The 97,899-nt window shown below is 62.5% G+C and carries 96 protein-coding genes and 2 tRNA genes; 54 read left to right on the forward strand and 44 right to left on the reverse strand.

Annotation, left to right across the window (positions count from 1 at the left end; all coding sequences use genetic code 11):
- The first annotated feature begins 37 nt into the window (after positions 1-37).
- The 3 genes from AC07VU_RS03140 to AC07VU_RS03150 all read left to right on the forward strand — a co-directional run bounded on the left by AC07VU_RS03140 (position 38) and on the right by AC07VU_RS03150 (position 4,357).
- The gene (locus AC07VU_RS03140; protein ID WP_495029509.1) at positions 38-1,606 is read left to right on the forward strand and encodes an APC family permease; all 1,569 of its coding nucleotides are present in this window, start codon (positions 38-40) and stop codon (positions 1,604-1,606) included.
- Positions 1,607-1,658: 52 nt separating this feature from the next.
- A complete protein-coding gene (locus tag AC07VU_RS03145) occupies positions 1,659-3,233 on the forward strand; it encodes an aldehyde dehydrogenase (NADP(+)) (RefSeq protein WP_274305785.1) in 1,575 nt (524 codons plus the stop codon).
- 107 nt (positions 3,234-3,340) lie between these two features.
- Positions 3,341-4,357: an Ldh family oxidoreductase gene (locus AC07VU_RS03150; RefSeq protein ID WP_274305786.1), complete on the forward strand. Its 1,017-nt coding sequence runs from the start codon at positions 3,341-3,343 to the stop codon at positions 4,355-4,357.
- 78 nt (positions 4,358-4,435) lie between these two features.
- Here AC07VU_RS03150 and AC07VU_RS03155 read toward each other — a convergent pair whose 3' ends face one another.
- Together AC07VU_RS03155 and AC07VU_RS03160 are read right to left on the reverse strand one after the other, a co-directional pair.
- Entirely contained in the window at positions 4,436-5,050 is a 615-nt protein-coding gene (locus tag AC07VU_RS03155) for a Fic/DOC family protein (protein ID WP_007929427.1), read from the reverse strand.
- A complete protein-coding gene (locus AC07VU_RS03160; protein WP_007929425.1) occupies positions 5,047-5,217 on the reverse strand; it encodes a YhfG family protein in 171 nt (56 codons plus the stop codon). Before AC07VU_RS03160 ends, AC07VU_RS03155 begins: the two co-directional genes overlap by 4 nt.
- A gap of 106 nt (positions 5,218-5,323) precedes the next feature.
- Between AC07VU_RS03160 and AC07VU_RS03165 the strand changes: the two genes are divergently transcribed.
- Complete coding sequence (locus AC07VU_RS03165; protein ID WP_274305787.1) at positions 5,324-5,854, forward strand: GNAT family N-acetyltransferase; 531 nt, start codon at positions 5,324-5,326, stop codon at positions 5,852-5,854.
- Positions 5,855-6,036: 182 nt separating this feature from the next.
- Complete coding sequence (locus AC07VU_RS03170; RefSeq protein ID WP_087089123.1) at positions 6,037-6,378, forward strand: YXWGXW repeat-containing protein; 342 nt, start codon at positions 6,037-6,039, stop codon at positions 6,376-6,378.
- A gap of 93 nt (positions 6,379-6,471) precedes the next feature.
- Here AC07VU_RS03170 and AC07VU_RS03175 read toward each other — a convergent pair whose 3' ends face one another.
- Positions 6,472-7,134 (reverse strand): NADPH-dependent F420 reductase, encoded by a 663-nt coding sequence (locus AC07VU_RS03175; RefSeq protein WP_274305788.1) that lies wholly within the window; start codon positions 7,132-7,134, stop codon positions 6,472-6,474.
- Positions 7,135-7,236: 102 nt separating this feature from the next.
- Between AC07VU_RS03175 and AC07VU_RS03180 the strand changes: the two genes are divergently transcribed.
- Complete coding sequence (locus tag AC07VU_RS03180) at positions 7,237-8,127, forward strand: LysR family transcriptional regulator (RefSeq protein WP_495029536.1); 891 nt, start codon at positions 7,237-7,239, stop codon at positions 8,125-8,127.
- A 237-nt stretch (positions 8,128-8,364) separates the two neighbouring features.
- Positions 8,365-10,143 carry a sensor domain-containing phosphodiesterase gene (locus tag AC07VU_RS03185; RefSeq protein ID WP_277588057.1) on the forward strand — a complete coding sequence of 593 codons (1,779 nt, stop codon included), beginning with the start codon at positions 8,365-8,367 and terminating at the stop codon, positions 10,141-10,143.
- 33 nt (positions 10,144-10,176) lie between these two features.
- On the opposite strand, the gene AC07VU_RS03190 is transcribed toward AC07VU_RS03185, so the two are convergent.
- From AC07VU_RS03190 to AC07VU_RS03230, 9 genes are all read right to left on the reverse strand, one after another.
- Positions 10,177-11,091 carry an SGNH/GDSL hydrolase family protein gene (locus AC07VU_RS03190; protein ID WP_495029510.1) on the reverse strand — a complete coding sequence of 305 codons (915 nt, stop codon included), beginning with the start codon at positions 11,089-11,091 and terminating at the stop codon, positions 10,177-10,179.
- A gap of 129 nt (positions 11,092-11,220) precedes the next feature.
- Positions 11,221-11,688: a GAF domain-containing protein gene (locus AC07VU_RS03195; protein WP_495029511.1), complete on the reverse strand. Its 468-nt coding sequence runs from the start codon at positions 11,686-11,688 to the stop codon at positions 11,221-11,223.
- Between the two features lie 244 nt (positions 11,689-11,932).
- Positions 11,933-12,340, reverse strand: a complete 408-nt coding sequence (locus AC07VU_RS03200; RefSeq protein WP_274305792.1) for a type II toxin-antitoxin system HicB family antitoxin — start codon at positions 12,338-12,340, stop codon at positions 11,933-11,935.
- 32 nt (positions 12,341-12,372) lie between these two features.
- The gene (locus AC07VU_RS03205) at positions 12,373-12,555 is read right to left on the reverse strand and encodes a type II toxin-antitoxin system HicA family toxin (RefSeq protein ID WP_087089111.1); all 183 of its coding nucleotides are present in this window, start codon (positions 12,553-12,555) and stop codon (positions 12,373-12,375) included.
- Between the two features lie 445 nt (positions 12,556-13,000).
- Positions 13,001-13,074 (reverse strand) — tRNA-Gly (locus AC07VU_RS03210).
- A 202-nt stretch (positions 13,075-13,276) separates the two neighbouring features.
- Positions 13,277-14,161 carry an alpha/beta fold hydrolase gene (locus AC07VU_RS03215; RefSeq protein WP_101337082.1) on the reverse strand — a complete coding sequence of 295 codons (885 nt, stop codon included), beginning with the start codon at positions 14,159-14,161 and terminating at the stop codon, positions 13,277-13,279.
- A 351-nt stretch (positions 14,162-14,512) separates the two neighbouring features.
- A complete protein-coding gene (locus AC07VU_RS03220; RefSeq protein WP_495029512.1) occupies positions 14,513-15,205 on the reverse strand; it encodes a pseudouridine synthase in 693 nt (230 codons plus the stop codon).
- 33 nt (positions 15,206-15,238) lie between these two features.
- A complete protein-coding gene (locus AC07VU_RS03225) occupies positions 15,239-15,457 on the reverse strand; it encodes a cysteine-rich CWC family protein (protein ID WP_274306756.1) in 219 nt (72 codons plus the stop codon).
- 7 nt (positions 15,458-15,464) lie between these two features.
- Positions 15,465-16,952 (reverse strand): sensor domain-containing diguanylate cyclase, encoded by a 1,488-nt coding sequence (locus AC07VU_RS03230; protein WP_274305794.1) that lies wholly within the window; start codon positions 16,950-16,952, stop codon positions 15,465-15,467.
- 272 nt (positions 16,953-17,224) lie between these two features.
- Between AC07VU_RS03230 and AC07VU_RS03235 the strand changes: the two genes are divergently transcribed.
- Positions 17,225-17,686, forward strand: coding sequence for a hypothetical protein (locus tag AC07VU_RS03235; protein WP_457275802.1), 462 nt, complete (start codon positions 17,225-17,227; stop codon positions 17,684-17,686).
- 54 nt (positions 17,687-17,740) lie between these two features.
- On the opposite strand, the gene dspII is transcribed toward AC07VU_RS03235, so the two are convergent.
- The gene (gene dspII / locus AC07VU_RS03240) at positions 17,741-18,853 is read right to left on the reverse strand and encodes an enoyl-CoA hydratase/isomerase DspII (RefSeq protein ID WP_007929399.1); all 1,113 of its coding nucleotides are present in this window, start codon (positions 18,851-18,853) and stop codon (positions 17,741-17,743) included.
- 131 nt (positions 18,854-18,984) lie between these two features.
- Between dspII and ung the strand changes: the two genes are divergently transcribed.
- Complete coding sequence (gene ung, locus AC07VU_RS03245) at positions 18,985-19,677, forward strand: uracil-DNA glycosylase (protein ID WP_009042574.1); 693 nt, start codon at positions 18,985-18,987, stop codon at positions 19,675-19,677.
- Positions 19,678-19,846: 169 nt separating this feature from the next.
- On the opposite strand, the gene AC07VU_RS03250 is transcribed toward ung, so the two are convergent.
- The 5 genes from AC07VU_RS03250 to AC07VU_RS03270 form a co-directional block, all read right to left on the reverse strand.
- A complete protein-coding gene (locus AC07VU_RS03250; RefSeq protein ID WP_277588061.1) occupies positions 19,847-20,878 on the reverse strand; it encodes an AbrB family transcriptional regulator in 1,032 nt (343 codons plus the stop codon).
- Positions 20,871-22,385: a tripartite tricarboxylate transporter permease gene (locus AC07VU_RS03255; RefSeq protein ID WP_274305797.1), complete on the reverse strand. Its 1,515-nt coding sequence runs from the start codon at positions 22,383-22,385 to the stop codon at positions 20,871-20,873. Before AC07VU_RS03255 ends, AC07VU_RS03250 begins: the two co-directional genes overlap by 8 nt.
- Before the next feature lies 1 nt (position 22,386).
- Positions 22,387-22,845 (reverse strand): tripartite tricarboxylate transporter TctB family protein, encoded by a 459-nt coding sequence (locus AC07VU_RS03260; RefSeq protein WP_007930215.1) that lies wholly within the window; start codon positions 22,843-22,845, stop codon positions 22,387-22,389.
- 56 nt (positions 22,846-22,901) lie between these two features.
- Positions 22,902-23,891, reverse strand: a complete 990-nt coding sequence (locus tag AC07VU_RS03265) for a Bug family tripartite tricarboxylate transporter substrate binding protein (RefSeq protein WP_023968150.1) — start codon at positions 23,889-23,891, stop codon at positions 22,902-22,904.
- Positions 23,892-23,971: 80 nt separating this feature from the next.
- Entirely contained in the window at positions 23,972-25,264 is a 1,293-nt protein-coding gene (locus AC07VU_RS03270) for an OprD family porin (protein WP_009042579.1), read from the reverse strand.
- A 236-nt stretch (positions 25,265-25,500) separates the two neighbouring features.
- Between AC07VU_RS03270 and AC07VU_RS03275 the strand changes: the two genes are divergently transcribed.
- Entirely contained in the window at positions 25,501-26,172 is a 672-nt protein-coding gene (locus AC07VU_RS03275) for a response regulator (RefSeq protein WP_053259943.1), read from the forward strand.
- Positions 26,165-27,550, forward strand: a complete 1,386-nt coding sequence (locus AC07VU_RS03280; RefSeq protein ID WP_007930222.1) for a sensor histidine kinase — start codon at positions 26,165-26,167, stop codon at positions 27,548-27,550. The genes AC07VU_RS03275 and AC07VU_RS03280 overlap by 8 nt, the downstream gene beginning before the upstream one ends.
- A gap of 33 nt (positions 27,551-27,583) precedes the next feature.
- Here the strand turns inward: AC07VU_RS03280 and AC07VU_RS03285 are convergent, their stop codons facing one another.
- Together AC07VU_RS03285 and ygfZ are read right to left on the reverse strand one after the other, a co-directional pair.
- Positions 27,584-28,405, reverse strand: coding sequence for an HDOD domain-containing protein (locus AC07VU_RS03285; RefSeq protein ID WP_062823349.1), 822 nt, complete (start codon positions 28,403-28,405; stop codon positions 27,584-27,586).
- Between the two features lie 37 nt (positions 28,406-28,442).
- On the reverse strand, positions 28,443-29,384 hold the full coding sequence (gene ygfZ, locus AC07VU_RS03290) for a CAF17-like 4Fe-4S cluster assembly/insertion protein YgfZ (RefSeq protein WP_274305798.1): 942 nt from the start codon (positions 29,382-29,384) through the stop codon (positions 28,443-28,445).
- 149 nt (positions 29,385-29,533) lie between these two features.
- Between ygfZ and AC07VU_RS03295 the strand changes: the two genes are divergently transcribed.
- Positions 29,534-29,788 carry an FAD assembly factor SdhE gene (locus AC07VU_RS03295; protein ID WP_007930227.1) on the forward strand — a complete coding sequence of 85 codons (255 nt, stop codon included), beginning with the start codon at positions 29,534-29,536 and terminating at the stop codon, positions 29,786-29,788.
- Entirely contained in the window at positions 29,772-30,224 is a 453-nt protein-coding gene (locus AC07VU_RS03300; RefSeq protein WP_085530065.1) for a protein YgfX, read from the forward strand. The genes AC07VU_RS03295 and AC07VU_RS03300 overlap by 17 nt, the downstream gene beginning before the upstream one ends.
- Here the strand turns inward: AC07VU_RS03300 and nadB are convergent.
- Positions 30,193-31,809, reverse strand: a complete 1,617-nt coding sequence (nadB, locus tag AC07VU_RS03305; RefSeq protein ID WP_274305799.1) for an L-aspartate oxidase — start codon at positions 31,807-31,809, stop codon at positions 30,193-30,195. The genes AC07VU_RS03300 and nadB overlap by 32 nt on opposite strands.
- A gap of 569 nt (positions 31,810-32,378) precedes the next feature.
- Here nadB and rpoE point away from each other — a divergent pair.
- The 4 genes from rpoE to AC07VU_RS03325 all read left to right on the forward strand — a co-directional run bounded on the left by rpoE (position 32,379) and on the right by AC07VU_RS03325 (position 36,223).
- A complete protein-coding gene (gene rpoE, locus AC07VU_RS03310; protein WP_007930230.1) occupies positions 32,379-32,960 on the forward strand; it encodes an RNA polymerase sigma factor RpoE/AlgU in 582 nt (193 codons plus the stop codon).
- A gap of 31 nt (positions 32,961-32,991) precedes the next feature.
- On the forward strand, positions 32,992-33,579 hold the full coding sequence (locus AC07VU_RS03315; RefSeq protein ID WP_007930231.1) for a sigma-E factor negative regulatory protein: 588 nt from the start codon (positions 32,992-32,994) through the stop codon (positions 33,577-33,579).
- An 8-nt stretch (positions 33,580-33,587) separates the two neighbouring features.
- Complete coding sequence (locus AC07VU_RS03320; protein WP_274305800.1) at positions 33,588-34,550, forward strand: MucB/RseB C-terminal domain-containing protein; 963 nt, start codon at positions 33,588-33,590, stop codon at positions 34,548-34,550.
- Between the two features lie 245 nt (positions 34,551-34,795).
- Positions 34,796-36,223, forward strand: a complete 1,428-nt coding sequence (locus AC07VU_RS03325) for a DegQ family serine endoprotease (RefSeq protein WP_007930233.1) — start codon at positions 34,796-34,798, stop codon at positions 36,221-36,223.
- 76 nt (positions 36,224-36,299) lie between these two features.
- On the opposite strand, the gene AC07VU_RS03330 is transcribed toward AC07VU_RS03325, so the two are convergent.
- Complete coding sequence (locus AC07VU_RS03330; RefSeq protein ID WP_007930234.1) at positions 36,300-37,733, reverse strand: M48 family metalloprotease; 1,434 nt, start codon at positions 37,731-37,733, stop codon at positions 36,300-36,302.
- Positions 37,734-37,830: 97 nt separating this feature from the next.
- On the opposite strand from AC07VU_RS03330, the gene AC07VU_RS03335 reads away from it, so the two are divergent.
- Together AC07VU_RS03335 and AC07VU_RS03340 are read left to right on the forward strand one after the other, a co-directional pair.
- On the forward strand, positions 37,831-38,070 hold the full coding sequence (locus AC07VU_RS03335) for a sulfurtransferase TusA family protein (protein ID WP_007930235.1): 240 nt from the start codon (positions 37,831-37,833) through the stop codon (positions 38,068-38,070).
- A gap of 41 nt (positions 38,071-38,111) precedes the next feature.
- Positions 38,112-39,182, forward strand: coding sequence for an AI-2E family transporter (locus AC07VU_RS03340; RefSeq protein WP_007930236.1), 1,071 nt, complete (start codon positions 38,112-38,114; stop codon positions 39,180-39,182).
- An 89-nt stretch (positions 39,183-39,271) separates the two neighbouring features.
- Here AC07VU_RS03340 and AC07VU_RS03345 read toward each other — a convergent pair whose 3' ends face one another.
- Positions 39,272-39,745, reverse strand: a complete 474-nt coding sequence (locus AC07VU_RS03345; RefSeq protein ID WP_007930237.1) for a peroxiredoxin — start codon at positions 39,743-39,745, stop codon at positions 39,272-39,274.
- A gap of 10 nt (positions 39,746-39,755) precedes the next feature.
- A complete protein-coding gene (locus AC07VU_RS03350; RefSeq protein WP_007930238.1) occupies positions 39,756-40,316 on the reverse strand; it encodes a glycine cleavage system transcriptional repressor in 561 nt (186 codons plus the stop codon).
- 327 nt (positions 40,317-40,643) lie between these two features.
- Here AC07VU_RS03350 and dapA point away from each other — a divergent pair, with 327 nt between their 5' ends.
- The 5 genes from dapA to AC07VU_RS03375 all read left to right on the forward strand — a co-directional run bounded on the left by dapA (position 40,644) and on the right by AC07VU_RS03375 (position 44,329).
- On the forward strand, positions 40,644-41,522 hold the full coding sequence (dapA, locus tag AC07VU_RS03355) for a 4-hydroxy-tetrahydrodipicolinate synthase (protein WP_277588063.1): 879 nt from the start codon (positions 40,644-40,646) through the stop codon (positions 41,520-41,522).
- 17 nt (positions 41,523-41,539) lie between these two features.
- The gene (gene bamC, locus AC07VU_RS03360; protein ID WP_007930240.1) at positions 41,540-42,652 is read left to right on the forward strand and encodes an NlpB/DapX family lipoprotein; all 1,113 of its coding nucleotides are present in this window, start codon (positions 41,540-41,542) and stop codon (positions 42,650-42,652) included.
- A gap of 4 nt (positions 42,653-42,656) precedes the next feature.
- Entirely contained in the window at positions 42,657-43,415 is a 759-nt protein-coding gene (locus AC07VU_RS03365) for an MBL fold metallo-hydrolase (RefSeq protein ID WP_274305803.1), read from the forward strand.
- 29 nt (positions 43,416-43,444) lie between these two features.
- A complete protein-coding gene (purC, locus tag AC07VU_RS03370; protein WP_007930242.1) occupies positions 43,445-44,155 on the forward strand; it encodes a phosphoribosylaminoimidazolesuccinocarboxamide synthase in 711 nt (236 codons plus the stop codon).
- An 84-nt stretch (positions 44,156-44,239) separates the two neighbouring features.
- Positions 44,240-44,329: transfer RNA gene (locus tag AC07VU_RS03375), tRNA-Ser, on the forward strand.
- 174 nt (positions 44,330-44,503) lie between these two features.
- Here AC07VU_RS03375 and AC07VU_RS03380 read toward each other — a convergent pair.
- Positions 44,504-45,604 (reverse strand): calcium-binding protein, encoded by a 1,101-nt coding sequence (locus AC07VU_RS03380; RefSeq protein ID WP_495029513.1) that lies wholly within the window; start codon positions 45,602-45,604, stop codon positions 44,504-44,506.
- Positions 45,605-45,880: 276 nt separating this feature from the next.
- On the opposite strand from AC07VU_RS03380, the gene AC07VU_RS03385 reads away from it, so the two are divergent.
- Complete coding sequence (locus AC07VU_RS03385; RefSeq protein WP_274305805.1) at positions 45,881-46,369, forward strand: Hpt domain-containing protein; 489 nt, start codon at positions 45,881-45,883, stop codon at positions 46,367-46,369.
- A 111-nt stretch (positions 46,370-46,480) separates the two neighbouring features.
- Here AC07VU_RS03385 and AC07VU_RS03390 read toward each other — a convergent pair whose 3' ends face one another.
- Complete coding sequence (locus AC07VU_RS03390) at positions 46,481-47,110, reverse strand: response regulator transcription factor (RefSeq protein WP_023968165.1); 630 nt, start codon at positions 47,108-47,110, stop codon at positions 46,481-46,483.
- A gap of 518 nt (positions 47,111-47,628) precedes the next feature.
- On the opposite strand from AC07VU_RS03390, the gene AC07VU_RS03395 reads away from it, so the two are divergent.
- From AC07VU_RS03395 to AC07VU_RS03435, 9 genes are all read left to right on the forward strand, one after another.
- Positions 47,629-48,192: a fimbrial protein gene (locus tag AC07VU_RS03395; protein ID WP_009042596.1), complete on the forward strand. Its 564-nt coding sequence runs from the start codon at positions 47,629-47,631 to the stop codon at positions 48,190-48,192.
- A 24-nt stretch (positions 48,193-48,216) separates the two neighbouring features.
- A complete protein-coding gene (locus AC07VU_RS03400; protein WP_495029514.1) occupies positions 48,217-48,984 on the forward strand; it encodes a fimbrial biogenesis chaperone in 768 nt (255 codons plus the stop codon).
- 170 nt (positions 48,985-49,154) lie between these two features.
- Positions 49,155-51,725, forward strand: a complete 2,571-nt coding sequence (locus AC07VU_RS03405; protein WP_274306757.1) for a fimbria/pilus outer membrane usher protein — start codon at positions 49,155-49,157, stop codon at positions 51,723-51,725.
- Complete coding sequence (locus AC07VU_RS03410; RefSeq protein WP_495029515.1) at positions 51,725-52,504, forward strand: fimbrial biogenesis chaperone; 780 nt, start codon at positions 51,725-51,727, stop codon at positions 52,502-52,504. Before AC07VU_RS03405 ends, AC07VU_RS03410 begins: the two co-directional genes overlap by 1 nt.
- 79 nt (positions 52,505-52,583) lie before the next feature.
- Positions 52,584-54,269 carry a ShlB/FhaC/HecB family hemolysin secretion/activation protein gene (locus tag AC07VU_RS03415; protein ID WP_274305809.1) on the forward strand — a complete coding sequence of 562 codons (1,686 nt, stop codon included), beginning with the start codon at positions 52,584-52,586 and terminating at the stop codon, positions 54,267-54,269.
- Between the two features lie 74 nt (positions 54,270-54,343).
- Positions 54,344-57,385: a two-partner secretion domain-containing protein gene (locus AC07VU_RS03420; protein ID WP_274305810.1), complete on the forward strand. Its 3,042-nt coding sequence runs from the start codon at positions 54,344-54,346 to the stop codon at positions 57,383-57,385.
- 186 nt (positions 57,386-57,571) lie between these two features.
- Positions 57,572-58,744, forward strand: a complete 1,173-nt coding sequence (locus AC07VU_RS03425) for a fimbrial protein (protein WP_274305811.1) — start codon at positions 57,572-57,574, stop codon at positions 58,742-58,744.
- Between the two features lie 94 nt (positions 58,745-58,838).
- On the forward strand, positions 58,839-59,768 hold the full coding sequence (locus tag AC07VU_RS03430) for a LysR substrate-binding domain-containing protein (RefSeq protein ID WP_007928849.1): 930 nt from the start codon (positions 58,839-58,841) through the stop codon (positions 59,766-59,768).
- A gap of 93 nt (positions 59,769-59,861) precedes the next feature.
- Positions 59,862-60,224 (forward strand): 5-carboxymethyl-2-hydroxymuconate Delta-isomerase, encoded by a 363-nt coding sequence (locus AC07VU_RS03435; RefSeq protein WP_274305812.1) that lies wholly within the window; start codon positions 59,862-59,864, stop codon positions 60,222-60,224.
- A 24-nt stretch (positions 60,225-60,248) separates the two neighbouring features.
- On the opposite strand, the gene AC07VU_RS03440 is transcribed toward AC07VU_RS03435, so the two are convergent.
- The 5 genes from AC07VU_RS03440 to AC07VU_RS03460 form a co-directional block, all read right to left on the reverse strand.
- Entirely contained in the window at positions 60,249-61,187 is a 939-nt protein-coding gene (locus AC07VU_RS03440) for a LysR family transcriptional regulator (protein ID WP_495029516.1), read from the reverse strand.
- Between the two features lie 184 nt (positions 61,188-61,371).
- Positions 61,372-62,283, reverse strand: a complete 912-nt coding sequence (locus AC07VU_RS03445; RefSeq protein ID WP_495029517.1) for a DMT family transporter — start codon at positions 62,281-62,283, stop codon at positions 61,372-61,374.
- 16 nt (positions 62,284-62,299) lie between these two features.
- A complete protein-coding gene (locus AC07VU_RS03450; protein WP_495029518.1) occupies positions 62,300-63,484 on the reverse strand; it encodes a cyanate transporter in 1,185 nt (394 codons plus the stop codon).
- 260 nt (positions 63,485-63,744) lie between these two features.
- Complete coding sequence (gene cynS / locus AC07VU_RS03455) at positions 63,745-64,215, reverse strand: cyanase (protein WP_009042607.1); 471 nt, start codon at positions 64,213-64,215, stop codon at positions 63,745-63,747.
- A gap of 74 nt (positions 64,216-64,289) precedes the next feature.
- Complete coding sequence (locus AC07VU_RS03460) at positions 64,290-64,949, reverse strand: carbonic anhydrase (protein WP_007926930.1); 660 nt, start codon at positions 64,947-64,949, stop codon at positions 64,290-64,292.
- Between the two features lie 123 nt (positions 64,950-65,072).
- Here AC07VU_RS03460 and cynR point away from each other — a divergent pair, with 123 nt between their 5' ends.
- A complete protein-coding gene (gene cynR / locus AC07VU_RS03465) occupies positions 65,073-65,987 on the forward strand; it encodes a transcriptional regulator CynR (protein WP_495029519.1) in 915 nt (304 codons plus the stop codon).
- Here cynR and AC07VU_RS03470 read toward each other — a convergent pair.
- Entirely contained in the window at positions 65,960-66,742 is a 783-nt protein-coding gene (locus AC07VU_RS03470) for a transporter substrate-binding domain-containing protein (RefSeq protein ID WP_495029520.1), read from the reverse strand. The two genes, cynR and AC07VU_RS03470, sit on opposite strands and share 28 nt — an antisense overlap.
- Before the next feature lie 265 nt (positions 66,743-67,007).
- On the opposite strand from AC07VU_RS03470, the gene AC07VU_RS03475 reads away from it, so the two are divergent.
- From AC07VU_RS03475 to AC07VU_RS03495, 5 genes are all read left to right on the forward strand, one after another.
- Positions 67,008-68,657: a phosphoethanolamine transferase gene (locus AC07VU_RS03475; RefSeq protein WP_495029521.1), complete on the forward strand. Its 1,650-nt coding sequence runs from the start codon at positions 67,008-67,010 to the stop codon at positions 68,655-68,657.
- 84 nt (positions 68,658-68,741) lie between these two features.
- Entirely contained in the window at positions 68,742-69,425 is a 684-nt protein-coding gene (locus tag AC07VU_RS03480; protein ID WP_495029522.1) for a class I SAM-dependent methyltransferase, read from the forward strand.
- 123 nt (positions 69,426-69,548) lie between these two features.
- Positions 69,549-70,682 (forward strand): ribonuclease D, encoded by a 1,134-nt coding sequence (rnd, locus tag AC07VU_RS03485; protein WP_495029523.1) that lies wholly within the window; start codon positions 69,549-69,551, stop codon positions 70,680-70,682.
- Positions 70,679-70,972 (forward strand): YcgL domain-containing protein, encoded by a 294-nt coding sequence (locus tag AC07VU_RS03490; protein WP_007926915.1) that lies wholly within the window; start codon positions 70,679-70,681, stop codon positions 70,970-70,972. The genes rnd and AC07VU_RS03490 overlap by 4 nt, the downstream gene beginning before the upstream one ends.
- A 127-nt stretch (positions 70,973-71,099) precedes the next feature.
- A complete protein-coding gene (locus AC07VU_RS03495) occupies positions 71,100-72,032 on the forward strand; it encodes a D-2-hydroxyacid dehydrogenase (RefSeq protein WP_062823327.1) in 933 nt (310 codons plus the stop codon).
- 127 nt (positions 72,033-72,159) lie between these two features.
- Here AC07VU_RS03495 and AC07VU_RS03500 read toward each other — a convergent pair whose 3' ends face one another.
- Complete coding sequence (locus AC07VU_RS03500) at positions 72,160-72,753, reverse strand: nitroreductase family protein (RefSeq protein ID WP_087089047.1); 594 nt, start codon at positions 72,751-72,753, stop codon at positions 72,160-72,162.
- Positions 72,754-73,208: 455 nt separating this feature from the next.
- Here AC07VU_RS03500 and AC07VU_RS03505 point away from each other — a divergent pair, with 455 nt between their 5' ends.
- Both AC07VU_RS03505 and AC07VU_RS03510 read left to right on the forward strand, forming a co-directional pair.
- A complete protein-coding gene (locus AC07VU_RS03505) occupies positions 73,209-73,658 on the forward strand; it encodes a YcgN family cysteine cluster protein (protein ID WP_007926912.1) in 450 nt (149 codons plus the stop codon).
- 46 nt (positions 73,659-73,704) lie between these two features.
- Positions 73,705-74,943 (forward strand): hypothetical protein, encoded by a 1,239-nt coding sequence (locus AC07VU_RS03510; RefSeq protein WP_274305821.1) that lies wholly within the window; start codon positions 73,705-73,707, stop codon positions 74,941-74,943.
- Positions 74,944-75,068: 125 nt separating this feature from the next.
- On the opposite strand, the gene AC07VU_RS03515 is transcribed toward AC07VU_RS03510, so the two are convergent.
- The 4 genes from AC07VU_RS03515 to AC07VU_RS03530 all read right to left on the reverse strand — a co-directional run bounded on the left by AC07VU_RS03515 (position 75,069) and on the right by AC07VU_RS03530 (position 77,269).
- The gene (locus tag AC07VU_RS03515) at positions 75,069-75,446 is read right to left on the reverse strand and encodes a YgaP family membrane protein (RefSeq protein WP_007926910.1); all 378 of its coding nucleotides are present in this window, start codon (positions 75,444-75,446) and stop codon (positions 75,069-75,071) included.
- A gap of 88 nt (positions 75,447-75,534) precedes the next feature.
- Complete coding sequence (locus tag AC07VU_RS03520) at positions 75,535-76,002, reverse strand: RNA methyltransferase (protein ID WP_007926908.1); 468 nt, start codon at positions 76,000-76,002, stop codon at positions 75,535-75,537.
- Between the two features lie 165 nt (positions 76,003-76,167).
- Positions 76,168-76,533 carry a YajD family HNH nuclease gene (locus AC07VU_RS03525; protein WP_009042617.1) on the reverse strand — a complete coding sequence of 122 codons (366 nt, stop codon included), beginning with the start codon at positions 76,531-76,533 and terminating at the stop codon, positions 76,168-76,170.
- 49 nt (positions 76,534-76,582) lie between these two features.
- Complete coding sequence (locus AC07VU_RS03530) at positions 76,583-77,269, reverse strand: spermine/spermidine synthase domain-containing protein (protein ID WP_274305823.1); 687 nt, start codon at positions 77,267-77,269, stop codon at positions 76,583-76,585.
- 75 nt (positions 77,270-77,344) lie between these two features.
- On the opposite strand from AC07VU_RS03530, the gene AC07VU_RS03535 reads away from it, so the two are divergent.
- Positions 77,345-77,650, forward strand: coding sequence for a hypothetical protein (locus AC07VU_RS03535; RefSeq protein ID WP_274305824.1), 306 nt, complete (start codon positions 77,345-77,347; stop codon positions 77,648-77,650).
- Here AC07VU_RS03535 and AC07VU_RS03540 read toward each other — a convergent pair.
- Positions 77,647-78,120, reverse strand: coding sequence for a cyclic nucleotide-binding domain-containing protein (locus AC07VU_RS03540; protein ID WP_274305825.1), 474 nt, complete (start codon positions 78,118-78,120; stop codon positions 77,647-77,649). The genes AC07VU_RS03535 and AC07VU_RS03540 overlap by 4 nt on opposite strands.
- A gap of 103 nt (positions 78,121-78,223) precedes the next feature.
- The gene (locus AC07VU_RS03545; protein ID WP_277588072.1) at positions 78,224-80,278 is read right to left on the reverse strand and encodes a S9 family peptidase; all 2,055 of its coding nucleotides are present in this window, start codon (positions 80,276-80,278) and stop codon (positions 78,224-78,226) included.
- A gap of 101 nt (positions 80,279-80,379) precedes the next feature.
- Here AC07VU_RS03545 and AC07VU_RS03550 point away from each other — a divergent pair, with 101 nt between their 5' ends.
- Genes AC07VU_RS03550 through AC07VU_RS03560 form a run of 3 tightly spaced genes read left to right on the forward strand, consistent with a single transcriptional unit; the run spans position 80,380 to position 82,229 of the window.
- A complete protein-coding gene (locus tag AC07VU_RS03550; RefSeq protein ID WP_274305827.1) occupies positions 80,380-80,874 on the forward strand; it encodes an MFS transporter in 495 nt (164 codons plus the stop codon).
- 25 nt (positions 80,875-80,899) lie between these two features.
- Positions 80,900-81,676, forward strand: coding sequence for a class II glutamine amidotransferase (locus tag AC07VU_RS03555; protein WP_007926899.1), 777 nt, complete (start codon positions 80,900-80,902; stop codon positions 81,674-81,676).
- A 10-nt stretch (positions 81,677-81,686) separates the two neighbouring features.
- A complete protein-coding gene (locus AC07VU_RS03560; RefSeq protein WP_009042623.1) occupies positions 81,687-82,229 on the forward strand; it encodes a DUF2937 family protein in 543 nt (180 codons plus the stop codon).
- A gap of 142 nt (positions 82,230-82,371) precedes the next feature.
- Here the strand turns inward: AC07VU_RS03560 and AC07VU_RS03565 are convergent, their stop codons facing one another.
- On the reverse strand, positions 82,372-83,286 hold the full coding sequence (locus AC07VU_RS03565) for a LysR family transcriptional regulator (RefSeq protein WP_053260012.1): 915 nt from the start codon (positions 83,284-83,286) through the stop codon (positions 82,372-82,374).
- A 140-nt stretch (positions 83,287-83,426) separates the two neighbouring features.
- Between AC07VU_RS03565 and AC07VU_RS03570 the strand changes: the two genes are divergently transcribed.
- The 4 genes from AC07VU_RS03570 (at position 83,427) to AC07VU_RS03585 (ending at position 87,343) form a co-directional block, all read left to right on the forward strand.
- Positions 83,427-84,713 (forward strand): MFS transporter, encoded by a 1,287-nt coding sequence (locus AC07VU_RS03570; protein ID WP_007926893.1) that lies wholly within the window; start codon positions 83,427-83,429, stop codon positions 84,711-84,713.
- A gap of 262 nt (positions 84,714-84,975) precedes the next feature.
- Positions 84,976-85,725, forward strand: a complete 750-nt coding sequence (locus AC07VU_RS03575) for a 5-oxoprolinase subunit PxpA (RefSeq protein ID WP_150049498.1) — start codon at positions 84,976-84,978, stop codon at positions 85,723-85,725.
- The gene (locus tag AC07VU_RS03580; RefSeq protein WP_274305829.1) at positions 85,722-86,429 is read left to right on the forward strand and encodes a 5-oxoprolinase subunit B family protein; all 708 of its coding nucleotides are present in this window, start codon (positions 85,722-85,724) and stop codon (positions 86,427-86,429) included. The genes AC07VU_RS03575 and AC07VU_RS03580 overlap by 4 nt, the downstream gene beginning before the upstream one ends.
- Positions 86,426-87,343 (forward strand): 5-oxoprolinase subunit C family protein, encoded by a 918-nt coding sequence (locus AC07VU_RS03585; protein WP_277588073.1) that lies wholly within the window; start codon positions 86,426-86,428, stop codon positions 87,341-87,343. Before AC07VU_RS03580 ends, AC07VU_RS03585 begins: the two co-directional genes overlap by 4 nt.
- 128 nt (positions 87,344-87,471) lie before the next feature.
- On the opposite strand, the gene AC07VU_RS03590 is transcribed toward AC07VU_RS03585, so the two are convergent.
- From AC07VU_RS03590 to AC07VU_RS03600, 3 genes are all read right to left on the reverse strand, one after another.
- Positions 87,472-88,650, reverse strand: coding sequence for a vWA domain-containing protein (locus tag AC07VU_RS03590; protein WP_495029524.1), 1,179 nt, complete (start codon positions 88,648-88,650; stop codon positions 87,472-87,474).
- A 12-nt stretch (positions 88,651-88,662) separates the two neighbouring features.
- Positions 88,663-89,508 (reverse strand): AAA family ATPase, encoded by an 846-nt coding sequence (locus AC07VU_RS03595; RefSeq protein WP_053260017.1) that lies wholly within the window; start codon positions 89,506-89,508, stop codon positions 88,663-88,665.
- Positions 89,509-89,651: 143 nt separating this feature from the next.
- Complete coding sequence (locus AC07VU_RS03600; protein WP_101337109.1) at positions 89,652-90,725, reverse strand: DUF748 domain-containing protein; 1,074 nt, start codon at positions 90,723-90,725, stop codon at positions 89,652-89,654.
- Positions 90,726-90,858: 133 nt separating this feature from the next.
- On the opposite strand from AC07VU_RS03600, the gene cysK reads away from it, so the two are divergent.
- The 4 genes from cysK (at position 90,859) to AC07VU_RS03620 (ending at position 94,876) form a co-directional block, all read left to right on the forward strand.
- Entirely contained in the window at positions 90,859-91,833 is a 975-nt protein-coding gene (gene cysK, locus AC07VU_RS03605) for a cysteine synthase A (RefSeq protein WP_007926882.1), read from the forward strand.
- 275 nt (positions 91,834-92,108) lie between these two features.
- Positions 92,109-93,047, forward strand: a complete 939-nt coding sequence (locus tag AC07VU_RS03610) for an aspartyl/asparaginyl beta-hydroxylase domain-containing protein (protein ID WP_009042631.1) — start codon at positions 92,109-92,111, stop codon at positions 93,045-93,047.
- 345 nt (positions 93,048-93,392) lie between these two features.
- A complete protein-coding gene (locus AC07VU_RS03615; RefSeq protein ID WP_495029525.1) occupies positions 93,393-94,256 on the forward strand; it encodes a DMT family transporter in 864 nt (287 codons plus the stop codon).
- Between the two features lie 233 nt (positions 94,257-94,489).
- A complete protein-coding gene (locus AC07VU_RS03620) occupies positions 94,490-94,876 on the forward strand; it encodes a type 1 fimbrial protein (RefSeq protein ID WP_277588074.1) in 387 nt (128 codons plus the stop codon).
- Between the two features lie 181 nt (positions 94,877-95,057).
- On the opposite strand, the gene AC07VU_RS03625 is transcribed toward AC07VU_RS03620, so the two are convergent.
- Positions 95,058-97,899: autotransporter domain-containing protein (locus tag AC07VU_RS03625; RefSeq protein ID WP_495029526.1), on the reverse strand; the 2,842-nt coding region annotated here is incomplete at its 5' end.

Consider the following 97,899-nt stretch of genomic DNA (forward strand, 5'->3'; position numbering starts at 1 on the left):
TCTGCCTACTCCAATAACTCAATAAGAAGGCGCGCCTATGTCAGGCCAAGGCAAATTCAAGAAACAGCTCTCTCTGGTTGACCTCACCTTCATCGGCCTGGGGGCGATCTTCGGTTCCGGCTGGTTGTTCGCCGCCAGCCATGTCTCGGCCATCGCCGGGCCGGCGGGAATCTTCTCCTGGCTGCTCGGCGGTTTCGCCGTCCTGCTGCTGGGCATCGTCTATTGCGAACTGGGCGCGGCCCTGCCGCGAGCGGGCGGGGTGGTGCGTTATCCGGTGTTCTCCCATGGGCCGCTGCTGGGCTACCTGATGGGCTTCATCACGTTGATCGCGTTTTCCAGCCTGGTGGCCATTGAAGTGGTGGCTGCGCGGCAATACGCGGCGGCCTGGTTTCCGGGGCTGACCCATGCCGGCAACAGCAACCCGACCCTTCTCGGCTGGCTGGTGCAGTTCGCCCTGTTGTGCCTGTTCTTCTGGCTCAACTACTCCAGCGTCAAGACCTTCGCCAAGTCCAACAACCTCATCAGCCTGTTCAAGTTCGTCGTGCCGCTGCTGGTCATCGGCGTGCTGTTCACCTTCTTCAAAGCGGAGAATTTCCACGTCCAGGGCTTTGCTCCCTTCGGGCTGTCCGGCATCGAAATGGCGGTCTCCGCCGGCGGCATCATCTTCGCCTACCTGGGCCTGACGCCGATCATTTCGGTGGCCAGCGAAGTGCGCAATCCACAGCGCACCATTCCCATCGCGCTGATCCTTTCGGTCCTGCTCTCGACCCTGATCTACGGCCTGCTGCAACTGGCGTTCCTCGGCAGCATTCCCACCGATATGCTGGCCAACGGCTGGAGCAGCATCAGCAAGCAATTCTCCCTGCCGTACCGCGACATCGCCCTGGCCCTGGGCGTCGGCTGGCTGGCCTACCTGGTGGTGGCCGACGCGGTGATTTCCCCCAGCGGCTGCGGCAACATCTACATGAACGCCACGCCACGGGTGGTGTACGGCTGGGCGAAGACCGGGACTTTTTTCAAGATCTTTACCCGCATCGACGAGCAGTCCGGCATCCCGCGCCCGGCGCTGTGGCTGACCTTCGGCCTGTCGGTGTTCTGGACCTTGCCGTTCCCGTCCTGGGAAGCGCTGATCAATGTGGTGTCGGCGGCTTTGGTGCTGAGTTACGCGATCGCCCCGATCAGCGTGGCGGCGCTGCGCAAGAGCGCGCCGGACCTGCCGCGGCCGTTCCGGGTCAGCGGCTTCGGCCTATTGGGACCGGTGTCCTTCGTCATCGCCGCGCTGATCGTCTACTGGTCCGGCTGGAGCACGGTGTCCTGGCTGCTGGGCCTGCAGATCCTGATGTTCGTCATCTACCTGGGCTGCAGGCGCCTGGTACCCACCGACCACCTGAGCCTGATCGAACAGGTGCGTTCGTCCCTGTGGCTGATCGCCTTTTACGCCCTGACCATGGTCATTTCCTACCTGGGCAGCTTCGGCGGGATCGGCGTGCTCACTCACCCCTACGACACCCTGGTCGTCACCCTCATGGCCCTGTGCATTTACTACTGGGGAGCCAACACCGGGGTGCCAAGCAGCAAGCTGCTGCTGGAAGGGGCAGACGAATGAGCACGGCCCAGGCATCCATTCAGCTCACGCCATTTATTCAGAGAGGTAACCCATGCCTGTAACAGGACAACTGCTGATCGGCCAAACCCGCGTGCGGGGTGGCCACGGCGAAGTGCATGCGCTGGCTGCCGCCACCGGCGAGACCCTGGCGCCGGGTTTTGGCGGCGCCGGCCCGAACGACCTGGAGCGCGCCTGTGCCCTGGCCGAGGCGGCGTTCGACCGCTACCGGGAAACCAGCCTGGAACAACGGGCGGCGTTCCTGGAGAGCATCGCCGGTAACATCCTCGCCCTCGGTGATGAGCTGATCGAGCGCTGCATGAGCGAAACCGGCCTGCCCCGTGCCCGCCTGGAAGGCGAACGGGGACGCACCGTAGGCCAGTTGCGCCTGTTCGCGGCAGTGGTGCGCGACGGCGGCTTTCTGGAGGCACGCATCGACCCGGCCCTGCCGGAGCGCCAGCCTTTGCCCAAGGTGGATTTGCGCCTGCGCCAGATCGCCATCGGGCCGGTGGCGGTGTTCGGCGCCTCGAACTTTCCCCTGGCGTTTTCCGTGGCCGGCGGCGACACCGCCTCGGCACTGGCCGCCGGTTGCCCGGTGGTGGTCAAGGCGCATTCGGCGCACCCCGGCACCTCGGAACTGGTAGGCCAGGCAATCCAGCAGGCAGTGCACAGCCACGGGTTGCCTGAAGGGGTGTTCTCGCTGCTGTTCGATTCCGGCCGCGGCATCGGCCAGGGGCTGGTGGCGGACAGTCGGATCAAGGCCGTGGGCTTTACCGGTTCGCGCAGCGGCGGTGTGGCGCTGATGAAGATCGCCGCAGCCCGCGAGGAACCGATCCCGGTCTATGCCGAGATGAGTTCGATCAACCCGGTGCTGCTATTGGCCAACGCGCTGGCCGAGCGAGGCGAAGCCATCGCCCAGGCCTTTGTTGGCTCCCTGACCCTGGGCGCCGGGCAGTTCTGCACCAACCCGGGTTTGCTCCTCGTGGTCGACAGCCCGGCGTTGCGCGCATTCGAAGCCGCGGCGGCGGCAGCGCTCAAGGTGGCGCCGGCGCAGACCATGCTGACGCCGGGTATTCATGGCAGCTATTGCCAGGGCGTCGAGCGGCTGCTGCGGCATGCCGAGGTGGAGTCCTTGGGGCAAGGCGCCGATGGCCAGCGCTATCAGGCCCGTGCCGCGCTGTTCGCCACATCGGCCGAGGCCTTTATGGCCCGCGCTGCGTTGCGCGAGGAGGTCTTTGGCCCGGCCTCGTTGATCGTGCGTTGCAGCGATGCCGCGCAGATGAGAGCGCTGCTGGCGAGCTTGGAAGGTCAGCTGACCATCGCCCTGCACCTGAGTGACGACGACCATCCGCAAGCCCGGGAACTGCTGCCGTTGCTGGAGCGCAAGGCTGGCCGCCTGCTGGTCAACGGTTTTGGCACCGGGGTCGAAGTCGGCCATGCCATGGTCCATGGCGGGCCGTTCCCCGCCACCTCGGATACGCGCACCACCTCGGTGGGCAGCCTGGCGATCCAGCGTTTCCTGCGCCCGGTGTCGTACCAGGACTGGCCGTCAGCACTGCTGCCGCAGGCTTTGCGCAACGACAACCCCTGGCAGGTTCCACAGCGTCTCAACGGCGAGCGCCCGTTGTAGCCGCTGGCGCAGGCTGCGATCAGGTCGCAGGCCTGCGGCGTTCTCACCCTCAACCCCATAGGGCCGGGTTTCCTGGCCCCCACGGTTTTTATCGGAGCACAAGCCCCATGTCCGATCTCGTCACTCTTTCCCTCGCCGAAGTCCATGACCTGTCCCTCAAGGTGCTGACCCGCCACGGCCTGTCCAATGCCCATGCCCGGGCCATTGCCGAGGTCGTCACCCAGGGCCAGCGCGACGAGTGCCACTCTCACGGGGTCTATCGCCTGCTGGGCTGTGTGCGCTCCGTGCGCGAGGGCAAGGTCGACCCGCTGGCCGAGCCGAGCCTGCGGTCTATTTCCGCGGGCGTGCTGGAGGTGGATGCGCACTACGGTTATTCCCTGCTGGCGTTCCAGACCGGCTTGCCATTGCTGGCGGAAAAGGCCCGCAGCCAGGGGCTGGCGGCCATGGCAATCAAGCATTGTTTCCACTTCTCCGCTCTGTGGCCGGAGGTCGAGGCCATCGCCGCCGAGGGGCTGGTGGGCATCGCCATGAACCCCAGCCACAGCTGGGTGGCGCCGGCCGGCGGCAGCAAACCGGTGTTTGGCACCAACCCCCTGGCGTTCGCCTGGCCACGGCCGGCGGGCCAGCCGTTCGTGTTCGACTTCGCCACCAGCGCCATCGCCCGCGGCGATATCGAACTGCACGCGCGTCAAGGCAAGGCCATCCCCGAACACTGGGCTATCGATGCCCGGGGCCAACCGACCACGGATGCCAGGGCAGCCCTGCAAGGCGCCATGCAAACTTTCGGCGGGCACAAGGGGTCAGCCCTGGCGGCGATGATCGAACTGCTGGCCGGCGCCCTGATCGGCGACCTCACCAGCGCCGAGTCCATGGCCTTCGACGCCGGCGTCGGCGCCGCGCCCTGCCATGGCGAACTGATCCTGGCGTTCGATCCGCAGGTGTTTCTGGGGCAGGACTACGAGAAGGGTCTGGAACGCGCCGAAGGACTGTTCGCGGCCATCACGGGGCAGGGCGCGCGGCTGCCGTCGCAGCGGCGTTTCGAAGCCAGGGCCCGCAGCGCGCAACACGGCGTAAAGATCCCCCGCGCGCTGTTCAACGATATCCAGGCGCTGTTGGCGCAGTAACCGCGATTCTTGTAGCGAGCAAGCTCATCTACAGAGGGGGCCCGTGATTGTTCAACAAGTGATCGTTTCAGTTCCGGGCTATGAATGAACGTCTTCTTGAATCGGCATACCGATGCAGCGCTCGAATATCTGATTCAGATGGTGATCATTGCCGTGGAATGAACTGATGTTGGCTGCAACCCATTCCTGTTGGTCAACCGCCCACCAATCGATTTCATAGCCGGCGTTGACGATGATCCATTCGAAAAGGATGCGCTGGGTTCGCCCGTTGCCTTCCCTGAAGGGATGCAGGACGTTGATCGTTCCGTAAGACTCGGCGCAGGCAACTACCAGCTGTTCACGTGAATAACCGTCAAACCAGCCTGCTGCCTTGAGCCGGCTGAATTCTTTGGTCGCTTCCGGTTCGATGCGCTCGGGGATACAGAACTGATTGCCACCCTTGCTGATCTTCACGGTTCTCAGTTCGCCTGCCCAACTGTAGATCCGCGAAAACAGCGTGTGATGGATGTCTTTCAAGGTTGCCAGACTGTAGGGCGGTTCCTGGAATTCGAACTGCGTTGCGCACTTCTCGGTGAGATAGCGTTCTGCCTCGTTGAGGTCTCGCTCATCACGCAAATCCAGGAGGTTTTTCAGGACATCGGTTCCCGGGTAGCAATCCGGGTCATGGCCAACGCCGTACTTGTCGGTATTCACACTTTGAGTTGTTGAACGGCTTTGAGTGCTGCTTTGCGGGAGGGCAGTTTGCATTCCTCATCGTTGAGCGATGTGGCGAAACCTTCAAGGCGCAGACTGGCGCTGAAGTTGGATTTACGATGCTTGGCGAAGTAGGCTTTTTTAGCTTGAAAACTCAGCTTTTCCATATCCGGCCCCTCTGTGCGAGTGATGGGAAATTATAGCTGATAGCAGGGTGGACTTTGTTATCGTTCATCGCTCGTTTCAATCTTCCTGAATACGGATATCCAGTTGATGAACCTCCACTTCGAAACCCCAAACCTGTTGCTGCGCCCGCGTACCCTCGAACACTTCGAGGCGTGCATCGCCATGGACCTCGATCCGCACGTCACCCGTTACCTTCCCGGCCCCTGGGACGGTGGCGAGGAGCACCGCGATTTCGTGCGTTCGCGTATGGAGCGCGATTTTGGTGAGCACTGTGGCTATTGGGCGATCTTTGCCAAGTCCGCGCCGGAGGAGTTTCTCGGCTGGGTGTCGTTCATTCCCTACGAGGCTGTCGGCCCGGAACTGGAAATGGGCTGGCGCCTGGTGCGCCGGGCGTGGGGCAGGGGTGTTGCGTCCGAGGCGGCGGGGCGCATCGTCGAGCACGCTTTTCTCGGGGCAGGAGTCGAGCGCATCGTCGCCGATGCCCATGCCTTGAACGAGGCCTCGCTGGGGGTGGCGCGCAAGCTGGGTTTTCGTTTTGTGCGCGATGGCGAGTTCGAGGGACTGCCGAGCAAGTTTTTCGAGATGACCCGGGAGGATTTCGACGCCCGAGGACGTTGATCTGCCGCCGCTGACTGGCCGTTTGTCGCCACCCGGCTGTCGCTATCTGCCGGCCGCTGTCAGGTTCAGCAAGCAGACAGTTTCGAGCTGTTAAAACACGTCTTACGCCTGGCAGGAGCCGGGTGGTTGCAGGGGGCGTTGTCAGCAGTTCAAGCGTCGGCGTCAAGCGCCGGGGAGGCAGCATGTTGTTACGTTACACGGCTCTGGTGGCGGTGGTCGTAGTGGCCTCCGGGTGTGTGCAGGAACGGGTGGTGCATGAGCGGCGGGTGGTCGAACGCGCGGCGCCGGTGGAATACGCCGAGGTGGTTGCGCCGCAGCCACCGCCGGTGCGGGTCATCGAAGTCGAGCCCATGCATCGCCCGGGTTATGTCTGGTCCCGGGCTTACTGGCACTGGGATGGCCGGCAGTATGTGGCGGTCCATGGTCACTGGGAGCCGTTGCGTCCCGGGTACCATTATGTGCACCCGTTCTGGGAGCGTCGCGGCGATGGCTGGCACCTGCATGCGGGTGGCTGGGCCAGTTGAGCGAAGGCGAACCGGCACACAGGCAAACCTATGAAAACGACCCGAACGGGTCGTTTTTTTTTTTGCGCTCGCAGAACGCTGCATGCCTTGGCGTCAGGAGCGCCACGAACCTTCGGGCAGTTCGACTTCTCGTTCCGCCTGCGCCAGGGCCGCGCGCAGCCCCGGTTTATCCAGCGGGATGCAGTAGGCCGGTTTGGCCCGTTCGAAACGCCAGCTGTCCGCCAGGCCGCCGCCATCGACCGTGTCGAAACCCAGCTCGTCGAGCAATTGCACGACCTGCGCCTTGGCCTGCGGATCGTCGCCGGCAATCGGCAGGGCGCGGCGATCAGGGGCGCCACTGGGGCGGGCGTCGGTCAGCAGGTCCTGGGCGAGGATGGCATTGAACACCTTCACCACCCTGGCGCCTTCGAGGTGCTCGGCGAGCAATTGGCTGGTGGTGGTTTCGAAGCGGTCCAGGGCCTCGATATGACCGTCGCGGGACGGGTAATAGTTATTGGCGTCCAGCACCGTCTTGCCGGCCAGCAGGGCCGCGGGGAGGCTACGGTAATGGGCCAGCGGGATGGCCACCAGCACCAGCTCGCCGAACTGTACGGCGTCTTCGACGCTGCCGATGCGGCTGCCGCGAATGCCGCTGGCCACGCTGCTCATGGTCTGCGGGCCGCGGGAGTTGCTGAGCATCACCTCATGCCCCGCCGCCAGGGCCAGTTGCGCCACGGCGCGCCCGATAAAACCTGCTCCGATAATGCCGATACGCATGTCCATGCTCCGTTGAAAGGGTCGAGCGGCTATGATGATTCACCACCAGATGGCGATAAATAAGCGCCTTGTACTTGGTCTCGTTACTGGGAGTGTTGAATGATGGATCGTCTGACCAGCATGGAGGCCTTTGTCGCGGCCGCCGAAAGCGGTTCCTACGCTCGTGCGGCGACCCGCCTGGGGCTGTCGCCGCAGATGGTCGCCAAGCATGTGGCGGCGCTGGAGCAGCGGCTGGGCGCGCGCCTGCTCAACCGCACCACGCGCCGGCAGAGCCTGACCGAGCTGGGCAGTGCCTACCTCGAGCGCTGCAAGCACATCCTCGGCGAAGCCCGGGCCGCCGACTCCCTGGCGCAGATCATGAACGCCACGCCCCGGGGCAAGTTGCGCATCAGTGCGCCGGTGACCTTCGGCTCCTACAGCCTCATGCCGTTCGTGACGGCGTTTTTGCGCGAGCATCCGCAGGTGGAAATCGACCTGCACCTCACTGATCGCTACATCGATCTGGTGGAGGAGGGCTACGAGGCGGCCTTTCGTATCGGCCAGCTGGCCGATTCCAGCCTGACCGCCAGGCCGCTGGCGCCCTATCGCCTGATCGCCTGCGCGGCACCTGCCTACCTCGCCGCCCGGGGCACGCCACGGGTGCCGGCCGATCTCGAACAGCATGAATGCCTGGGGTACGCCTACTGGTCGCGGCCGGCGGACAACCAATGGCAGTTCCGCCGCGACGGCCAGGTACATGAGGTTCAGGTGCGCAGCCGCTTGCAGGTCAACGAGAGCAAGGCCCTGCTGTCGGCGGCCGTGGATGGCTTCGGCATCGTCCTGGGGCCGGCGGATTTTCTCGAACCGGCGCGGGCCGCGGGGGAATTGGTGCAGTTGCTACCCGGCTATGAGGCGCCGAGTCGCGCGATGCATCTGCTGTACCGGCCGGACCGGCAGATGACCGCCAAGCTGCGGCACTTCGTCGATGCGGCGATCGCTCGTTTCGGCGCCTGAGAGCAACGTCGTCAACCGTCGAAGCGCTCTAGCTCGAAGGTCTTGAGAACCAAGCTTTTTTGTAACCAATACCGTTCGTCCGACGGATGGGTTTGGCAAGCGCCTGCCCGTCAGTCATTCTGGTGGCCGGGATGTCCTAATGCCACTATCGCTTTCATCCCCGTCGCGCCCCCTCCAGCCTCCCTGCGAATAGGTTGTTTATTGTGATGATCGCGTTGTCCCGGCCCGAGGTCGTGTATGCCCGATAAGGCGATTGCCGAGGAGCGGCGCCTGGCCGCCCTGCATGCCCTGGAGTTGCTGGACACCGCCAGTTGCGAGAATTTCGACCGGATCTGCCGCATGGCGGCCGAGTACTTCAAGGTGCCTACCGCCTTGATCAGCCTGGTGGACCGTGATCGTCAGTGGTTCAAGTCGCGGGTGGGTTTCGATGAGCCGCAGACCCCCATCAGCCAGTCGTTCTGCGCCTTCACGGTGCAAGGCCGCGAAGTGCTGGAGGTGCGCAACGCGGCGCTCGATCCGCGTTTCCAGGACAACCCGCTGGTGACCCGCGACCAGGGCATCCGCTTTTACGCCGGGGCGCCGCTGTTGACCGCGTCCGGTTATGCCATCGGCAGCCTGTGCATCATCGACAAGGTCGAGCAGCAGTTGAGCATCGTCGAACGCCAGCAGTTGCGGGACATGGCGGCGATGGTCATGGAGCAGGTCGAGCAGCGCCAGCGCCAGCGTCGTCGCGACCCGGTCAGCGGCCTGGCCAATCGCGAGCAGTTCCAGAGCGACCTGCGTGACCTGGTCGAGCACCACATCGGCGAACAGCGCGTGCTGGTGCTGATCGATGCCCTGGACATGAAGGTGGCCCACGAACTGACCCTGGCCCTGGGGCTGGCGCCTTTCGAGACCATCATCCGTTTTCTCGCGCTGCGTTTGCAGGAGTACCTGGGGCGGCATGTGCGGGTCTATCACGTGTCGGTCAAGCGCTTCGGCTTCCTGCTGCCGGCACCGGCCGAGGGGCTCGACAGACTGCTCGATGCGCTGGTCAGTCGCCTGCGTCGCCAGCCGCCCGGGCTGGGGTTTCCCATGATTCCCACGGTCTGCGCCGGAACCGTGGAGTTCGAGATCGATACCCAGTCGGTGGACGATGCCTTGCGCAAGGCCATGTTCGCCCTGGAGCTGGCCATGGCCGGGCGCAGTTTCTGGGCGCATTACGATGCCGGGCGCGATCATGCCCAGCGCCGTGCGTTCAACCTGGCCTCGGACCTCAACGACGCCTTGCGCAGTGGCCAGATCTACCTGATGTTCCAGCCACGCTTCGCCCTGCCCGACGGAGCCCAGGTCAGTGCCGAAGCCTTGCTGCGCTGGGAACATCCGTGGCTGGGGCCGATCTCGCCCGCCGAGTTCATTCCGGTGATGGAGCGCAACGGCCTGATTCATCAGGTGACCCGCTGGGTCATCGATACGGTGTTGAGCAAGTTGCGCACCTGGGGCCTGCCCGAGAGCAGCAAGCTGTCGATCAATCTGTCGCCCAAGGATTTCGAGGACCAGGATATCGCCGAGCTGATCCGCCGCGCCTGTGAGCTGCATGGCATCGACCCACGGCGGCTCGAAGTGGAGATCACCGAGGGCGAGTGGCTGCGTTCCAACCCGAATGTCCTGGCGCAATTGACGCGCATTCGCGAGCTGGGCATGGATGTGGCCATCGATGATTTCGGCACGGGCTACAGCAACTTTGCCTACCTGCACCAGATCCCGGCCAACGTGGTGAAACTCGACAAGTCGATGATCACTGACCTTGAGCGCAACACCCAGCACCAGAAGATCACCCGCTCGATCATCAGCCTGGCCCGCGAGCTGGGTTATCGCACCGTGGCCGAGGGCATCGAGAGTTTCAAATGTTTGCAGATGCTCTACACGTTCGGTTGCGATGAAGCCCAGGGGTATTTCCTCGCCAGGCCGATGCTGCAGGAACGCTTCCTGGCCTGGAGCGGGGCGAACCGGTTCCCGTTGCAGCTTTGTGTCTAGGGCAGGCCTGCTGCTCGCCGGCGAGGCTGTGCCTTAGCGGGCCTGGCCGAGGGTCTTGGCCATGGCTTCGCCCGCCAGGGCATGGACTTTGCGGGTCGGGTGCCATTCATCCCAATAGAAATATTCGTCTGGATGGGCGCACGCCGGCTTCACCTCGGGATAGGTCGGCTGGCACGGTCGGTCGAGCTGGGCCAGGCCATGCTCGGCAGGCCGGCGGCGCAGTTGATCGCTGAAGGCGATGTGGTCGAAGTAGGTGATTTTTACATTGAGCTTTTTGCTCTCGGCCACCAGCAGCGACGGCAGTTGCCGTTCAAGTATCCGTTGATAGCGCAGCGCCTGTTCGCTCTGCCCGCTGGCCACCACCGCCGGGGCATGGCGCAGGTCGGTGCTGCCGACCACCAGGAAATGCCTGGCGCCGGCCTTGGCCAGACGACTGACGGCATTCTGGATATGGTCGATGCTGCTGGTGGCCAGTTCGTCGATCGGCTCCTTGTGGCCGAAGTCGGCATGCTCGAAAAAGTCGTTGGCGCTGATGAAGATGAAGTACAGCGCGCGAGGGTCGGCCTGGCCTTTGGCGTTGGCCAGGTAGTCGTCGATCTGCCCGCTCACTCCTGTGTCGCGGTACGCAGTCATCCAGGCGTAGTAATTGTTCTGCCCGCTTTTCGCGCCGCCAACGGCGTGGTCGGTGAGGGGCAACCGCAGGCTTTTGGCAAGCACTTCCACGGCGGTCGGGCCGTTGCTCCAGCGGCCTTGCCAATACAGCTCGCCGGGCAGTTGCTGGGCGTCCTTGAACTGCTGGGCGAGCATGTCCCGGGTCAAGCGGTCGCTGGCGCCGTTATCGGAATAGCTGTCGCCGAAGGCGTAGAGACGATCGAACGACGGGCCCGCCAGGCAGTTGCCGGCGGCCAACGAAAGTGCGAGCAAGGGAGCGAGCAGGATCTGGCGCATGGGCGGTCTCTACGGTGAAAGGCGAGGGCTCATCGTAGAAGTTTCGAGCGTTGCCGATGCGCCGGATGCGACCTGGGCTTAGCCGTACTCGTCCGCGCGTGCCTGTGGGCGACCTGTACGACTAAAGTTTCACCGCGGCGAACGGGCGAGCAGGGCCTCGACCTTTTGCCGGAACGCCTCCAGCGCGGCCTGTTCCTCGGCGCTGTATTGCCTGGCGCTTTCATCCAGCGCGCAGACGGTGCCGAACACCTCGCCATCGGCATCGCGCACCGGATAACCCAGGTAGTTGCTCAGGCCGAATTCCACCTCGTCCTCGTTGCCCGCCCACTCGGCTTCCAGGCGTGAATCCTTGACGTACTGCGGCTGGCCGCTGTCCACCACGCGCTCGCAATACAGCGCCTGGCCGTTGTGTGCGAGGCTGCTTTTCTGGCCCTGGGCACCAATTGGATAAGTATCCTCATGCCGCCCGCCGGAAGCTTCGACCTGCATGTGCTGGGGCAGCGAACGCATGATCAGGATCGAGCTGACGCCCAGTTGCCTGGCCAGGGCGTCGATATCGGCCTGCAGCGAGTCGAACAACGGAGAAGACTTGGCCACCTGGGCCTCCTGTCTGTTTAACCTGGGGAGGGCCGACTATAACGGGGCGGGTGGGGCGGCTTTAAATACCGAATGGGTCCTTGCTTATATTCGTTTGCAGTTCGTTGCCGAGGTAGCGCAGGGGGACAAAAGAATCGGCCACGCCGGGCCGATTCTTCTTTTGCGCGAGCGCTAGCCGGTCCAGCGTTGAGCGGCCACCAACAGCCTTATTGGCTATTCACGTGCTTCGGTCAGGGCGGCGTGTTCAGTCTTGCTGCAAAACCTTCAGTGCAGCCGAAGCGAGAAACCCCGAGCGGCTCTTGGCTTCCGGGTGATGCAGCACGTATTCGTCGATGCGGTTCAGCAAGTAGCCGGGCAGGGTGATGTTGAGCTTCTGCGCCTTGCCCAGGTACTTGGTGATATCGATGTCGATCAGCGCCCAGGTGCAGCCTGCGTACTGAGGGTTGGCTGCGTGCAGGGTGACCTTGTTGGCGTGCGGGATGGGGGCACCGTCTTCGGCGAGAATCTCGAAGTGCCCTTCGATGGCTTCGCGGGCCATGGCCATGGCGTCGTCGAGGTCGTCACCGGCCGAGAAACAGCCAGGAATGTCGGGGACTTCCACCCCCCAGGCGTGTTTGTCATCGCCCATTGAAATTGCAATCGGGTAAAGCATGTGCGGAACCTCCAGGGCGCGGTGAATCACCTTCACATGAGCAGCGCCTGTTTCAGAATGCTGATGGCGGTTTTTCTCAGCAGGTCCTTTTTGGGATGTGGCACTGTCACCAGCCCCGGTTTACTGGGATGCCTGAAATGATGGTGACTGCCTCTGACCCTGACCAGATACCAACCGTCTGCGACGATTTGGCCGATCAAATACCGACTGTCCACATCACCTCCTTGTGATGTTTGGTGGTTACTATACCTACCAAAAAAATGTGTTCAATACCTGGCCCGCCCGACGGTCGTTGGCAGGGGAACTCCGCAGGCTGAAGTGTAGAAAGAGCGAGTTTGGAACGCGGCGGATAAAAGCGCTGGCTGTGTTGCAGGATCCTTCTCGAACCGCGATATCTGCCGAAGTACTGGCCAAGCTGATTTCGTTGAGGGTCGACAGGAGTACAGATGAGCGGGCCTGGTCAGCATCTTTGAAGATGAGTGAACCCGGTCGAGGCGCTGGGGGACAGCACGGGGCTATTTGGGGCTATTGCCATTTCCGTGCTCGTTCATCGTGGCCGCAGGTTGATAAAGCGCCCATAAAAAAACCGGTCACTCGAGGACCGGTTTTCTTGTTTCTGCATCCCGCGTCGGCAGGGCCTGACGCTGGACTCGAATGAAGTGGAGCGGGTGAAGGGAATCGAACCCTCGTTATCAGCTTGGGAAGCTGGAGTAATGCCATTATACGACACCCGCTCGGAGCGGCTGACTTTGTACCAGAAGTGCGCGCGGATTTGAAGTTTTTCTTTGCCGGGCCTGTGTTTACGAAGCGGTGGGAAATGCACGCAGGCACGCTTCTACGCCGTCATCGCGGCGACGGGGCGAAGACCGGCTTGCGGTCTATCGCGGGCAAGCTCGCTTCTGGGGCAGGGGACGAGTTGCTCGCGATGACGCCACTTCAGATAGCCAGGGCATGGTGGTCCTGCAGGTAGTGATAACGCGGACGACTGGTGTGCTGGGTCGGTTTGAGGAACCCCATCAGCGCGTTACGGCTGTCCCGGCAGGCGGCCTTGTGTTCCATGTCGAGGAAGTGCCCGGCGGCCTGGATGGTGCTGAACGTCGAGTGCCGGACATGGTTGCCGAACAGCCGGGCGTCATTGGCGGCGGTGTATTCGTCCCATTCACCGTTCATGAACAGCACCGGTACCTCGATGTTCTTCGCCGCTTTCAGGTAGCACTGGCGGTCGCTGCTGAGGACATGGCTGATGTGGAAGTGCATCTGCCCGTATTCATGCTCGGCCAGGGTGCTGACGTGGCGATAGTTGAAACGCTTGAACAGCGACGGCAGGTGCTTGCCGATGGTCTCGTTGACCAGGTGCCCGACACGGTCGCCGTCCCGGCTGCCGAGGTAATCGACACCGCGTTCGAGGTAGTCGCGCATCGGCTCGTTGATCACTGGCGAGAACGAGCTGATCACCGCCTTTTCAATGCGCCGCGGGCGCTGCGCCAGGGCGAGCAGCGTCGGCGCGCCACCCCAGGAAAACGACATCACGTGCTCGGCGGCGAAGTGGTCGATCAGCTCCAGCAGGATCAGCCCCTCGACTTCCTTGGTGAGCATTTTCTCGTGCCTGTTGTGGGCTTTCGAACGACCGGCATAGGGCTGGTCGTAGAGCACCACATTGAATTGCGGATGCAGGTTCTTCACGGTCTGCGCAAAAGACGCGGTGGTGGCCATTGAGCCGTTGACCAGAATGATGGTCTTTTCTGCGGCATCTGCGCGATAGAACTCCGTGTAAACCCGATACTGACCTTGTATATCCAGCACAGCGATTTCTGGCCTCATGTCATAAGACTCCTGGCAAGCGGGTATGCGCGCAACCGAGGGTGCACGAGATTTGTGACAGGTAGGCATACGCCTGGAATTTTTTAGCCCATGTCGATCCGCACAGATGGTCGACGGGTGTTGTTATAGGCGGGCAATTTGCCGGACAACAGGAATGAGCACAGGCGGCTCGGACGGCAAAGGATTTCTTAGAAGTATGTTCGTGACTCATCGGTCACATTTCGGCCGACGGACTGATTCAAGCAGGGAGAACGCCGTCTCGCAAGTGCCGTTGGTAAATTGTTCGACAACTTCGGCTGAATGGTCATGGCATCGTCGATGGCTTACAGCGGCTACGGAAATTGTAGGCGCTCAGACCAGGCGGATTTCTTCATCGGTCAGCAGCCGGTACTCGCCGGGCGCCAGGTTTTCGTCGAGGGCCAGCGGTCCCATGCGCTCGCGGTGCAGGCGCAAGACCTTGTTGTCGAAATGGCCGAACATGCGTTTGACCTGGTGGTAGCGGCCTTCAACGATGCTCAGCTGCGCACATCGGGGGCCGAGGATCTGCAACTCGGCGGGCAGGGTGGTGAGGTCCTCGAAAGCGAAGTACAGGCCCCGGGCGAAGGTCTCGGCGTACTCCGGGCCTATGTCCTGTTCGGTCTCGACGTAGTAGCGCTTCGGCAGTTTGGTCTGCGGCTGGGTCAGGCGCCGCGACCAGCTGCCATCGTTGGTGAGGATCAGCAAACCGGTGGTGTTGTAGTCCAGGCGACCGGCGATGTGCAGCTCGTGCTTGTCCGGTTCGTCCAGCAGGTCGAGCACGGTGCGGTGTTCGGGATCGCGGGTGGCGCTGACGCAGCCCATGGGTTTGTGCAGCATGAAATAGCGCGGCGGCTTGCCGGCCTGCAGCACTTCGTCGTCGAGCTCGACCCGGCTGAACTCGCGCACCTCAGCATGGGGATCGCTGACCACCTGGCCGTCGATACGGATGCGCTTTGCCACCAGCAGCAGGCGCACCTGCTGGCGGTTGAAGCGGGGCAGGTTACTGAGGAAGCGATCAACGCGCATGGCTATTGGCAGGCTGGCAAAAGGCTGCGCATCTTACGGGATCGGCCGGGCGGCCGCTTGCAGTTGCGCATCGACCCGGGCACAGCGCGGGCACAGGCAGGCGCGATCGCGCAGCTCCGGCGGCAGGGCTTCGAGCACCGCCGGGTCGATGCTCACGCTGTAGCACCAGCAGGCCTGGTCGGCGGTACGCGGGTCGGCCAGGCTGCAGTCATTGCGGGCGCCGCAGGCCGGGCAGAGGCTGGGGTTGTTCAGGGTCGGTTCATTCATAACGGGAGTGAGGCATTTCCATGCAGGTTCGGTTACGGCCGGTCTGCTTGGCACGGTACATCGCATGGTCGGCGCGCGATAGCAGGCTGTGCAGGGTATCGTCCGCCTGCAGCGTGGTCACGCCGATGCTGACGGTCAGCCGCATATTCTTGCCCTCATAGGCGTAGTGCTGTTGCTCGATCAGCAGGCGGATTTTCTCGGCGATCTTCAGCGCCGTGGCGCTGTCGGTGTCCTTGAGCAGCACGATGAACTCTTCGCCGCCCCAACGGCAAACGATATCGGACTGGCGCAGGCAGCTTGCCAGGTGCCGGGCGAAGCCGCTCAACACCTGGTCGCCGGCGAGGTGGCCGTAAGTGTCGTTGAGGCGTTTGAAGTGGTCCAGGTCGAGCAGCAGGGCGGTCAGCGGCTTGGGCTCGCGCTGGGCTTCGAGCATGGCCTGGGCGGCCAGCAAGTCGAAGCCGCGGCGGTTGGGCAGGCCGGTGAGACTGTCGAGGGTGGCCTGAGTTTCGATCTTGCGCTGGAAACGTCTGACCACGCGGTTGAGCAGGGTCAGCACGATCAGGGTGATCGCCAGGCAGATCAGCAGGTTGAGGTACAGCGAGCGGCGGATATCGCCCAGGGCGCGGTCCTCGCGCTTGTCGACGAACAGGTACCAGTTCAGCTCGGGAATGAAACGCACATTGAGGAAGTGCCGCTGGTCTGGGGCGCTGTATTCGTAGTTGCCGCTGTGGGGCTTGGGCATCCTGGCCTGCAGGTCGCGCAGGTTTTCCAGTTCGAACAGCGACTGGCCGGCCCGAGCGCCCTGCGGGCCGCCTTCGGCCCCGGTGAGGACGATCCGGCCCTGGGTATCGACGAAATACACGCTGCGCTGATAACGCTGCTGGTAGCGGTCGATCAGCTTGACCACCGTATCCACCTTGAGGCCGACACCGGCGACGCCGATGAAATTGTCCTGGTAGTCGTAGACCTTGTAGTTGATGAAAAACGTCAGGTTGTTCTGGTTGGCCTGGTCCGGATCGACGTTGATTTCATACGGGGTGGCCATGTCGCGGACCCGGAAATACCAGGCGTCGCGAGGGGTATCAGGGGCGATTTTTTTCAGCACGCCCTTGGCGTGGTAGTAGGTCAGGCTGCTGTTGGAGACGAAGAAGGCGGTGTAGGTGCCGTAGTGGGTCATCACCTCATTGAGGTAGCGGGTCATCTGCTCGGGATCGCGTTCGCCAGCCATCACCCAGTCGCGCATGAAGGTATCGCGGGACATCATCGAAGAAATCAGGATCGGTCGTACCAGGTCTTTCTGGATTTCCGAATACACGGTGTCGGAGGTCAGCGGCAGCTCAGTGTTGACGATGTTGTCGCGGATCGAGGTTCGCGAAGCGTAATAGCTGAGTAAGGACGTGGCCATAAAACCGCCGCCCAGCAGCGCGATGAGCGTGATGATCAGCCAGCGTTGCGAATACAGCGGGGAGCTAAGCGGCATGGGCGACTCCGTGGCAGTGACCCGATGCAAGCATTCTAGTGGCCGCGCCGACGGGTAGCTGCGCCATTTGATCGCTCGCCAGCAATGGCACACAGCCCGCGAAAACCGGGCGTTTTCGGATCCAAGATCCTTGCCTGGCGACTTGTATCAAGGTGTAACCGAAATCGCACCAGACCCGGTTTTCGCGGTCAGATATTCCGTCAGCCGGAACATCCTTGGCTGCCGCCGGCCAGCGTCGCTGGCATGGCCCATCAGCGGTCCAGGAGGCCGCCATGTATCGTCGAATTCTTCTCACTGCGTTCCTGGGTTTGGCTCTTTCTGCCTGCGTTCCCTATTACGACTACGACGGAGGTTCCACTTACTACCGCTCTGAGGTCTATACGACGCCGGCGCCGGTCTACTACGGCGGTTCCTATTATTCTTCCGGCCGCGGCTATTACGCGCCGCGTTATTACCAACCAGCGCCACGGTACTACCAGCCCCGGTATTACCAACCAGCGCCACGGTACTACCAGCCCCGGTATTACCAACCGGCACCGCGTTACTACCAGTCGGCGCCGCGGGCCGTTTATCGTGCCTACCCGAACCGTGGCTGGGATGGCCACCGCCAGGGCTGGAACAACGACTATCGGCGCCATGACGGCCACCGTGACTTTGACGGCCGGCGGGGTGGTCGAGACTGGAGCGATCGTGGTCGCGACGATCACCGCCGTGACCGCCATCACAACCGCTGATCTGCCTATAACAAACAAGCGGCGCCTGGAGCGCCGCTTTTTCATGGCTGGTTTTCAGAAATCCGACAGATCCGCCAGGGGGTGACGGCCTTCCCAGGCTTTGTGGAAATGCGCCTCGACCACGGCGTCGGGGATGCTGTTGATATCCGGCCAGTGCCAACGGGGCTTGTGGTCCTTGTCGATCAGGCGCGCCCGCACCCCTTCGCTGAATTCGGGATGCCGGCAGCAGTTCAGGCTCAGGGTGTATTCCATCTGGAACACCTGGGCCAGGGACAGGTGCCGGGCCTGCTGGATCTGCTCCCAGACCAGGCAGGCGGTCAGCGGGCAGCCTTCGCTGAGGGTTTTCGCCGCCCGCGCCAGCAGGGCATCGGAGTGATTGTGCAACTGGCTGATGGCTCGCCAGGCACAGCGTACGTCGCTGACGTCCAGCCACTCGTCGATCTGCTGGCGCCGTGGTAGCCACTGGGCAGCGGGCATTTGTTCGACAGCCTCCTGTTGCAGGGCCTTGAGCAGACTGTTGAGCTGCATCGGCGTCTGTTCCTGCCAGTTGAGCTGTAGCAGCCCGTCGATCAGCGCTTCCTGCTGGTCGTCCCGCAGGAAGCGGTCGGCTAGGTCCAGGTCGATGGCGTCGCGGCCGTTGATGTGCGCGCCGGTCAGGCCGAGGAACAGCCCGAGCTTGCCCGGCAGGCGCGAGAGGAACCAACTGGCGCCGACATCCGGGTACAGGCCGATGCTGATTTCCGGCATCGCCAGGCGACTGCTCGGTGTGACGATACGAATGCTGGCGCCTTGCAGCAGGCCCATGCCTCCACCGAGCACATAGCCGTGGCCCCAGCAGATCAGCGGTTTCGGGTAGGTGTGCAGGCGGTAGTCGAGACGGTATTCCGCGGCGAAGAACTGCGCGGCCAGCGGCGGTACTTCGCCGGGGTGGGCTAGGCAGGCCTGGACCAGGCTGCGCACTTCGCCGCCGGCGCAGAAGGCCTTGGCGCCGTTGCCGCGCAACAGCACACAGACCACTTGCGGGTCCTTGGCCCAGGCTTCCAGGCGGTCGCTCAACAGATGGATCATGGGCAGGGACAAGGCGTTGAGGGAGTGTTCGGCATCCAGGCTGGCAATTGCGATGCGCGCGCCGTCGGTGCCGGTGAGTTCTTCGAAGTGCAGATTCATCGTGACCTCGATCGGGAATTTGAGCGTTCAGTATGATCGCTATAGGCGAAAGTGGCGGTTCTGCGTCAGATCAATTGACAAGCGTGGTGGGCTTTCCTAGGGTGCGCCCATTGATTTTACCGGGTGCAACCATGACCGATGACGACCGTATCAAACTCGAACCCAGCTGGAAGCAGGCGCTGCGTGCCGAATTCGACCAGCCTTATATGGCGGAGTTGCGCGAGTTCCTGCGTCAGGAACATGCCGCTGGCAAGGAGATCTACCCGCCGGGCCCGCTGATCTTCAATGCGCTGAATTCGACCCCGCTGGACAAGGTCAAGGTGGTGATCCTCGGCCAGGACCCTTACCACGGCCCGGGCCAGGCCCACGGCCTGTGCTTCTCGGTGCAGCCGGGCGTGCCGGCGCCGCCGTCCCTGGTGAATATCTATAAAGAGCTCAAGCGCGACCTGAACATCGACATGCCCAACCACGGCTACCTGCAGAGCTGGGCCGACCAGGGCGTGCTGATGCTCAACACCACCATGACCGTGCAGCGGGCCAACGCCGCTTCCCACGCGGGCAGGGGCTGGCAACATTTCACCGACCGGATCATCGAAGTGGTGAGCGAGCACCAGCCGCACCTGGTGTTCCTGCTGTGGGGTTCCCATGCCCAGGGCAAGCAGAAGCTGATCGATGCCACCAAGCACCTGGTGCTGACCTCGGTGCACCCGTCGCCCCTGTCGGCCTACCGCGGCTTTATCGGTTGCGGGCATTTCAGCCGGACCAACAAGTACCTCGAGCAGAATGGCGAGACGCCGATCGAGTGGCGGTTGCCGCCGGTTTGATGGGGGGAAGGCCGCCATCGCGGGCAAGCCTCGCTCCTACAGAATCAACGCAAAACCCTGTAGCCGCTGCCGCAGGCTGCGATAGGTCCGAAGGACCTCGGCGACGCTGAACATTGCACCCCCTTTGGGGTCGATCGCAGCCTGCGGCAGCGGCTACAGGGGACCGCCTTCAGTCCGGTTTCTTGTCCCAATGCCGGAACAGCGGCTCGGCCAGAAACAGCACGAACAGCAAGCGCATCACCTGCATCGCCGTCACCAGAGGCACCGACAGTTGCAGGGTCTCGGCCGTCAGGCTCATTTCCGCGATGCCGCCGGGCATCATGCCCAACGTCAGTGAACGCAAGTCCAGATGAGTTAAGGCGCTCAGGGCCACGGCCGCGAGGCTGGCGATCAGCATGGTCAGCGCCGTGCCGACCAGGGTGCGGCCCATGAACGAGGGCGCACGGCGGAAGAACTGGCGATTGAAGTGACAGCCCAGGCCGCTGCCGATCAGCCACTGGCCGATCTGGCTGCCTCCGTCCGGCAGGCCGATGTGCAGGTCCCAGCCGATACTGACCGCGGCGCTGACCAGCAGCGGCCCGAACAGCCAGGGGTTGGGCTGGCGCAGGCGTTGCCAGAGCCAGGCGAGCAGGGCGCCCGCCGGAAACAATATGGCCAGCCAGCGCCAATCGACGCTGGCCGGATGCAGTTGGGGCACGCCTTCACCGAGCAGGTACTTGAAGGCCGCCGGTACACACAAGACCACCACCAGCACCCGCAGGCTCTGCCCGGCCGCCACGCGGCTGAGCACCGCGCCGTTGCGCGCGCCGAGGTTGACCATCTCGCCGGAGCCGCCCGGCATGCTGGAGAAGAAGGCGGTGGCCCGGTCCTCACCGGTGCGCCGCAGCAGCCAGACCCCGACCACGCTGGACAGGCTGGTGACCAGGGCACCGAAGAAGATCAGGCCGAAATGGCTCATGACCTGCTCCATCACCACCGGGGTGAAGTGCAGGCCGATGCCGATGCCCACTACCCATTGCCCGCATTTGCGGCCGCCGGGAATTTCCCCCAGTTGCCAGGGCGTCAGGCAGCGCACCAGGATGATCGCCAGCAGCGAGCCGACCATCCACGGCAGCGGCCAGCCGATCTGGCTGGCGAGGTAACCGCCGGCCAGACCGACCAGGGGAGTACCCCACCACTGTTTGAAGCTGGCCTCAGACATCGGCCACGGCGCGTTGCAGGGCCGAGCGCTTGCGCCAGATGCGGATCATCGGCATCAGCAGCATGATCACGGTCAGCACCCAGACGCCGACGGTGATCGGGCTGGACCAGAGGATTTCCATCGCGCCGTTGGAGATCGACAGCGCGCGACGCAGGTTTTGCTCCATCAGCCCGCCGAGGATAAAGCCCAGCAGCACCGGCGACAGCGGGAAGTCCAGCTTGCGCAGGATGTAGCCGAAGATGCCGATGCCGACCATCAGGAACAGGTCGAAGGTGGTGGCGTGCACCGCGTAGACGCCGATCCCGGTGATGATTGCGATCACCGGCACCAGGGCCCAGTTCGGCACGGCGAGGATGCGGGTGAAGACGCGGATCATCGGGATGTTGAGGACCACCAGCATGATGTTGGCGATGAACAACGAGGCGATCAGGCCCCAGACGATGTCCGGTTGCTGCTGGAACAGCAGCGGGCCCGGGGTGATGTTGTACAGCGACAGGGCGCCGATCATCACCGCAGTGGTGCCCGAACCCGGGACGCCGAGGGTCAGCATCGGTACCAGGGCGCCGCAGGCCGAGGCGCCGATCGCGGTTTCCGGTGCCGCCAGGCCGCGCTTGTCGCCCTGGCCGAACTTGCCGCTGGCGCCGGCGATGCGTTTTTCAGTCATGTAGGCCACGGCGCTGGCCAGGGTCGCGCCGGCACCCGGCAAGACGCCCATGATGAAGCCCAGCAGGCCGCAACGGATGTTCACCACGAACACCGACGCCGCTTCCTTGAAGTTGAACATCATGCGTCCGGTGGCTTTCACCGCTTCCTGGCCGCGATGGGTTTTTTCCAGCAGCAACAGGATCTCGCTGATGGAGAACAAGCCCAGTACCAGCACCACGAACTGGATGCCGTCGGTGAGGTGGATGTTATCGCCGGTGAAGCGGTACACGCCGCTGTTGGCGTCGATACCGACCGATGACAGGAACAGCCCGATCAGCGCGGCGATAAAAGTCTTGATCGGACGATCGCCGGCCATGCCGCCGAGGCAGACAATGGCGAACACCATCAGCACGAAATACTCCGCCGGGCCGAAGGCGATCGCCCATTTCGCCAGCAGCGGGGCGAACATCACCATGCCGCAGGTGGCGATGAAGGCGCCGATGAACGAGCTCCAGGCCGACAGCGACAGAGCCACCCCGGCCAGGCCCTGGCGTGCCATCGGGTAGCCGTCGAGGGTGGTCATCACGGTAGAGGCTTCGCCCGGGATGTTCAGCAGGATCGAGCTGATCCGGCCGCCGTATTCGCAACCCAGGTACACCGCCGCCAGCAGGATCAGCGCCGACTCCGGTGGCAGGCCGAGGGCGAAGGCGATCGGGATCAGCAGTGCCACGCCGTTGATCGGGCCCAGGCCCGGGAGCAGGCCGACCACGGTGCCGATCAGGGTGCCGGTCAGGGCGGTGACCAGGTTGTAGGGGCTCAGCGCGATGCCGAAACCCTGGCCCAAATAGCCAAGCGTATCCATATCAGTTCTCCAGAACGTCGAGCAGGCCCAGGGGCAGTGGCACGTCCATCACCCGGTCGAAGAGCACGTACAGACCAATGGCCATCAGCGTGGTGACCACGGCGCTGGGCACCCAGCGGCCGCCGTACAGGCGCGCCATCGGAATGCCGATCAGGATGCTGCTGAGAATGAAACCCAGGGGTTCGAACAGGCCGGCGAAGATCAGCAGCAGGAGCACACAGATGCTGATCTTGGTCAGGGTTTCACGGTCCAGTGGCGGCTCGTCTTCGCTGTGCTTGATCGGCGCCGGGCGAAACACCATGTACAGCAGCGCCAGGCCCATCAGGCCGAGCATCAGCAGGGGAAAGGCGCGCGGGCCGACCGGTTCGTAGGAAAAGGCGGCCTGGTAAGGCCAGGCCATCAGTGCCAGGCCCAGGCAGACCAGGAGCAGCAGCGAGGCGAAAAGGCGTTGTAAGAGCATGGGAAACTCCTGGGCCCCGCCCCCGCGAAAGGGGCAGGACCGCTAGACAGGGGCGATTACTGGATCAGGCCGAACTCTTTGGCCAGGGTCTTGTAGTCGGCCACCTGTTTCTTCACGTAGGCGTCCAGTTCCGGCCCGGTCATGGCGAACGGGAAGAGCTCGCGCTGGTCGCGCAGCTTGGCGAACTCTTCGGAAGCCAGCAGCTTGTCGAAGGCGTCTTTCCACCAGGCGTAGTCTTCGTCGCTGACCTTCGGCCCGAGGTAGAAGCCACGCACCACTGGCCAGACGATGTCGTAGCCCTGCTCCTTGGCAGTCGGGATGTCCTTCATTTCCGGCTCGTCCAGGCGCTTGTCGGAGAACACCGCGAGCAGGCGCATGTCGCCGCTCTGGATGTGTGGCATGGAGTCGGAAATGTCGGTGCTGCCAACCTGGATGTGCCCGCCCAGCAGCGCGGTGGCGATTTCGCCGCCGCCTTCCAGGGCCACGTAGCGCAGGTCGCGCGGGTTGATCCCGGCGGCCTTGGCGATCAGTGCGGTCTGCATCCAGTCCTGGCTGCCGACGGTGCCGCCGGAGCCGATCACCACCGAACTCGGATCTTTCTTCAGTGCCTTGACCAGGTCGTCGAGGGTCTTGTACGGCGAGTCGCTCTTCACCGCGATGGCGCCATAGCTGGTGCCGACCGCGGCCAGCCAGCGCACCGCGCTTTCATCGAAGCGGCCGAACTTGCCCTGGGCCAGGTTCAGCAGCGAACCGCTGGACCAGGCCACCAGCGTGCCGGCGTCGGCAGGGCGCTGGGCCACCACCGCGTTGTAGGCCACCGCGCCGACACCGCCGGGCATGTAGGTCACGCGCATCGGCTTGGTCAGCAGCTTTTCGTTGACCAGCGCGCTCTGCGCCAGTTTGCAGGTCAGGTCGAAACCGCCGCCGGGGGAGGCCGGGGCGATGCATTCCGGGCGCTTGGGTTCGGCGCTGGCGGCGGCGAGCAGTTGACCGGCGAACAGCATACAGCCGGCGGCGAGGGCCAATTTACGCAGTGATGGGTTCATGCTTGTCTCCACAGGAGTTGTTGTTGTGTGTTACATGCCAGGGGCCTTGGCCGGCGTGGCGCCTGCCCAAGGTCGGTCGATTACCAGAGCGCCAGGCTGTAGCTCACCAGCAGGCGCACTTCATCCGCATCGCGGGCTGAATAGTTGGAGCGGTAGGTGGCGTTGCGCAGGCGCACCGCGACGTCCTTGAAGGTGCCGCTTTGCACCACGTACTTGATCTCGGTGTTGCGTTCCCATTCCTTGCCGGTATCGCCGTTTTTCAGGGCGATGTTGTCGCCGCTCAGGTAGCGGGTCATGAAGGTCAGGCCGGGGATGCCGAGCTTGCCGAAGTCGTAGTCGTAGCGGGCTTGCCAGGAGCGTTCTTCGGCGCCGGCGAAGTCGTTGATCTGCACGAAGTTGACCAGGTACGGGTCGGCCCCGTCGAGGTAGGGGAAGGCGCTGTCGCCGGACATGTGCTGGTAGCCGGCGCTGAGTTTATGCCCGTTCAGGGCGTAGCTCACCAGGCCGTTGAGGGATTTGTTGTCGATCTTGCCGCCGCGGGCCTGGCCCTGGTCGTCACTGACGGCGAAGCGCAGGTCTGTGGCGAAGGTGCCCGGGCCCATCGGCTGCGAGGCGAGCAGGCCGAAGAAGTGCTGGTTGTAGACCTCGGCGAGCTGGGCGAAGTGGTAGCTGCCGGTGATCTTGTCGGTGAACTTGTAGTCCAGGCCGCCGAAGTCGAAGTGCTTGCCGGCGACGGTGCCGGCGAAGCGGCTGTTCTTGTTGTTGAGGGCGATGTCCTCGAAGTCGGTGCTGTCGCGATCCTTGGCTTTCTCCAGGCGGCCGCCGGTGAAGGTCAGGTTCTTGATTTCCCTGGAGGTCAGCAGGCCGCCCTCGAAGGTCTGCGGCAGGATGCGCCCGTCGTTGGGCTTGATGGTCGGCAGTTCCGGGATCAGGCTGCCGATCTTCAGTTCGGTGGCGGAGATTTTTACTTTGCCGGTCAGGCCGACTTTGGAGTACTCGTCGGCGGCGCGCCCATCGTCGTGGGTCGGCAGCAGGCCGGTGCCGGTGCGGTCGGGGCTGGAGTCGAGCTTGATGCCGAGCATGCCCAGCGCATCGACGCCAAAGCCCACGGTGCCGTCGGTGTAGCCCGATTGCAGGTTGAGCATGAAGCCCTGGGCCCATTCGTCGCGCTTGGATTGCTGGGCACTGGTACCGCTGCGGAAATCGCGGTTGAAGTACATGTTGCGGGTTTCGAGGGTGGCGCTGCTGTCTTCGAAGAAGGCGGCCTGGCTGATCGGTGAGAAACCGGCAAGGGCGGCGGCGCTGGCGAGGGCGGTGTGGCTGAGACGGGAAAAACGAACAGGCTGGCAAGCCTGAGGCTGCATGGACAGCATCATGTTGTACTCCGTTATTGTTCTTATTGGCGAAAACGCTTCGAGGCGTTTTTCGGGAGGCCACCGGGGGGTAGCCACGGAAGTCGAAACAATCCGTGACAGGACTCTAAAGGGCCAACCTTTCGCTAACCTTTCAGCAGACTTTCACGGTTTTCGGGCTTCACAGCAGCGGTCCCGGCTGTAAACTCCGCGGCAATAAAAAGTGCCGTCGATCCCCTGAACGAGGTAGGAAATCCATGCGCGTGCTTCTCGTCGAAGACCACCTGCAGCTGGCTGAAAGTGTCGCCCAGGCGCTCAAGAGCACGGGTTTGACCGTGGATGTGCTGCACGACGGAGTCGCCGCGGACCTGGCCCTGAGCAGCGAGGATTACGCCATGGCGATCCTCGATGTGGGCCTGCCGCGCCTGGATGGTTTCGAAGTGCTGGCGCGCCTGCGGGCCCGGGGCAAGAACCTGCCAGTGCTGATGCTGACCGCGCGCAGCGATGTCAAGGACCGGGTCCACGGCCTCAACCTGGGGGCGGACGACTACCTGGCCAAGCCCTTCGAACTGACCGAGCTGGAAGCACGGGTCAAGGCCCTGCTGCGGCGCAGCGTGCTCGGCGGTGAGCGAGTACAGCGCTGCGGGGTGCTGGCCTACGACCTCGATACCCGGCGCTTTACCCTGGGTGAAGAGCTGCTGACCCTGACCTCCCGAGAGCAGGCGGTACTCGAGGCGCTGATCGCCCGGCCGGGGCGGGTCATGAGCAAGGAGCAACTGGCGTCCCAGGTGTTCGGCCTGGATGAAGAGGCCAGCCCGGACGCCATCGAAATCTATGTCCATCGCTTGCGCAAGAAACTCGACGGCCAGCCGGTGGCCATCGTCACCTTCCGTGGGCTTGGCTACCTGCTGGAAAGCCGCGATGCATAGGCCCAGCAGCCTGCGCTGGCGCCTGCTGTGGAACCTGGCGCTGCTGCTGGTGGTGCTGATGCTGGCCAGCGGCCTGAGTGCCTACTGGAATGGCCGCGAGGCAGCGGATACGGCTTACGATCGGACTTTGCTGGCCTCTGCCCGGACCATCGCCGCCGGTTTGTCCCAGCGTGACGGTGGCCTGAGCGCCAATGTGCCCTATGTCGCCCTCGATACCTTCGCCTACGACAGTGCCGGGCGGATCTATTACCAGGTCAACGATATCCATCAGAAGCTGATTTCCGGTTACGAAAACCTGCCCGGTCCGCCGCCGGGCACGCCGCGCACCGACGATTATCCGGCGCTGGCGCGGTTCTACGATGCTACTTACCAAGGGCAGAACGTCCGCGTGGTGAGCCTGCTCAAGGCAGTCAGCGAGCCGAACATGAACGGCATGGCGGAGATTCGCGTGGCGGAGACCGACGAGGCGCGGGTCCGCATGGCGCGCAGCCTGATGGCCGATACCCTGTTGCGCCTGGGCATGCTGGCCATCGGTGCGTTGTTGCTGGTGTGGTTCGCGGTCAGCGCCGCGTTGCGTCCGCTGGAGCGTTTGCGCAGCGCGGTGGAGGAGCGCCAGCCCGACGACTTGCGGCCCTTGCCGCTGGTCGAGGTGCAACGCGAGTTGTGGCCCTTGGTGCGGGCGCTCAATCACTTCACCGAGCGACTGCGTGGCCAGTTCGAGCGTCAGGCGCAGTTCATCGCCGACGCCGCCCATGAATTGCGCACCCCCCTGGCGGCGCTGAAGGCGCGCCTGGAATTGGGGCTGAGGGCCTCGGAGCCCGAGACCTGGCGCAATACCCTGGAAAGCGCCGCCCAGGGCACCGATCGCCTGACCCATCTGGCCAATCAACTGTTGTCCCTGGCGCGGATCGAAAACGGCGCCCGGGCGATTGCCGAGGGCGGCGCGCAATTGCTCGATCTCAGCCAGTTGGCCCGCGAGTTGGGCATGGCCATGGCGCCCTTGGCCCACGCCCGGGGTATCGCCCTGGCCCTGGAAGCCGATGAGCCGGTGTGGCTGCGCGGCGAACCAACCCTCTTGAACGAACTACTGAGCAACCTGGTGGACAATGCCCTGGCCCACACCAAGCCGGGTGGAAACGTGATCCTGCGGGTCAGCGCGCCGGCGGTGCTGGAGGTGGAGGACGACGGCCCGGGGATTCCCCTGGAGGACCGCGACCGGGTATTCGAGCGCTTCTACCGACGCAATCCCCATGTCGCCGGTTCCGGCCTGGGCCTGGCGATCGTCGGCGAAATCTGTCGTGCCCATCTGGCGCAGATCAGCCTGCACGATGGCGCGCAGGCGGGTCTGAAGGTGCGGGTGAGTTTTAACGCGGGCTAGAGGCTTGTGGCACAGGTTCAGTAGAGCATTGATTCAATAGAACATTGACCGCGACTCGGCCAGATCGCTGCACATCACTTTGTTCTCGGGGTCGATCCCGAGCTTTTTGAAGGCTGGCACGCTAAGGATATCGATCTTCGCCAGTGGGTGGTCGGTGTCCTTGTGGCAATACAGGCTGGCGACCTGCACCAGGTCGACGTAGTCCAGGCGCGCGGACTGGCGCTGGAAGTCCAGGTACTGCCCCGGCAACTTGGCCAGCTGTTCCGGAAACTCCCAGACCTGCAGCAGCTTGTCGCCCAGCAACGGATGGATGTGCTCGATCACGTGGTTGAGGCTGACCGGGTCGGACAGCAGCTCATAGTGATCTTCCGCATAGGTCAGGATCGGCAGCACGCCGATCTGGTGCACCAGCCCGCCGAGGGCGGCCTGGTCGGGCTTCAACTGGGTATGGCTGCGGCACAGGGCATAACTGACTCCGGCCACTTCCAGGCTTTTGCGCCAGACATCATGCATCTTTTGCGCGATCACCTCCGAGCGGGCATGGAAAATCTGCTCCATGACCAGGCCGATGGCCAGGTTGCTGCTGTAGTTCACGCCCAGCCGGGTAATCGCGGTGTGCAGGTCGGTGACTTCCTGGGTGGCGCGCAGCAGGGGGCTGTTGACCACTTTGATCAGGCGCGCCGACAGCGCCGTATCACGGCCAATCACTTTGCTCAGGGTACTGACGCTGATTTCCGGATCTTCAGCGGCCCGACGAATCTGCAGGGCCACTTCCGGTAGCGTTGGCAGAACCAGGTCATCGTTGTCGATGGCCTCAACCAAATCCTGTTGGACCTTTTCCGCCAGCTCACTCATTTCTGTTCTCTAGGGGTATTGCAGGAAGTTGCGGCAATCAGCGCTGGATTTCTCGATCGCGATCCAGCTGGTAAGGCAGGTCCAGCAGGTGCAGCCCGGGACCTTCGAGCGCACCAAGATGGAGATTGCCATCCTCTGCAGCTTCGGCTTGCAGTACGGCCAGGAGTTCAATGTTTTGTTCGGCACGCGCGGCGATCACCACCTCACCGATGGCGCTGCCGTGGGTCGGGGAGAACAGCGGGGTGCCGGGTTCCGGCAACTCTTCGGCGTTCAAGGCCAGGCGGTAGAGGCGGCGCTTGAGTTTGCCCAGGTACTGCATGCGCGCGACGATTTCCTGGCCGGTATAGCAGCCTTTCTTGAAACTGACGCCGCCGATGGCCTGCAGATTGAGCATTTGCGGGATAAACAGCTCACGAGTGGCCGGCATGACCTGGCCGATGCCGGCGCGGATCTGGCCCAGCAACCATTGATTGAGGTCGCCTTCGGGCAGTTGCGCGGCCAGCTGTTCGCGCAAGACCTCAGCTTTATCTGCGGGGGCCCAGAGCTCGGTCCGGTCCGCTGAAACACGAATGGCGATCAGGCCGTCGTTGCGGGCGACCGCGCCGTCTTCCGGCGGCAGTTCCAGCCCGAGACCGGCCAGCAGCGTATTGGCGTTGCCCAGGCCGAAGCGCGCCCACAGGGCACTTTCATCGCTGAGCTTGGCCTTGGAAAACACGGCGTATTTTTTCAGGTCCGCCAGTTGCGGCTCCAGCAACTCGGTGGCCATGGCCAGCAGGCAGCCATCGCCTTCGAGCAGGATGCGAAAGCTCGATTGCATGCGGCCTTTCTGGGTGCAACGGGCGCCCAGGCTGGATTGGCTATCGCTGAGGTAATTGAGATTGCAGGTCAGCTGGCCCTGAAGGAACTTGCTGGCATCAGGGCCGCGGACGGCGAGAACGCCCTCGTGGGACAGGGAGCAGAAAAAAGCGGAATCAGCCATGGGTCATCGCAGGGTAAAAAGTCTGGCGAACATCATAAGGGGGCGCCCCTGAAATGGGTAGTTCACAAAGGATGGGTGGTGACCGACCAAAGCCGACTGTTCTGGTGTCCGTCGGGCTGTATACTTGCGCTCTATTTGAGGAGCGCTCCATGGTCGAAGATGTTGAATTGAACCGCCTCTACTGGCACAGCCGCCGCGGCATGCTGGAACTGGACGTGTTGCTGGTGCCATTCGTGAAAGAAGTCTATCCGCATCTGAACGATGTTGATCGTGCCTGCTACGTCAGGCTGCTCGAATGCGAAGATCAGGACATGTTCGGCTGGTTCATGGAACGCTCCGAATCCGAAGATCCCGAGCTGCAACGCATGGTCCGCATGATCCTGGATCGTGTCCAACCCAAGTAACGCCTTCGAATGCCGCTGGCAGCCTTCCAGGCAATTGCTGGCGGCCTATCTCCTGGCCCAGCTGTTCGCGCTGGGCGCCTTGCTGATGCTCGATATTCCACTCTGGGCCCGTCTGCTCGGGGTTCTGCTGTGTCTGGGCCACGGAGTCTGGGCGTTGCCGCGGCGGATTCTGCTGAATCATCCCTCGGCTTTCAGCGGTCTGCGTCGTAATGCCGATGGCTGGCAGTTGTGGTGCGCCGGGCAGGGCTGGCGGCCGGTGCAACTGCGGCCTGACAGCCTGGCGCTGCCATTGCTGGTGGTGCTGCGTTTTCGCCTGCCGGGCGAGCGCTGGGTGAGGTCGGTCTGTGTGCCGCGGGACGCGCAGGCGGCCGATGTGCATCGGCGCCTGCGCGTGCGGCTCAAGTTCAGTCGCCGTAGGTGGGCGGCACCAGAATAGTGTCCAGTGCCTCGGGCAGCAGGTTCGGGTAGTCGAGGGTGTAGTGCAAGCCCCGGCTTTCCTTGCGCTCCATGGCTGAACGAATCATCAGCTCGGCGACCTGGGCCAGGTTGCGCAACTCGATCAGGTCGCGGCTGACCTTGTAGTTGCTGTAGAACTCGTCGATTTCGTCCAGCAGCAGGCGTACCCGGTGCTGAGCCCGTTGCAGGCGCTTGTTGGTGCGCACGATGCCAACGTAGTCCCACATGAATCGCCGCAGTTCGTCCCAGTTGTGCGCAATGATCACGTCTTCGTCGGAGTCGGTGACCTGGCTGGCGTCCCAGGCGGGCAGGGCGATCGGAATGGCGATCTGCGGCAGTTGCTCGAGAATGTCGGCTGCCGCGGAACGGGCATAGACGAAGCATTCCAGCAGCGAGTTGCTGGCCATGCGGTTGGCGCCGTGCAGGCCGGTAAAGCTGGTTTCGCCAATGGCATACAGACCCGGAACGTCGGTGCGGCCCTGCTGGTCGACCATCACCCCGCCGCAGGTGTAATGCGCGGCCGGTACCACCGGGATCGGCTGTTTGGTGATATCGATGGAGAATTCCAGGCAGCGCTCGTACACGGTCGGGAAGTGGCTTTTGATAAAGGCTTCCGGTTTGTGGCTGATGTCCAGGTACACGCAATCGATACCCAGGCGCTTCATCTCATGGTCGATGGCCCGGGCGACGATATCCCGTGGTGCCAGTTCGGCACGCGGGTCGAAACGCGGCATGAAGCGTTCGCCGTTGGGCAGCTTCAGGTGCGCGCCCTCGCCGCGCAGGGCTTCGGTGATCAGGAAACTCTTGGCCTGCGGATGGTAGAGGCAGGTCGGGTGGAACTGGTTGAACTCCAGGTTGGCCACCCGGCAGCCCGAACGCCAGGCCATGGCGATGCCATCGCCACAGGCACCATCGGGGTTGCTGGTATAGAGGTAGACCTTGGCGGCCCCGCCGGAAGCAAGGATGACAAAGCGCGCACCGTAGGTATCGACTTCGCCGGTGGCGCGGTTGAGTACGTAGGCGCCGAGGCAGCGATCGCCTTCCAGTCCCAGGCGCTTTTCGGTAATCAGATCGACGGCGACCCGCTGTTCCAGCAGTTCGATATTCGGGCGTTGCCGGGCCTGCTCCAGCAATGTAGTGAAGATGGCCGCGCCGGTGGCGTCGGCGGCATGGATGATGCGGCGATGGCTGTGGCCGCCTTCGCGGGTCAGGTGGAATTCGAAACCGCCGTCTTCATTGCCCGATTGCTCGTCACGGGTGAAGGGTACGCCCTGGTCGATCAGCCATTGAATGGCCTCGCGGCTGTGCTCGACGGTAAACCGTACGGCGTCTTCATGGCACAGGCCGCCACCGGCATTGAGGGTGTCGTCGACGTGGGATTCGACGGTATCGGTGTCGTCCAGCACTGCCGCGACGCCACCCTGAGCCCAATAGGTCGAGCCATTGGCGAGATCGCCCTTGCTCAATACGGCAATGCACAGATGACCAGGCAAGGTCAGCGCAAGGCTCAAACCGGCAGCGCCGCTGCCTATCACCAGAACATCGTGTTGAAACTGTTGGCTCATTGGAAAATTCCGCTCAAAAGCGACCCGGGTCGGGGTTGGCGCAAGACGCCTGGATCGGCGAGTCAAAGCAGCCATGCAGCCCACTAGTATATAGAGGGGGGGATCGGCACAATAGCGGTGCCTTCGTGGCATTATGAAATTATGAGGGCGAGAAAGGCGGTCCTGCGAGGTAGTGATGGGTGGCTCGATTTTTCCGTCAAATTGGGGAGCTGGCGACTGTATCGAAGATGTAGCAACCTTTTTCTCTTCATGGTTACACAATGTTCGCTCTGTACGGCTATAAAGATTGGGAACTTTTGACACAGCCCCAAACTCAATAGAAGGTTGCCTGATAGAAGGGACAGCGTCGGTTTTATGCAGGACTTGTGTCGTGGTCATGCAGCTCAATTCGACGACAGGATTATTCGCGCAGCCGGCCTTGCCCGCGCTGCGTTTTTCGTGCGTGCCAAATCAGAGCCCGCAGGAAACTTGCTTGGAGGGGGAGAACTTTTGCGAAAAGCCCGAGTCTATGTTTGCAAGCCTGATCGTTTAGTTATGCAAGCCTCCTCCGAGCTTATCGAGGAGTGTTCATGCTAACCCAGGAAGAGGATCAGCAGCTGGTCGAGCGCGTTCAGCGCGGCGACAAGCGAGCTTTCGATCTGCTAGTGCTGAAATACCAGCACAAAATTCTCGGGTTGATCGTGCGTTTTGTGCACGACACCCATGAAGCCCAGGATGTTGCACAAGAAGCCTTTATCAAGGCTTACCGTGCGCTTGGTAATTTCCGCGGTGACAGTGCGTTTTATACGTGGCTGTATCGTATCGCCATCAACACGGCGAAAAACTATCTGGTTTCGCGCGGCCGCCGGCCGCCGGATAGCGATGTCAGTTCCGAGGATGCGGAGTTCTACGATGGCGATCATGGCCTCAAGGATCTCGAATCGCCGGAGCGCGCATTGCTGCGGGATGAGATCGAAGGCACCGTCCATCGAACCATTCAGCAACTGCCAGAAGATTTGCGTACGGCTTTAACTTTACGTGAATTCGATGGTCTGAGTTACGAGGACATTGCCAGCGTCATGCAGTGTCCGGTGGGTACCGTGCGCTCCCGGATTTTCCGCGCTCGGGAAGCCATCGACAAAGCCCTGCAGCCGTTGTTGCAGGAAACCTGAGACAGCGGCGACAGCCAAGAGAGGAACCGCCATGAGTCGTGAAGCCCTGCAGGAATCGCTGTCCGCGGTGATGGATAACGAAGCGGACGAACTGGAATTACGTCGGGTATTGAATGCCGTCGACGAAGTGGAAACCCGTGAGACCTGGGCTCGTTACCAGATCGCCCGGGCGGCCATGCACAAGGAATTGCTGCTTCCGCGTCTGGACATCGCCGCGGCTGTTTCTGCTGCGCTGGCTGACGAAGCCGTACCGGCCAAGGCCACTCGTGGTCCATGGCGCAGCCTGGGTCGCCTGGCTGTTGCCGCATCGGTGACCGTTGCCGTATTGGCGGGTGTTCGCCTGTACAACCAGGATGAGATCGCTGGTGTCGAACTGGCACAGCAATCGAACCAGCCAACCCTGGCTGCTCCTCAAGTAAAAGGCCCAGCTGTATTGGCCGGCTACAATGAGAGTTCGGAAGCCCCTGGCCCTATGGCCAACGGCGTATTGCAAGGTCAGCCAGGCTGGCACGATCAGCGTCTGCCAAGCTACCTGCGTCAGCATGCTCAACAAGCGGCACTGAAGGGCACTGAAAGCGCTCTGCCTTATGCTCGTGCGGCGAGCCTGGAAAACCGTTAAGGAGGATCATGCGCGCCATCCCTCTACTCTCGCTTCTGCTCAGTGGCTGGTTCATTGTTCCAGCCCACGCCGACGAAGCTCAGGATTGGTTGAAACGTCTTGGGCAAGCCGAACAGCAGCAAAGCTTTCAGGGTACTTTCGTCTACGAGCGTAATGGTAGTTTTTCTACCCATAACATCTGGCATCGCGTCCAGGATGGCCAGGTCCGCGAGCGACTGATTCAGCTCGACGGTTCCGCTCAAGAGGTTGTGCGTGTTGATGGGCGTACCCAATGTGTCAGCGGTACGCTGGTGGCTGGACTGGGGGACGCCCCCAACTCTTCGGCCCACTCACTCGATCCAGAAAAACTCAAGAATTGGTACGACCTTGCCGTCATCGGCAAGTCGCGTGTGGCTGGGCGCTCCGCGGTCATTGTTTCCCTGACCCCGCGGGACCAGCACCGTTATGGTTTTGAATTGCATCTGGACCGCGAGACGGGTCTGCCGCTGAAATCGCTGCTGTTGAACGATAAGGGGCAGTTGCTCGAGCGCTTCCAGTTCACTCGCCTGGATACGGCGGATGTGCCGAAGGACAGCGAGCTGCAGGCCAGCGCCGAATGCAAGGCCGTGGCTCTGGACAGCGACAAGGCCTCCGCGGTGAAGGCTGCGCAGGCCTGGCATTCCGACTGGCTGCCGCCAGGCTTCGAGTTGACCAGCAGCAGTGCGCGTAAAGATCCCGACACCAAGACCATGGTCAACAGCCTGATGTATGACGATGGCCTGGCCCGCTTCTCGGTGTTCCTCGAACCGCTCAATGGCGCGACGGTGACCGACACCCGCACTCAACTGGGTCCGACCGTGGCGGTCTCCCGACGCCTGACCACGCCTGAAGGTGAAATGATGGTAACGGTGGTGGGTGAGATTCCTATCGGTACCGCCGAACGGATCGCCTTGTCGATGCGTACCGACGCCGTTGCGCCCAAGGCGCAGTGAGTAAGCCCCAGGTGTTCATCGAGCGTTAATGTTGGTTGTGTAAGAGGTCTGCAATGCCAGCTCTGCAATCGAGATATCTAAATGTTCGGTGAACATTTTCATTTGCAAAACCCCCTGTTTTTTCTTATAGGTCAGAGCCACTAGGTTCTGGCCTTGTTTGTCGTTTCCGGGACAAAAATACTGCGCGAGTCGCCTGGTATTTCTTGTCCCTATCGCTTAACCACGCTCGTTGTAATGGGAGCCGTATGTCGATACCACGTTTGAAATCCTATCTCTCCATTTTCGCTACTGTGCTGGTGCTCGGTCAGGCCGTTACCGCGCAGGCGGCGGACTTGCCTGACTTCACACAACTGGTCGAGCAGGCGTCGCCTGCAGTGGTCAACATCAGTACCACGCAGAAGCTCCCGGACCGCAAGGTTTCTGCCCAGATGCCGGACCTCGAAGGTCTGCCGCCGATGCTGCGTGAGTTTTTCGAGCGTGGCATGCCGCCGCAGCCGCGTTCGCCACGGGGCGATCGCCAGCGTGAAGCCCAGTCTCTGGGTTCTGGTTTCATCATTTCGTCGGACGGTTACATCCTGACCAACAACCATGTGATTGCCGACGCGGATGAAATCCTTGTCCGCCTGGCTGACCGCAGCGAACTGAAAGCCAAGCTGATTGGCACCGATCCACGCTCCGATGTGGCATTGCTGAAGATCGATGGCAAGGACCTGCCGGTGCTGAAGCTGGGCAAATCCCAGGACCTGAAGGCCGGCCAGTGGGTAGTGGCTATCGGCTCGCCGTTTGGTTTCGACCACACCGTGACCCAGGGCATCGTCAGTGCCATCGGTCGTAGCCTGCCGAACGAAAACTATGTGCCGTTCATCCAGACCGACGTGCCGATCAACCCAGGTAACTCCGGTGGTCCGCTGTTCAACCTGGCCGGTGAAGTGGTGGGTATCAACTCGCAGATCTACACCCGTTCCGGCGGCTTCATGGGTGTGTCCTTCGCTATCCCGATCGATGTCGCCATGGACGTTTCCAACCAGCTGAAAGCCGGTGGCAAAGTCAGCCGCGGCTGGCTGGGCGTGGTTATCCAGGAAGTGAACAAAGACCTGGCGGAGTCCTTCGGCCTGGAGAAACCGGCCGGTGCGCTGGTGGCGCAGATCCAGGACGACGGCCCGGCGGCCAAGGGCGGCTTGCAGGTGGGTGATGTGATCCTGAGCATGAACGGTCAACCGATTATCATGTCGGCGGACCTGCCGCATCTGGTCGGTGCCCTCAAGGCGGGTGCGAAAGCCAATTTGGAAGTGATTCGTGACGGCAAGCGCAAGAACGTCGAATTGACCGTTGGTGCGATTCCGGACGAAGACAAGGCCCTGGACGCCATTGGCAAGTCCGGTGCCGAGCGCAGCAGCAACCGTCTGGGCGTGGCGGTGGTCGAGCTGACCGATGAGCAGAAGAAAACCTACGACCTCAAGGGCGGTGTGGTGATCAAGGAAGTTCAGGATGGTCCAGCCGCGCTGATCGGCCTGCAGCCGGGCGACGTGATCACTCACCTGAACAATCAGGCGATCACTTCGACCAAGAACTTCACTGAAATCGCCCAGGCGCTGCCGAAGAACCGTTCGGTATCGATGCGGGTTCTGCGTCAGGGACGTGCCAGCTTCATTACCTTCAAGCTGGCCGAGTAATCCGTGTAGCGGATTGATCGCGCAATAAAAAGCCCGCCTCGAAAGAGGCGGGCTTTTTTGTGGGCGCCGGTTGGGCTCAGCGCATCATGTCCTTGACCATTTGCTCCTGGTCCATCAGCTCACGCTGACGTGCATCGATCCGTGAAGATAGGGGGAAGTTGCTGCCGGCGCGACGTTTGGCGAAATCCAGCTGCTGGATCGCCTGGCGATAGTCGCCGACCAGGGCAAAGTATTCGGCCCGCGCCTGATGCAGGCCGATGATATTGCCCGACAGGCCACGGGTTTCCGCCACCGAGTACCAGACGTCCGGATCGTCGGAGCGGGTCTTGAGCAGGCTTTCCAGGGCCTTTTCGGCGTCTGCCGGGCGATTCTGCTTGAGCAGCAGGTCGACCCTGACCTGGTTCAGTGGGTAGTTGCCAGGATACTGCGCAAGCATTTTATCCACCCGGGCCTGGGCGTCGGAAAAGCGACTGGTGGCGGTATCCAGGTCGATCTGGGCCAGGTTGTAAGTGATGTCGTTAGGTTGCTTGGCCAGCAGCTGTTTGAGGTTTTCCCGGGCATCGTTGAACTGGCTGCCCTTGATCTGGGCGATGGCGAGGCCGTAGCGGGCGATGTCGTTTTTCGGGTTTTCGTCGAGCTGGGCGCGGAAACGCTTGGCACCCATGCCGGGGGACTCTTCGTAGATCAGCTGTACTCGTGCGCGAATCAGCTGGTAACGCAGGCTGTCTTCCTTGCCGCCGGCCTTGGCCTGTTCGGCGCGGTTGCGGGTGTCGGCGATCCGCGATTCGGTGACCGGGTGAGTCAGCAGGAACTCCGGCGGCTTGGCGTCGAAACGGTACTGGCGCATCAGGCGTTCGAACATGGTCGGCATGGAGCGCGGGTCATAACCGGCCTTTTCCAGATTGAGGATGCCGATGCGGTCGGCTTCCTGCTCGTTCTGCCGGGAGAAGCGCCGTTGTTCCTGGATGGCCGCGGCCTGGGTGCCGGCAATGGCGGCGATCCCGGCGTCGCCACCGCCCGCCGCGGCGATCACGATCCCGGCCAGCAGGGCGGCCATCATCGGCACCTGCATGCGTTGCGAAGCCTCGACGCCACGGGCGAAGTGGCGTTGCGACAAGTGCGCCAGTTCGTGAGCCAGCACCGAGGCATATTCGCCTTCGGTCTGGGCGTTGAGGAACAGTCCACCGTTGACCCCGACAATCCCGCCAGGAGCGGCAAACGCGTTGAGCTGCGGGCTGTTGATCAGGATGAACTCGAGACGTCGGTCGTTGACCTGGCTGGTCTCGACCAGTTTGTAGACGCTGGTTTCGACGTAGTCCTTGAGTTGCGGGTCGTTGAGTTGCGAAACCTGGCTGCGCAGCAACGCCAGCCAGGCGCGGCCCAGTTGGTGTTCCTGTTGGGGCGAGACAATGGCAGAACTGGCGTCACCGAGTGATGGCAGGTCGTCGGCGAAGCCTGGTGAGGCGAGCAGGCAAGCGAGCGTCAGCAGGGTAGGGCGCAAAAAAGTCATGCACAAAGCCTTAGTCGACAAAGAGTCTACTGTAGCCGGACACCAGGCCTTGGACCAGATATTCTAGGCACCTCGACGACCCTCCCGGAGTGACGCAATGACTGATGCTGTAGCCCACGACGCCGAGCTCGATGCCAGCGGACTGAACTGCCCGCTGCCGCTGCTCAAGGCCAAGATGGAACTCAATCGCCTGGCCAGCGGCGCGGTGCTCAAGGTGATCGCCACGGATGCCGGCTCCCAGCGCGACTTTCGCACCTTTGCCCGTTTGGCCGGTCATACCCTGCTTCGCGAGGAAGACGAGGCCGGGGTCTATCGTTACTGGCTGAAGAAGGCCTGAACTGCCCCGGAAATCATCGCGCCTCTGTCTAAGGATCATTGATGTTCAAAGTGTTACGCGACTGGATTCAGCGCTACTTCTCCGATGAAGAGGCCGTGGTACTGGCCGTTCTGTTGTTCCTGGCCTTCACCGCGGTGCTGACCCTGGGCGGCATGCTCGCGCCGGTGTTGGCGGGGATGGTGCTGGCCTATCTGATGCAGGGGCTGGTACTCACGTTGGAACGCTGGCGTTTGCCTGGCGGGGCGGCGGTGGGCCTGGTCTTTGCCTTGTTCATGGGGCTGCTGCTGGTGTTTATCGTGGTCGTCGTGCCGCTGTTGTGGCATCAGTTGATTACCTTGTTCAACGAGTTGCCGGGAATGCTCGCCAAGTGGCAATCGTTGCTTCTGTTGTTGCCGGAGCGTTATCCGCACCTGGTGTCTGACGAACAGGTGCTGCAGGCGATCGAGGTGGCACGCGGCGAGATCGGCAAGTTCGGCCAGTGGGCGCTGACCTTCTCGCTGTCCAGCCTGCCGCTGCTGGTCAACATCATGATCTATCTGGTGCTGGTGCCGATCCTGGTGTTTTTCTTCCTCAAGGACCGGGCGATGATCAGCCAGTGGGTGCGCGGTTACCTGCCGCGCGAGCGGGCTCTGATCACCCGGGTGGCCCAGGAGATGAACCGGCAGATCGCCAATTACATTCGTGGCAAGGTGATCGAGATCGTCATTTGCGGCGGGGTGACCTACATCGCCTTCGTGGCCCTGGGGCTGAACTACGCGGCCCTGCTGGCGCTGCTGGTGGGGATTTCGGTGGTGGTGCCCTACGTCGGGGCGGTGGTGGTGACCGTGCCGGTGGCGCTGATTGCCTTGTTCCAGTGGGGCTGGAGCGACCAGTTCATCTATCTGATGGCGGTCTACGGGATCATTCAGACCCTGGATGGCAACGTGCTGGTGCCGCTGCTGTTCTCCGAGGCGGTGAACCTGCATCCGGTGGCGATCATCTGTGCAGTACTGTTGTTTGGCGGGCTGTGGGGCTTCTGGGGGGTGTTTTTCGCGATTCCCCTGGCCACCCTGTTCAAGGCGGTACTGGATGCCTGGCCGCGCAAGGAGCCGGTCGTGGCGCCCTTGCTCTAGAGCGGCCCTGCTCTGGAAATGAAAAAGGGGGCGGCTGAATCAGCCGCCCCCCTTTTTTTAGTCGGTTACTTTTTAGTCGGCTACCACGCTCAGGCCTTGTTCAGCGCCTGCGCGGCAGCCAGTACCGCATCCACGTGGCCTGGCACTTTCACGCCACGCCATTCCTGGCGCAGTACGCCATTCTTGTCGATCAGGAAGGTGCTGCGATCGACACCCATGTATTCCTTGCCGTAGAGCTTCTTCAGCTTGATCACGTCGAACAATTGGCAGACGGCTTCGTCCTTGTCGCTGATCAGCTCGAAGGGGAATTCCTGCTTGCACTTGAAGTTCTCGTGGGACTTCAGGCCATCGCGGGAGACGCCGAACACCTCGGTGTTGGCGGCCTTGAACGCGGCGTATTGATCGCGAAAGCCCTGGCCCTCGGTGGTGCAACCCGGGGTGCTGTCCTTGGGGTAGAAGTAGATCACCACCTGCTTGCCTTTGAGCGCGGCGAGGCTGACGGTCTGACCGCTGGTGGCCGGGGCTTCGAAGTGGGCAACAGGTTGGTCGATGGCAACGGCCATTAGGGCTTCCTTACATTGGGTTCTGTGGGCGCCAGGGTTCGATCAGCGCATCGAGATTCATTGCGTCGGCGAAGTCCAGGAACTGATCGCGCAGCCAGCTGATCTGGGTGCCGGCCGGCAAGGTCACGGTAAAGGTGGCGTTGAGCATGGTGCCGCCGGTCTGCGGGGCCTGATAGGTATCGCAGGTCAGGTTTTCCAGCTCGACATGGTGATCGATGAAGAACTGGCACAGTTCATTGACGATGTCCGGGCGGTAGGCGGCGCTGACGTAAGCCACATAAGGCAGGGCCTGCGGGCGGTTTTCCAGGGCCGCGCTGCGCACCACGTTGACGGTGAAGGCGTATTTCTTCGCCAGCGACGGCAGGCCGGCCTCCAGGCGCGCCAGGGCATCCCAGCTGCCGGAAACCTCCAGGACCAGCGCACTGCACTCACCATGGCGGGTCAGGCGGGAGGTCACCACGGCGCAGCGGTTTTCATGGCTGGCGCGGCACAGGACGTTGGTCAGCTCCATGGGGTTGGCGCCGAGGGCACTGATGACAAGGAATTGTTCGCGGACTGTGGGGGTGGACATGCAGCATTCCTAAAGCGATGAGCGGTCGATACTTTTGCAGGCTTGAGTACTGGGTAAACGTCCGGATGCGGTTTCAGAAGCCCTGAACCGCCAGGTTGCGACGAGCTCCATAAAAGGCGAGAGCGAAGGGCGGCAACGCAGGATTGGGGCTTCGGATGCCGAAAAGGGAGGCTGGAACCCGGCGTACAAGCTTATCAGTACCGATCAAAGCCTGAAGGGTAGCGAAATACATCGCTCAGGGGAATGCTCGCAGCGCGGTACTTCGCTTGTGCAAGCATCTTGGCGCCAGTACCATTACCGCTCTCTTTTTCCGGCAGGAGCGGTTGCATGATTGCGGGCAGTATGGTGGCACTGGTCACACCCATGGATGCACAGGGTCGTCTCGACTGGGACAGCCTGAGCAAACTGGTGGACTTCCACCTGCAAGAGGGCACCAACGCCATTGTGGCAGTCGGCACTACAGGTGAGTCGGCTACCCTCGATGTGAACGAACACATCGAAGTGATTCGTCGCGTGGTCGCTCAGGTTGCAGGGCGTATCCCGGTGATCGCCGGTACCGGCGCGAACTCGACGCGCGAAGCGATCGAGCTGACCACCAACGCGAAGATCGCCGGTGCTGACGCGTGCCTGCTGGTGACCCCTTATTACAACAAGCCGACGCAAGAAGGCCTGTATCAGCATTTCCGTGCCATCGCCGAAGCCGTCGATATCCCGCAGATCCTCTATAACGTGCCGGGCCGCACCGCTTGCGACATGCAGGCCGAGACCGTGATTCGCCTGTCGACCGTGCCGAACATCATCGGCATCAAGGAAGCCACCGGTGACCTGCAGCGCGCCAAGGACATCCTGGCCGGCGTGAGCAGCGACTTCCTGGTGTACTCCGGCGACGACGCAACCGCCGTCGAACTGATCCTGCTGGGTGGCAAGGGCAATATTTCGGTGACCGCCAACGTGGCGCCAAAAGCCATGAGCGAGATGTGCGCCGCCGCGATGCGTGGCGATACCGCCACCGCCCGGGCGATCCACGAGAGGCTGATGCCGCTCAACAAGACTCTGTTTATCGAATCCAACCCTATTCCCGTGAAATGGGCCCTGTGCGAGATGGGCTTGATGGCGAACGGTATCCGTCTGCCGCTCACCTGGCTCAGTGCTGCCTGTCACGAACCGCTGCGGCAGGCCATGCGCCAGTCCGGCGTATTGGTTTAATTGAGGAAGTACTACGCATGAAGCGATTGGCCGGACTTTCCGCACTTGCCTTGATTATCTCCAGCACCAGTGGCTGCGGTTGGATTTGGGGGCCGGAAGGCTACTTCCGTGACCGCGGCAGCGATTACCTGCAAGCGCAACAGACCGCACCGATGCAACTGCCGTCGGATGTCAGCACCTCCAAACGCCTCGATCCGCTGCTGCCGATTCCGCGCAACGTGGCTGACGACACCGTCAAGGGCGAATACATCGTGCCGCGTCCGCAGCCGTTGGGCTCGGTGGCCGATGCCAGCGACTACACCCTGCAAAAGAGCGGCGATGCGCGTTGGGTCATGGCCCAGCACGCCCCGGCCGAAGTCTGGCCGGTGGCCATGCAGTTCTTCCAGGACAACGGTTTCCGTATTGACGAACAACGTCCGCAAACCGGCGAGTTCACCACCGCCTGGCAGCGTTCCGACGAACTCTCCGCATCCATGGCCAAGCGCCTGGGCAGCGTAGGTTCGGCCGATAACGAAACCCGCGTGCGGGTGCGTATCGAGCCAGGCGTGCAGCGCAATACCAGTGAAGTCTACGTGGTCAGCGCCGAACGTCCTGTCGGCAGCACCTCCAACGTCGATTTCACCAACCGCTCGGTCAACACCAGCCTGGATGCCGCGCTGGTCGACGAAATGCTCGCCAGCATGAGCCGCAGCGCCGAGAAGGGCGGTTCGGTCTCCCTGCTGGCCGCGCGTGATTTCGACACTCCTAGCCGTGTCAGCCTCACCGAAGACGGCAGCGGCAACGTGGTGCTCAACCTCGGCGAAGACCTCGACCGCGCCTGGTCGAGCGTCGGCCGCGCCCTGGAACAGGGCGAGTGGCGCGTTGAAGACATCAACCGCAGCCTGGGCCTGTACTACATCAACCTGGCGGAAAAAGCCGAGAAGAAAAACGACGAGCCGGGCTTCTTCGGCAAGTTGTTCGGCAGCGCACCGGCCAAGGAAGAAATCGAGGCCCGCGCCGAGCGTTATCAGGTTCGCCTGAGCAAGGTGGGCGACAACGTCCAGGTCACCGTCGAGAAAGACATCAACACCGTTGCTCCGCCTGAAGTGGCGCGCAAGGTCTTGACTGTGATTCAGGACAACCTGGGCTGATCCGATGCGTTTCGCCGTTCTCGGCAGTGGTAGTCAAGGGAATGGCACGCTGATAGCCAGTGACGACACCTACGTCCTGGTGGATTGTGGTTTCTCCTTGCGCGAAACCGAGCGGCGCCTGCTGCGCCTGGGGGTAGCCCCCGCACAGCTGAGCGCGATTCTGGTAACCCACGAACATGCCGACCACGTGCATGGCGTGGGTTTGCTGTCTCGGCGCTACAATTTACCGGTCTACCTCAGTCGCGGCACGTTGCGCGGGATGCGCAAACCGGTGGAAGCCGCGGGTTTTCTCGCCGGGGGCGAGACGCTTCAGGTCGGTGCCTTGAGCATCGACGTGACCCGCGTCGCCCACGATGCGCTGGAACCTGTGCAGTACGTGTTCAGTGACGGCCGGCGGCGTTTCGGCCTGCTGACCGACCTGGGATCCTACTGCGACACGGTGATCGACCGCTATCGCGGGCTGGATGCCTTGATGATCGAGGCCAATCACTGCCGCGATATGCTGGCCCGAGGTTACTACCCGTATTTCCTCAAGCAGCGGGTCGGTGGGGAAATGGGACATTTGAACAACCATCAGGCCGCAAGCCTGGTGGCCGAGTTGGGCTGGCAGGACCTGCAGCATCTGGTACTGGCCCATCTCAGCAGCAAGAACAACCTGCCGCAGCTGGCCCGGCAATGTTTTGTCGACACCCTCGGGTGCGACCCGGACTGGCTGCAACTGGCCGATCAAGATTCAGGGCTCGACTGGCGACACATCGCCTAGCCCACCTAACTTAGCAAGCGGAGCCCATCATGGAAAAACGTGAAGAACTCTACCGTGGCAAAGCCAAATCGGTTTACAAGACCGACGACGCCGACCGCCTGGTCCTGCTGTTTCGCAACGACACCTCGGCGTTCGACGGCAAGCGTATCGAGCAGCTCGATCGCAAAGGCATGGTGAACAACAAGTTCAACGCTTTCATCATGCAGAAGCTCGAAGAGGCCGGCGTGCCGACCCAATTCGACAAGCTGCTGGGCGACAACGAGTGCCTGGTGAAGAAGCTGGACATGATCCCGGTCGAATGCGTCGTGCGTAACTACGCCGCCGGCAGCCTGGTCAAGCGCCTGGGTGTGGAAGAGGGCCTGAAACTCAACCCTTACACCTTCGAACTGTTCCTGAAGGACGACGCCAAGGGCGACCCGTTCATCAACGAATCCCACGTCGTGGCGTTCGGCTGGGGCACCGCCGAACAACTGGCGCGCATGAAAGAACTGTCGCTCAAGGTCAACGAAGTCCTGAGCAAGCTGTTCGACGACGCTGGCCTGCTGCTGGTGGACTTCAAGCTGGAGTTCGGTGTATTCCACGGCCAGATCGTCCTGGGCGACGAGTTCAGCCCGGATGGCTGCCGCCTGTGGGACAAGGAAACCCGCAAGAAGATGGACAAGGACCGCTTCCGTCAGGGCCTCGGTGATGTGATCGAAGCCTACGAAGAAGTCGCCAATCGTCTGGGCGTACCGCTGTAATCGACGCAACCGACTGATAGCACGGAAAAAATTTGCCCGAGGGGCTTCGCTTCGGGCAAAGGTGCTGTTATGATGCGCGCCGTTGGAGAGATGCCAGAGTGGCCGAATGGGACGGATTCGAAATCCGTTGTACCTTCGCGGGTACCTAGGGTTCGAATCCCTATCTCTCCGCCATTATTGAAGTAGCCGAAGCCCCTGAAAACGTTAAAGTTTTCAGGGGCTTCGTCGTTTCTGGCTGTTTTTATTCCCCCGCTTGTTCCCCCATTTGGATTTCGAAAAGCTGACTGCGGGGGCCACTCGATTCACATCGAGCATATTTACCCTCCCAGCCAGCTCAAGCCCAATCAATCACGCGGTCAGCGTATGGTCGGCCTCTCCGAACCAGGTGCGCACCAGGTCGGGGCTGGGCGTACCAGCGTGGTCAAGCACCGCCACATCGACGAAGTGCTTGCCATTATTTGCGCCATCGGGATCCACCTGCACCGTGATGTCGCTGCCGGACTGCGCCAGTTGGACAAAGTCGGCTACCTGGCTGGTGTCGCTGACGAAGTTGGCGTTGAGCCGCGTGGAGAGGTCGATGGTGTCACCTTCGGCAAAGTTGTAGTCGAGGATATGGTCGCCGCCTTCATTCGCATTGAGGTAGGCGAACACGTCGGTTCCCGCGCCGCCGCTGAGCGTGTCCTCGCCGCCACGACCCACGATGATGTCGTTGCCATCGCCGCCACTGAGCGTGTCCGCGAGCATGCTGCCCACCAGCGAGCCCGCACCTTCGCCGTGAAAGGCGACGGAGGTGTGTGCGGCGCCGGCGAAGGTCAGGCTGGCGTCGCCGTCGATGGTTGCGCTGCCATTGCCGGTCACGTCGGCCAGCAGATGCAGGTCACCACCGTTGGCCCACAGATGGCCGGTGTTTTCGACCGTGCTCGCCACCGTCATGCCGCCTGTGCCTGTGGACTCCAGCACACCGCTGTTGGCGATGGTGTGGGTGCCGGTGTCGAGCACCAGACTGTTCAAACCGCTGGCCAGGATCATTTGCCCGGCACCCAACTGGCCGGCGCCGGAAATGCGGTTGTCGACATTGGTCAGTACGGTGTCGGCGCTACCGCCGAAAATCACGTTTTGCGCGTTGTCGGATAGCAGCACCTGGCCGCCACCGGTCAAGGTCGCGCCACGGAACAGAATCTCAAGACGGGTCTCGTTGCCGGCAGAGCCGAGTTCGATGGTGCCGCTGTTATGGATGCTGCCACCGAACGGCATGATCGCGCCGTCAGCAATGGTGAGGGTGCCGGTGCCGTTGGCCAGGGTGTAGGTCCATTGGCCGGTGCCGTCGACGGTAATTGAGCCATAGCTGCCAGTTGGCGAGCCATTGATGCTCCAGGTGGCCGTGGCAGCGTGATTGATCTCGGTCGAGCTGAACTGGCCGCTGTCCGTGCCGGCGCTGATTCGGCTCAATGAGCTGAAACCCTTATGCGGCAAGGGCTGGTTGGGTCATGCCGATGCTGGATACCTGCAAGTTGCAGCGTCAGTTGTTAAAAAAACGCCAGAGCAATTTTCTGGCGGGCTTTTTTCATACTGTCCGGACTTCAATGTCTAGGAGGCCTCCCTGAATAGGGCCGCCCTGTTCAGCGCTTTGAGAAACGTCTGATATTCGCCTCCAGGAGTTTTGCCTAGCCTGATCCGTATTCAATGAACGGGCCGCGGCATATTCAAGTGAGCAAGGAGGTGGATATGAATAGGCAGAATGCACAGGCCGGCACAACGCCGGAGACAGCAGGCTTCAACACCGGCGTAAGCATGGATGACGAGATGTTTCGCGCTATCCGGGTCGGCTCCGCCGTGTCGTTGCTAGAGGTGCTTGGCAGGCTCATGGACCTAGCTGGCGACAATGAACAAATCGCGCGACGGCTTATCGACGACGTAAGGACCTACCAGATTAAAGACCTCGAGCTGTTGCGGACGTACTGCGCACAAAACGATCGGCAGGCCATTGCCAGGCTGTGCCACAAGATGGCGGGTGCAGCTTGTGTGTTGAAGTACCAGCCGCTGATTTCCAGCTGCCAGAAGTTGAGGGACGTCAGTCTCGCGGGGACCTGGCCGGTGCTGTTGGAAAGGGTGCAGCTGGTCGAGCAGGCGTTGCTCAACCTCAAGGACATCTGTCTTGTAGCCATACAGGATGATGGGCCAATCAATCTGAGAGAACTGCCTCGTGAGCGCTGATTCCTCTGCTGCTCAAAAAGGGAGTCGTGCTCGATGTCCCGTCGTAAAACCGATAAGACGCTGATTCTGGAACGGACAGATGTCCATGCACTGCTGGGTTTCGCAAGAGGCCTATATGATTCCTTTCTGCCTGGCTATTTCAATCAGGGCCAGAAGGTTGGTGGTATTGAATTTCTTCAAGAGTCTTACTTTGTAAGTACTGACCGTTTTGTGACTGATGAGTAGAGTCGCTGCAATCTCCCTATTGTTAAGGCCCTGTGCCAATAACCTTAATGTGGTGATTTCCCTGTTGGTCAGTTGGGAAGCGGCAATGCTTTGCATCTGGTTGGTGTGAATGCTTTCCTGCAACAGGAGCAGAGAACTTTCAGGAAAATAGGTATGCCCCGATAACAGTGCCTTTACTGCATCTCCCACCTCATCCAGCGCTTCGTCCTTGCAGATGAAGCCTGCTGCGCCCCCATGCAAACAACGTACGGCAAAGTTTTTTGAGTCGCTGGAAGTCAATATCAGCGTTTTTACCAGGAAGTTATTTGCCTTGAAGTGAGTGAGTACCGATAACCCGTCCAGTTGCGGTAGATCGAGGTCAAGTATCACGAGGTCTGGTTTATGTGTGCGAACAACTTGAATGGCATCGACGCCATTGTCTGCCTCGGCGGCGATATGGTGTCCGTTACGTTCAAGTATGACTTTCAATGCGACCCTGACCAGAGGGTGGTCGTCGACTATTACTATGGATCCCATAGTGTGCTCTCTCTATATTGATTATGCGTGTAGGTTTTATATTTTTACTCTCTATATTCAATTCTTCTCATTGAGGTTGGGCCTTTTGTCGGCGCTCACTGCGCAGGCCGGCGGGGTAGACTCCTTTCATTTTTATTGAGTAGCTAGTTAGCCTGGTTCAGGCTACTGCGATGCGAGCACTTGGCAGAGTTCAGCTGAACGCAACGCGTTGAAGAAGTACACAGTCTTGTCTCATAAGTAAAGACGAAATCAATGGGCGGTTTATTAAGATATTTCTGATGGGTGCTTCGGCCGTCTCTCAATTCAAATTCGAAGGTTGATCGGTAAGCTATGGCTTCCTTTGGGCGTCCTTCATGGGCAGCCAAGGAGCTTGCTATTGTTGTCGACCAATCGACTTAGACTTTGAATGAGAGAGGCATGGACTGCCATGGCTGGCGTGATTTGGTCATAGCTGAGCCGGGAGGACGATCAAGTAGATCGAACTTCTTTATGCCGATCAACGTGAACAAGGAAATCACATGAAACGAACATCTTTACTGTCCCTGGCAACTTCCAGCTTGATGCTTGCCGCACTTGTTCCTTCGTTATCTCATGCCACTGATGGAGTGGTTAACTTCTCTGGCAGCATCACTGACGTGACTTGCAATATCAACGGCCAGGCACCGGGTGAAAACAACATCACCAACGTGGAGTTGGGGCGCATTTCTCCTTCGATCTTCAAGGCCATTGGCGATGCTTCTCCGTTTGAACCGTTCGCGTTGGTGCTGTCGGGCGCGCAATGTGCCGATGGAACCAAGGTCGTCGTTGATTTTGACCAGGTGGGCAACGTCGATGTGGTGACCGGGAACCTCAAGCTGATCGGCGCCGCGCCTGCTACTGGCGTGCAGATCCAGGTGTTCAACGACAATGTCGCAGCTGGTACGAAAGTCCCACTCGGTCAGTCGGAAGCCTCGCCACAGGTCGCCACCGTTGCAGGCAACACGGCAACCCTGAAGTTCAAGGCGAACTATGTTGCGACCGCGGCTAGCGTTGGCGCGGGTTCGGGTAACTCCTTCGTTCGATACACCCTGTCGTATAAGTAAAGGCCAGCGCCCGAGGAGTGATTCATGACGCCGAAAGCGCGTATTTTTTCTTCTTTCGTTCTTGGCGTCATGTTCTTGGGCGTATGTTCTGGAATCGTGCAGGCGTCGGTAGTTATCCAGGGCACTCGGCTGGTTTATCCGTCGGATGCTCGTGAGGTTACTATAAAAATGAACAATACCGGTTCCTCTGCTTCATTGGCCCAAAGTTGGATTGATGATGGAGATTCAACTAAAGGCCCTGAGGAGATAAAGGTTCCATTTTTGCTGTCCCCCGCAGTAATTCGTCTGGATCCGGATAGTTCAGCTTCACTGCGTGTTTCCTATACGGGTGAAAAACTTGCGGAAGACCGGGAGTCCTTGTTCTGGCTCAATGTGTTGGAAACGCCTCCGCGCAAGGAAGTCGATGAAAATGTCTTGCAGTTTACGTTCAGAACTCGAATCAAAGTGTTCTTTCGACCCAAGAACTTGAAGTCGGATGTGGACCAGGTGGCAAACAAGCTCGATTGGCAATTCAAGCAAGCCAGTCATCCGGATGAAAAAGGTAAGGTCGGGCATCGCCTGGGGATTCAGGTAAGCAACCCGACGGCGTATTACGTTTCTTTCGGCAAGATCGAGGTTGCTCTGGATGGGCGACGGGTTGCAGTTAAAGACGAAATGATTGCGCCTTTCAGCAGCAGTTTTTTCCCATTGCCCGAACAGGCTCCTCAGACCTATCGCAAAGCCTCTGTTCATTACGAGGTCATTAATGACTTCGGTGGGCGGCGCGTACTTGAAAAACCGTTGCCTCTGTAACTTTTATCACCCTGCAGTTTTTGTCATCTCTATGACCTGGCTGCATGCCGGTATCGAATATGTTGAACGTCCAGCGTAGTTGTCTGGTTGTTTTTGCTTGTGCGTTAGTTTCGTATGGTTTGAGCCCAGGCCGTTTTTTTCTATGTCTTGTTTCTACGGCGGCTATTGTCATGGCGACTGAGACATGGGCTGGAACTTCCACTGCCGAGTCTGCGGGGCAGGGCGTGGTATTCGATTCGCAGATGTTGTTTCAGACCGAAGGTGCCCCCATCGATACCAGCCGCTTTGAGCGCCAGGGCTTTCTCATTCCGGGCAATTACCGCATCGACCTGTTGGTAAACGGTCAGTGGCGTGCCACGCAGAACATCGAGTTTCGCGACACGCATGGGCCGCAAGGCGGCCAGCCTTGTTATGAGCGTTCATTACTGGTTCGCGCCGGTATTGATCTGGACAAGGCGGCTTCGGCGCAACCTTCCGCAGAAAGTATGCCGGAGGGCACCTATTGCGCCGACCTGGCTCGCTACATTCCTGGTCTCACCACGAAGATCGATCTCAAGGAGCTGACGATCGATCTTTCGGTCCCGCAATATTTCCTGCAGAAGAACCTGTCGAAAACCTACGTCGACCCGGCCAACTGGGATCATGGCGTTTCCGCGGGGCTACTCAACTACAACACTAACCTGTTCAGCGTGCAAAACAGCGGCCGCACCATGACCAATGGTTATGCCGGGCTGAACATGGGGCTCAATGCCGGTTCGGTGCGCTTGCGGCATAACGGCACCCTGACCTGGTCGCCGCAATCGGGCGGCCATTATCAGCGCGGGCAAGTTTATGCCCAGACCGAGCTGCCGGCCTGGCGCTCGCAACTGCTGGTGGGGGAGAGCGCCACCGATGCCGATCTGTTCGACTCGGTGTCGTTCCGCGGGGTACAGCTGTCCAGCGACGACCGGATGCTGCCCGATACCGAACGCTTTTACGCGCCGGTGGTGCGCGGTACGGCCAGCTCGAACGCCAAGGTGTCGGTTTATCAGCGCGGTTATCTGATCTCCGAAACCTCGGTGGCGCCTGGACCGTTCGAGATCAGCGATCTGCAGGCCGCCAGCTTCGGTGGCGACCTGAGCGTCACCGTGACCGAGGCTAACGGGAAGAGCAGCAGCTTCACCGTGCCCTTCGCCACGACTGTTCAGTTACTGCGCCCTGGAAACTCCCGGTATGGCTTCACCGCCGGCCAGATCATCGATCCTGGGCTGCGTGGCAGTAACCAGTATGTGCTGCAAGGGACAGCCCAGCACGGTCTGGATAACGACATTACCGGATACATCGGCAGTGCTGTCACGGGCAGTTATATGTCGGTACTGATGGGGAGCGCGCTCAATACCGATGTGGGGGGCTTTGCTTTCGATGTGACCCAGGCCAAAACCAACGTGCCCAGAAGGGGCCGTCTGAAGGGGACGAGCCTGCGTCTGTCCTATAGCAAGAACCTGCCCAATAGCGGTACCAACTTCTCGTTACTGGCTTATCGCTACTCGACCCGTGGTTATTTGGGACTGCATGACGCGGTCGCGTTGCAGGACTTCGTCGAGAGCGGTGAACGGGTGGAAGCCTTCTCCCGAATGCGTGACCGGCTGGATGTGAATATCAGTCAGCAGTTGAGGGCCACTGGCGGGAATTTCTACGCCAGTGGTTCGGCGCTCAATTACTGGAACAGACAAGGCAAGGCCCTGAGCTTTTCCACGGGTTACAGCAATCAGTGGCGGGGCAATAGCTATTCCTTCGCCGTACAGCGCACGCTGGGACAGAACCGGTATTCAGGGCGTCGGGCAGTCAGTAGCAATACGACCTTGAGTTTGACCCTTACGATCCCGCTGGGCCGTGAGACCCGGGGCGCAACGGTGCTCAATAACTTCGTCAGTCACGACCAGAGCACGGGAACTCATCTGACCAGCGGCGTTTCCGGGACAGTGGACGAAGCGGGCAAAGCATCCTATGCCGTGTCCGTTTCCCGTGATGACAAGCAACGGGAAACCAGCCACAACGGTAGTCTCAATTATTCCTTGCCCCAGGTGGCCTTAAGTTCCAGTTTTTCCCAGGGCAGCGATTACCGCCAGGGCTCCATCGGCGCGTCCGGCGGCATGATCCTGCACCCCGGCGGCCTGACGTTTGCCCAGACCCTGAGCGAGACCAGCGGCCTGGTCTACGCGCCTCATGCCAAGGGCGCTGGGGTCGGCTACAGCGGTGCGCGGGTGAATGGCAGCGGTTACGCGGTAGTGCCCAGCCTGACGCCTTTCCAGCTCAACACCGTGGATATCGACCCGAAGGGCATGCCCGACGACGTCGAGCTGCAGGTGAGTTCGCGCAACACCGCACCGGTGGCGGGGGCCGTGGTGATGCTGTCGTACCCGACCCGCAAGGCGCGCGCTTTCCTGATCAACAGCCTGCAACCCAATGGTGCGCTCCTGCCGTTTGCCGCGATCGCCACCGACGCCGAGAGCGGGGTGGAAATGGGCGCGGTCGGTCAGGGCAGCCGCCTGGTGCTGCGCAGTGAAAAGGACCAGGGCTCGATCCGCGTCGAATGGGGTGACCAGCCTGGGCAGCAATGCCTGATCGACTACCGCTTGCCCAAACGCGATGTAGCGTCTGCCAAGGCGGCTGAGACGAAGGGCTATGAGGTGTTCGACCTGCCATGCCGACCGCTACCTCCCGACACTGCTGGGGCTCCGGCTCAGGCGAGGAACGGCTGATGCAACAGGCAGGCAGCTTGTTCTGCCCCTCGGCCATGGCTCGGTGGATCTGTGGGAGCCTGATGGCTGCCTGGTTGCTGATGTCGCTTTGCGCCGACGCCCAGGCGGCGCTGGCCATTACCGGTACGCGCTTCATTTACCCGGCCAATACCCCGGCGTTGACAGTCAGGGTCGGCAACACCGGCGATGCGCCCATCCTCCTGCAAGCCTGGCTGGACCGGGGAGATACACGCACCGACCCGAGCCGTCTGACAGTGCCGTTCGTACTGTCGCCGCCTATTTCACGGCTGGACCCGCAACAGCGCAGCGCTCTGGTGGTGCGTTACACCGGCGAACCCTTGCCCGGCGATCGCGAGTCGGTGTTCTGGATCAACTTCCTCGAAGTGCCACCGGTGACGACCAGCGACAGCAATGTGCTGCGCCTGGCCTATCGCATGCGCATGAAGCTGCTGTACCGCCCTTCGGGCCTTGCCGGTAAGGCGGACGAAGCAATCGGGCAAGTGGTCTGGAGCCTCGACAAGGTCCCCGGAGCGGACGGGCAGATGGCGCTGCTGGCCACCAGTCGGGCGCCTTACTACGTGTCCATCCCGCAGTTGGAACTGGGCAGCGGGGCTCAATCGATCAGTTGGCAGGGGATCACGCTCGAGCCTTTCGGCACGACACGTATCGCCTTGCCCGCAACAAAAAAGGCAGCCGTCGCCAATGCGACGGTCGTTCGTTACCAGGTGGCGATAGACAGCGGGGAGACGCTGAGTGGAAGTGCGCGGTTACAACAGTAGTTTTGCGACGGACAGATTCGCGACGAGTGCATCGTCATGCGGTTGCGGTCGAGCGCCTGAGGGCGCGCGACCGGTGGGCATGAGTCTGGGTCGGCGTGGGTCGTGTTTCGTGCTGGCAGCGCTGCTGCCATTGGCGGTGCCCAATATCGCCCTGGCCTTGCAGGTGCCTAGCGCCGGTCAGGCGATGCGTGACATCGAGTCGGTCCAGCCGGTCCAGCCAGTCCCTTCGGAGCTGGAACTGGATCTGCCCAAGGCCGAGACACCCGCCGCGCCCGCAGCCCCGGACACCTCCGGGATCCGGGTACAGGTCCAGGCGTTTGCCATCGAGGGCAATCAGGTTCTCGCCACCGAGCGCCTGCAACCGCTGCTGGCCGACCTGCAGGGCCAGGAGCTGGACCTGAACGGTTTGCGCGCAGCCGCGCAGCGTATTACCGACTACTACCAGAAGCAGGGTTATGTACTGGCCCGCGCTTTCCTGCCGCCCCAGGATATTGAAAACGGCCTGGTGCGGATCGCTGTGGTGGAGGGGCGTTACGGGCACATCGAAGTGCAGAACCGTTCGCGCGCCCTGGATCAGGTGGTGCGTGCGCCGCTGTCGTCGCTGAACAGCGGCGAGGCGGTATACGACGCGGACCTGGAGCGTAGCCTCTTGCTGTTGAGCGACCTGCCCGGGGTCCAGGCTCGCGGCACCTTGCGTCCTGGCCAGGAGTACGGGACCACCGACCTGGTGATCGATACCGAGCCCGGGCCGCTGCTGAACGGTACCCTGGAGGCGGACAACTTCGGTGGTTACTACACCGGTGAATACCGCCTGGGCGGCAGCCTCAACCTCAACAACCCCTTGCGCCTCGGCGACCAGCTCAGCCTGCGGGCGATGCGCAGCGACGAATCGCAGCGCTATTACCGTGCGGCCTACCAGTTACCGGTCGGGCCCTGGTCGACCCGCATCGGCGGTGCGTACTCGGAAATGAGCTACCGCCTGTACAGGGACTTCGAGGTCCTCGACTACCACGGTACCGCCAGCTTCCGCAGTTTTTTCGTCGCCCAGCCGCTGGTGCGCAGTCGCACCTTCGACCTCACTGCGCAACTGCAATACGAAGACAAACGGCTACGCGACGATATCGACCTGTTCGAATTGAGTAACCGCAAGCGGATCGGCCTGTGGACGCTGAGCCTCAGCGGCAACAGCCAGGACCGTTTTTTCCGGGGAGGCCAGAACTTCTTCGATCTGTCCTACGGCAGCGGCCGGTTGCGTTTTGGCGACCGCGAGGAAGAGGTTCGCGATGGTCGTACCGCGGGCAGCTCGGGCGGGTTCGCCAAGCTCAATCTCAACGCCGCGCGCCTGCAGCGCCTGAGCGACCGTTTCCAGCTCTATACCCGGCTGAGTGCGCAATGGGCCAACAGCAACCTGGACAACTCGGAAAAACTCGGCCTTGGCGGTCCCTACGGTGTGCGTGGCTATTCATTGGGCGCCGGCAGCGGCGACCAGGGCTGGCAGGCCAGTGCCGAGCTGCGCTACGCCCTGGCCCCGCGCTGGCAGCTCAGCGCCTTCGCCGACAACGGCACGGTCAAGGTCGATCGCCAACCCTGGACCTCCGAAAACAATACCCGCCGGATCACGTCGACCGGCATCGGCACCAGCTGGATGGGGCCTTCGCAGCAAGTCAACCTGACGCTCGCCTGGCCGCTGCATGACAACGGCAAGACCCGGGACAAGCCGGAGCGCCGCCCCCAGGTCTGGATGAACGCGACGCAATATTTCTAGTACCTGCTCGTAGCAGGAGTGGTGTCGTTCTGCAAATGGTTTGCAGAACGTTCTTTAGTGAAGAGGGCGTTACCGTGAACAAAATGTATGCACTGGTTTGGAACCAGGCCCTGGCATGCTGGAGTGTGGCTCATGAAGGGGCACGTCGCCGGCGCAAGTCGGGTGCGCGCAAGGGGATGGTCGTGGCGGCTGTCAGCCTGCTGGGAGCGGGCGCCATGTCCTCGGCATTCGCCCTGCCAACGGGAAATACCCATGTGTCCGGGGACGCCAATATCCTGACCTTCAACGATGGCAAGGAAATGTCGATCAACCAGAAAAGTGACAAGCTGATCACCAACTGGAACGACTTCAGCGTCAAAAAGGGTGAGAAGGTCTCCTTCCACCAGCCCACTAAAAGCTCGGTTGCACTGAACCGTGTGGTCGGAACCAATGCCAGTGATATCCAGGGCCAGATCAACGCCAACGGCCAGGTGTTCCTGGTCAACCCCAACGGCGTAGTGTTCGGCCAGGGCGCCCAGGTCAACGTAGGGGGGCTGGTGGCTTCGACCCGGGACATTGCCAATAAAGACTTCGAGGCCGGTAACTACACGTTCTCGGGCAACTCGCCGGCGGAGATCATCAACAACGGCGAGATCATTGCCGCCCAGGGCGGCAACGTGGCGCTGCTGGGCACCAATGTGCGCAACGATGGGGTGATCCAGGCGCAAATGGGCCGTGTGGCGCTGGGCGCGGGGGACAAGTTCACCGTGAACTTCGACGGCAACAACCTGCTCAACCTGCAAGTCGATGGTGCCGCAGTGGATGCCCTGGTGAAAAACGGCGGTCTGCTCAAGGCCGACGGTGGCCAAGTGCTGATGACCGCCAAGAGCGCGGGCACCATGTTGCAGACCGTGGTCAACAACCAGGGCACCATCGAGGCTAATACCCTGCGTGGCACGGCCGGCAAGATCACCCTCGATGGCGGCGACATGGGCAAGGTACTGGTGGGCGGAGCGATGGCCGCCAGCGCCATCGGCACCGTGGGTAACGGCGGTGTGATCGAGGTCAAAGGCGCGAATACTGAGGTGCAGCTGGCGACCCGGGTCAATACCCTGGCCAGCAACGGCCAGACCGGCAACTGGAAGATCACCTCGCGTGAGGTCAAGGTCAATCCGACAGCGGCATCGGGCAGCGACACCGCCTACGCCGATACCTTGTCGAACAACCTGGCGACCACCAACATCGAGCTGGCCAGCAGTGTCGGCGATGTGGTGGTGGGCGGTCCGGTTACCTGGAACAGCGGCAATCAACTGAAGCTGTCTTCCAAGCACAACATCGAGGTCAATGGCGGACTGGCCAGCACCGGTATCAAGGCTCGGGTCGAGATGAATGCCGATAAAGCCATCCGGCTCAACGGCAACGTGACCCTCAGTGGTGCCAATGCCAGCCTCGGGATGAACCATGGCAGCGGCTATGCCTTGGGTCAGAACACGAAGGTCACTCTGTCCGGTACCGGTACCTCGTTCGATTCGAACGGTGCGCTCTACGATGTCATTCAAAACACCGCCCAGCTGCAGGCGGTCAATAACAACCTCAATGGCCTGTATGTCCTGGGGACCGATATCAAGGGTTCCGGCGCCTTCAAGTCCATCGGCGGCAATATCGCGTTCTCTGGTGTCTTCGATGGCCTGGGCAATACCGTCAGCGGTTTCACGGTGACCAATACCGGGCCTATGGTTGGTCTGTTCGCCGGCAACTCGGGCAGTATCAGTAACCTGAAACTGGCCAACATGACGGTGAATGGCACTACCTCGGGAGCGGGCTTCAGCTATATCGGCGGCCTGGTGGGGTTGAACACCGGCACTCTGACCAACGTCAGCGCCACTGGCCTGCGCGTCAACGCCAACGCCTCGAATACCAACGTCGTGGGTGGTCTGGTCGGGCTCAATGCAGGCGGTGCGATCGACCGCGCATCGGTGGCGGTCAACTCCTACGTGAATGGCAACGGCTATACCACGTCGGTGGGGGGGCTGGTCGGTGAAAACGTTTCAGGTGGTGCGGGCTCCGCGAGCATTACCAACAGTTTGGCGAATGTCGCCATCGGCGGGTACCTGGCGCGCAACTTCGCAGGTGGTGCGGGCGGTCTGGTCGGTAGCAACAGGGGCGGTTATATCGCCGACTCTTCCAGCAGCGGTTCAGTCGGTAACTACTCGTGCAGTTATGTGGGCACGAATATGGGTGGGCTGATCGGTTACAACCAGGCGGGCACGGTCGAGCGGTCCAGCTCCTCGGCAACGGTACGGGGTAACAGCGCCAGCAATATTGGTGGCCTGATCGGGTTCAACACCAACAGTGCGGTCAGGGAGTCCAGCTTCAGCGGTACGGTCAACGGTTACGGCAGCGCCTCGGCAGGCGGGCTGATCGGTTACAACCAGAACAGCACGCTGAACGACGTCAAGACCAGCGGTACGGTCTACGACACCTCGGGCGCCAATGTGGGGGGGCTGGTTGGCCAGAACTTCTACGGCAAAATAGACACCGCCGAGGCACTGGCCACTGTCACCGCGGGCGCCAGCAGCAATACCGGCGGACTGATCGGCAGCAACTATGGCGGTATCGTCAGCCATGTCGTGGCCCGTGGCAAGGTCGTGGCAGGCAGCAACAGCCATGTCGGCGGGTTGATCGGCAACAACGACGGTGACCTGAGTTCGGTCGAAGCCAGTGGTGAAGTCCGGGGCGGGTCCAACAGCTTCGTCGGCGGACTGGTGGGCACCAATGGCCGCACCCTGGGCTCGACTATCGAAACCGCTACGGCCAAGGGGGCAGTCTATGGCGACCAGCGCAGCATGATTGGTGGGTTGGTGGGGCAGAACCATGGCCAGATCCTCAACTCCCTGGCCCTGGGCTCGGTAAGTGGCAGTTATTACACGAGTCTGGGCGGTCTGGTGGGATTGAACATGGGCAACGTTCGTCAATCGGTGGCCAGCGGCAAGATCAATGGCAACGGCAATTACCCAAGCTACCAGACTTACGGCGGCCTGGTCGGCGTCAATTATGGCGAGATGAAGTACAACTCGGCATTGGGCGAGGCAGCACAGGTACCGCTTTTCGGCATGAACCTGGGAATCATCCAGTAATCTTCGGCACCATCCGCTGATATCCAGGTATCGCGGGTTCCCGATACGCCATGCTGCGGCATGGTGTATCGGTTTTTCAGGATTCATCACCTCTTTCAGGATGACCCGCGATGCTGGTCATCCATGAGCAACGAAACCCGGCCGGCCAACGCGGCCGGGCTTAAGCAGAGCATGGAGAATGGCCCCATGACCCACCTATTGGCGTTGAGGCCCGCCGGCCACGTACGTCGGTTCTACCGCAGTGCCCAGGTACTGACTTGTCTGCTCCCGGGCTTGATCGGCGCGACGGCCCAGGCCGCCTTGGTGGAAAGCCAGGCGATCGACTGCTCGTTCAGTAATGGCACCGGCCGGCCCTGGGTGGAAGTGACACCATTGACCAGCACCACGCCGGTAGGCTCCGTTCTGTGGCAACGACCGGTGGCCCTGATCACCAACTACCGATATGGCGGGGTTACGGGTAACAAGGCCCATGAGCTGGTCTCTGCCGGGTATTGGACTGCGGGCACGCCATTGCCCGATGCTATCGCGCCAACCAACATCGATGGCATCGGTTTCAAGATCGCGGTGAACTCCTCGGACGGCGTCCTCAGGAATATCATCCAGACTCCCAAACCCATTGCGCTGGAAAAGAACCTGGTTCTGTTTGACCCCAGCGCAGGCCAGAACCAGCGCTCGCTGATGGTGACCAACTATCTGCAATCGCTGATCCTCACGGTGCCACCCAGCCAGTTGCCCAGCGGCGAGCTGGTGATCGACCGTGTCGCCGGCAGCTCGGGGCTGATGCTGTATGCCGTCGACCTGCTCAAGGGCGTGGCCAGCCTGGGAGGGGAGGTCACCATCCCGAGCGATAACATGCCCATCGGCATCTGCCGCAAACCCTACTCGTTGATGGGCCCCGCCATCATCAATATGGGGGGCGGGCCCGGGCCCTCCATTCCCAACAAATGCGTGGTGGAGTCGTACAGGACTATCCCGGTGAAGCTCGGGCGTTTCTCCCTGGCCGATTTTCCCAAGGTGGGTTCCACCTCGTCGCCGGTGCCGTTTCGCATCGAGCTGAGCCAGTGCGCCTTGAATGCCAGGCCGCAGATCGCCTTCACCGACAAAGTGCCCGGCCATACCGACCCGTCGGTGCTCAACCTGACGGCTTCGCCCAACAGCGCCAAGGGCTTCGGCATCATCATGATCAACGACCTGAACCAGCAGCGGATCAAGTACGACGGCACCCTCTACGACATGCAACGGGTGGTCGACAGAGCGATCATCCCGCTGCGGGCCGGCTACATCCGCACCGGCAGCGATGCCGAAGTCAAGGTCGGCGATGCCGATGGCGCGGCGGAGTTCACCTTTACCTTCCCTTGAGTCATTCAGGCTTGAATGAAGGCCCTTCGATGACGATGGACGCCATTGCGGGGCCTTTCTACACTGGGCTCCGACCTGGGGATGGAGCACACGGATGAATCGCAACGAACTGCGCAAGGCCGATATCAACCTGATGGTGGTGTTCGAAACCCTGATGCTCGAGCGCAATGTGACCCGGGCGGCGGAGAAACTGTTTCTCGGCCAGCCGACCATCAGCTCGGCGCTCAATCGCTTGCGCGCGATCTTCAACGATCCGCTGTTCATTCGCGTGGGCCACAGGATGGAGCCAACCGCCCGCGCCGAGGAGTTGATCCAGCACCTGTCGCCAGCGCTGGATGCCTTGTCCTCGGCCCTGAGCCTGACCCACGATTTCGATCCCGCCAGCAGCACCATGACCTTTCGCATCGGCCTGTCCGACGACGTCGAGTTCGGCCTGTTGCCGCCGCTGCTGCGAACCTTGCGCCAGGAAGCGCCGAAGGTGGTGTTCGTGGTGCAGCACGCGGACTACTGGCGGATCCCGGACTTGCTGGCCGCCGGCGACATCACCGTGGGCATCAGCCAGACCCGCGGGCTGCCGGCCAATGCCAAGCGCAAGCTGCTGCGGCATATCCAGCCCAGCGTGCTGCGCGCCGATGCCAGCGACACGCCACTGACCCTCGACGAATACTGTTCCCGTCCGCATGTGCTGGTGTCGCACACGGCCAATGTCAGCGGCTTTGCCGATGAATGGCTGGCCGAGATCGGTCGACAGCGCCATGTGGTGTTGTCGGTGCCGCAGTACAGTTCGCTGCCGGCCTTGCTGGCGGGGACCGACATGATCGCCAGCCTGCCGGACTACACGGCGGCGGCCATGGCGGCGTCGGGGCAGTTGTTCCAGGAGCCGTTTCCGTTCAAGACCCCGACCCTGGACCTGTCCATGGTCTGGCTCAGCCATGTCGACACCGACCCGGCCGAACGCTGGCTGCGTTCGCGGCTGGAGGCGTTCATGAGCGACCGCGACCTGGCGCCGCTCAAGGCGCGTTGAATCTCTTATCCCTTGGTAGAGGACTCAGGCAGGCGGTCGCGGGGCGTGTAGTATGGAGCGCCTTTTCACCCCCACCTTTCAGGGAGATCCGCCATGCCTCATCTGCATATGGAATACACCGCCAACCTGCCGCAACTGGATGCCGACAAGGCCTTGCTGCGGTTCAACAACGCGTTGGTGGCGTCCGGGCAGTTCGCTGAATACGACATCAAGAGCCGCGCGCGCAAGGTCGAGACGTTTCGCGTCGGCACCGGCCTCGGCGAGCGGGCGTTCGTGCATGTGAAGCTGTCGTTGCTCAGCGGGCGTTCGCCAGAGATCAAGAGGCAGCTTTCGCAAAGCCTGCTGGCGGTGCTGCAGGAACTCTGTGAATGGCCGGCTGGCGTCGAGTTGCAATTGGCGGTGGAGATCCTGGATATCGACCGCGAGTCCTACGGCAAGCTCAGCATCGGCCACTGAGCCGGAATGCGGCAGGGCCTGGATCTACAATAGGCCCTGCTGCGCGCAGACCTTGACCACCTGCTCGCGGAACCAGGTGTTGGCGCTGTCCTGGTCGGTGTGGGCGCTCCATTGCATGTCCAGGGTAAAGCCCGGCAGGCCGTTGGGCGCTTCGCAATGGCTGAACACCGCGTCGTTGGTCAGCAGCGCCTGGATGCGCCGCGGCAGGGTCAGGATGAAGTCGGTGCCGGTGATCATTTTCAGCGCCGCGCTGTAGCTGTTGGAGCGCGCGACGATCTGCCGCCGGTGGGCCTGGCGGGCCAGCCAGCCATCGACCATATTGGTGGTCGAGGTCCAGGGCGTGGGGTAGACGTGCCGCCGCTCGACGAACGACTGCAGGCTGAAACGCGGCTCCAGCGGCGGCGTCGCGCGCTTGTCGAAGACACACACCAGGTCATCCTCGAGCAGCACCTGCGACTTGAGGTCGGGGTGGTTGTGGTGAAAGTTCGGACCGAAGCAGATCACCAGGTCCAGGCTGCCGTCGCGCAGTTCCTCGGCGGGGATATCGGTTTCCAGCTTGTGCACATTGACCGACACCGGCAGGTCGGCGAAGTCGAAGCCCTTGAGCAGGCGGGGCAGGATCAGCAGTTCGAAGTATTCCGGCGCGCAGATGTTGAAGGTGACGGCCTGGCGGGTCGGGTCGAAAGCCTGGACCCCGGAATGGCACAGGTTGATGCTCTCGAGAATCTTCAGCACATGGCTGTACATGGTGCTGGCTTTGTAGGTCGGACGCATGCCGGTGCGGGTATTGATGAACAGCTCGTCCTCGAAGCCGGTGCGCAGTTTTTTCAGGCAGTAGCTGACGGTCGACTGACTCACGCACAGGGTTTCCGAGACCCCGGTCACGCTGCTTTGCTCGTACACGGCGACGAACACCATCAGGTCCTGCATATCGAGCTTTCTAAGCAAGTTACTGTTCAGCATCAGTTCCGTCTCGTTGAGCACCTCGCGCGGTCGTGCGCAAACCTGCCTGATGCTAACGGAACGATCGTCCTAATTGAATCCTTGCCCCGGGGTTTCACGGATAGCGAAGGGACAATTAATTCCGAGAACACGACCTGTGCAGTATGGCGCGGCGCGTAGCGGCTTGTCCCTTGGTGTTGCGTCTTCAACCGGGCACCGGGACTGGCCGGCGGCTGCCGAGGATCAGGGCGAGCATGCCCAGGCCCACCAGCAGCGCGCCGAGCAGCTCGCTCGGCAAGGGATGCCGGCCCAGCCCGAACCAGTGGAAGAGGGTGATGAACAGGGTGCTCAGGTAGATGTAGGAAATGACCGTGGCCGGTGCGATCACCCCGATGGCCCGGTGCAGCAGCCAAAAAGTCGCCAGGGTGGCGAACAAGGCCAGGTACAGCAGCCACAGGCCGTCGTCGAGGGTCAACAGCATGGCGCTGCGCCAACCACCGCCCGGCAGGCAGAAGGCGAACAGGAACAGCGCGCCGAACAGCATGTTCCAGAAGGTCATGGCGGCCGGGCTGCGATCTTTCAGGCTGGTGGCTTTGAGCCGTTGGCTCAGCGGCGAATAACCGGCCATGGCCAGGCAACCGACCCCATACACGCCGACCGCGTAGAGCGACGGCATGCCCTCGGGGCCCGAGCCCCTGAAGGTCAGCAGCATGGCCCCGGCGGCCGCCAGCAGCATCGACAACAGGCGGTTTTTTGCTGGGTCGCCGCGCAGCAGGACACTCTCGAACAGCAGGGTCAGCAGCGGTACCAGGGCGAACAGGATGCCGGTATTGACCGCCGAGGTATGCCGCAGCGCCTCGAACAGCGAAGCGAAATAGATCGCCAGCAGCAACCCAAGCATGGCATGCGCCCGCAGCCCGGCGCGGTTGATCCGGAACGCGCCGTTGAGCCACAGCGCCGGCACGAACATCAAGGCCGACAGCAGCAGGCGCAGGCCCGTCAGCAACAGCGGGTCGACGGCCTGGCTGACCTGGGCCGCGGCAAAAAACGAGGCGGCGATCAGCACCGCCCACAGCAGCATGCCGAGATGGGCGTTGAGCAAGCTGACGGGTTTCATGAGCGCGTTCCCCGGGTCATTGGAAGTGGCGGTGGTAATGCCGCGGATCGAAGCGCAGGACCATCAGGATCATCAGCGCCATGACCGCGGTCAGCGACCACCAGGCCCACTCGAAACTGCCCAGGCGGTCGCGGATGATCCCGGCGAGCAGCGGCGACAGGCCGGCGATCAGGTAGCCGATGCCTTGCACGAAGGCCGTCAGGCCACCGGCACGCCGCGGATTGTCCAGATGGTCGAGGGACACGATCAGGCTCATGGGAAACAACCCGCCGATACCCAGGCCGAGCAGGCACGGCCAGAGCAGGCTCAGGTGCCGGGGGCTGAGGATCAGCCCGCAGAAGCCGGCGATGATCAGCACCAGCAAGGCCACCAGCACCCGGCGACGGTCCTGGCTGCGATTGGCGATGGCCGGCGTCACCAGGCCCGAGACCACTTCCATGGCGGTGAGAAACCCCAGCAGCAGGCCGGCGTCCTGTTCGCTCCAGCCCTGTTCCACGTAATAGGGGGCCAGCCACGCCAGGACGCAGGTGTAGGACGCCGTGCCCAGGCCGAAGAAGATCGCCAGCAGCCAGGCGCGACGGTTGCCGGCAAAAGATTCGTGGTGCGTCGCGGCGCCCGGCAGTTTCGGCATGGCCGCCCGTTGCGCGTACCAGAACAGCAGCGCCAGGACCGCCAGCGCCGCCCAGATCGCCAGGCCCAGCCGCCAGCTGCCGGTGCGGCTCATCACCAGCGGGGCAAAGGACGCCGCGACCGCCGCGCCCCCCATGATCGAGGTGACGTACAGGCCCATGAACAGCGAGACATTGTCGGGAAAGCGCGACTTGATCAGTGCCGGCATCAGCGACTGGATCAGGGCGATGCCGAGGCCGGCGAGCACGGCACTGAGGATCAGTTCGGCGGCCGAATCGAGGAACAGCCGCGACAGGGTGGCCAGGCCAATGACCAGCAGCGAAATCACCACGCTGCGGTGGTCGCCCAGGCGCTGGCCGATGCGCATGCCGAAGAACATCGCCAGGCCCATGGCCATGACTGGCAGCATGGTCAGCAGCGCGGCGCCGCTGAAGCTCAGGGCGATATCGCCACGAATCCCGGACAGCAAGGGGCCGACGGCGGCCATCGACGGCCGCAGGTTCAAGGCCACCAGCGTCACGCTGAGCATCAGCCAGAACACGGGGCGGGTTGTCGCGCGAACGTTTTCCATAACCAGACCTTGAACAATTCAGGCGCTGATTAGGCGGGGAGGGGCGTGGCCGGAGCAAATCAGAAAGTGTGCAGGACTATCTAGAAATCAAATAACACCTGTAGCCGCTGCCGCAGGCTGCGCTGGGCTGCGAAGCAGCCCCCAAACCTGCGCCCGCGGTCTGCCGCAAGCACCACGTTGCCCGGGCCAGTCCTGCGGCCTGGATCGCAGCCTGCGGCAGTGGCTACAGAGGCCCGCGACGGTGCGCGGGCCTCGGGCGATCAGAACGGCTTGGTCGGCAGGTACTTGCCATCCAGGGTGATCACCGCGCGGGAACCGCCCTCCGGGTCTTCGACTTTCTTGATGTCGAGCTTGAAGTTGATGGCGCTGATGATGCCGTCGCCGAACTGCTCGTGGACCAGCGCCTTGAGGGTCGAACCGTAGACCTGGAGCATTTCATAGAAGCGGTACACGGTCGGGTCGGTGGGGATGCCGCCGGGGATGCTGCCGCGCGACGGGATGCTTTGCAGCAGGCGGCTGGCGTCCTGGTCCAGGTCGAGCTTGCTGCAGACCAGGTCGGCGGCCGCGGCCGGCAAGGCATGCTGGCCGAGCAGGGCGGCGGTGACGAACGCCAGGCTCAGGCCCGTGCCGTCGGTGAGCTGTTGCCACGACAGATTCTTGCGCGCCTTGGCGTCGATGATGGTGTCGGCCAGGGCCAGGCGTGGGGCTTGGGCGAATTGGGATTGCAGCATGTCGAGTTCCTCGTTGGGATGGTGAAACGGTTGTTGAACGAGTCGTTGAAAAAGGGTCGTTGAAAAGAGAGCGTTCAAGCCGCGTGTCGCGGTTTACCGACCAAGGCGCAGGCGTCGGGGTGTTCAGCCAGGGACACGAAGCCCTGGCTCGGGCCATCCAGCGCGGCAATGGCGCCGCTGGCGATGTCATAGACCCAGCCATGCAGGTTCAGCCGGCCCTGCTCCAGGGCCAGGGCGACCGCGGGATGGGTCTTCAGGTTAGCCAACTGGGCGATCACGTTTTCCCGCACCAGGGCATCCAGGCGTGCTTCGTCCGAGGCATGGCTGCGGGCGGCATTGACCACCTTGGCCGACTCGGCATGGCGCAGCCAGTTGGCCACCGCCGGCAGATGGTCCAGGCATTTGCAGGTGGAGATGGCGGTCATGGCGCCGCAGTCCGAATGCCCGCAGATCACGATGTCGCTGACCCCGAGCACGGCCACCGCGTACTCCACCGTGGCCGACACACCGCCCGGTTCCGGCCCGTAGGAGGGCACGATATTGCCGGCGTTGCGGATCACGAACAGATCGCCTGGCTCCTGCTGGGTCAGCAGTTCCGGCACTACCCGGCTGTCGGAGCAGGTGACGAACAGGGTGCCGGGGTTCTGGGTGGTGGCCAGTTGCTTGAACAGCTCGCTGCGTTTCGGGAAGGCTTCGCGCTGGAACTTGAGAAAGCCGTCGATGATGTGCCGCATGGTGGTTCTCCTTGCATCGCTGATGGCGCAAGGATGGGAAATTTCAGCTATAGCGTCCAAGACTGGCTTGTTATGCTGGCCATAAGTACTGCCTATAGTTGGCGGTCCTGGCCTGGAGACACCATGCTGCTACGTCATATCCGTTACCTGCTGGCCGTCGCCGAGCACGGCAACTTCACCCGCGCCGCCGAAGCCTTGCACGTGTCCCAGCCGACGCTGTCGCAACAGATCAGGCAACTGGAGGACAGCCTCGGCACGCTGCTGTTCGACCGCTCGGGGCGCACCGTGCGCCTGACCGACGCCGGCGAGGCCTATGTGCGTTATGCGCGGCTGGCCCTGCAGGATCTGGAGGCCGCCAGGCGCGCCATGCATGACGTGCAGGATCTGCGGCGCGGCTCGTTGCGCCTGGGCATGACCCCGACGTTCATCACGTACCTGGCGGGGCCGCTGCTGACCCGTTTCAACCAGCGGTATCCGGGGATCGCCCTGAGCCTCGAAGAGATGACCCAGGACCGACTGGAAGCGGCCCTGGCCGAAGACCGCCTGGACCTGGGCATTGCCTTTGCCGGGCAGCACCTGCCGGATATCGACAGCCAGCTGTTGTTCGAGGAGAGCCTGAGCCTGATGGTCAGCCGCGAGCAGCAGCCCGAGCTACCGCGGGAACTGACGGCGGCCGAGCTGGAGCGGCAGCCGCTGGTGCTGCTCAGCGGCGATTTCGCCACCCGCCAGCATATCGACCGTTATTGCCGCGAGCAGGGCATGACGCCGCGCATCGCCATCGAAGCCAACTCCATCGGCGCCATTGTCGAAATCGTTCGCCGCGGACAACTGGCGACCATCCTGCCGCTGGCCATCACCCAGGAGCAGCCGGGCCTGAGGCCGGTGATCCTGCAACCGCCCCTGGCGCCCCGCAGCGTGGCGCTGCTGGGGCGCAAGGGCGCTTATCGCAGCGCCGCGTGCCAGGCTTTTCGCGAGCTGCTGACGACAGCTTTTCGCGAGCGGCTGACGGCTCAGGGCGTGGGTGCCGCCAGCCACTGATTGACCACGCCGCTGTAGAAACCGGTGGCCTTGCTCAGGTGCAGCCACTGGTCGACATAGCTTTTCCAGGCGACGTCGTCCCGTGGCAACAGGAAGGCTTTTTCACTGTATTGCAGGTACTGCTCGGGGTTCACCGCACACAGCCCCGGCTTGAGTTTCTGCTGGAAGCGCGCTTCGGAAGCGTCGGTGATCATCACGTCGGCCTTGTTCTCCAGCAGTTGCTCGAAAATGGTCACGTTGTCGGCGAACAGGGTCAGGCTGGCCTTGGGCAGGTGGGCCCTGGCGAAGACTTCATTGGTGCCTCCCGGCGGTTCGATCAGGCGCACCGAAGGCTGGTTGATCTGCTCGACGGTCTGGTAGCGCTGCTTGTCGGCGCACCGCACCAGGGGGATTTTCCCGTCGACGCCCAGTGTGTCGCTGAAGAAGGCTTTCTTCTGTCGCTCCAGGGACACGGAAATACCGCCCACGGCGATGTCGCACTGATTCGCCAGGAAGTCCGGCATCAGGGTTTTCCAGGTGGTCTTCACCCACTTCACCTCGACCCCCAGGCTTTGCGCCAGGGACTGCGCCATCGAAATGTCGATGCCTTCGTAGGCACCGTCCGCGCGCAGGTAGGTGTAGGGCTTGTAGTCGCCGGTGGTGCAGACGTTCAGGTGTCCGCGTTCGATGACCTGATCCAGGTGCGAGGTGCTTGGCGCGGCAAAGGCCGGGGCGCTGAGGCTCAGCAGCGAGCAGAGCAGAAGGCGTGCTTTCATGCGGTCGATCCTTGATGACGAGGGAGTGGCCGAGGGCGGCTCATTATTTGCGCCGGGCTCGAACGGGGCAAGGCGCATCGCTTGCCAGGGCGCTGCGGATTGTTTTCGCCGAAAAAGTTTTGGCAAAGGGCCATGCCAACTATTTGTTGGCTTCTTTTTCACGAAACGTTGATGGTCGGCTACCTAAAGTTCGTGCTGTCGTGGGCAGTCATTGAATAACGGGCATGTTGACGACGCACTTCTTTCAAGGAACACGCCGATCATCATGCTGAACATCAAGCCCCTGCGTCCCGAATGGGTGACGTTGATTGCCTGCGCCTTTTTATTGCTTGGCTGCAACTTTGTGCTCTGGCAGCACCTGTTTAGCATTACCGCCTCGGACACCCGCGGCATCGCCATACGCGTGGCTTTCGGGGTGATGATCTTCTGTGCCTTCAACCTTATCCTGACCTGGCTGGCGTTTCGCCGGATACTTAAGCCGGTGCTGGTTTTATTGTTTATGGTCAGTGCCGGCGTGGCTTATTTCATGAGCCAGTACGGAGTGCTGATAGATGCCGGAATGTTTCGCAACTTCGCCGAAACCAATGCAACGGAAGTGCGTGACTTACTCTCCCTGAAGTTGCTTGTTTATATTCTTTTTCTGGGTGTATTGCCTTCCTGGTTATTGTGGAAAGCCCCGATCAATTATCGTCGCTGGCACCGCGAGTTATTGAGCAAGTTGCTGGTTTCCGTTATATGCGCGGCGGCCATTGGCGGGGTCGCCCTGGCCAACTATCAGGGGCTGGCCTCGCTGTTTCGCAATCACCATGAATTGCGCCTGATGATAGTGCCGAGCAACTACGTGGGCGCTTCCTTTGGTTATCTGCGTGAGCAAGTGGTCTCGGCGCGCCAGCCCTTCGTCAAGATCGGTGAAGATGCCCAGCGCAATCCGACCTGGCAAAACCACGCGCGCAAGTCGCTGACGGTGCTGGTGGTCGGCGAAAGTGCCCGGGCCGAGAACTTCGGCGTGCTGGGCTACGAGCGCGACACCACGCCGAAACTCAGCCAGGAAAACGGCCTGATCGCCTTTACCGATGTGTCGTCCTGCGGCACCGAGACCGCGGTCTCGGTGCCCTGCATGTTCTCCAACATGGGGCGCAAGAACTACGACGCCAGCAAGGCGAAGAACGAGGAAGGGCTGCTGGATGTGCTCAAGCGCGCCGGGCTCGAGGTGATCTGGCGGGACAACCAGTCCGGCTGCAAGGGCACCTGCGACCGGGTGACCCTCGATGACGTCAGCAAACTCAAGGACCCGGCGCTCTGTGCCAACAGCGAATGCCGCGACGAGATCCTGCTCCAGGGCCTGCAGCATTTCATCGATACCCTGGACAAGGACACCGTGCTGGTCCTGCACCAGATGGGTAGCCACGGGCCGGAATACTTCAAGCGCTACCCCAAGCAATACGAGCGCTTCACCCCGGTGTGCCAGAGCAACGCCCTGAACAATTGCAGCCGCGAGAGCATCGTCAACGGCTACGACAATACGCTGCTGTACACCGACCACGTGCTGGCGACCCTGATCGACCTGTTGCGCAGCAACCAGGACAAGGTCGATACCGCCATGCTCTACCTGTCGGATCACGGCGAGTCCCTGGGCGAATACAACCTGTTCCTGCATGGCACGCCCTACATGCTCGCGCCGTCGCAGCAGAAACACGTGGCGATGCTGGCCTGGTTCTCGGACAGCTATCAGAAGGCCTTCTCGGTGGACACCCATTGCCTGCAACTGAGCCGGGAAAAACCGCTGAGCCAGGACAACCTGTTCCACTCGATGCTCGGTCTGCTGGAGGTCGACAGCCGGGTCTACCAGCCCGACCTGGATCTGTTCGCCGGCTGCCGGGGCAGCGTGGTCGACGGCGTGCTGGCGCGGCAATGAAGCCGTGATCGGCGTTCGACCTTTTTTTCACGATCGGGGCGGTAACCTGTTTTTCATCCAAGACTTACAAGAGCCAGCAGATCCATGTCCGCGCACCCTCCATCCCCCCTCGAGCTCGAGTTCGCCAGGCGTTATGACCAGGCGCATGCGCGCGTCTGTGGCGACGAGCGCCCGCTCGGGCTAGGGCGGCGCCTGTCGTTGTGGCGCGACGAGTGGCTGGTTCGCCGCGCGTTGAAGGTGGCGGGCGAGCCGGGGCTGATTCTCGATCTTGCGTGCGGCGCGGGGCGTTTCTGGCCGGTGCTGGGCGAGCACAGTAATCGGGTGATCCTGGCGGCGGACCCGTCCCAGGACATGCTCAACCACGCCCAGACCCACCACCCGGCGAGCCTGCTCAGGCGGGTCAGGACTTTCCAGAGTTCGTCGTTCAGCATCGGCCTGTCGGCCAACGCGGTGGACTGCATCGTCTGCCTGCAACTGTTCCCCCATGTCGCCAGCAGCGAGGCGCGCCTGGCGTTGCTGGGCGAATTCCATCGGGTCAGTCGCGACTCGGTGATCCTCGCGGTGCGCATCGACAGTCGTTTGAAAGTCATGCGCGACCGGCTGGAGGGCTACGACACCCTGCAATTGCAGCGTGCTCCACGCATGGACGTCAGCCGGGCGAGGGTCGAGGCCGAGTTCAAGGACGCGGGGTTCGAAGTGCTCAGCCACCAGGATTTCATTCCCGGCTGTGCCGCCTGGCGGGTTTACGTTCTGCGCAAACAGGGGTAGCCGACGGCGTTCGGACTATTCTTGTGGCCCGGGCGCCGATTTCGCGCAGGCTCTTGTCGAGTGAATGCTCAGAAATCGCCAAGGGCGATATATACTGCGCGCCATTCTTCAAGGGAGAGCCGTGTGGCCATCGATATTCACTGGATTCGCGACAACGATAGCCTCGGTCAATTCTGCACCGAGTGGCAGAAGCTGCCATTCGTCGCCCTCGACACCGAATTCATGCGGGTCGACACCTTCTATCCGATCGCCGGCCTGTTGCAGGTCGGCGATGGCCAGCGCGCTTACCTCATCGACCCCTTGACCATCGACGACTGGCAGCCGCTGGCGGCCTTGCTGGAGAACAGCGCGGTGGTCAAGGTGGTGCACGCCTGCAGCGAGGACCTCGAGGTCCTGCTGCGCCTGACCGGCAGCCTGCCGACACCGTTGTTCGACACGCAACTGGCGGCCGCCTACCTGAACCTGGGTTTCTCCATGGGCTACTCGCGGCTGGTCCAGGAAGTGCTGGGCATCGAGTTGCCCAAGGGCGAGACCCGCTCCGACTGGCTGCAACGCCCGCTGTCGGAAACCCAGGTCAGCTACGCAGCCGAAGACGCCGTGCACCTGGCCGAGGTCTTCACCCGGCTGCGGCCGAAACTGTCCGAGGACAAATACAACTGGGTGCTGGAAGACGGCGCCGAGCTGGTGGCCAACCTGCGCCGCGAAGTCGATCCCTATGAGGTCTACCGCGAGGCCAAGCTGGCCTGGAAACTGTCCCGCGCGCAACTGGCGGTGCTGCGTGAACTCTGCGCCTGGCGCGAGCGTGAGGCACGGGCACGGGACCTGCCGCGCAACCGGATCGTGCGCGAGCACTCGCTGTGGCCGTTGGCCAAGAGCCAGCCGGACAACCTCGGCGCCCTGGCGAAAATCGAAGACATGCACCCGCGCACCGTGCGTCAGGACGGCGAGTTCCTGCTGGGCCTGATCAAGCGTGCCGCCAGCGTCAGCCCCGACCAGTGGCCGCCGGCCGTCCCCGAGCCGTTGCCGATGGAAGCCTCGGCCCTGCTCAAGCGCCTACGCGCCGTGGGCCAGGCCGAAGCCGAGCGCCTGGGCATCGCCCCGGAACTGATGCTGCGCAAGAAAACCCTGGAAAGCCTGCTCAAGAGCGGCTTCCCCAACGGACCCTACCAATTGCCCGATTCGCTGCGTGGCTGGCGCCGCGAATTGATGGGCCAGGCGCTGCTCGACAGCCTGGCCACCGCCGGAGAACAGCCATGAAACGTATCTGCTCGATCTACAAAAGCCCGCGCAAGAACGAGATGTACCTCTACGTGCTCAAGAGCGATGCCCTGGAGCGCGTGCCGGAAAACCTGCTGGCGGCGTTCGGCAAGCCGCAGCACGCCTTCGACCTGGTGCTGAGCCCGGAGCGCAAGCTGTCGCGCGAGGACATCCACCAGGTGCTGGAAAACCTTGAGAAGCAGGGTTACCACCTGCAGATGCCACCAGCCGAGGACGAGTACATCGAGCACTTGCCCGAAGAGCTGCTGCGCCGTAATGATCCGGTCTGACGGACACCTGTAGAGGCCCTGTCCGGGGCATCGTTGAAAATGGAACTGATTCTATCTGGCGGCTGCCGCGATCGATGGAGCGATACTCCGTCGGTGGCTGCCTGCACCGTTTTGTAAGGTTTGAACCATGCGCGTTCTGATTGCCGAACACGATCACGCTATTTATGCCCGTTTGTTGCGTCAGCTGGCACCTGACCTGGAAGTGCTCACCAGCGGCGATTCCGCCGAGCTGTCGAAGCTGGCCGCGGACTGCCCGGTCTGGCTCGGCCAGCCGGACCTGCTGGCCACCCTGTTGCGCCAGGGCCACCAGCCGCAGTGGCTGCAATCGACCTGGGCCGGCATCACGCCGCTGCTCGCCGACGGCCTGCCACGCCATTACCGGCTGACCCGCGCCGTGGGGATCTTCGGCCAGGTCATGGCCGAATACGTGCTCACCTACATGCTCGGCCACGAGCGCGAAGTCCTCGCGCGCCTGGTCAGCCAGGTCGAGCGCAAGTGGGATAACCGCACGGGCCAGAGCCTGGCCGGGCGCAAGGTGTTGATCGTCGGCGCGGGCGATATCGGCCAGAGCGTGGCGCAGTTCCTGCTGCCATTCGGCGTCGAGCTGTACGGCATCGCCAGCGAAGCCCGGGAGCAGGCGCCGTTTGTCGAAGTCGCGGCCTTGGCGGAGCTGGGACGTTTGGTCGGTGAGGTGGATTATGTGGTCAACCTGCTGCCCAACACCCCGCACACCCATGACCTGTACGACGCAGCGCTGTTCAAGCGCTTCAAGCCGACCGGCCTGTTCATCAACGTCGGTCGCGGGGTCGCGGTGGTCGATGCGGATCTGGTGGAAGCCTTGAAGGAAGGGCATTTGGCGGGGGCGGTGATCGACGTCTGCCGTCAGGAACCGCTGCCGCAGCGCCATCCGTTCTGGACCGCCTGGGGCCTGCTGCTGACCGGCCACAGCTCGGCGCCGACCTCGCCGACCCTGATGGCGCAGTTGTTCATCGACAACCTGCGGGCCTATCAGGCCGACACGGCGTTGCGTGGGGAAGTGGATTTCACCCGCGGGTATTGAGGGGAATCACAGACTCTGTAGCCGCTGCCGAAGGCTGCGATAAGTCCGAAGGACTTCAGCGATCTCAAGATCCTGCGCCCACGTTGTGGGCGATCGCAGCCTGCGGCAGCGGCTACAGGTTGCTGGTTTACAGGCTGAAATCGCCTTCGGCCGCGGTTTCGCTCAGCGGGCGACGCGGGCTTGGCTCTTCGCGGGCCTGCAAGTATTCGGCGAGGCTCGCCTTGTCGCCCAGCTTGCCGACGGCCACGGCGGCATGTAGGGCATAACCTTCTGGAATCTTCAGCTCCTTGCGGGTCAGCTCCTGGTCGAACCCGGCCATGCCGTGGGTGTGCCAGCCGCTGATGCTGGCTTGCAGCGCCAGGTGGCCCCAGGCCGAACCGGTGTCGAAGGTGTGCCACAGGGCTGGGGTTTCCTCGCTGGCGCCAGGCGCGGTGAAGGTGGTTTTCGAGATCACGATCACCAATGCCGAGGCGTGCTGCGCCCAGCCACGGTTGAACTCGTTGAGCAGGCCGAGGAAACGTTCCCAGTTCGGCGTGTCGCGGCGCGCATAAAGAAAGCGCCACGGCTGCGAGTTGTAGGCCGACGGCGCCCAGCGCGCGGCTTCGAAGAAGCTCAGCAGGGTTTCCTCGGGAATGGTCTCGCCGGTGAAGGCGCGCGGCGACCAGCGCTCGGTGAACTGCGGGTGGATGGCGTACTCGGCAACGCGGGGATTGGCGCTCATGACAGAGATTCCTGGCTACGTTTGAGAATGAAAGGTGGATAAACCGGCGAGCGCAGTTGAACTGGGCAATGGGGTTTTTCCTGACCCTGGGCGATTCACCGGTGCGACGCGGTCGAGCGTTAGGAGCTGAACGAAAAGTGGCTGCGCGCTGGGCGCCTTCGGCGCTACGCAGGTCATGCTGCGTTAAAAACAGGCTCGGAATGCTCATGTAGGTCCCTACAGTCGAACGCGACCCCGACCGTTCCTCGCCTGTTTTTGCCTTGCCTGACCTTCGCTCGCCGACTTTTCGTACAGCTCCTTGGCACGCGGACGTGGGGCTTTGCGACAGGCAAAGCTACTGCGCCGCATGCCACCTGACAAGTAGTGCCTTACCGACAGTCGCCAGCGCTTGGCCCGCGGGGCCTTGGGCACTAGACTGGCGGCCTTTTCCCTGTCCGATACCGATTACCTGAGCCATGGCCGCCAAAGTTGAACCCTTCTGGATCCGCAAAACCCTCGAACAACTCGATCAGGAGGAGTGGGAGTCGTTGTGCGACGGTTGTGGCCTGTGCTGCCTGCAGAAGCTCGAGGATGAAGAAGACAACAGCGTCTACTACACCCGCATCGCCTGCAAACTGCTGGACCTGAAGACCTGTCAGTGCAGCGACTACGCCAACCGCCGGGCCTCGGTGCCGGATTGTATCCAGCTAACCCCGGGTAAGGCCGATGAGTTCAAATGGCTGCCGCCGACCTGCGGTTATCGCCTGGTCAGCGAGGGCAAGGACCTGCCGCTCTGGCACCATCTGGTGTGCGGTGACCGCGACGCGGTGCACCATGAGCGCATTTCCCAATCCGGACGGATGCTCGCCGAAGGCAGCGTGGCCGAGGAAGACTGGGAAGATCATCTGATTTTCCGCGCCGGCTGAGGGTACGCCGCGCTCGCGTTCAAGGTTGTTTCACGAAGGAGTGTGTATGGCTGTGGGGGCAAGGCTGGCGCTGGCCGGCTGGCTGCTGGTGCTCAGTGCGCCGGGGTGGGCGGCGAAAAAAGTCGATCTGGATTACCACGTGCGCCTGTTGCCGCAGAGCGACCAGGCCGAGGTGCGCCTGACCCTGGCGGACGGCGCGGCGGTGCGCAGCCTGGATTTCGACCTGGGCACGCATGGCGATTACAGCGACTTCAAGGCCGATGGCCAATGGCAGCCCGGGGCGGCCAAGCCTCCCGCGGTACAGCGCGGCGTATGGCGCCCGGCCGGCGGCAAGGCCAGCCTGAGCTACCGGGTGCGGATCAGCCACAGCCTGAAGAAGGACAGCTTCGACAGCCGCATGACCCCGCACTGGGCCTTGTTGCGTGGCGACACGCTGGTGCCGGCGGCGAAGCTCGACCAGCAGGACGGCATCGAACTGGTGTCGCGCCTGGAATTCGAGTTGCCCGCGGGCTGGAAAAGCGTGGAAACCGCCTGGCCGCGGATCGGCAAGAACCGTTTCCGTATCGATAACCCCGCGCGCCTGTTCGACCGGCCCACCGGCTGGATGCTGGCCGGCGCCCTGGGCAGTCGTCGCACCCGGCTGGGGGAGACCGAAGTCACGGTGGCCTCGCCGCAAGGGCAGGGCATGCGGCGCATGGATGTGCTGACCCTGCTGACCTTTGTCTGGCCGCAGATCCAGGCGACCTTTCCCCGTCATCCAACCAAGTTGCTGATCGTCGGCGCGGCCGACCCGATGTGGCGCGGCAGCCTGGCCGGGCACGATTCGCTGTTCTTGCACAGCCGCCTGCCGCTGGTCAGTGAGAGCGGCACCAGCCCGCTGCTGCGCGAAGTGATCCAGGTCTTTGCCCGGATCAATGACAGCGAGCGCAGCGACTGGATCGGCGAGGGCCTGGCGGAGTACTACGCCATCGAGTTGATGCGGCGCGCCGGCGGCATGAGCGACGAGCGTTACCAGGCCCTGGAAACTCGGTTGGCCAAGAGCAGCCACGGCGTCGGCAGCCTGCGCGGCGAGCAGGTGGACGCGCCGGTGGTGGCCAGGGCGGTGCTGCTGTTGCAGGAACTGGATCGGGAGATCCGCCTGAAGACCCGCAACAAGCGTTCGCTGGATGACGTGACCCGGGCGGTGATGCGTCTGGAGCGTGTCAGCACCAAAGAGTTCGTCCAGCTCAGCGAGAGCGTGCTGGACGGCTCGTCGAAGGTGCTCGACAGCGATTTGTTGCATTAGTGAAGTCGACCGCTTTACGGTCATCGCGAGCGAGCTCGCTCCTACAGGTTTTGCGCAATCCCCTGTAGGAGCGAGCTTGCTCACGATAGCGCCGGTTCATTCAACGCGGCGTTCGAGGCCGCCGATCAAACCCCGGCCTTGGGCGATTTCAACGAATCGTTGCCGGTTACGGTCGCGGTACGGGTGGCCGCTTCGGCATTGGCCTTGAGGGTTTTCAGCTCCGCGCCGGCACGCTCGATCTTCGCCCGCACGTTATTCATATCCTGGCGGCTCTTCTCCAGCAGGCTTTTCGCCGAGCTGTGGCCGGTGATGCCACGGGCCAGGGCGACCCCGCCGATGGCGACCTGGATCAGGCCGAACACACCGCCACGGCGCAGGCCCTTGCCGACCATCACCACGCCGCCGGCTAGCGAGCCGATGCGCTCCCAGCCTTGTACGTTCTGCTCCGCCGGGCTCTGGAAAGGGGTGGTTGCGATGGGTTCCAGTTGTTTGCTGTCGCTCATGATCTGTCTCCAGGGGGGATGGATATAAAGCTGACTGCGCTGGCGCGTCGCTTGTTCCATCGAATGTACGGCGAACTTGAAGCAGTGCTCAGAACTTGGGGCCGGAGCGGGTGTTGTTGCCCTTGGCCAGGCGGTCGTAGAGCACCACGTTGACGGTGGCGGCGAGGTTCATGCAGCCGGTGGTCGGGATGTAGACCACGTCTTCGCACCAGTCGCGGATGTCCTTGTCCAGGGAGCCGTCTTCCGGGCCGAAGATGTACAGCGCGCGATCCGGGTGGGTGTACTCCGGCAGCGAGCGGGCGCCTTCCACCAGTTCCACCGCCACCGGCACGCAGCCCAGGGGCAGGATCTTCTTCAGGTCGTCGATGCCGATCAGCGGGATGTCCTGATGGACCTTCTTGGTGTCGGTGACGAAGTCGCGGGCCCGTTCATAGCGCTTGCCGGTGTAGAACACCGACGCGACGCCATAGCAACCGGCGGCGCGCATCACCGAACCGACGTTCTCCGGTGACTTGGGGTTATACAAACCAATGCAGCTGTACCTTTTGTTTGCCACGAGCGGGGTGCCTTCGAGAAAAATCGCGATTATACGGGGATTGTCGGCCGGCGGTTGGATCCGGCAAATGCATCGCGGGCAAGCGGCGCATTTGCAGGATCAGTGTCTGCCGGTGCGCCGCTTGCCCGCGAGAGGCCGGTCCTGTCGAACCGGAAAGAGCAGAGGTTACTCTTCGTCTTTCTTCATCAGCCCCGCCAGCGCGGCGAAGGGGTTGTGGGTGGCCTTGGCGACTTTCGGCGTGCTCAGGGAGCCTTCGCCGAAGTACTGCTGGTCGGTGTAGCGCGAGTGTTCGTTGTCGTGGCAGTACAGGCACAGCAGTTCCCAGTTGGAACCGTCCTGCGGGTTGTTGTCGTGGTTGTGGTCGCGGTGGTGCACGGTCAGCTCGCTCAGGCGCTTGCCGGAGAACTCGCGGGCGCAGCGTCCACAGACGTGCGGGTACATCTTCAGGGCCTTGTCGCGGTAGCCCATCTCGCGGTCGCGCTGGGCGTCGGCGAGGATGCGGTCGAGCTTGGAGGTGTTGGTCGAACTCATGGGTTCACCTTTAGGCAAAGACTAATGACGGTAATGAGCCCAGTTTAGCTCAGGCCTTGAGCTTCTCGGCAATCCAGATGGTGTGGCGGGTGCCCTTGTTGCCGTGGGCGAAGACTTGCACTTGCTCGGTCTTGAAGCCGGCCTTGCGCAGTTTGTCGGAGTATTGCTTGTCGGCGCTGGCCGACCACACGGCCAGCACGCCCTTGGGTCGCAGGGCCCTGGCGCAGGCCGCCAGCCCGGCGGCGGAGTACAGCCAGCTGTTGGCCTTCTGGGTCAGGCCTTCGGGGCCGTTGTCGACGTCGAGCATGATCGCGTCGAACCCCTGGGGTTCGGCCTGCAGCACCTTGGCCACATCTTCCAGGCGGATCACCGTGCGCGGGTCGAGCAGCGGCCGGCCGGATTTCTCTCCCAGCGGTCCGCGGTTCCATTCGACCACCCCCGGCACCAGCTCGGCGACCACCACTTCGGCGCCCTTGCCCAGGTGCTTGAGGGCCGAGGCGAGGGTGAAGCCCATGCCCAGGCCGCCGATCAGCACCCGCGAATTCGGCCGCCCGGCGACCTTGCGGCAGGGGATCTCCGCCAGGGCGTCTTCGGAGCCGTGCATGCGGGTGTTCATCAATTGCCCGCCGTCGCCGCCCTGGATCTTGATGACAAAATCCTCGCCGTATTCGAACAGGCACAAGGCACCGCCATTTTCGGGAATCGGGGTGGTGTCCAGCAGAACGAAACGTTTCATGAGGGTCTCAATGAGGAAGGCAAACCGCCCCGGTTGGGAGTAGCCTGAGGGCTGACAATAGCGATGGAGCCATTGATGAAGCGCACTATTCTAACGGTCATTGCCCGCGCAGCGCTCTTGCTAAGTGCGGCGCTCGCGATGAGCGCCGTGCACGCCGAGGAACTGCAGGCGGTGCCCGTGACTCCGGTCCCCGCCGCCGGCTCGCCCGGCACCGCGACCCCGACCCCTTATCCGCAAGTCTCGCCCCCCAGCACCCCCAAGGCCACGGCCCATGGCGGTGCGCCATTGCTGCCGCCGATCGACATGCCCAAGCCGCCGAAGGACCAGACCTTGCCAGGGTTGCAGCAGAACGAGACGAAAACCAGGACCCCGGGTAGCTAGACCTGTTGCGACAGCAACTGCCCGTCGGCCATGCGCAGGCGCCTGGACAGTGACACGGCGAGGGCGCGGATGATCTTGGCGGCGATCTTCGGCGCCTCGTTGAGCATTTTCTCCAGCGAGTCCTTGCCCAGGTTGAGCAGCCGGCAATCGCTGGCGGCCACGCAGGTGGCCGAACGCCGCTCGCCATCGAGCACCGCCATCTCTCCAAAGGCCCGACCGCTGCGTAGGGTGGCGATGGTCACGCGCACGCCTTCGCTGTTGGTCTTCTGCACCGCCACCTGGCCGGAATGGATGATGCACATGAAGCTGCCGGCATCGCCTTCGCGGAAGATCTCCTGGCCCTGGGCGATGCTGCTGATGCTGAAGTAGCCGGCGGCGGCATTGAAGTCGGCCGGCAAGAGCTGATCGAACAATCCGCAGTCCATCAGCCAGTCGCGGATTTCGTTGTTCAACAAGGTAGGTTCTGGCATGTCGTCACGGTCTTTTTCTTGTGTCTGTTGCGGTCCCGGGCAGGTGCGGTATGGCCTGGGGCCGACGGTCCTGTGTTAAGACAGGACCGTCGGCCGGAGTTCCTCAGGCAATGCCCAGAATCTTGAAAACAAATGCATATTCGAGCGCTACGTCACGCAATCCCTGGTAACGCCCGCTCATCCCGCCGTGGCCGGCGCCGAGCTCGGTCTTGAGCAGCAGCAAGTGGTCGTCGGTCTTGGTGGCGCGCAACCGGGCCACCCACTTGGCCGCCTCCCAGTACTGCACGCGGCTGTCGTTGTAGCCGGCGATCACCAGGGTCGCCGGATAGGCCTTGGCCTCGACATTCTCATAAGGCGCGTAGGCCTTGATCCGCGCGTAGACCTCGGGCTCCTCCGGGTTGCCCCATTCGTCGTACTCGGTGACGGTCAGCGGCAGCTCGGGGTCGAGCATGGTGTTGAGCACATCGACGAACGGCACCTCGGCGATCGCCGCCTTGAACAGGTCCGGGCGCTGGTTGAGCACCGCACCGATCAACAGTCCGCCGGCGCTGCCGCCGCTGATGGCCAGTTGCTCGGAAGTGGTCAGGCCCTGGGCGATCAGGTGTTCGGCGCAGGCGATGAAGTCGCTGAAGGTGTTCTGCTTGTGTTCCTGTTTGCCGGCGCGGTACCAGGCTTCGCCCAGCTCGCCGCCACCACGCACGTGGGCGATGGCGAAGGCCACGCCGCGCTCCAGCAGGCTCAGGCGCGCATGGGAGAACCACGGGTCGAGACTTTCGCCGTAGGCGCCGTAGCCGTAGAGGTACAGCGGTGCCGGCCGGCCCAGGGCTTCGCGCTTGATCACCAGGCTGATCGGCACCTGGGTGCCGTCGGCCGCGGTCGCCCACAGGCGCTGGCTGACATAGGCGTCCGGGTCGAACACGCCGAGCACCGGGGTTTCCTTGAGCACTTTCTGTGCACCGCCGGCCAGATCCAGCTGGCGGATCTGCGCCGGGCGGTTCAGCGCTTCGTAGCGCAGGCGGATGCGCTGGCTGACGAATTCCAGGCTGTTCTGCACATGCAGGCTGTAGGCCGCATCCGGCAGTTGCACGCGATAGGCCGGCAGGCCCTCGGGGTGCACCTCGATGATCGGCAGGCCGCCTTCGCGCAGGCTCAGGGTCATGGCCGAGCTGTTCAGGCTCAGGCCTTCGAGCATCACGCTATTGCTGTGGGGGATCAGGTTCTGCCAGTCGGCCTGGCTGGGCACCGTGCCCTGGTCCGGCGCCTGGTAGAGGGCGAAGTTGATGCCGTCGCGGTTGCTGCGGATAAACCAGGTCCACTGGCCGTCGAGCAGGCCGTGGTCGACGTCGTATTCATGGTGTTCGACCCGCGGCGCCAGGCAGGTAAAGGCCTGCTGCGGCTGCGCCGCGTCGAGTACCCAGACCTCGCTGGTGGTCTTGCTGCCCAGGGACAGCAGCAGCTGTTTCTCCGAGCTTGAGCGGTAGCAATGCAGGAAAAAGCGCCCGTCCGGCTCATGGAACACCTCTTCGGCGGCGGTGCCGTCCAGGCGATAACGCAGCAGCTTGTGTGGGCGGTGGGTGTCGTCCAGCTCGCCGAAGAACAGGGTCAGGCTGTCGTTGGCCCAGGTCATGCTGCCGTCGCAATCGGCGAACGCCAGTTCGCTGACCTTGCCGCTGGACAGCTCCTTGACGAACAGGGTGTAGACCTCTTCGCCGCTGGTATCGAGGCTGTAGGCCAGGCGCTGGTGGTCGGGGCTGATGCTGAAGGCGCCGAGGGAGAAGAAACCACCCTTGGCCAGCTCGTTGGGGTCCAGCAGCAGCTGTTCCTGGCTTTCGTCGACGCTCAGGCTGTCGTCGGCCGGGCGGGGGCAGCGGTAGTGCCGGGCGTATTCGTCGCCGGCGGTGGTGCGGGTGTAATACAGGTACGGGCCCCAGGGGGAGGGCAGGGACAGGTCGGTCTCGAGGATCCGGCCCTTGATTTCCTGGAACAGGGTTTCACGCAGCGCCGCCTGGTCGGCGAGGGCGGCTTCCTGGTAGCTGTTTTCGGCCTTCAGGTAATCGAGCACGGCATCGGTGTCGCGCTCCTGGAGCCAGGCGTACGGGTCCGGGCCTTCGGCCTTGCGGGCGATCGGGGCGCTGGTGACGTGGGCGGATACGGGCATGAAGGGCTCTCGGGGCGGTGACAATTAAGGGCGCGGCAGACGGCGGTGCAGCCTGGCATGCGAAAAGCCGTTATCATAAGCGCCTCTTTGCCTGCCTTGCCATGGACACCATGACCGAGAACGACTATCTGATCGCTTGGGGGCTCTACGCCTTCGCCGCCTTGGGCTGCCTGCTGGTGTGGATGCGCCTGACCCGCTGGATGTGGCGCTGGCTGCGCGAGCCGCTGCGAGTGCTGGTGGCGGTGCTGCTGTTCAGCCCGACCGTGGTCGACCCGGCCAAGGAAATGTTCGCCCCGGCCGTGGCCATCACCGCCCTGGACATGCTGTTCAAGGTCGGCAACAACGCCTGGCGCGCGGTCTCCGACCTGTTCATGTACGGCGTGATCGCCTTCGGCATCTACCTGGCGTTCGTCCTGATCCGCTGGCCGATCGAGCGCGCCTCCAAGGCCCGCAAGGAACAGGCCGAGGCCGCCAAGGCCGCGGCCCGTGCCGAAGAACCGGACGACCAGCCTTTCGGCGGCGCCGGCGATGATCGCTACGGCCGCCCGCCAGTGCCCAGCAACCCCCAGCGTTCGCGGATCGAGCCGCGTCTGTAACACGCATTGAAGCGAGAGTCCGAGCATGTGTGAGTTATTGGGCATGAGCGCCAATGTACCGACCGATATCGTGTTCAGCTTTACCGGGCTGATGCAGCGCGGCGGGCGCACCGGCCCGCATCGCGACGGCTGGGGCATCGCTTTCTACGAGGGCCGCGGCCTGCGCCTGTTCCAGGACCCGGCGGCGAGCAGTGAGTCGGAAGTGGCCAACCTGGTGCAGCGCTACCCGATCAAGAGCGAAGTGGTGATCGGCCACATTCGCCAGGCCAACGTCGGCAAGGTCTGCCTGTCCAACACCCATCCGTTCGTGCGCGAGCTGTGGGGGCGCAACTGGTGTTTCGCCCACAACGGCCAACTGGCGGACTTCCAGCCTCCCACCAGCTTCTATCGTCCGGTGGGCGATACCGACAGCGAAGCGGCTTTCTGCGACCTGCTCAACCGGGTGCGCGAAGCCTTTCCCGAGCCGGTGGAAGTCGAAGAGTTGTTGCCGTCGCTGGTGGCCGCCTGCGCCGAATATCGCGGCAAGGGCGTGTTCAACTGCCTGCTCAGCGACGGCGACTGGCTGTTCTGCTACTGCTCGACCAAGCTGGCGCAGATCACCCGCCGCGCGCCCTTTGGCCCGGCCCGCCTGAAGGACGTCGATGTGATCGTCGACTTCCAGGCGGAAACCACGCCCAACGACGTGGTGACGGTGATCGCCACCGAACCTTTGACCGAAAACGAAACCTGGACTCGCTACGAGCCGGGCCAATGGAGCCTGTGGCGGCGCGGTGAATGCGTCCTGCACGGCCAGACCGAATAAGGACATCCCTATGTTGCTCAGTTATCTGCGGCTGGTGCTGTTTGCGGCGGGCCTGTTGATCGGTGTACAGGTGCCGGGTTTCATCAGCGATTACGCCAAGCGCGTCGAGGCTCACCTGATCGAGGCCCAGGCCGGCCTGCAAGGGTTTCAGGGCACCGCCAACCAGTTCTTCAAGGGCGATCTGCAGGCGCTGGTCGCCCACTATCGGGCCAGCGACGATCCGGTGTTTCGCAGCGACGCCGACAGCCTGGGCAATCTGCTGGTTCGCCAGCGCGCCCTGGACAAGCAGTTCCAGGCCATGCAGGGCCCGTGGTACATCCGCCTGCTGCAAGTGGTGCTGGCCGCCGACCCGGATATCCGCCAGGAAACCTGGAACGGCTACAGCTACCAGATCCTGCTGACCCCGCAAGCGATGATCTGGGCCATGAGCGGCGCCTTGCTGCTGTCGTTCGGCCTGGAATGCCTGTATCGCCTGATCGACTGGGTGGTGCTCGGTGGCAAGCGCCTGCGCCAGAGCCGGCCGATCGAAGAGCGTGACTTGAAGGGCTTGTGATGTAGCCGCTGCCGCAGGCTGCGATCGGTTGCGCAGCAACCGCAAAGATGGCTGGCTGACAAACGCTCATCGAGCCGGTTCACGCAGGCTGCGCCCGCGATCGCAGCCTGCGGTAGCGGCTACATAAAGCCCTCTCGGTGGATCAGCCCGCCAGGACGATGTAGTTCTCGCCGACCTTTTGCGCATAACGCTCCAGCACTTGCTGGCACAGCACCACCACCTCTTCCACCAGTTCGACCCCCACCCGCCATGACACCACCACCTGCAGGTTCGGCGGGCGCTGGTCGATGGCCAGCAGGGTCAGTTCGCCGCGCGCCAGTTCCTCGCTGACCAGCACCGGCGGCAAGGCGCCGATGCCGAAACCGTCGCGCAGCAGGCGGGTAATGGCCGACACCGAGTTCACGCAGTTGAGCCGTGGCGCGGTCACCCCGTTGGCCTGCATCAGGCTCAGCACTTCCTGGTGCGGCAGGGAGTTCTTCGAGTAGGTGATGATGCGTTCCCGGGCCAGCTCGGCCAGGTTGGCGTACTCGCGGTTGTAGATCGAGTGGCTGGCGACTATCCAGCCCATGGGGTGGCTGGCCAGTTCCAGGCTGCGAATGGATTCCTGGCGCAGCAGGTCGGTTTGCAGGACCAGGTCGAGAAAGCCTTTTTGCAACTGGTCGCAGAGATTCAGCGAGGTGTCGGCCACCAGCTCGATTTCCACCTGGGGATAGCTGTCCATCATCCGCGCCACCAGGGGGCTGAGCCAAGTGTGGATCACCGTGTCCATGACGCCGATGCGAATCCGCCCGACCTTGCTCGAACGGGTCTCGATCGACTGTTTGAGCGCCTGCATGGTGTCCATCATCTGCTCGGCATAGTCGAGCACCTTGAGGCCTTCCGGGGTCAGGCTCACGCCGCGCGAGTCGCGCAGGAACAGCTTCACCCCCAATTCGCCCTCGAGCACGGCGATGCGGCTGGAGATCGATGCCTGGGTGGTGAAGAGTTTGTCGGCGGTCAGGCGAAAGCTTTTCAGGCGCGCCACCCAGACAAAGGTTTCAAGGAACTTGAGGTTCATGCGATCAACTTTTCTTATGTCTGGAGGCGGTTTTTATTAGTTGGACGGGGCAGGGCGCGGGCGCCAAAAATCGCTGCGTCTCACGATAAGCGTCGTCGGGGCCCAGAACAATACCAATAAAACCAAGGTGGAGATTTGCCATGAGTGCGCCCGACACGCTCGCCGCCAGCAAGGCCAAAGGCCGCGCCGGCCCCTTCGACTGGTACCGCGACATCAACCAGCAGGAACGCCGCACGTTCTGGAGCTGCAAGGCCGGTTACGGCCTGGATGGCATGGACACCCAGATGCTCAGCTTCGTCATCCCGACCCTGATTGCGCTGTGGGGCATCAGCTCCGCCGAGGCCGGCCTGATCCACACCAGCACCTTGCTGGCTTCCGCCCTGGGCGGCTGGATCGCCGGCATCCTGTCCGATCGCATCGGCCGGGTACGCACCCTGCAACTGACTGTGCTCTGGTTCGCCTTCTTCACCTTCCTCTGTGGCCTGGCGCAGAACTACGAGCAACTGTTGATCGCCCGGACCCTGATGGGCTTCGGTTTCGGTGGCGAGTGGACCGCCGGCGCGGTGCTGATCGGCGAAGTGATCCGCGCGGAAAACCGTGGCAAGGCGGTGGGCATGGTGCAGTCCGGCTGGGCCTTGGGCTGGGGCATCACGGCACTGCTCTATGCGCTGATGTATTCCCTGCTGCCGCCGGAAGACGCCTGGCGCGCCTTGTTCCTGCTGGGCATCCTGCCGGCGATCTTCGTGATCTTCGTCCGACGCCTGGTCAAGGACCCGGAGATCTACCGGCAAACCCGGGCCCGGGAAGTGCCCGACAACCCCTCGCGCTTCTACGAGATTTTCGCCCCCGGCATTCTCAGCACCACCCTGCGCGCGTCGCTGCTCGCGGCCGGCGCCCAGGGCGGCTATTACGCCATCACGTTCTGGCTGCCGACCTTCCTCAAGACCGAGCGCGGCTTGAGCGTGCTGAGCACCGGCGGCTACCTGGCGATGGTGATCTTCGGTTCTTATGTGGGCTATGTGATCAGCGCCTATCTGACCGACATTCTCGGGCGCAAGAAGAACTTCGTCCTGTTCGCCGCCGGTTCTTTCACCATCGTCCTGCTCTACACGCAAATGCCGGTGAGCAACGCGGTGATGTTGTGGCTGGGCTTTCCCCTGGGCTTCTTCGCTTCGGGGATCTTCAGTGGCATGGGCGCCTTCCTGACGGAGCTGTTCCCCACGCGGATCCGCGGTTCGGGCCAGGGCTTCTGCTACAACAGCGGCCGGGCGCTGGCGGCCCTGTTCCCGCTGCTGATCGGCCTGCTCAGCCAGCACATCCCGCTGGGCGCGGCCATCGGCACCTTCGCCGCTGTGTCCTACGGCATCGTGGTCCTGGCAGCCCTGAGCCTGCCGGAAACCCGCGGCAAACAACTCGAAGCGCGCTAGGGTCTGTACGAAAAGTCGGCGAGCGAAGGTCAGGCAAGGCAAAAACAGGCGAGGAACGGCCGGGGTCGCGTTCGACTGTAGGGGCCTACATGAGCATTCCGATCGGACTCGCGCACGAGCCTGTTTTTAACGCAGCATGGCCCGCGTAGCGCCGAAGGCGCCCAGCGCGCAGCCACTTTTCGTACAGAGCCTAACTGATAATCTGTGGGCATCCCGCGCGATCCCCGCAGCCAACATGACAAACGCTACAGGAGCACTGACCGTGAGCCGCCTGTTATTGAATTGCGACATCGGCGAAAGCTTTGGCAACTGGACCATGGGCCTGGATGCCGAGGTGATGCCGTTCATCGATTGCGCCAACATCGCCTGCGGTTTCCACGCCGGCGACCCGAGCATCATGCGCAAGACCGTCAGTCTGGCCCTGGCCAATGGCGTGCGCATCGGCGCGCATCCGGCGTACCAGGACCTGGCTGGCTTCGGCCGCCGCTCCATGGCCTACGGCGCCCAGGAACTGCAGGACCTGCTGCACTACCAGATCGGTGCCCTCGACGGCATCTGCCGGGCCCAGGGCACTCGGGTGAGCTACGTCAAACCCCATGGCGCCATGTACAACGACATGATGGCCAACCCGGCGCAGTTGCGCGCGGTGATCCAGGCGGTTGCCGCCTACGACAAGACGTTGCCGCTGATGTTGATGGCCACCCGTGACAACAGCGCGGCCCAGGCCCTGGGCGACGAGTTCGGCGTGACCCTGTGGTTCGAAGCCTTCGCCGACCGTGCCTACGACAACGCCGGTCACCTGGTTTCGCGGCAACTGCCGGGGGCGGTGCATCACGACCCGGAAAAGATCATCGCCCAGGCGCTGACCATCGCCCGCGGCGACGCGCTGCTGGCCAGCGACGGCAGCGCCTTGCACCTGCAGGCCAATACCCTGTGCGTGCACGGCGACAACGCCAGTTCGGTGGCCGCCGTGCAGCGTATCCGCGCGGCCCTTGCGCAGTTGCCAGCATGAAAATACGCCTTGAAGTGGTGGCCATCGACTGCCTGATGGTGCGCCTGTTCGATGCCATCGCCGAGGCCAACATGCCGTGGATGCTCGCTGCCAGCGAGCGCCTGCGGGCGGCCTTCGGCGGGCAGTTGATCGATCTGGTGCCGTCCTACACCACACTGATGGTGCACTACGACCTGCGGGCCCTGAGCCCGTCCCAGGCGCGGGAACTGATCGATCTGGCGCTGACCGACCTGACCCCCGATTCGCGTACCGGCGGCCAGCGCCATGTGCTGCCGGTCTGGTACGACCTCAGCGTCGGCCCGGAGCTGAGCCTGTTGTCGCGGCGCAGCGGTCTGTCGGTGAACGAGGTGATCCGTTGCCACAGCGAGCGTGAATACCAGGTGTTCGCCCTGGGTTTCGCCCCGGGCTTCGCCTTTATGGGGCTGGTGGACGAAGTGCTGGCCGCGCCGCGCCTGGATACCCCGCGCAAGCGCGTGGCGGCCGGTAGCGTCGGCATTGCCGAACGGCAGACCGCGGCTTATCCGGTGGTGTCGCCGGGGGGCTGGAACCTGATCGGGCGCACACCGAGTCGCCTGTTCGATCGCGAGCGCGATGGCTACAGCCTGATGCAACCGGGCGACAGCGTGCGTTTCGCCGCGGTGGATCACGCCGAATTCATCCGCCTGGGCGGTGACGACACGCCACTTCCGGAGGCACTGGCATGAGCCGTCTGACGATCGAAGCCAGCACGCCCTTGTGCCTGTTGCAGGATGCCGGTCGCTTTGGCGTGCGGCACTTGGGCGTGACCCAGGGCGGCGCGCTGGACTGGGTGTCGATGTCCTGGGCCAACTGGCTGCTGGGCAACGCCCTGGATGCGCCGGTGATCGAGATCACCCTGGGCGGTTTCAGCGTGGTCGCCGAGGAGTTGTGCCTGCTGGCACTGGCGGGTGCCGACCTGGGGGCCTGTATCGACGAGCGTCCGCTCAGCCCGGGGCGCAGCTTTATCCTGCAAAAAGGCCAGCGGTTGCGTTTCACCCAGCCGTACCTGGGCGCGCGGACCTACCTGGCGGCGCCCGGCGGTTTCAATGCGCCGAAGGTACTGGGCAGTTGCGCCAGTGTGGTCCGCGAGGAACTGGGCGGGCTCGACGGTTTCGGCCGGCCGCTGGCCGCGGGCGCGCGGCTGGAGTATTGCGGGGCGGGGGTGAACCTCAAGGTGCTGTCGGGCAAGCAACTGCCGGACCTGCAGTCGAAGGCGCCGCTGGAGGTGATTCTCGGGGCGCAGATCGGCCAGTTCAGCGGGCAGAGTCTGTTCGATGCCTTCAACAGCGCCTGGACCCTGGACAACCGCGCCGACCGCATGGGCATGCGCCTGCTGGGGCCGTCACTGCGTTATCAAGGGGCACCGATGATCTCCGAGGGCATTCCCCTGGGCGCGATCCAGGTGCCGCCGGACGGCCAGCCGATCGTGCTGCTCAACGACCGGCAGACCATTGGTGGGTATCCGCGGCTGGGAGCCTTGACGCCCCTGGCGCTGGCGCGGCTGGCGCAATGCCTGCCGGGCAGCGAGGTGCGCCTGACGCCGGTGGTGCAGGAGACGGCGTATCGGCAGCAGATCGAGTTTTTGCGGCGGTTTGTCTGAACCGATGTAGCCGCTGCCGCAGGCTGCGATCGGCTGCGAAGCAGACGCGCTCTTGAGTCCGCTTGAAGGCCCTTCGGGCCTTATCGCAGCCTGCGGCAGCGGCTACAGGGATCGCGTTGGACGGGAGCCTATTTGGAGAGAAACCGCATCCCTTCTTCCAGGCCGCGCAAGGTCAGCGGGTACATCTGGTCTTCGATCAGCTCGCGCACGATGTTGGTCGAGGCGGTGTAGCCCCAGGTGTCTTTCGGGTAGGGGTTGATCCAGATGAGCTTCTTGTACTTCCCCATGAAGCGCTGCATCCACACATAACCGGCTTCTTCGTTCCAGTGCTCGACGCTGCCGCCGGCCTGGGTGATTTCGTAGGGCGCCATGGCGGCGTCGCCGACGAAGATCACTTTGTAGTCGGCGCCGTACTTGTGCAGCACGTCCTGGGTCGAGGTGCGTTCCGAGCCGCGGCGCAGGTTGTTCTTCCACACCGACTCATAGATGAAGTTGTGGAAGTAGTAGTACTCCAGGTGCTTGAACTCGGTCTTGCAGGCCGAGAACAGCTCTTCGCAGATCTTCACGTGGGCATCCATGGAGCCGCCGATATCGAACAGCAACAGCAGCTTGATGCTGTTGCGTCGTTCCGGGCGCATCTGGATGTTCAGCAGGCCGGCGTCGCGGGCGGTGTGGTCGATGGTACCGTCGATATCCAACTCGTCCGCCGCGCCCTGGCGGGCGAACTTGCGCAGGCGGCGCAGGGCCACCTTGATATTGCGCGTGCCCAGTTCCACCGAGTCGTCGAGGTTCTTGTACTCGCGCTGGTCCCAGACCTTGACCGCCTTGCCCTGGCGCTTGCCGGCGTCGCCGACGCGGATACCTTCCGGGTTGAAACCGCCGGAGCCAAAGGGGCTGGTGCCGCCGGTGCCGATCCACTTGTTGCCGCCGGCATGGCGTTCCTTCTGTTCTTCCAGGCGCTTCTTGAACTCTTCGATCAGCTTGTCCAGGCCGCCGAGGGACTGGATCTGCGCCCGTTCTTCATCGGTCAGCGAGCGTTCGAACTCCTTGCGCAACCAATCCTCGGGGATCAGTGCCTGCAGGTGGTCGTCGAGTTTTTCCAGGCCGTTGAAGTAGGCGCCGAACGCGCGGTCGAACTTGTCGAAGTGCCGTTCGTCCTTCACCAGGATCGCCCGGGACAGGTAATAGAACTCGTCCATGTCGGCGAAGGTCACGCGCTGCTTGAGCGCATTGATCAGGTCGAGCAGCTCGCGCACCGACACCGGAACCTTGGCGGCACGCATTTCATTGAACAGGTTGAGCAGCATGACAATGCCCTCTCAGCGGGTGCCACGACGGCTCATGAACGCCAGGCGTTCGAGCAGCTGTACATCCTGCTCGTTCTTCACCAGCGCACCGGCCAGCGGCGGGATGGCCTTGGTCGGATCGCGTTCGCGCAGCACCGCTTCGCCGATGTTGTCGGCCATCAGCAGCTTGAGCCAGTCCACCAGTTCGGAGGTCGAAGGCTTCTTCTTCAGGCCCGGCACCTTGCGCACGTCGAAGAACACATCCAGCGCTTCGCTGACCAGGTCTTTCTTGATGTCCGGGTAGTGCACGTCGACGATTTTCTGCAGGGTGGTGCGGTCGGGGAAGGCGATGTAGTGGAAGAAGCAGCGGCGCAGGAAAGCGTCCGGCAGCTCTTTCTCGTTGTTGGAGGTAATGATGATGATCGGGCGCTGTTTGGCCTTGATGGTCTCGTCGATTTCGTAGACGTAGAACTCCATCTTGTCGAGTTCCTGCAACAGGTCGTTGGGGAACTCGATGTCGGCCTTGTCGATCTCGTCGATCAGCAGGATCACCCGCTCCTCGGATTCGAAGGCCTCCCACAGCTTGCCTTTCTTCAGGTAGTTGCGGATGTCATGCACCTTGTCCACGCCCAGCTGCGAATCGCGCAGGCGGCTCACCGCGTCGTATTCGTACAGGCCCTGGTGAGCCTTGGTGGTGGACTTGATGTGCCAGGTGATCAGCCTGGCACCGAAGGACTCGGCCAGTTGCTCGGCGAGCATGGTCTTGCCGGTGCCCGGTTCGCCCTTGACCAGCAGCGGCCGCTCCAGGGTGATGGCGGCATTGACTGCCAGCTTCAGGTCATCGGTGGCGACGTACGCGCTGGTGCCTTCGAACTTCATCTGCAATTCCTCGAACGGTAACGCCGACGTGCATCGAGCAGGTCGGAAGAATAAAACACGAATGGCCGACTATAGCGCGCCGCCCGGACGACTGTGAACGCAGACGCCCCATTCAGTCTCTGAATGGGGCGTCACGTGGTGACTCAGTCAGCGGATGGTTTGGGACGCTCATACTGGGCATTGAAGGCCTCGATGAAACCATTGCGTAAAATCTGCAAAAAAGCCTGGAATGCGCTGATATCACGCTGATGCACACTGCCTTTGAGTTCGACCCGGGTGGCGAACTGGTTTTTTCCCTGGTTTTTCAGCACGGTTTCGCTGACCCCCACCAGGGCTTCCCAGATCGAACGGAATATCCCTTTGTCCTTGTTCTCGACATCCTGCTGCCAATTGAACACATCGACGTCGCGCAGCAGCGGCTTGATATAGCCGGTGAGCTGGCCCTTGTTGGCTTCGGCTTCGATCACCAGGTCGCCGTGGCCGGCGTTGAAGTCGAATTTGCCATAGGCAGCGGCGAAGTCGTTCAAGCGCTTGAGTTCGATATCCCGCACGCGCAGGCGGAACTCGAAGTCCTGGAAGTCGCTCAGTGGGTCGAAGGTGGCGTTGGTTTCCAGGGGGGCATGGCCCAGCAGCAGGGCCTTGCCTTCGAGGCGGGCGTCGCGTTTGCCTTGGGTGTCGACCACGTTGGTCAGGTTGTAGGCGCTGGCATTGACCTGGGTGGCGCTCATGTTCACCGGCGGTTTGGAGTTGAAGTTACGGAAACTGATCTTGCCGTCGCTGACCTGTACTTCGTTGAGGGTGATGGGCAGCAGTTTGTTCAGCTGGGCCCGCCAGTCGGTGCCTTCACCGGTTTGCGAGTTCTGTTTGTTGGCGCCGTCGACGAAGTTGACCTGCGGCCCGACGAATTGCACTTCGGCCACCACCGCATGGTCGTACCACAGGGAACGCCAGCTCACTGACAGATCGACCAGCGGTGCATTGACGAACGGCACCGGCACCTTGCCGTCGACCTTGACGATTTTCAGGCCGTTGATCCGGTAGGCACCGCGCCACAGGGCCAGGTCGACATCGGCGATCTGGCCACGGTAGTCGCCCATGTTGGCGAGCCGGTCATTGAGGTAATCGCGCACCAGGTAGGGCAGGGCGATATGCAGGGCAACCAGCAGCACCAGCACCCCGGCGAGGGTCCACAGGGGCCAACTGTAGCGACGTTTCATGAGCATGAGTCTCCAGCCATGTGCCTTATAGCGATTGACTCCCCGGCATCGCAGTCGTTCGTCCCGACTGGACGCTCATGGGTGCGAGGCATACCCTTGAAGACTTCCTTTCACGCTGTACAAGGACCCAGCCATGAGCCGCATTTTCGTTGACAACGCCCATTCCATCGGCAATACGCCACTGGTGCAGATCAACCGCATCGCGCCCCGCGGCGTCACCATCCTGGCCAAGATCGAGGGGCGCAACCCGGGTTATTCGGTGAAGTGCCGGATCGGCGCGAACATGATCTGGGACGCGGAAAGCAGCGGCAAACTCAAGCCGGGCATGACCATCATCGAGCCGACCTCGGGTAACACTGGCATCGGCCTGGCGTTCGTCGCCGCGGCCCGTGGCTATAAGTTGGTCCTGACCATGCCGGCGTCGATGAGCATCGAGCGACGCAAGGTGCTCAAGGCCCTGGGGGCCGAACTGGTGCTGACCGAGCCGGCCAAGGGCATGAAAGGGGCGATCGAGAAGGCCGCGCAAATCCTCGCCAGCGACCCTGACAAATACTTCATGCCGCAGCAGTTCGATAACCCGGCCAACCCGGCGATCCACGAGAAAACCACCGGTCCGGAAATCTGGAATGACACCGATGGCGCGGTGGACGTGCTGGTGGCGGGCGTCGGCACCGGCGGCACCATCACCGGGGTTTCCCGCTACATCAAGAAGACCCAGGGCAAACCTATCCTGTCGGTGGCGGTGGAGCCGAGCGTCTCGCCGGTGATCACCCAGAAGCTGGCCGGCGAAGAGATCAAGCCCAGCCCGCACAAGATCCAGGGCATCGGTGCCGGTTTTGTGCCGAGCAACCTCGACCTGTCGATGGTCGACCGGGTCGAGCTGGCGAGCGACGAGGAATCCAAGGCCATGGCCCTGCGCCTGATGCAGGAGGAGGGGATCCTCTGTGGCATCTCCTGCGGTGCGGCGATGGCGGTGGCGGTGCGCCTGGCGGAAACCCCCGAGATGCAAGGCAAGACCATAGTGGTGGTGCTGCCGGATTCGGGTGAACGTTATCTGTCGAGCATGCTGTTCAGCGACCTGTTCACCGAGCAGGAGAACCAGCAGTAAGGCAGTGGGAAGGTGATCGCCGGCAGGCTCCGCAGAAGCCCGCTTGCCGGCGATCGAAGGTACGGCGGTTGCGGCGTGCAGGGCATGTCACATGTGTACTGATCTGCATCAGCTGGCGTTCAGCTGTCGTGTGTTAATCAGCGTTTTATTGCACAACTGTTAACACTGATTGTCGGTTTGTGCGGGTTTTTCCAGGGGCCAGGAGTGTTTATCATGGCCGGCTGCCATGCCGGATGAATGCTGCCCCTCCGGTGATTATTTCAAGGAGATATTGCATGAGCCTTTCGTTTGCCGCCAAGTCCGCGGTGTTGCTGCTATTCATCGGCAGCACTCTCTACGTACATTTACGCGGCAAGGCTCGACTGCCGGTGCTGCGCCAGTTCGTCAACCATTCGGCGCTGTTCGCTCCTTATAACGCCTTGATGTACCTGTTTTCCGGTGTGCCTTCCAAGCCCTATCTGGACCGCAGCAAGTTCCCCGAGCTGGATGTGCTCAAGGACAACTGGGAAGTGATCCGCGACGAAGCCATGCATTTGTTCGACGAGGGTTACATCCGCGCCGCCGAGAAGAACAACGACGCCGGTTTCGGTTCGTTCTTCAAGAAGGGCTGGAAGCGTTTCTACCTCAAGTGGTACGACAAACCGCTGCCGTCGGCCGAGTTGCTGTGCCCGAAGACCGTTGAACTGGTCAGCCGCATTCCCAACGTCAAGGGCGCGATGTTCGCCCTGCTGCCCGGTGGCAGCCATCTGAACCCGCACCGCGATCCGTTCGCCGGTTCCCTGCGTTATCACCTGGGCCTGTCCACGCCGAACTCCGACGACTGCCGGATTTTCGTCGACGGCCAGGTCTACGCCTGGCGCGATGGCGAAGACGTGATGTTCGATGAAACCTATGTGCACTGGGTCAAAAACGAGACCGACAAGACCCGGGTCATTCTGTTCTGCGACATCGAGCGCCCGCTGAGCAACCCGCTGATGACCCGCATCAACCGCTGGATCAGCGCCTGGCTGGGGCGTGCCACCGCGCCGCAGAACCTCGACGACGAGCGCGTCGGCGGGATCAACCAGGCCTATGCCTGGAGCAAGCGTTTCAGCGACCGCATCAGTGGCGTGGTCAAGCAATGGAAGCGCCGCAATCCGAAGCTCTACCGCGTCATGCGTCCGGTGCTGGCGGTGGTGGTCCTGACCGCCCTGGGTTACTGGCTGTTCGGATAAGGCGTTGCAATGAATATCGGGCGCTGGTTATAGTCAGCGCCCGGTGCATCAGAAGATTCACCTTCCACTTCAGAAAGATCAGCACATGCCTCATTCCCTCATCAACGCGGTAGTCGATTCAGCGGTCAACGCTGGCGTCGTGCCGTGCGGGAACCCGCAGCCTGTGCAGATCAGTCATTACCCCCCACCTGTCAGTAGCACGCCGGTGTGCGCCGTCGTATCACCGCCGGGCGTCGTCGTACGGGGCTGATCGGCAACCTCTGCTGTTGCCCGCGCCCGCCAGAAAAAACTACTGAATTTCAGCCTCGGCTGAGTTGGCTATTTGCCTGATTACAGGTGGTATTCATGTTGTTCATATCGAAAAAGTCCGCGCTTGCGGCGGCTTCCACGAGCCTGTTCGTCCTGCTCTGGAGCAGTGGGGCGATCTTCTCCAAATGGGGGCTGGCCCATGCCTCGCCCTTTGCCTTCCTGCTGTTCCGTTTTGCCATCGCCCTGTGCGGGCTGGTGCTGTTGATTCCCCTGCTCAAGCTGCGTTTGCCCCGCGGGCGCAAGCCGATGCTGTACGCGGTGGCCACCGGGTTGGTGTTGCTGGGGGCATACCAGATCTTCTACCTGCTGGCCCTGGACCTGAAGGTCACCCCCGGAGTGATGGCCACCATCATGGGAGTACAACCCATCCTCACCGTGGTGATCATGGAGCGTCAGCGCTCCTGGAGCCGGATGTTCGGCCTGGGGCTGGGTTTGGCCGGGTTGATCATGGTGGTGTATCAGGGCATCGGTCTGGCCGGCATGTCGCTGGCCGGGATGCTCTTCGGCCTGCTGGCCCTGGTGAGCATGACCCTGGGCTCGATCATGCAGAAGCGCATCAGCGACAACCCGCTGGGCACCCTGCCGGTGCAGTACCTGGCAGGGCTGTTGCTGTGCGCGCTGTTCGTGCCGTTCCAGCCGTTTCACTTCGAGCACAGCGTCGGCTTTATCGTCCCGGCGCTGTGGATGGGGCTGGTGGTCTCGGTGCTGGCGACCTTGCTGCTGTACCGGCTGATCGCTCGCGGCAATCTGGTGAACGTCACCAGCCTGTTCTACCTGGTGCCGGCGGTGACGGCCGTGATGGACTACCTGTTCTTCGGTAATCGGCTGGCACTGCTGAGCGTGCTCGGGATGCTGTTGATCATCGTCGGGTTGGTGTTTGTGTTCCGCAAAAACAGCTGATTCATGAGGGCCGGGCGCAGCTTTCGACTTGAGCGAGGGCTGCGCCCTTTTTTTGCCTGGGCGCACCCTTCAGATTGGCCAGGGCCGGTCGATAACAATGATGGCTCATTGCCATTAATTTGAGTTCGCTTTTACCCTATTTATTGATTGCTTGGGAATAAGACAAACCTTAAAAATTAAAGATTTCTTCTACACTGACGACATACTCTTCAGGCCCAATGGAGAAAGTCAGAATGAGTAGCAAGCTGGTTTTGGCAGGTGTCGGCATGTTTCTAGGCTTGAGTGGAATCTGTTTCGCAGCCCCTCAAAGCATTCAGGGAACGATCTATTTTCACGGCAGCATCGTCGAGGAGCCTTGCACGCCAAGCTCGACTGCCCAAGGCGGGGCGGCGTTGAGTCTTCGCCAGTGCCCGCAATTTTCCCGCGGTAACGACATTCGTGTACACGGCGTCGGCCCATCGAGCTCGGTGACGGCCATCGGCAAATCGCCAGTCAACGTCAAGCTGGTCACGGACAGCGGCAAGGAAGGGCGCTACTACGATCAGCAATATGCGTTGGTCGATGAGGCGGGCAAATCGGTCAACTCGGGGATGTACCTGATTACCTTGACGTCGCCATAAGTCAGGTATAGGCCAATGCCCGGCGCTAGAGCGCCGGGTATTGAATGACCGTCACGGATGCCCCCCCGTTGTTGCTGGAGGCATGCCTTGACGAAAGGCAAAAAAAAGACCGGCAAGTGTACCTTGCCGGTCAATCCACAACACGCAGCGACGGAGCCGCCGCTGCGTGGTCAGGGCGGGGTCAGAAGCGGTAGCTGGCGTTCAGGCTCAGGCCATGTTCGCTGGCACCGCTGCCCAGTTGCCCGTTGTAAGCGGCGCCCAGGCTCAGCTCGGGAGTCACCCGGGTTTCCACTCCGGCTTCGACCACCGCGCTGTTGCGCGAGTAGGCCGCACCTTCGATACGGAACGCATCGCTGCCGTCGAAACGGTAGGTGTTGGACGGTGTGATGCCGTTCAGGGCGTGTTTCCAGCCGGCGCTGCCGAACACGGTGAGCAACTTGCCGTTGTCCAGCTGCTTGTCGGCGCTGGCGCGCAGGCCCAGGGTGGAGAAGGTCTGCTCGTCCGACGCGTGCTTGGCGCGCAGGGCCGCGGGGCCGCCACGTTCCTTGAAGCCTTCGCTCTTGACCTGCACATAGGCCAGGTTGGCGAAGGGTTCCAGCTGTACCGAAGGGCTGAGGTCGAAGCGCCGGCCCAGTTCGCCGAAGGCTTGCAGGGTGTTGGCGTCATGCTTGGACTTCAGGTGGTCGCTGTAGCCGGCGAAGTTTACCGAACGCTTGGCGTCGATCCGGCTCCAGGTGTACGCCATGCCGCCGCGCAGGTCGAAGCCGCTGACCTGTGTTCCGCCATAGACACCCAGGTGGATGTTGTCGTTGTCGCTCGAGGAGTCGCGTGACGAGCTCTTCAGCTCGGTGCGGCTGTAGCCGGTCAGCACGCCGACATGGCCGCGGTCGCCGACCGCGGTATCGACACCAGTCAGGAAGCCCTTGGTGTCGCTGCGCAGGTTGGCGGTATTGCTGTCGCCCTTGACTTCGCCCCAGTTGCCCAGCGTGGTGATCCACGGGGTCAGGCCGGAGTGAGTGTCGCTCGCGGTGTCACGGGCCTGGGCGGCAGCCGCCGAGCGCAGGCGGGTGTTCGCCGCGTCGCGAACCAGGCGGCTGTCCTGGACCAGCGCCGAACGGGTGGAGTTGTGGAACTCGCCGGACAGTTGGTCGAAGGCATCGCGAGCCTGGTGGTCATCGGGCAGATAGGCGATGGCCTCGAACAGTTTGTTGTGCACTGGTGGCGTCAGCGCCGGCACGGCCGCGCCTTTCAGGCTTTGTGCCGCGGTGGCCGTGGCACGCTGGTTGGGGGTGAAGGCGGCTTCCTGGAACAGGCGCGTCTGTTGCACATCCAGGTAGGCGTTGTGGCTGTCGTAGTTGTCCACCAGGTCATAGAAGGTCGAGACCCAGGTATCGCCCGTCAGCTTGTAGCTCCCGCTCAGGCCTTTCTCGGTCGCCAGCACCAGATAGCGACGGTCCAGCTCGTAGCGTTTGCTGTCGAGTTTGTCCGCCTTGATGATGCTGCCGTCCTCGAGCCGCGCCGCGCCGTTCACCAGCAGCCGGTCGTTGGCCCCGGTGCTCAGCAGTTCGGCGTGGAAGGTCGAACCGCTGTGCTGGTCGAGGTCGCCAGCCAGGGCCAGGGTGCCGATGGAGTTGCCGGGGGCGATGGTTGCGCCTTTGTGCAGGGTAACGTTGCCGACCTGGCCGTTGCCGGCCAGGGTTGCGCCGTCATACACGTCGGTCGAGCCGCCGAGCTTGCCGTTGACGGCGAGGATGCCCGACTCGACGAGGCTGCGGCCGTGGAAGGCGGAACTGTCGCCGCTCAGTTCGGTGCGCCCGGCACCGCGCTTATAGAGCGTACCGGTGCCGGAGAGGGCGCCGTCGAAGCGGTAGTCGTTGGCACGGTTGAACACCAGGCTGCCGGGCGCGTCGATCTGCACATCGCCAAGAATCGAGCCGCTGTTGCCGCCGTTCGCGCCGGCACCCAGTTGCAGGGTGCCGTTGCTGATCAGCGTGCCGCCCTGGTAGGTGTTTTCGCCGGTGAGCACGGTGGTCCCCGTGCCGCGCTGCTCGACCGAGCCGCTGCCGTAGATGACGTGGTCGTACTGGTACTGGTTGTTGCGATCGAACACCACCTGGCCATCGTTGCCGATATCGCTGAGCACTTCGCCTTGGCTGCCGTTGAAGGCACCGATGTGCAGGCTGGCGTTCTTGTCGACCTGTACTTGCCCGGCCATGACGTTGTTCAGCAGCAGTTCGCCGCCTTTGACATTCAACTGGCCGGTGAAGTGGCTGGAGTCACCGTTGAACACGGTCTGCCCGGCGATGTGATTAACGCGGCCCTGACCTTCGAATCCGGCATCGAACTGGTAATCACGGTCGTTGTGGTTGAACTGGGCCAGGCCCTGGCCCTGGCCGAAGACCACGCGTTTGGCTTCCAGGCTGCCCGCGCCCTTGGCGTCGGCGGCCTTGTCGCTGGTCGCTCCCACATAAAGAGCGGCATTGGAGGTGCCGTCGGCGGCGATCCGCAGGATGCCGCTGCCGACTTTGGCCACGCCCTGGTTGGCGAGCACCAGGCTGGCATTACCGCCCTGGCCCACGGTCAGGTCGCCGAGGGTTTCCCAGAGGCTGCCCGCGCCGTCGATGCTGGCGCTGCCATTGGTGCCCTGGTTGGCACCGATGATGCCGTCCTGGCTGGTGACCTGGCCGCCGTTCTTGATTTCCACGGTGCCGTTGCCGGCGCCGCCAGCCAGCAGCGTCTTGTCGGTGGACAGCGTGCTGTTGTCGACACTGAGCGTACCGCTTGAGCCTTTGTGTGCACCGAGGACAGTGTTGCCGCCGGTCTGCACTTTGGCGCCATTGGTGAGTAGCAGCGAGCCGTTGCCGGACTGGCCGACGATCATGTCGCCCAGGGTCTTCCACAGGCTGTCGGTACCATCGAGGCTGGTGCTGCCATTGGAACCCAGCTCGGCGGCGATGATGCTGTCCTGGCTGGTGACCTGGCCACCGTTCTTGACCTGCAGGGTGCCGTTGCCGGCGCCGCCG

This window comes from Pseudomonas sp. GW821-FHT02B10 (assembly GCF_059421865.1).

Bases quoted from the DNA above. Each gene is read 5' to 3' on its own strand.
- AC07VU_RS03495 (WP_062823327.1), top strand. From the start codon at position 71,100: ATGCGCGTTCTGATTGCCGAACACGATCACGCTATTTATGCCCGTTTG.
- AC07VU_RS03415 (WP_274305809.1), top strand. From the start codon at position 52,584: ATGAGTCTGGGTCGGCGTGGGTCGTGTTTCGTGCTGGCAGCGCTGCTG.
- AC07VU_RS03140 (WP_495029509.1), top strand. From the start codon at position 38: ATGTCAGGCCAAGGCAAATTCAAGAAACAGCTCTCTCTGGTTGACCTC.
- cysK (WP_007926882.1), top strand. From the start codon at position 90,859: ATGAGCCGCATTTTCGTTGACAACGCCCATTCCATCGGCAATACGCCA.
- AC07VU_RS03220 (WP_495029512.1), bottom strand. From the start codon at position 15,205: ATGCGCGTTGATCGCTTCCTCAGTAACCTGCCCCGCTTCAACCGCCAG.
- AC07VU_RS03540 (WP_274305825.1), bottom strand. From the start codon at position 78,120: ATGCCAGAACCTACCTTGTTGAACAACGAAATCCGCGACTGGCTGATG.
- AC07VU_RS03440 (WP_495029516.1), bottom strand. From the start codon at position 61,187: ATGCTGAACAGTAACTTGCTTAGAAAGCTCGATATGCAGGACCTGATG.
- AC07VU_RS03545 (WP_277588072.1), bottom strand. From the start codon at position 80,278: ATGCCCGTATCCGCCCACGTCACCAGCGCCCCGATCGCCCGCAAGGCC.
- AC07VU_RS03345 (WP_007930237.1), bottom strand. From the start codon at position 39,745: ATGGCCGTTGCCATCGACCAACCTGTTGCCCACTTCGAAGCCCCGGCC.
- AC07VU_RS03585 (WP_277588073.1), top strand. From the start codon at position 86,426: ATGAGCCGTCTGACGATCGAAGCCAGCACGCCCTTGTGCCTGTTGCAG.
- AC07VU_RS03515 (WP_007926910.1), bottom strand. From the start codon at position 75,446: ATGAGCGACAGCAAACAACTGGAACCCATCGCAACCACCCCTTTCCAG.
- AC07VU_RS03340 (WP_007930236.1), top strand. From the start codon at position 38,112: ATGTTCAAAGTGTTACGCGACTGGATTCAGCGCTACTTCTCCGATGAA.
- AC07VU_RS03190 (WP_495029510.1), bottom strand. From the start codon at position 11,091: ATGCGCCAGATCCTGCTCGCTCCCTTGCTCGCACTTTCGTTGGCCGCC.
- AC07VU_RS03445 (WP_495029517.1), bottom strand. From the start codon at position 62,283: ATGAAACCCGTCAGCTTGCTCAACGCCCATCTCGGCATGCTGCTGTGG.
- AC07VU_RS03555 (WP_007926899.1), top strand. From the start codon at position 80,900: ATGTGTGAGTTATTGGGCATGAGCGCCAATGTACCGACCGATATCGTG.
- AC07VU_RS03145 (WP_274305785.1), top strand. From the start codon at position 1,659: ATGCCTGTAACAGGACAACTGCTGATCGGCCAAACCCGCGTGCGGGGT.
- rpoE (WP_007930230.1), top strand. From the start codon at position 32,379: ATGCTAACCCAGGAAGAGGATCAGCAGCTGGTCGAGCGCGTTCAGCGC.
- AC07VU_RS03185 (WP_277588057.1), top strand. From the start codon at position 8,365: ATGCCCGATAAGGCGATTGCCGAGGAGCGGCGCCTGGCCGCCCTGCAT.
- AC07VU_RS03460 (WP_007926930.1), bottom strand. From the start codon at position 64,949: ATGCGGCACATCATCGACGGCTTTCTCAAGTTCCAGCGCGAAGCCTTC.
- AC07VU_RS03285 (WP_062823349.1), bottom strand. From the start codon at position 28,405: ATGAGTGAGCTGGCGGAAAAGGTCCAACAGGATTTGGTTGAGGCCATC.
- AC07VU_RS03390 (WP_023968165.1), bottom strand. From the start codon at position 47,110: ATGGGATCCATAGTAATAGTCGACGACCACCCTCTGGTCAGGGTCGCA.
- dapA (WP_277588063.1), top strand. From the start codon at position 40,644: ATGATTGCGGGCAGTATGGTGGCACTGGTCACACCCATGGATGCACAG.
- AC07VU_RS03335 (WP_007930235.1), top strand. From the start codon at position 37,831: ATGACTGATGCTGTAGCCCACGACGCCGAGCTCGATGCCAGCGGACTG.
- AC07VU_RS03200 (WP_274305792.1), bottom strand. From the start codon at position 12,340: ATGCTTTACCCGATTGCAATTTCAATGGGCGATGACAAACACGCCTGG.
- AC07VU_RS03565 (WP_053260012.1), bottom strand. From the start codon at position 83,286: ATGAACCTCAAGTTCCTTGAAACCTTTGTCTGGGTGGCGCGCCTGAAA.
- AC07VU_RS03590 (WP_495029524.1), bottom strand. From the start codon at position 88,650: ATGCTGCTCAACCTGTTCAATGAAATGCGTGCCGCCAAGGTTCCGGTG.
- AC07VU_RS03505 (WP_007926912.1), top strand. From the start codon at position 73,209: ATGGCCGCCAAAGTTGAACCCTTCTGGATCCGCAAAACCCTCGAACAA.
- AC07VU_RS03400 (WP_495029514.1), top strand. From the start codon at position 48,217: ATGACGCCGAAAGCGCGTATTTTTTCTTCTTTCGTTCTTGGCGTCATG.
- purC (WP_007930242.1), top strand. From the start codon at position 43,445: ATGGAAAAACGTGAAGAACTCTACCGTGGCAAAGCCAAATCGGTTTAC.
- cynS (WP_009042607.1), bottom strand. From the start codon at position 64,215: ATGCTGCAATCCCAATTCGCCCAAGCCCCACGCCTGGCCCTGGCCGAC.
- AC07VU_RS03490 (WP_007926915.1), top strand. From the start codon at position 70,679: ATGAAACGTATCTGCTCGATCTACAAAAGCCCGCGCAAGAACGAGATG.
- ygfZ (WP_274305798.1), bottom strand. From the start codon at position 29,384: ATGGCTGATTCCGCTTTTTTCTGCTCCCTGTCCCACGAGGGCGTTCTC.
- AC07VU_RS03215 (WP_101337082.1), bottom strand. From the start codon at position 14,161: ATGAGGCCAGAAATCGCTGTGCTGGATATACAAGGTCAGTATCGGGTT.
- AC07VU_RS03315 (WP_007930231.1), top strand. From the start codon at position 32,992: ATGAGTCGTGAAGCCCTGCAGGAATCGCTGTCCGCGGTGATGGATAAC.
- AC07VU_RS03280 (WP_007930222.1), top strand. From the start codon at position 26,165: ATGCATAGGCCCAGCAGCCTGCGCTGGCGCCTGCTGTGGAACCTGGCG.
- AC07VU_RS03615 (WP_495029525.1), top strand. From the start codon at position 93,393: ATGTTGTTCATATCGAAAAAGTCCGCGCTTGCGGCGGCTTCCACGAGC.
- AC07VU_RS03235 (WP_457275802.1), top strand. From the start codon at position 17,225: ATGTATCGTCGAATTCTTCTCACTGCGTTCCTGGGTTTGGCTCTTTCT.
- AC07VU_RS03295 (WP_007930227.1), top strand. From the start codon at position 29,534: ATGGTCGAAGATGTTGAATTGAACCGCCTCTACTGGCACAGCCGCCGC.
- AC07VU_RS03320 (WP_274305800.1), top strand. From the start codon at position 33,588: ATGCGCGCCATCCCTCTACTCTCGCTTCTGCTCAGTGGCTGGTTCATT.
- AC07VU_RS03435 (WP_274305812.1), top strand. From the start codon at position 59,862: ATGCCTCATCTGCATATGGAATACACCGCCAACCTGCCGCAACTGGAT.
- AC07VU_RS03570 (WP_007926893.1), top strand. From the start codon at position 83,427: ATGAGTGCGCCCGACACGCTCGCCGCCAGCAAGGCCAAAGGCCGCGCC.
- AC07VU_RS03175 (WP_274305788.1), bottom strand. From the start codon at position 7,134: ATGCGTATCGGCATTATCGGAGCAGGTTTTATCGGGCGCGCCGTGGCG.
- AC07VU_RS03600 (WP_101337109.1), bottom strand. From the start codon at position 90,725: ATGAAACGTCGCTACAGTTGGCCCCTGTGGACCCTCGCCGGGGTGCTG.
- AC07VU_RS03405 (WP_274306757.1), top strand. From the start codon at position 49,155: ATGGCGACTGAGACATGGGCTGGAACTTCCACTGCCGAGTCTGCGGGG.
- AC07VU_RS03510 (WP_274305821.1), top strand. From the start codon at position 73,705: ATGGCTGTGGGGGCAAGGCTGGCGCTGGCCGGCTGGCTGCTGGTGCTC.
- AC07VU_RS03365 (WP_274305803.1), top strand. From the start codon at position 42,657: ATGCGTTTCGCCGTTCTCGGCAGTGGTAGTCAAGGGAATGGCACGCTG.
- AC07VU_RS03480 (WP_495029522.1), top strand. From the start codon at position 68,742: ATGTCCGCGCACCCTCCATCCCCCCTCGAGCTCGAGTTCGCCAGGCGT.
- AC07VU_RS03395 (WP_009042596.1), top strand. From the start codon at position 47,629: ATGAAACGAACATCTTTACTGTCCCTGGCAACTTCCAGCTTGATGCTT.
- AC07VU_RS03620 (WP_277588074.1), top strand. From the start codon at position 94,490: ATGAGTAGCAAGCTGGTTTTGGCAGGTGTCGGCATGTTTCTAGGCTTG.
- cynR (WP_495029519.1), top strand. From the start codon at position 65,073: ATGCTGCTACGTCATATCCGTTACCTGCTGGCCGTCGCCGAGCACGGC.
- AC07VU_RS03535 (WP_274305824.1), top strand. From the start codon at position 77,345: ATGAAGCGCACTATTCTAACGGTCATTGCCCGCGCAGCGCTCTTGCTA.
- AC07VU_RS03500 (WP_087089047.1), bottom strand. From the start codon at position 72,753: ATGAGCGCCAATCCCCGCGTTGCCGAGTACGCCATCCACCCGCAGTTC.
- nadB (WP_274305799.1), bottom strand. From the start codon at position 31,809: ATGAGCCAACAGTTTCAACACGATGTTCTGGTGATAGGCAGCGGCGCT.
- AC07VU_RS03170 (WP_087089123.1), top strand. From the start codon at position 6,037: ATGTTGTTACGTTACACGGCTCTGGTGGCGGTGGTCGTAGTGGCCTCC.
- dspII (WP_007929399.1), bottom strand. From the start codon at position 18,853: ATGAATCTGCACTTCGAAGAACTCACCGGCACCGACGGCGCGCGCATC.
- AC07VU_RS03275 (WP_053259943.1), top strand. From the start codon at position 25,501: ATGCGCGTGCTTCTCGTCGAAGACCACCTGCAGCTGGCTGAAAGTGTC.
- AC07VU_RS03265 (WP_023968150.1), bottom strand. From the start codon at position 23,891: ATGAACCCATCACTGCGTAAATTGGCCCTCGCCGCCGGCTGTATGCTG.
- AC07VU_RS03430 (WP_007928849.1), top strand. From the start codon at position 58,839: ATGAATCGCAACGAACTGCGCAAGGCCGATATCAACCTGATGGTGGTG.
- AC07VU_RS03410 (WP_495029515.1), top strand. From the start codon at position 51,725: ATGCAACAGGCAGGCAGCTTGTTCTGCCCCTCGGCCATGGCTCGGTGG.
- AC07VU_RS03250 (WP_277588061.1), bottom strand. From the start codon at position 20,878: ATGTCTGAGGCCAGCTTCAAACAGTGGTGGGGTACTCCCCTGGTCGGT.
- AC07VU_RS03425 (WP_274305811.1), top strand. From the start codon at position 57,572: ATGACCCACCTATTGGCGTTGAGGCCCGCCGGCCACGTACGTCGGTTC.
- AC07VU_RS03610 (WP_009042631.1), top strand. From the start codon at position 92,109: ATGAGCCTTTCGTTTGCCGCCAAGTCCGCGGTGTTGCTGCTATTCATC.
- AC07VU_RS03385 (WP_274305805.1), top strand. From the start codon at position 45,881: ATGAATAGGCAGAATGCACAGGCCGGCACAACGCCGGAGACAGCAGGC.
- ung (WP_009042574.1), top strand. From the start codon at position 18,985: ATGACCGATGACGACCGTATCAAACTCGAACCCAGCTGGAAGCAGGCG.
- AC07VU_RS03475 (WP_495029521.1), top strand. From the start codon at position 67,008: ATGCTGAACATCAAGCCCCTGCGTCCCGAATGGGTGACGTTGATTGCC.
- AC07VU_RS03350 (WP_007930238.1), bottom strand. From the start codon at position 40,316: ATGTCCACCCCCACAGTCCGCGAACAATTCCTTGTCATCAGTGCCCTC.
- AC07VU_RS03550 (WP_274305827.1), top strand. From the start codon at position 80,380: ATGGACACCATGACCGAGAACGACTATCTGATCGCTTGGGGGCTCTAC.
- AC07VU_RS03580 (WP_274305829.1), top strand. From the start codon at position 85,722: ATGAAAATACGCCTTGAAGTGGTGGCCATCGACTGCCTGATGGTGCGC.
- AC07VU_RS03255 (WP_274305797.1), bottom strand. From the start codon at position 22,385: ATGGATACGCTTGGCTATTTGGGCCAGGGTTTCGGCATCGCGCTGAGC.
- AC07VU_RS03270 (WP_009042579.1), bottom strand. From the start codon at position 25,264: ATGCTGTCCATGCAGCCTCAGGCTTGCCAGCCTGTTCGTTTTTCCCGT.
- AC07VU_RS03470 (WP_495029520.1), bottom strand. From the start codon at position 66,742: ATGAAAGCACGCCTTCTGCTCTGCTCGCTGCTGAGCCTCAGCGCCCCG.
- AC07VU_RS03165 (WP_274305787.1), top strand. From the start codon at position 5,324: ATGAACCTCCACTTCGAAACCCCAAACCTGTTGCTGCGCCCGCGTACC.
- AC07VU_RS03450 (WP_495029518.1), bottom strand. From the start codon at position 63,484: ATGGAAAACGTTCGCGCGACAACCCGCCCCGTGTTCTGGCTGATGCTC.
- bamC (WP_007930240.1), top strand. From the start codon at position 41,540: ATGAAGCGATTGGCCGGACTTTCCGCACTTGCCTTGATTATCTCCAGC.
- AC07VU_RS03560 (WP_009042623.1), top strand. From the start codon at position 81,687: ATGTTGCTCAGTTATCTGCGGCTGGTGCTGTTTGCGGCGGGCCTGTTG.
- AC07VU_RS03530 (WP_274305823.1), bottom strand. From the start codon at position 77,269: ATGAAACGTTTCGTTCTGCTGGACACCACCCCGATTCCCGAAAATGGC.
- AC07VU_RS03230 (WP_274305794.1), bottom strand. From the start codon at position 16,952: ATGCCGCTTAGCTCCCCGCTGTATTCGCAACGCTGGCTGATCATCACG.
- AC07VU_RS03180 (WP_495029536.1), top strand. From the start codon at position 7,237: ATGGATCGTCTGACCAGCATGGAGGCCTTTGTCGCGGCCGCCGAAAGC.
- AC07VU_RS03595 (WP_053260017.1), bottom strand. From the start codon at position 89,508: ATGAAGTTCGAAGGCACCAGCGCGTACGTCGCCACCGATGACCTGAAG.
- AC07VU_RS03150 (WP_274305786.1), top strand. From the start codon at position 3,341: ATGTCCGATCTCGTCACTCTTTCCCTCGCCGAAGTCCATGACCTGTCC.
- AC07VU_RS03330 (WP_007930234.1), bottom strand. From the start codon at position 37,733: ATGACTTTTTTGCGCCCTACCCTGCTGACGCTCGCTTGCCTGCTCGCC.
- AC07VU_RS03160 (WP_007929425.1), bottom strand. From the start codon at position 5,217: ATGGAAAAGCTGAGTTTTCAAGCTAAAAAAGCCTACTTCGCCAAGCAT.
- AC07VU_RS03260 (WP_007930215.1), bottom strand. From the start codon at position 22,845: ATGCTCTTACAACGCCTTTTCGCCTCGCTGCTGCTCCTGGTCTGCCTG.
- AC07VU_RS03325 (WP_007930233.1), top strand. From the start codon at position 34,796: ATGTCGATACCACGTTTGAAATCCTATCTCTCCATTTTCGCTACTGTG.
- AC07VU_RS03525 (WP_009042617.1), bottom strand. From the start codon at position 76,533: ATGAGTTCGACCAACACCTCCAAGCTCGACCGCATCCTCGCCGACGCC.